The organism is Salipaludibacillus agaradhaerens (assembly GCF_002019735.1).
Lineage (GTDB): Bacteria > Bacillota > Bacilli > Bacillales > Salisediminibacteriaceae > Salipaludibacillus > Salipaludibacillus agaradhaerens.
In genome coordinates, this window is record NZ_KV917378.1 from 403700 (window position 1) to 519042 (window position 115343).

Annotated in this window: 102 protein-coding genes, 1 other RNA gene, 1 pseudogene and 1 riboswitch (2 of these 105 running past the window's edge); of the genes and pseudogenes, 75 read left to right on the forward strand and 29 right to left on the reverse strand. The window is 37.9% G+C overall.

The features are described from left to right. Both BK581_RS01950 and BK581_RS01955 read left to right on the forward strand, forming a co-directional pair. On the forward strand, positions 1-203 hold the end of the coding sequence (locus BK581_RS01950) for a YwpF-like family protein (protein ID WP_078576575.1). 322 nt of this gene lie to the left of the window's left edge; 203 of the gene's 525 nt are visible here — the last part of the coding sequence; its start codon lies off the left edge, out of view; it ends in the stop codon at positions 201-203. A gap of 39 nt (positions 204-242) precedes the next feature. After that, positions 243-1106, forward strand: a complete 864-nt coding sequence (locus BK581_RS01955) for an amidohydrolase family protein (RefSeq protein WP_078576576.1) — start codon at positions 243-245, stop codon at positions 1104-1106. 35 nt (positions 1107-1141) lie between these two features. Here the strand turns inward: BK581_RS01955 and BK581_RS01960 are convergent, their stop codons facing one another. Continuing rightward, positions 1142-1525, reverse strand: a complete 384-nt coding sequence (locus tag BK581_RS01960) for a hypothetical protein (RefSeq protein WP_078576577.1) — start codon at positions 1523-1525, stop codon at positions 1142-1144. Between the two features lie 197 nt (positions 1526-1722). Between BK581_RS01960 and BK581_RS01965 the strand changes: the two genes are divergently transcribed. Beyond that, the gene (locus tag BK581_RS01965; protein WP_078576578.1) at positions 1723-2421 is read left to right on the forward strand and encodes a peptidylprolyl isomerase; all 699 of its coding nucleotides are present in this window, start codon (positions 1723-1725) and stop codon (positions 2419-2421) included. An 83-nt stretch (positions 2422-2504) separates the two neighbouring features. On the opposite strand, the gene BK581_RS01970 is transcribed toward BK581_RS01965, so the two are convergent. Next, positions 2505-2684 carry a hypothetical protein gene (locus BK581_RS01970; protein WP_078576579.1) on the reverse strand — a complete coding sequence of 60 codons (180 nt, stop codon included), beginning with the start codon at positions 2682-2684 and terminating at the stop codon, positions 2505-2507. Between the two features lie 343 nt (positions 2685-3027). Here BK581_RS01970 and BK581_RS01975 point away from each other — a divergent pair, with 343 nt between their 5' ends. Both BK581_RS01975 and yhfH read left to right on the forward strand, forming a co-directional pair. Continuing rightward, positions 3028-3918 carry a chemotaxis protein gene (locus BK581_RS01975; protein ID WP_078576580.1) on the forward strand — a complete coding sequence of 297 codons (891 nt, stop codon included), beginning with the start codon at positions 3028-3030 and terminating at the stop codon, positions 3916-3918. Positions 3919-4225: 307 nt separating this feature from the next. Next, positions 4226-4357, forward strand: a complete 132-nt coding sequence (gene yhfH / locus BK581_RS01980; protein WP_078576581.1) for a protein YhfH — start codon at positions 4226-4228, stop codon at positions 4355-4357. 61 nt (positions 4358-4418) lie between these two features. On the opposite strand, the gene hcp is transcribed toward yhfH, so the two are convergent. Beyond that, positions 4419-5708 carry a hydroxylamine reductase gene (hcp, locus tag BK581_RS01985; RefSeq protein WP_078579821.1) on the reverse strand — a complete coding sequence of 430 codons (1290 nt, stop codon included), beginning with the start codon at positions 5706-5708 and terminating at the stop codon, positions 4419-4421. A gap of 285 nt (positions 5709-5993) precedes the next feature. Here hcp and BK581_RS01990 point away from each other — a divergent pair, with 285 nt between their 5' ends. Next, entirely contained in the window at positions 5994-6767 is a 774-nt protein-coding gene (locus tag BK581_RS01990; protein ID WP_078576582.1) for a DUF3891 family protein, read from the forward strand. Between the two features lie 84 nt (positions 6768-6851). Here the strand turns inward: BK581_RS01990 and BK581_RS01995 are convergent, their stop codons facing one another. Next, positions 6852-9146: a thiamine pyrophosphate-dependent enzyme gene (locus BK581_RS01995; protein WP_078576583.1), complete on the reverse strand. Its 2295-nt coding sequence runs from the start codon at positions 9144-9146 to the stop codon at positions 6852-6854. Beyond that, a complete protein-coding gene (locus BK581_RS02000) occupies positions 9146-10159 on the reverse strand; it encodes a 2-oxoacid:acceptor oxidoreductase family protein (RefSeq protein ID WP_078576584.1) in 1014 nt (337 codons plus the stop codon). The genes BK581_RS01995 and BK581_RS02000 overlap by 1 nt, the downstream gene beginning before the upstream one ends. 281 nt (positions 10160-10440) lie before the next feature. Here BK581_RS02000 and BK581_RS02005 point away from each other — a divergent pair, with 281 nt between their 5' ends. Next, entirely contained in the window at positions 10441-11091 is a 651-nt protein-coding gene (locus BK581_RS02005; RefSeq protein ID WP_308240398.1) for an HD domain-containing protein, read from the forward strand. A gap of 358 nt (positions 11092-11449) precedes the next feature. Further along, positions 11450-11842 carry a RidA family protein gene (locus BK581_RS02010; RefSeq protein WP_078576586.1) on the forward strand — a complete coding sequence of 131 codons (393 nt, stop codon included), beginning with the start codon at positions 11450-11452 and terminating at the stop codon, positions 11840-11842. Between the two features lie 460 nt (positions 11843-12302). Here BK581_RS02010 and BK581_RS02015 read toward each other — a convergent pair whose 3' ends face one another. After that, entirely contained in the window at positions 12303-13583 is a 1281-nt protein-coding gene (locus BK581_RS02015; RefSeq protein WP_078576587.1) for a C40 family peptidase, read from the reverse strand. Between the two features lie 218 nt (positions 13584-13801). Here BK581_RS02015 and BK581_RS02020 point away from each other — a divergent pair, with 218 nt between their 5' ends. Next, a complete protein-coding gene (locus BK581_RS02020; RefSeq protein ID WP_078576588.1) occupies positions 13802-14326 on the forward strand; it encodes a type 1 glutamine amidotransferase domain-containing protein in 525 nt (174 codons plus the stop codon). A gap of 163 nt (positions 14327-14489) precedes the next feature. Beyond that, positions 14490-15428: an alpha/beta hydrolase gene (locus BK581_RS02025; protein WP_078576589.1), complete on the forward strand. Its 939-nt coding sequence runs from the start codon at positions 14490-14492 to the stop codon at positions 15426-15428. Here BK581_RS02025 and BK581_RS02030 read toward each other — a convergent pair. After that, positions 15410-16558, reverse strand: coding sequence for an MFS transporter (locus tag BK581_RS02030; protein ID WP_078576590.1), 1149 nt, complete (start codon positions 16556-16558; stop codon positions 15410-15412). The genes BK581_RS02025 and BK581_RS02030 overlap by 19 nt on opposite strands. A gap of 284 nt (positions 16559-16842) precedes the next feature. On the opposite strand from BK581_RS02030, the gene BK581_RS02035 reads away from it, so the two are divergent. Both BK581_RS02035 and BK581_RS02040 read left to right on the forward strand, forming a co-directional pair. Then, complete coding sequence (locus BK581_RS02035; RefSeq protein ID WP_078576591.1) at positions 16843-18207, forward strand: glycosyl hydrolase family 18 protein; 1365 nt, start codon at positions 16843-16845, stop codon at positions 18205-18207. A 400-nt stretch (positions 18208-18607) separates the two neighbouring features. Then, positions 18608-19573: an alpha/beta hydrolase gene (locus BK581_RS02040; protein ID WP_078576592.1), complete on the forward strand. Its 966-nt coding sequence runs from the start codon at positions 18608-18610 to the stop codon at positions 19571-19573. Between the two features lie 214 nt (positions 19574-19787). On the opposite strand, the gene BK581_RS02045 is transcribed toward BK581_RS02040, so the two are convergent. From BK581_RS02045 to BK581_RS02060, 4 genes are read right to left on the reverse strand one after another with little or no spacing between them, the layout of a single operon-like run. After that, complete coding sequence (locus tag BK581_RS02045; protein ID WP_078576593.1) at positions 19788-20543, reverse strand: PHP-associated domain-containing protein; 756 nt, start codon at positions 20541-20543, stop codon at positions 19788-19790. Between the two features lie 16 nt (positions 20544-20559). Then, positions 20560-21378, reverse strand: coding sequence for an energy-coupling factor transporter transmembrane component T family protein (locus tag BK581_RS02050; RefSeq protein ID WP_078576594.1), 819 nt, complete (start codon positions 21376-21378; stop codon positions 20560-20562). Next, entirely contained in the window at positions 21350-23095 is a 1746-nt protein-coding gene (locus BK581_RS02055) for an ABC transporter ATP-binding protein (RefSeq protein ID WP_078576595.1), read from the reverse strand. The genes BK581_RS02050 and BK581_RS02055 overlap by 29 nt, the downstream gene beginning before the upstream one ends. Continuing rightward, positions 23085-23960 (reverse strand): cell division protein FtsQ, encoded by an 876-nt coding sequence (locus BK581_RS02060; RefSeq protein ID WP_078576596.1) that lies wholly within the window; start codon positions 23958-23960, stop codon positions 23085-23087. The genes BK581_RS02055 and BK581_RS02060 overlap by 11 nt, the downstream gene beginning before the upstream one ends. Before the next feature lie 170 nt (positions 23961-24130). On the opposite strand from BK581_RS02060, the gene BK581_RS02065 reads away from it, so the two are divergent. The 5 genes from BK581_RS02065 to BK581_RS02085 all read left to right on the forward strand — a co-directional run bounded on the left by BK581_RS02065 (position 24131) and on the right by BK581_RS02085 (position 31539). Then, positions 24131-24961: a MurR/RpiR family transcriptional regulator gene (locus tag BK581_RS02065; protein WP_078576597.1), complete on the forward strand. Its 831-nt coding sequence runs from the start codon at positions 24131-24133 to the stop codon at positions 24959-24961. Positions 24962-25148: 187 nt separating this feature from the next. Beyond that, complete coding sequence (locus BK581_RS02070; RefSeq protein ID WP_078576598.1) at positions 25149-26216, forward strand: NAD(P)H-dependent flavin oxidoreductase; 1068 nt, start codon at positions 25149-25151, stop codon at positions 26214-26216. Positions 26217-26378: 162 nt separating this feature from the next. After that, positions 26379-27845 (forward strand): protein adenylyltransferase SelO, encoded by a 1467-nt coding sequence (locus tag BK581_RS02075; RefSeq protein WP_078576599.1) that lies wholly within the window; start codon positions 26379-26381, stop codon positions 27843-27845. A gap of 112 nt (positions 27846-27957) precedes the next feature. After that, positions 27958-30234, forward strand: coding sequence for a DEAD/DEAH box helicase (locus BK581_RS02080; protein WP_078576600.1), 2277 nt, complete (start codon positions 27958-27960; stop codon positions 30232-30234). A 33-nt stretch (positions 30235-30267) separates the two neighbouring features. Further along, a complete protein-coding gene (locus BK581_RS02085; RefSeq protein ID WP_078576601.1) occupies positions 30268-31539 on the forward strand; it encodes a ribonuclease H-like domain-containing protein in 1272 nt (423 codons plus the stop codon). 521 nt (positions 31540-32060) lie between these two features. Here the strand turns inward: BK581_RS02085 and BK581_RS02090 are convergent. Then, complete coding sequence (locus tag BK581_RS02090; RefSeq protein WP_245828854.1) at positions 32061-32330, reverse strand: tyrosine-type recombinase/integrase; 270 nt, start codon at positions 32328-32330, stop codon at positions 32061-32063. 374 nt (positions 32331-32704) lie between these two features. On the opposite strand from BK581_RS02090, the gene BK581_RS02095 reads away from it, so the two are divergent. From BK581_RS02095 to BK581_RS02105, 3 genes are all read left to right on the forward strand, one after another. Continuing rightward, on the forward strand, positions 32705-33454 hold the full coding sequence (locus tag BK581_RS02095; RefSeq protein WP_078576602.1) for a helix-turn-helix domain-containing protein: 750 nt from the start codon (positions 32705-32707) through the stop codon (positions 33452-33454). Between the two features lie 452 nt (positions 33455-33906). Beyond that, positions 33907-34731 (forward strand): Hachiman antiphage defense system protein HamA, encoded by an 825-nt coding sequence (locus tag BK581_RS02100; RefSeq protein WP_078576603.1) that lies wholly within the window; start codon positions 33907-33909, stop codon positions 34729-34731. Beyond that, the gene (locus BK581_RS02105; RefSeq protein ID WP_078576604.1) at positions 34691-37144 is read left to right on the forward strand and encodes a DEAD/DEAH box helicase; all 2454 of its coding nucleotides are present in this window, start codon (positions 34691-34693) and stop codon (positions 37142-37144) included. Before BK581_RS02100 ends, BK581_RS02105 begins: the two co-directional genes overlap by 41 nt. Before the next feature lie 75 nt (positions 37145-37219). On the opposite strand, the pseudogene BK581_RS02110 reads toward BK581_RS02105, so the two are convergent. After that, positions 37220-38744, reverse strand: a pseudogene (locus tag BK581_RS02110) (transposase). A 342-nt stretch (positions 38745-39086) separates the two neighbouring features. Further along, positions 39087-39608 carry a hypothetical protein gene (locus tag BK581_RS02115; RefSeq protein WP_078576605.1) on the reverse strand — a complete coding sequence of 174 codons (522 nt, stop codon included), beginning with the start codon at positions 39606-39608 and terminating at the stop codon, positions 39087-39089. Positions 39609-39996: 388 nt separating this feature from the next. Here BK581_RS02115 and BK581_RS20500 point away from each other — a divergent pair, with 388 nt between their 5' ends. The 12 genes from BK581_RS20500 to moaA all read left to right on the forward strand — a co-directional run bounded on the left by BK581_RS20500 (position 39997) and on the right by moaA (position 50376). After that, the gene (locus BK581_RS20500; RefSeq protein WP_322788404.1) at positions 39997-40224 is read left to right on the forward strand and encodes an NUDIX hydrolase; all 228 of its coding nucleotides are present in this window, start codon (positions 39997-39999) and stop codon (positions 40222-40224) included. 1282 nt (positions 40225-41506) lie between these two features. Continuing rightward, positions 41507-42205: a family 16 glycosylhydrolase gene (locus BK581_RS02125; protein ID WP_078579822.1), complete on the forward strand. Its 699-nt coding sequence runs from the start codon at positions 41507-41509 to the stop codon at positions 42203-42205. A 1357-nt stretch (positions 42206-43562) separates the two neighbouring features. After that, the gene (locus BK581_RS02130; RefSeq protein WP_078576606.1) at positions 43563-44024 is read left to right on the forward strand and encodes a GNAT family N-acetyltransferase; all 462 of its coding nucleotides are present in this window, start codon (positions 43563-43565) and stop codon (positions 44022-44024) included. A gap of 120 nt (positions 44025-44144) precedes the next feature. Next, the gene (locus BK581_RS02135; RefSeq protein WP_078576607.1) at positions 44145-44360 is read left to right on the forward strand and encodes a YdbC family protein; all 216 of its coding nucleotides are present in this window, start codon (positions 44145-44147) and stop codon (positions 44358-44360) included. A gap of 921 nt (positions 44361-45281) precedes the next feature. After that, on the forward strand, positions 45282-45566 hold the full coding sequence (locus BK581_RS02140; RefSeq protein WP_078576608.1) for a CotD family spore coat protein: 285 nt from the start codon (positions 45282-45284) through the stop codon (positions 45564-45566). 79 nt (positions 45567-45645) lie between these two features. After that, positions 45646-46209, forward strand: a complete 564-nt coding sequence (locus BK581_RS02145; RefSeq protein ID WP_078576609.1) for an SLOG family protein — start codon at positions 45646-45648, stop codon at positions 46207-46209. A 59-nt stretch (positions 46210-46268) separates the two neighbouring features. After that, entirely contained in the window at positions 46269-46586 is a 318-nt protein-coding gene (gpsB, locus tag BK581_RS02150) for a cell division regulator GpsB (RefSeq protein WP_078579823.1), read from the forward strand. 14 nt (positions 46587-46600) lie between these two features. Further along, a complete protein-coding gene (locus tag BK581_RS02155) occupies positions 46601-47008 on the forward strand; it encodes a reverse transcriptase-like protein (protein WP_078576610.1) in 408 nt (135 codons plus the stop codon). Positions 47009-47069: 61 nt separating this feature from the next. After that, positions 47070-47459: RNase P RNA component class B (rnpB, locus tag BK581_RS02160), an RNA gene on the forward strand. A 285-nt stretch (positions 47460-47744) separates the two neighbouring features. Continuing rightward, positions 47745-48878, forward strand: a complete 1134-nt coding sequence (locus BK581_RS02165) for a THUMP domain-containing class I SAM-dependent RNA methyltransferase (protein WP_095995519.1) — start codon at positions 47745-47747, stop codon at positions 48876-48878. Between the two features lie 117 nt (positions 48879-48995). Then, complete coding sequence (locus tag BK581_RS02170; RefSeq protein WP_169837486.1) at positions 48996-49238, forward strand: DUF2564 family protein; 243 nt, start codon at positions 48996-48998, stop codon at positions 49236-49238. A 118-nt stretch (positions 49239-49356) separates the two neighbouring features. After that, complete coding sequence (gene moaA, locus BK581_RS02175) at positions 49357-50376, forward strand: GTP 3',8-cyclase MoaA (RefSeq protein ID WP_078576612.1); 1020 nt, start codon at positions 49357-49359, stop codon at positions 50374-50376. 35 nt (positions 50377-50411) lie between these two features. Here moaA and BK581_RS02180 read toward each other — a convergent pair whose 3' ends face one another. Continuing rightward, positions 50412-50714, reverse strand: a complete 303-nt coding sequence (locus BK581_RS02180; RefSeq protein ID WP_078576613.1) for an iron-sulfur cluster biosynthesis family protein — start codon at positions 50712-50714, stop codon at positions 50412-50414. 171 nt (positions 50715-50885) lie between these two features. Here BK581_RS02180 and BK581_RS02185 point away from each other — a divergent pair, with 171 nt between their 5' ends. Beyond that, complete coding sequence (locus tag BK581_RS02185) at positions 50886-52406, forward strand: carboxypeptidase M32 (RefSeq protein ID WP_078576614.1); 1521 nt, start codon at positions 50886-50888, stop codon at positions 52404-52406. A gap of 305 nt (positions 52407-52711) precedes the next feature. Here BK581_RS02185 and BK581_RS02190 read toward each other — a convergent pair whose 3' ends face one another. From BK581_RS02190 to BK581_RS02205, 4 genes are all read right to left on the reverse strand, one after another. Further along, entirely contained in the window at positions 52712-53773 is a 1062-nt protein-coding gene (locus BK581_RS02190; RefSeq protein WP_078576615.1) for a DmpA family aminopeptidase, read from the reverse strand. Between the two features lie 89 nt (positions 53774-53862). Continuing rightward, positions 53863-54909 (reverse strand): DctP family TRAP transporter solute-binding subunit, encoded by a 1047-nt coding sequence (locus tag BK581_RS02195; protein ID WP_078576616.1) that lies wholly within the window; start codon positions 54907-54909, stop codon positions 53863-53865. A 1-nt stretch (position 54910) separates the two neighbouring features. Further along, complete coding sequence (locus BK581_RS02200; protein WP_078576617.1) at positions 54911-56209, reverse strand: TRAP transporter large permease; 1299 nt, start codon at positions 56207-56209, stop codon at positions 54911-54913. Then, positions 56206-56730 (reverse strand): TRAP transporter small permease, encoded by a 525-nt coding sequence (locus tag BK581_RS02205; protein ID WP_169837488.1) that lies wholly within the window; start codon positions 56728-56730, stop codon positions 56206-56208. Before BK581_RS02205 ends, BK581_RS02200 begins: the two co-directional genes overlap by 4 nt. A 177-nt stretch (positions 56731-56907) precedes the next feature. Here BK581_RS02205 and pfkA point away from each other — a divergent pair, with 177 nt between their 5' ends. Further along, positions 56908-57867, forward strand: coding sequence for a 6-phosphofructokinase (gene pfkA / locus BK581_RS02210; protein ID WP_078576619.1), 960 nt, complete (start codon positions 56908-56910; stop codon positions 57865-57867). A 239-nt stretch (positions 57868-58106) separates the two neighbouring features. Here the strand turns inward: pfkA and BK581_RS02215 are convergent, their stop codons facing one another. Further along, a complete protein-coding gene (locus BK581_RS02215) occupies positions 58107-58802 on the reverse strand; it encodes a response regulator transcription factor (protein ID WP_078576620.1) in 696 nt (231 codons plus the stop codon). 388 nt (positions 58803-59190) lie between these two features. Between BK581_RS02215 and BK581_RS02220 the strand changes: the two genes are divergently transcribed. After that, a complete protein-coding gene (locus BK581_RS02220; RefSeq protein ID WP_078576621.1) occupies positions 59191-59694 on the forward strand; it encodes a TraR/DksA C4-type zinc finger protein in 504 nt (167 codons plus the stop codon). 105 nt (positions 59695-59799) lie between these two features. On the opposite strand, the gene BK581_RS02225 is transcribed toward BK581_RS02220, so the two are convergent. After that, positions 59800-60600, reverse strand: coding sequence for an SDR family NAD(P)-dependent oxidoreductase (locus tag BK581_RS02225; RefSeq protein WP_078576622.1), 801 nt, complete (start codon positions 60598-60600; stop codon positions 59800-59802). 157 nt (positions 60601-60757) lie between these two features. Here BK581_RS02225 and BK581_RS02230 point away from each other — a divergent pair, with 157 nt between their 5' ends. Beyond that, the gene (locus BK581_RS02230; protein ID WP_078576623.1) at positions 60758-61579 is read left to right on the forward strand and encodes an alpha/beta fold hydrolase; all 822 of its coding nucleotides are present in this window, start codon (positions 60758-60760) and stop codon (positions 61577-61579) included. 166 nt (positions 61580-61745) lie between these two features. Beyond that, entirely contained in the window at positions 61746-62891 is a 1146-nt protein-coding gene (locus tag BK581_RS02235) for a glycosyltransferase family 4 protein (RefSeq protein ID WP_078576624.1), read from the forward strand. A 295-nt stretch (positions 62892-63186) separates the two neighbouring features. Here the strand turns inward: BK581_RS02235 and pssA are convergent, their stop codons facing one another. Further along, positions 63187-63879, reverse strand: a complete 693-nt coding sequence (gene pssA, locus BK581_RS02240) for a CDP-diacylglycerol--serine O-phosphatidyltransferase (RefSeq protein ID WP_078576625.1) — start codon at positions 63877-63879, stop codon at positions 63187-63189. Positions 63880-64304: 425 nt separating this feature from the next. Here pssA and BK581_RS02245 point away from each other — a divergent pair, with 425 nt between their 5' ends. Together BK581_RS02245 and BK581_RS02250 are read left to right on the forward strand one after the other, a co-directional pair. After that, positions 64305-66116, forward strand: coding sequence for a UbiD family decarboxylase (locus tag BK581_RS02245; protein WP_078576626.1), 1812 nt, complete (start codon positions 64305-64307; stop codon positions 66114-66116). A gap of 102 nt (positions 66117-66218) precedes the next feature. Next, complete coding sequence (locus BK581_RS02250; protein WP_078576627.1) at positions 66219-67181, forward strand: ribose-phosphate diphosphokinase; 963 nt, start codon at positions 66219-66221, stop codon at positions 67179-67181. A gap of 477 nt (positions 67182-67658) precedes the next feature. Here the strand turns inward: BK581_RS02250 and BK581_RS02255 are convergent, their stop codons facing one another. Next, the gene (locus tag BK581_RS02255; RefSeq protein WP_078576628.1) at positions 67659-69029 is read right to left on the reverse strand and encodes an alanine/glycine:cation symporter family protein; all 1371 of its coding nucleotides are present in this window, start codon (positions 69027-69029) and stop codon (positions 67659-67661) included. A 654-nt stretch (positions 69030-69683) separates the two neighbouring features. Here BK581_RS02255 and BK581_RS02260 point away from each other — a divergent pair. From BK581_RS02260 to BK581_RS02405, 30 genes are all read left to right on the forward strand, one after another. Next, on the forward strand, positions 69684-70391 hold the full coding sequence (locus BK581_RS02260; protein ID WP_078576629.1) for a YveK family protein: 708 nt from the start codon (positions 69684-69686) through the stop codon (positions 70389-70391). After that, positions 70384-71094, forward strand: a complete 711-nt coding sequence (locus BK581_RS02265) for a CpsD/CapB family tyrosine-protein kinase (protein ID WP_169837490.1) — start codon at positions 70384-70386, stop codon at positions 71092-71094. Before BK581_RS02260 ends, BK581_RS02265 begins: the two co-directional genes overlap by 8 nt. 308 nt (positions 71095-71402) lie before the next feature. Next, positions 71403-73250, forward strand: a complete 1848-nt coding sequence (locus BK581_RS02270; RefSeq protein WP_078576631.1) for a polysaccharide biosynthesis protein — start codon at positions 71403-71405, stop codon at positions 73248-73250. A 107-nt stretch (positions 73251-73357) separates the two neighbouring features. Beyond that, entirely contained in the window at positions 73358-74515 is a 1158-nt protein-coding gene (locus BK581_RS02275) for a glycosyltransferase family 4 protein (RefSeq protein ID WP_078576632.1), read from the forward strand. Then, positions 74500-75648, forward strand: a complete 1149-nt coding sequence (locus BK581_RS02280) for a glycosyltransferase family 1 protein (RefSeq protein WP_078576633.1) — start codon at positions 74500-74502, stop codon at positions 75646-75648. Before BK581_RS02275 ends, BK581_RS02280 begins: the two co-directional genes overlap by 16 nt. Continuing rightward, positions 75614-76513 (forward strand): glycosyltransferase family 2 protein, encoded by a 900-nt coding sequence (locus BK581_RS02285; protein ID WP_078576634.1) that lies wholly within the window; start codon positions 75614-75616, stop codon positions 76511-76513. The genes BK581_RS02280 and BK581_RS02285 overlap by 35 nt, the downstream gene beginning before the upstream one ends. Further along, complete coding sequence (locus BK581_RS02290; RefSeq protein WP_078576635.1) at positions 76513-77604, forward strand: EpsG family protein; 1092 nt, start codon at positions 76513-76515, stop codon at positions 77602-77604. The genes BK581_RS02285 and BK581_RS02290 overlap by 1 nt, the downstream gene beginning before the upstream one ends. A gap of 12 nt (positions 77605-77616) precedes the next feature. Continuing rightward, positions 77617-78273, forward strand: a complete 657-nt coding sequence (locus BK581_RS02295) for an acetyltransferase (RefSeq protein ID WP_078576636.1) — start codon at positions 77617-77619, stop codon at positions 78271-78273. Next, positions 78254-79432 (forward strand): DegT/DnrJ/EryC1/StrS family aminotransferase, encoded by a 1179-nt coding sequence (locus BK581_RS02300; protein WP_276327413.1) that lies wholly within the window; start codon positions 78254-78256, stop codon positions 79430-79432. Before BK581_RS02295 ends, BK581_RS02300 begins: the two co-directional genes overlap by 20 nt. Before the next feature lie 25 nt (positions 79433-79457). Then, positions 79458-79808, forward strand: a complete 351-nt coding sequence (locus tag BK581_RS02305; RefSeq protein ID WP_078576637.1) for a helix-turn-helix domain-containing protein — start codon at positions 79458-79460, stop codon at positions 79806-79808. Positions 79809-79827: 19 nt separating this feature from the next. Continuing rightward, positions 79828-80985, forward strand: coding sequence for an NAD(P)-dependent oxidoreductase (locus tag BK581_RS02310; RefSeq protein WP_078576638.1), 1158 nt, complete (start codon positions 79828-79830; stop codon positions 80983-80985). Positions 80986-80997: 12 nt separating this feature from the next. Further along, a complete protein-coding gene (locus BK581_RS02315) occupies positions 80998-82092 on the forward strand; it encodes a glycosyltransferase family 1 protein (protein WP_078576639.1) in 1095 nt (364 codons plus the stop codon). Positions 82093-82115: 23 nt separating this feature from the next. Further along, positions 82116-83306, forward strand: coding sequence for a glycosyltransferase (locus BK581_RS02320; RefSeq protein ID WP_078576640.1), 1191 nt, complete (start codon positions 82116-82118; stop codon positions 83304-83306). Between the two features lie 12 nt (positions 83307-83318). Next, positions 83319-84362: a glycosyltransferase family 2 protein gene (locus tag BK581_RS02325; RefSeq protein ID WP_078576641.1), complete on the forward strand. Its 1044-nt coding sequence runs from the start codon at positions 83319-83321 to the stop codon at positions 84360-84362. Beyond that, positions 84359-85504 carry a CDP-glycerol glycerophosphotransferase family protein gene (locus tag BK581_RS02330; RefSeq protein ID WP_078576642.1) on the forward strand — a complete coding sequence of 382 codons (1146 nt, stop codon included), beginning with the start codon at positions 84359-84361 and terminating at the stop codon, positions 85502-85504. The genes BK581_RS02325 and BK581_RS02330 overlap by 4 nt, the downstream gene beginning before the upstream one ends. A gap of 15 nt (positions 85505-85519) precedes the next feature. Further along, complete coding sequence (locus tag BK581_RS02335; RefSeq protein ID WP_078576643.1) at positions 85520-85936, forward strand: adenylyltransferase/cytidyltransferase family protein; 417 nt, start codon at positions 85520-85522, stop codon at positions 85934-85936. 12 nt (positions 85937-85948) lie between these two features. Then, on the forward strand, positions 85949-86947 hold the full coding sequence (locus BK581_RS02340; RefSeq protein ID WP_078576644.1) for a glycosyltransferase family 2 protein: 999 nt from the start codon (positions 85949-85951) through the stop codon (positions 86945-86947). Between the two features lie 23 nt (positions 86948-86970). Beyond that, positions 86971-87972 carry a glycosyltransferase family 2 protein gene (locus BK581_RS02345; RefSeq protein ID WP_078576645.1) on the forward strand — a complete coding sequence of 334 codons (1002 nt, stop codon included), beginning with the start codon at positions 86971-86973 and terminating at the stop codon, positions 87970-87972. Positions 87973-87996: 24 nt separating this feature from the next. After that, positions 87997-89184: a glycosyltransferase gene (locus tag BK581_RS02350; RefSeq protein ID WP_078576646.1), complete on the forward strand. Its 1188-nt coding sequence runs from the start codon at positions 87997-87999 to the stop codon at positions 89182-89184. Between the two features lie 59 nt (positions 89185-89243). Further along, on the forward strand, positions 89244-90482 hold the full coding sequence (locus BK581_RS02355; RefSeq protein WP_078576647.1) for a glycosyltransferase: 1239 nt from the start codon (positions 89244-89246) through the stop codon (positions 90480-90482). Next, positions 90463-92241, forward strand: a complete 1779-nt coding sequence (locus tag BK581_RS02360; protein ID WP_078576648.1) for an ABC transporter ATP-binding protein — start codon at positions 90463-90465, stop codon at positions 92239-92241. Before BK581_RS02355 ends, BK581_RS02360 begins: the two co-directional genes overlap by 20 nt. 16 nt (positions 92242-92257) lie before the next feature. After that, positions 92258-93244, forward strand: coding sequence for a glycosyltransferase family 2 protein (locus BK581_RS02365; protein ID WP_078576649.1), 987 nt, complete (start codon positions 92258-92260; stop codon positions 93242-93244). Positions 93245-93274: 30 nt separating this feature from the next. Next, complete coding sequence (galE, locus tag BK581_RS02370; RefSeq protein WP_078576650.1) at positions 93275-94312, forward strand: UDP-glucose 4-epimerase GalE; 1038 nt, start codon at positions 93275-93277, stop codon at positions 94310-94312. After that, a complete protein-coding gene (gene rfbA, locus BK581_RS02375; RefSeq protein ID WP_078576651.1) occupies positions 94312-95214 on the forward strand; it encodes a glucose-1-phosphate thymidylyltransferase RfbA in 903 nt (300 codons plus the stop codon). Before galE ends, rfbA begins: the two co-directional genes overlap by 1 nt. A 320-nt stretch (positions 95215-95534) precedes the next feature. Next, positions 95535-96497, forward strand: coding sequence for a dTDP-glucose 4,6-dehydratase (rfbB, locus tag BK581_RS02380; protein ID WP_078576652.1), 963 nt, complete (start codon positions 95535-95537; stop codon positions 96495-96497). Between the two features lie 34 nt (positions 96498-96531). Next, a complete protein-coding gene (gene rfbC / locus BK581_RS02385) occupies positions 96532-97077 on the forward strand; it encodes a dTDP-4-dehydrorhamnose 3,5-epimerase (protein WP_078576653.1) in 546 nt (181 codons plus the stop codon). Between the two features lie 20 nt (positions 97078-97097). Continuing rightward, on the forward strand, positions 97098-97727 hold the full coding sequence (locus BK581_RS02390; RefSeq protein WP_078579826.1) for a sugar transferase: 630 nt from the start codon (positions 97098-97100) through the stop codon (positions 97725-97727). Then, positions 97714-98700, forward strand: coding sequence for a metallophosphoesterase (locus BK581_RS02395; protein WP_078576654.1), 987 nt, complete (start codon positions 97714-97716; stop codon positions 98698-98700). The genes BK581_RS02390 and BK581_RS02395 overlap by 14 nt, the downstream gene beginning before the upstream one ends. 123 nt (positions 98701-98823) lie before the next feature. Next, positions 98824-99906 (forward strand): AI-2E family transporter, encoded by a 1083-nt coding sequence (locus BK581_RS02400; protein WP_078576655.1) that lies wholly within the window; start codon positions 98824-98826, stop codon positions 99904-99906. Between the two features lie 1371 nt (positions 99907-101277). Then, on the forward strand, positions 101278-101589 hold the full coding sequence (locus BK581_RS02405; RefSeq protein WP_078576656.1) for a hypothetical protein: 312 nt from the start codon (positions 101278-101280) through the stop codon (positions 101587-101589). A 1085-nt stretch (positions 101590-102674) separates the two neighbouring features. On the opposite strand, the gene pflA is transcribed toward BK581_RS02405, so the two are convergent. Together pflA and pflB are read right to left on the reverse strand one after the other, a co-directional pair. Beyond that, entirely contained in the window at positions 102675-103403 is a 729-nt protein-coding gene (pflA, locus tag BK581_RS02410; RefSeq protein WP_078576657.1) for a pyruvate formate-lyase-activating protein, read from the reverse strand. Between the two features lie 124 nt (positions 103404-103527). Next, entirely contained in the window at positions 103528-105741 is a 2214-nt protein-coding gene (pflB, locus tag BK581_RS02415) for a formate C-acetyltransferase (RefSeq protein ID WP_407690342.1), read from the reverse strand. Between the two features lie 536 nt (positions 105742-106277). Here pflB and BK581_RS02420 point away from each other — a divergent pair. Continuing rightward, entirely contained in the window at positions 106278-106730 is a 453-nt protein-coding gene (locus tag BK581_RS02420) for a GNAT family N-acetyltransferase (RefSeq protein ID WP_078576659.1), read from the forward strand. A gap of 298 nt (positions 106731-107028) precedes the next feature. Here BK581_RS02420 and dapA read toward each other — a convergent pair whose 3' ends face one another. Continuing rightward, positions 107029-107916 carry a 4-hydroxy-tetrahydrodipicolinate synthase gene (dapA, locus tag BK581_RS02425; RefSeq protein ID WP_078576660.1) on the reverse strand — a complete coding sequence of 296 codons (888 nt, stop codon included), beginning with the start codon at positions 107914-107916 and terminating at the stop codon, positions 107029-107031. A 144-nt stretch (positions 107917-108060) separates the two neighbouring features. After that, positions 108061-108249: riboswitch (Lysine riboswitch) on the reverse strand. 186 nt (positions 108250-108435) lie between these two features. Between dapA and BK581_RS02430 the strand changes: the two genes are divergently transcribed. Continuing rightward, positions 108436-109050 carry a flavodoxin family protein gene (locus BK581_RS02430; protein WP_078576661.1) on the forward strand — a complete coding sequence of 205 codons (615 nt, stop codon included), beginning with the start codon at positions 108436-108438 and terminating at the stop codon, positions 109048-109050. A gap of 139 nt (positions 109051-109189) precedes the next feature. On the opposite strand, the gene BK581_RS02435 is transcribed toward BK581_RS02430, so the two are convergent. After that, positions 109190-109390, reverse strand: a complete 201-nt coding sequence (locus BK581_RS02435; protein ID WP_078576662.1) for a hypothetical protein — start codon at positions 109388-109390, stop codon at positions 109190-109192. A gap of 12 nt (positions 109391-109402) precedes the next feature. Then, on the reverse strand, positions 109403-109528 hold the full coding sequence (locus BK581_RS20405; RefSeq protein ID WP_257820934.1) for a hypothetical protein: 126 nt from the start codon (positions 109526-109528) through the stop codon (positions 109403-109405). 165 nt (positions 109529-109693) lie between these two features. On the opposite strand from BK581_RS20405, the gene BK581_RS02440 reads away from it, so the two are divergent. The 3 genes from BK581_RS02440 to BK581_RS02450 all read left to right on the forward strand — a co-directional run bounded on the left by BK581_RS02440 (position 109694) and on the right by BK581_RS02450 (position 112932). Continuing rightward, on the forward strand, positions 109694-110812 hold the full coding sequence (locus BK581_RS02440; protein ID WP_078576663.1) for an NAD(P)/FAD-dependent oxidoreductase: 1119 nt from the start codon (positions 109694-109696) through the stop codon (positions 110810-110812). A gap of 80 nt (positions 110813-110892) precedes the next feature. Further along, positions 110893-111564 carry a TVP38/TMEM64 family protein gene (locus BK581_RS02445; RefSeq protein ID WP_078576664.1) on the forward strand — a complete coding sequence of 224 codons (672 nt, stop codon included), beginning with the start codon at positions 110893-110895 and terminating at the stop codon, positions 111562-111564. Between the two features lie 30 nt (positions 111565-111594). After that, entirely contained in the window at positions 111595-112932 is a 1338-nt protein-coding gene (locus BK581_RS02450; RefSeq protein WP_078576665.1) for an FAD-dependent oxidoreductase, read from the forward strand. 426 nt (positions 112933-113358) lie between these two features. On the opposite strand, the gene BK581_RS02455 is transcribed toward BK581_RS02450, so the two are convergent. Continuing rightward, positions 113359-114459: an FUSC family protein gene (locus tag BK581_RS02455; RefSeq protein ID WP_169837492.1), complete on the reverse strand. Its 1101-nt coding sequence runs from the start codon at positions 114457-114459 to the stop codon at positions 113359-113361. Positions 114460-114618: 159 nt separating this feature from the next. Here BK581_RS02455 and addB point away from each other — a divergent pair, with 159 nt between their 5' ends. Beyond that, positions 114619-115343, forward strand: the 5' portion of a protein-coding gene (gene addB, locus BK581_RS02460; protein ID WP_078576667.1) for a helicase-exonuclease AddAB subunit AddB. Its footprint extends 2782 nt past the window's final position; only the first 725 of its 3507 coding nucleotides appear in the window; the start codon lies at positions 114619-114621; its stop codon lies beyond the right edge, outside the window.

Sequence of the window (115343 nt, forward strand, 5' to 3'; positions counted from 1 at the left end):
TCGTTAAAAAAGAAGATTTATCAGATATTCTCATTAAAAACTTAATTGAAGAAGGGTACGAAGGAGAAGCACTTTATAAAGAATACCGGCAACGAAAAAAAGAGCGAGGTCGGGCGATTCAAGGTATTTTAAGTAGTGCTTATGAAGAGGTGAAGGAAAAAGGATATTACCGAATGGGGGCAGATAATGACACGCAAGATTAGGTGTAAGACCTGAAGAAGTAAAGGAGGAGCGATGACGTATTGAAAATAATAGATGCTCACATCCATTTATCGCATATCCATTCCTTTCACCAAACGGCTAAACCGTTTTCTCACCTGACCTATTCTTTCGAAGGATTAAAAAAAGACATGAAGGACAACCATGTGGTGGCAGCGGTAGGGATGGGGCTGCGAGAATTAGAAGGGGGCGAAGGGTTTCCCGATAAAGACGTGCCCACGCCGATGGGACTTGATATGCTTCAAGGTAAGGGAAAGGTTGTTTACTGTGCGGGCATAAATCCTTACCGTCTCGGTTATAGAGAATTAGATGCATTGGAAAAAGAACTGTTAAAACCAGAAGTGACTGGTATTAAAATTTATTTAGGTTATTACCCATTTTTTGCGTACGACCGTGTTTATGAGCCTGTGTATGATTTAGCAGCTAAATATCGGTTACCTATTGTTTTTCATACAGGCGATACATATTCAGAACGGGGCATTTTAAAATACGCGCACCCGTTGACAATTGATGAAGTGGCCGTTACTCACCGGCAAGTTACATTCGTTATGGCTCACTTTGGGGACCCTTGGATGCTCGATGCGGCGGAAGTCGTCTATAAGAATACCAATGTGTTTGCTGATTTATCGGGTCTTATTGTGGGAGATAGCCGTGAAGTATCGAGAGTTGCAGGGACCCCACATTTTTTTGATCATCTAAAACACGGTTTGGCTTTTTGTGATAATTATGAAAAGCTGATGTTTGGAACAGATTGGCCTCTTGTAGAGATGGCGCCTTATATCCGTTTTATTGAATCATACATCCCTTTTTCGAAACGTGAGCATGTTTTTTATAAAACGGCTTTGCAAGTATTTCCAAAAATCAGGACCGCTCTTCTTCTGCGCTGAGATCAGTTTCGGCTGACAAGCCGGTTGGCGTCCGGTCAATGTGGCAGGCTTGTAGCGCGATCTTCGGAACCGACGGTAAATAAGCTTTCAATTTGACGACTAACTTGATTTTTTAAATGAGCGTTCAAGTATTTAGCATTTAACACGTAGCCACGGGAGTAAATTTTGTATTCTGAAAATGTCCGATCGACGTTTGTTAGATGCACTTTAAGGCCGATTTTCTTCATATCTTTTTTCGTTTTATAAAATTGTAAGCTGAGCTTATGCAGAGATAGTTCTAATAGACGAATATACGGTTCCTTTAATTTTAAAGGGGCTTGGTCGAGACGTTCTAAGTCTTTCTCTAACACTTTACGAGCCATTTCAAACAAGATGTAAGATTCTGTAAGCTGTTCTTCTGTTTCAGTAAGTTTGGACATAAAGGGCGCCTCCTTTTCAATATAAAACAAGATTAACGAACGTACGTTCTGTTTTATTTTACCCTTTTTTAAAGAATAGTCAACTGGGATAATGTGTTAAAGCGAGGGGGTTACTTAACGACATTAAGGCATGATACTTGGGGAGAATGTTATGGGAAAGGCAACAAGTTAAAATTAACGGATAGGAGTGAATGTGAATGAAACGATTAAAGAGTACAATGATAAGTTTATCAGCGAGTATTGTCATATTACTAACAGGGTGTGGCGGAAATAATGAGGAAAATACAGCTAACAATGAAACAGCTGGAGGGGATTATCCTCAGCTGAGTGAGACGGTTGCGGATAATGAGCAAGAAGCAGTTATTCACACAAATAAAGGAGAGATTTATGTAAAGCTTTTCCCTGATGCTGCCCCCCTTGCAGTAGAGAACTTCATCACGTTGAGCGAAGAAGGCTATTATGATGGTGTTATCTTTCACCGAGTTATTGAAAATTTCATGATTCAAGGTGGTGATCCAGACGGCACTGGGATGGGAGGAGAAAGTGCGTTTGGTGAAGCGTTTGAAGATGAATTTGATGAATCATTAGCTCATTTTAGAGGCGCATTATCCATGGCGAATAGTGGGCCTGATACGAATGCCAGTCAGTTTTTTATCGTACAAGCAGGACCTGATTTGTTAAGTGAAGATGATTTACAAGCAGCAGGTTTATCTGAAGAGCTAGTAGAGATCTATATGGAAAGAGGAGGCACACCTCATTTAGATAATGCTCATACTGTTTTTGGACAGGTCATTGATGGGCTAGATGTGGTGGATGACATTGCCACAGTTGAGACTGAGGCAGGAGATCGTCCTACGGAGGACGTCGTTATTGAGACAATTGAGATCATAGAATAATATAATAATCAAAAGCTGTACGGCATATGAAGCACGCCGTACAGCTTTTTTAATCATGTCTAGAAGAAAACTATATGTAACTGTTAGTCCCTAATTGTATAGTAAATCATGACAATAAGTGTCGCAAAAGCGATGATAACGAAAGGACCATCCATAAGTGAAGCGCCATCGCCACCCTCATTTCCATCAGCAAATACATACGTAGCCGATGTCAATAAAAATAATAATGTCAATACACTCATTGAGAAAAATTGCTTTATCATGTGCCAAACCCCCAATCTGACAAACGAAGTCTTACTATTATTATAGAATGATTATGAAAGGGAAGCAATTGAAATTTATCACAGATACCGTCCGTAAAACGTCCGCCTCAAAATAGGGGGGGAATTAAATCTATTTAATGCTAAAGTCCTGATTCACGGAGCTACCAATCAGTGTAAGAAGAACAAAACGTCGACTGAGTGAAGATTTGTATTATAGAACCGGGATTTTTTACTGACTTTTAGGAAAAATACAATTAATGATAGCAGAGTAAACGAGTTAATGGTATTCTTATCATAGGAAAAATGACTCATATCGGAGAGTTTTTTTAGGAGGATGAATAGAATGGTAGAAAATAAAGGAATATTGCTTGAAAGTGGGACTAATGAACTAGAAGTGATTGTATTTGAAATAGGTCAAGGGATTTTTGGCATTAATGTGATGAAAGTACGAGAAATTATTCAGCCTCTTGATGTCACTTTAATGCCTCATTCCCATCCAAATGTAGAAGGAATTATTCGGTTAAGAGAAGAAGTTATGCCAGTGATTAATTTGGCTAAAGCTCTTGGATTTCCTGAATCTGATACGCCTAGTCACGATAAATTAATTGTGACAGAGTTAAACAAAGTCAAAGTGGCGTTCCACGTTCATTCTGTCTCTCGTATTCATAGAATTTCTTGGGAACAAATTGAAAAACCAAATAAATTAAGTCAAGGATTACAGGATCTTACAATCGGTGTCATAAAAATGGATGAGAATATGATTCTGTTGCTTGATTATGAAAAAGTTGTCTATGACATTATGCCAGATTCCGCAATTTCCTTAAATAAATTAGAAGGAATTGAGGCTAAAGACCGCTCTCATAAACAGCTGCTAGTTGCGGAAGATTCACCTATTTTAAGACAACTTTTAAAGGATGTTTTGGAAGAAGCTGGTTATACTCGCTTGATTTTTACCGAAGATGGTAAGCAGGCTATGGAATATTTAGAAGGTAAAAACGGTCAAAGAATTGATTTGCTTATTACGGATATTGAAATGCCGGTCATGGATGGTCACCATTTAACAAGAAGAGTAAAAGAAAATCCGACTTTAAAAAGTTTACCAGTCATCATTTTTTCATCATTAATTACAGGTGATTTATATCATAAAGGTGAACGAGTTGGGGCAGATGTACAAATTAGTAAACCAGAAGTGGGCGAACTTGTGGAGCACCTTGACAGATTATTAGAAATTTAATAACTACGTGTCAAGTTTAAACTTCAGATAATGTGACTAATAAAGAAGCTCAGCAATTGATTGCTGGGCTTCTTTATGTATGGTTATATGTCAAATATAAATTCTTTATGCGAATAATGAATGAAAGGAAACGGTTATATCGTATCTCACGCCATTCCCATTGATTGAAGATTCGTTTTATATAGGCTCGACTAAAATAATTGTATTAATACACGTGTTGATATTGTTCTATTGTTATAGTATAATTTAAAAAACTAAAAATATAGATAATTTAGAATTTAATGATTTTAAAAAGGAGGGAACTTAGATGCTCATGTCAAGTACGGAATTTTTCAGTCATTTACCTCCGAAAGAGTGTGCTAAATGTGGTGAGGTAATGGATGAAATGCATGAATGTTATGCAAATAAATGTGTTGATTGCGAAAGTGACATTCAATAAGAGGAGAACGTGTTTTAAAACCGCTGTGAGTAAAAAGGTCACAGCGGTTTTAAGATGAGAATTAATTTTCTAACATGGCAGCTATATCATCTTCTGCTTGAGTGATCAGCTTCAATCCAAATGTTTCCACTAAATGATGGAGGACACCTTCAGAGATAAAATCAGGAGGCGTTGGCCCAATTCGAATATCTTGAATACCGAGGCTAAAGAGACCTAACAAGATGGCCACAGCTTTTTGTTCAAACCAAGAGAGCACGATACTAACGGGAAGTTCGTTCACCTCACACTCAAATGCATCAGCCAAGGCTTGAGCTATTTTTATAGTTGAGCCTGAGTTATTACATTGGCCTAAATCTATATAACGAGGAATATCTGTGCCTGGTACAGTGCCGTAGTCCACATCATTAAATCTAAACTTACCACAGGAGGTCGTTAGAATGACTGTGTTATCTGGTAATGAAGTAGCCAATTCCCGATAATAGTTTCCTTTTTTTCCAGGAGAATCACACCCAGCGATAACGAAGAATCGTTGAATTTTCCCTGCCTTAATGGCATCAATAATTTCCGGAGCCAGTCCTAAAACTGTTTCATGGTGGTAGCCCGTTACTAATGTTTCTTCAGAAGACATGTTAGCCTCTGGGAGTTCTAATGCTCGTTGTATAAGAGGACCAAAGTCGTTTGCTTCAATTTTCTGCACACCTTCAAGACCTGCTATATGGTAGGAGAAGAAGCGGTCAGCATACGATCCTTTAATTGGCATGACACAATTCGTGGTAGCAAGGATAGCACCAGGGAATTTTTCGAACAGACGGCGTTGATCAAACCATGCTTTACCTATATTTCCTTTTAAATGAGCGTATTTTTTCAAATGGGGATAGCCATGGGCTGGTAACATTTCAGAGTGGGTGTAAATATTAACACCTTTTCCTTCCGATTGTTTAAGTAATTCTTCAAGAGCAAACAAGTCGTGACCAGTCACAATAATCGCTTTACCTTCCACTTTATTTTGTGAAATAGTGACAGGGCTAGGGGTGCCGAGTCGATCGGTATGGGCTTTATCGAGTAAGTCCATGACTCTGATGGTCGCTCGGCCAACTTCCATAGCCATATCGATGTTTTCCTGCATGTTAAAATTAGCATTTGTCAGGGTAGTATATAGAGCTTGATGGGTGATGCCGTCCACTTCTTGGTCAATATAACCTAGAGAGCGAGCATGTGTTGCATAGGCTGCAACCCCTTTTAATCCTAAAATAATGGTGTCTTGGATACTGGCTAAATCAGGGTCTTTACCACATACCCCCATCACTGTACAGCCTCCCACAGGTGTTTGTTCACATTGGTTACAAAACATATCTAATTGTTGTGACTTCATCGTGATTCCTCCTTTAGTTTGAATAGGTAGATAAGTGATCTCCCTATTTCATAATTGTTCATTTCACTCTTGTCATCTCTATTCATAATGCTCTTTTGCCCTGTAGTCTTTTACTATCATAATGGCTCATTTGTACTTTCTCAGTGATGAAAATCACGATCACCATAAGATCTCTCGAATAATCTGTAAGAGGTGGGGTATGATCTGGAAAAGGTTTAAGCAACTACAAGAGGAGGTAAGAAACAAAGGAAAGGAGAGAAACGCATGATTACACGTGAGGATGGAGAGGGAGTCATTTGCATTGAACAAAATGAACATGGATTAATATCTGGCCAGCTTGTTCATCAATGGCGAGATGATTTATTTTTGCGCCCAGATTTAAAACCGAGAGTGACGTATGCCATAACACATCATGATCGCAGTTGGATTCCTCTAGATAGAAAGCTTGAATATAGTGAGGAAGAAGGAAAGGTGGCTTCTTTTATCGACTACCCGCTAAAGCGTAAATTACGTGCGTATGAACAAGGTGTTCATCAGTTTTTAAAAGAAGATGTGTATGCCGCCTACTTAATTAGCCGCCATTATGCCAGTTTTTTTGAAAACGGTGAGGAAAAAGAAGGTGTCCCCTTTATGGCGCAGGAAAAACAACGACAGAAACATTTGTTCTCTCAACTGTTATATAAAGATATTTCTCTCACAAAGGAAGAAGAAACATTTCATTTTGATTTGTTGCAACTGTGTGATAATTTATCGCTTTATTTGTGCATGAACACTTGGGGAGCTAGTAAAGAGGAAGAAATAAGCTGGTTCAAAGCAGGATTTCCTCAGAGGCTTAGTCCATTAAATGGCGAGAAATTCCAAGCGTTTTGGCAATCTGAAACGGAAGTGAGACTTACCCCGTTCCCATTTCACACGAACCGTCTTCATATTCGACTTCCATATAAAAAATTGATTAAAAAACGATTAACTAAAACGACGGTTACTGAGGAATATAAAAAAGCCCCTGTCAATTACCATCCCATTGTGATCACACCTTAAGGAGCCAGGGGGACATTTGCCCAGTTTATGATATGAAAAATACGCTCCTTCTCTAACGAGTTAAGGAGCGTCGTATATTAGGTATTAAATAAATGGGGTATCATGCTTGACTTTTAACGTTTTCCATCGACGTTCTACTTCTGTTTCAAACTCTTGTAGCATGTCTTTATTCTCTTCTTTAAGCATGTGTTTCGTTTTCCCCATATATTGAAGCCATTCGGAGAGTTCAATGCGCTTTTTCTTAGCTTCTGGGTCATAAGTGATCGTTGTTTCTCCTCTTTCCACTTCATAAAGAGGGAAAAAGCATGATTCTACTGCTGCTTTCATTATTTTTTCACCATCACGATCAGCGGATTTCCAGTTTAATGGGCATGTAATTAAAATTTTACCGTAAACCATCCCCACATTTTGGGCATACCACTGGGCTTTTGCCGCTTTTTTAATTAAATCTTGCGGATAGGCTTCTGTTCCAGTAAAAACATACGGAATATTTGTTGAAGCCATAATTTGAGCCGTATCTTTATGGTGGAACGGCTTACCCTGTTTTGCCTTTCCTACCGATGTGGTACTCGTCATGTGACCGAGTGGTGTGGAGTAAGACATTTGGGAACCGGTATTCATGTAGCCTTCGTTGTCATATTCTAAAATAATCATTTTATGGTTTCTTAAAGCCGTTCCAATAGCAGATCCCATCCCAATATCCATACCACCATCGCCAGTTATCATAACAAAGGTGAAATCTTCATCAATCTCAATTTCTCCGCGCTCCTTCATTTCAAAGAAGGCCTCTAAGGTACCTGATAGAGTCGCTGGACCATTTTGAAATAAATTGTGAAGAAATGGCTGTTTATGTGAACTGTAAGGATAAGCAGTTGTCACCACATAGCCGCAACCAGTATGGAAGAGGATGACAGCATCGCCTTCAATCCCTTTAAAGAATAACTCAAGTCCAGGGAAAATACCGCAACCTGGACAGGCCCCATGACCTGATGCAAAACGTTTCGGCTTTCCTGTAAGCTGGCGAAGAGGGGGTATTCTAACTTTTAGTTTGTTAGTTTCTGCATCCTCTGTTACATTAATTAATCCTGTTTTATACGTATCCCCAGTCATTGGTTCAATAACTTGCTCAAGTTTTTTCTCTGGAGCACCAGGTTGAATACCGTAGTAATCAAACGGTTTATCTATGATCCCTTTATTAGCTGCGTCAATGGCCATGTCGAAAAAGGCTTGCGCATCATCCGGATAAAAATCTTTACCACCTAAACCGAAGACGCGACTTAACACGAGTGTATGATTATCTGGATCTTCTTGTAGAGCCGATTTGACTTCATGGGTTAAATTAGCGCCATTTGCTCCAAATGAATCAGCTCGTTCAGCGACTAAAAGCGCTTTTACATGTTTTAATGCCACTCGAATGTCTTCAGCAGGGAAGGGACGGATAATATTGGGACTGATGACGCCTGCTCGAATCCCTTTAGCTCGTAAACGGTCTACGACATCTTTTGATGATTCAGCTGCAGAATTTAACAGAAAGAGTGCCACATCAGCATCATCCATCTTATATAAATCAAGGACATCATAGTGTCGTCCAGACAGTGCAGCGTATTCAGCAGCAACCTCTTCATAGACGTCATAAGCTTTATAAAGAGCCTCAGATTGTTGGAAATGGTTGTTCATTAAATCATCACCGTTCATGTGAGCCCCGATGGTAACCGTTTTTTCTTTATCGATACTCACAGGGAAACCTTTAGGTGGTTCACCTACAAATGCTTGTACTGTTTCACGATCTCTGAACAAGTTTACTTTTCGTTTTTGATGAGACGTATAGAAACCGTCATATGCCACAATAACTGGTAGACGAACATCTTTATGCTCAGATAATTTTAGCGCAATTAAATTCATGTCATACACAGCCTGAGGTGTACGGGCAGTTAAAATAACCCAACCAGTGTTTAAGCCGTAATATAAATCTGAGTGATCGCCGCGAATATCAAGAGGACCACTGACAGCTCTCGTGACAAGATTCATGACCATTGGGAAACGTAGCCCTGATTGGACAGGTAATTGTTCAATCATGTATAAAAAACCATTGGCACTCGTGGCATTGAAAACACGGGCACCGGTTGTTGCGGCACCAAAACAAATGCCTGCTGAACCATGCTCACCATCGGCCGCAATCAATTCAATATCGTGTAGTCCCTTTGCCTTCATCATATCTAGGTACTGAGCAACCTCAGTTGATGGGGTGATCGGAAAATAACCCATAACATGATAATTGATTTGCGCTGCAGCCATGGCAGCCATTTCGTTACCAGATTCAAACGTACTTATTTGAACTGCTTTTGATTGATCTTGAACTTTTTTTTCTGTCATTGCCATTACTTCGCACCCCCTTGAACGAGTGGGAAATTGTGACTCACTTTATTCGCTTCAGCGAATCCTTTTACTTCTTCAAAATCTGCTAATGCCTCTGTAGGACAGGCATCGACACATTTAAGACAGCCTTTACAATATTGATAATCAATGCCTTTTAGGAACATTTGTGGACGACCTCGTTTGTCCTCTCCTTGTTCCCAAACAAAGCAATAGTCGGGACAGACCGTATCACAAGCTGCACAATGGATACAGCTGTCTGCATCATATTTAGGTAAGAAACCAATTCGTGAACCACTCAAATCTTTTTGGATACTATTAGCTTGAGCAGAGATAATCCCGCCGATCTCTTGCGTTTCATAACCGAGGCGGGGCTGTATTCTCGAAAATTCTTTGCTTACTGCACCTTCTGGCACATCATACTTTTTAAATTGGACCTCATTATACCCTCTATTAAATGTTCGAATGTTAGGCTCTACGAGGTGAGGATATTTCTTCTCAAAAGTTCTTTTTATGACACTTCTCATATGTTCGGCATCCAAAAAATCTAAAATACGAAACAGAGCGCCAAGCATCGCCGTATTTACTTTCGTTTTTTCTTCATAAGCAATTTTGAGCGCATCCACAGCAGCTAGTGTGCCGTAGTCTAACTTCAAATCTTGCTTGATCGTATCAAAGTTGCTTTTAGTATTCACTAACACGACACCATCAGCATTTAATCCGCTTACAACATCAACCATCTTATAAAGCGCTTCATGAAATACCCCAATAACATGAGGCTGTTCAATAGGTGAATGGTCCCTTATATCTACCTCTGGGTCACAAAATCGAACAAAAGATTTAACGGGTGATCCTTTTTTTTCAGATCCGTATGAAGAAAAATTGGATCCATTTAAACCTAAACCGTCAACACCTGCTTCAGCAAGCATTTTTCCAGCGAGGTTGGCTCCGAGACCGCCGATAGATTCAAGACGAATTTCAAAGAATCCAAGCTCGTTCTTTTTTGGTAATACAGACATGTAGATTCCCCTTTCAAAGAAATTGACTAACTTCCTATGGTCAGTATAGAAAAGATATGTATAAAAAGATATGACATGAATCACAGTGTCACAAAATGTTAATATTTAAAAAATGCTACACTTTTTTTAATATATTAAAAAGCCTTTCTTGCTCTGTGTTTCACAAACATTTCTTATGTATAACAGATGGTTGTGTGAATTGGTACAGATTGTTACAGTATAGTTGAGCGACAATTTAATAGAAGATTGGGCATATTTATTCGTAGATTAAAAAAATGAGGGTGATAGAATTGAAGGGATTAATTCTTAATGCAGAAAATTGGGTGAAGCAGCTGTTTGGGGAGGATACGAGTGGCCATGATTTTTACCATACTGATAGGGTGAGAAAAGCGGCCAGAACAATTGCTGAAAAAGAAGGCGCTGATGCTGAGTTGTGCGAGCTAGCAGCATTGCTGCATGATGCAGGTGATGATAAATTTCATCCATCGGAAGAAGCGGGGAAGCAATTTGTGAAAAGGTGGTTACAAAAGCAGGAAGTCACAAATGAGACAATTGAAAAATTGGTTGATATCATTGAAACAGTCTCTTTTAAAGGAGGAAATAACAGACCGCCTGCTTCCCTTGAGGCAAGAGTCGTGCAAGATGCTGATCGGCTTGATGCCATAGGAGCTATTGGAATAGCACGCTGTTTCATGTTTGCGGGATATAAAGGCGAGGCCATGTACCACCCGGAGCTAAAGCCCCGAGATATCATAACAAAAGAGGCATACAGACAAGAAAGGTCGTCTGCCATTAATCATTTTTATGAAAAGTTATTAAAGCTCTCTGAGTTGATGACGACGGAAACAGGTAAACAGATGGCGCGTGAACGACACCAATTTTTAGAAACATTCCTTCACGAATTTTTCGCAGAATGGGAAGGGCAAAGATAGGAAAAAGCGAATGTAGAATAAATGTGCTTGATAATTAACGCGCTAAATCAGAATATAATCATTTAACGCTTTCCAAATAAAAAAACTAAACAAAACACTAATTTTTGACAGCGTAGACCTTGATATGATAGTGTCATTTTTATGATATTAAATGATAAAATTTTAATTATAAATGAGTTGTTACCCACGCTATAAAGGAAGGGAGTGTTTAGGCCATGAAAAAGAAAATACTTATGTTCTTACCAATGGGCTATGGATACTCCACTGCTGTTTTCTTTTAGACATTTTAAAATGGGTGAAGTCTGTCTAATTTAATAAGAAAATAAGCAGAAAAATTTATAGTAAGCGAGGTAATAGCATGCAAAAAATGATTAGAAAAAACCCTAGGATTATGCCAAAACCCGTAGGGAACTACAGTCACATCACTAGAGTGCCAAAAGGGGCGGGTTTGATTGTAACATCGGGTCAAGTTGGGACAGATATGGATGGCAATATTCCTTCAAATTTAAACGATCAAATTACAAACACTTTCGTCAACATGAAAAAGGTTCTTGAATCAGAAGGGCTGACTGAAGCGAACATTATAAAGGTTAATATATGGGCAACAGAAGAAATAGATTGGGATTATTTAGATGCTCAATGGGATGCGTTATTTGGAGCTGAATACCCATCTATGACAGTTGCATATATTTCTGCACTAGGATGGCCAGAGTTAAAAATTGAAATTGAACTATGGTGTGCTGAGGTTTAATGCGGTAAAGAGCGGGGACAAATCTGTTGAAAATGAATTGTAAAAAGGCTTCGATCATCATTTTTTGATGATCATAGCCTTTTTAAGTTGGATCTTTTATCATCTATATTCTATGAACTGCTTATGGCAGTGCCCTTTTCTAAGTTCATCTTCATGGGGGTAAACCTGTAGTAAAAGATAGAAGACGAATTTGAGAAAAATTTCGGCGAAGATCTCGTAGGGCAATTTTTTCAAGGAAGATGAGGCAGGCACCTACCAAAAATTTATTGGGATAAGTGCCTCTCTACTTTTTATTTACTAGGTTGCCCCAGCGTGTATTTGAAAACTGGCCCCAACATTGTTTAAAACATCGAACAATGGGGACAGTTCAGACTGTCTTCAAGCGTTATGTCGTTTGTTTAATTGGATCGATAGTTATTGAGATACTTCATAAAATATCTGGATGGTCCATTATTATCAGCTATTTCGTTATTCTTCTTGTCTCAAGGTAACGGGGTTGCCAGTAGGAATTTTGTAAATCAGCGATAGAAACACCACTTGAAGAGCCAGTATGAATAAATTGACCATCACCAAGATAAATGCCTGCGTGAGAAGGGCCTTTTTGATAAGTTTCAAAAAAGACAATATCACCTGGCTGCGGAGAGGAAACGGGTGTCGTCACTTCCCATATTTCTGCAACGGTTCTCGGCAAAGTAATGCCAGATTTATCGTAAACATACTGCAAAAACCCACTGCAATCGAAGCCACTAGTAGTAGTTCCTCCCCATTCATAAGGAATACCAATCAAATTTTTAGCTGTCGCAATAACATCAGTAGTTGCAGGCGCTTCTGATGATGAATGATCACTTACGGTGTTCGCTTTGTCTGATGACTTTGTTGAAGCGGTTTGTTGTTTTAACTCATCAAGGTTATCTGCCAGAAAATTTAAGACTTCCTTTCCAGCTAGTCCGTCTACAGATAGCTGATGATCTTTCTGTAGTTGTCGTACTGCTTGTTGTGTATAACTGCCATATACGCCATCAGCTTCAGCGGTGTAATAACCTGCTTTTTTTAATTGTTGTTGTAACTGTTTAACCTCATGACTCTCGTCTCCGAAAGCTAAGTAATCGGACTGTTGTTGACTTTGTGAAGAGTCATTAATATAAACAGTGGAGGTATTGTCCTCTCTAGTAGAACTTTTCATTTTGGCTGTTCGGTACACGGGAGGTAATTCAGCATCGATTAAGGATTCAGCCGTATAGTGGTCATTTTTGAAAGTAGATTTTGTTCCTACAAGATGGGTGATAGTATCGGCGCCTACTTTACCGTCGATTTTGAGCCCGTGATCTTTTTGGTAATGGCGCACTGCCTCTTCAGTTTTACTTCCAAACACACCGTCAGGTTCTGAAACATAGTAGCCGAGGTCGCCTAAATAGCTTTGGATCGTTTTCACTTTTTTTCCGCTTTCACCTTTGGTTAATAGAATGTTTGCTGGCCAGACTGATTGCATATCAGTATTCTTGACAACTGAACGTGTAGGCTCTGAATTCACAACCTTTAACTTTAATGATGTCGTTAGATTTTTCTCTAACTTTACCTCGCTTTTTGTAAAATTCAGCACTGATAAATGGTTCAGTTTGACATCCTGCAGACTCGAATTAGTAAGAGATTCTGAATCTTCGGTGGACTGAAGAAGCGTTGCAGTCGCCATTGCTGATCCTAATATAAAACGCTTCTGTTTTTTCCCCATGGTGAGCATCATTGTGAACCTCCTATTCCTATTCAACGCATACTTAGAACACTGAGACTAGTATATGAGCTTACTAGTATTCTTAGAACAAAGCATGTAAAGCAGCTTAATGGTGAAATATCTATCTGAATCTTTCAAGGACTTAAAGATTGAAATGACGATTTAAAGGGTATGTTACATAAAAAGGGTAATAAACCCCTACATAAGAGTAGATCGAGGAGGCTGACACGATGACACTTGAAGGTAAGAAAATTCTAACGGTGGTAGAAGATGAATTTGAAGATTCTGAACTGATTTACCCCCATTATCGTTTACAAGAGGAAGGAATGATCGCGCATATAGCGGGAAAAGAAGCTGGAAAAAGTTATTACGGAAAACATGGGGTTCCAGTCAAGACTGATTATAGCTTTGATCAAATAAACATTGAAGAATATGAGGCGCTCCTCGTACCAGGTGGGTGGGCTCCGGATAAACTTCGCCGTTATGATGAAGTGCTTAAGATGGTTCAATTCATGAACGATCAACAAAAAGTCATTGGTCAAATTTGCCATGCGGGATGGGTTCTTATCTCTGCAAACATTCTAGAAGGTAAAAATGTTACAAGTACACCAGGAATTAAAGACGATATGATGAATGCTGGTGCCGTATGGCATAATGAGGAAGTCATCATTGATGGCCATCTAGTATCTAGTCGTCGACCACCAGATTTACCCGCTTACGGACATGCGTTGGTAACGGCTCTGAAAAAAGACTGAAAATAACAGGAGGGGTAGCAAAATGCTATCTCTTTTTCTTTGGAAAAGAGGAGAAAGAAAATCATTGAAAAGGCGGAAATATCAGACATTTTGCTTATGTCATATTTCCAGTTAAAATAGGAATACGAACAATAGCGTATTTACATAATGGAGGAATTACACAATGGAACACTCACATACATGGATTAAAGAAATGAATAATAAAGTTTTTAATTTCAATAAGCTAAATCCACATCTCACTACGAGTTCTCTGCAACACTATTTAGCTTATTATTCTTTTGATATTACAGCGTTTACTACTTATAGATGTGGAACGGTGGAAGTGCAGGAAAAGAAAATATTTATTCAAGCATTTTTACGAGAGAACTCAAAAGGCACAATTTACTTTGTACATGGTTATTTAGACCACACAGGGGGCATGAGCAGAACAATTAATAAGCTCCTTAACGACGGCTATGACGTGATTAGCCTTGATCTTCCTGGCCATGGTTTTTCTCAAGGTGAGTCCGGCTCTATTGCTTCTTTTGACGACTACGTCGAAGCAGTAGAAAAGGGCTACTACGTGATTGAGGAGACGTTAAATAGACAAAACATCATCGGATTAGGGCATAGCACAGGTGGCGGAATTCTTTTTCATGCAGCCAGTGAGAACAAAGTAAACCTTGCGAAATTAGTGCTCGTGGCTCCTTTGTATATTCCATATGGATGGAATATGTTTAAAGGGGTCCTAAAAACAGCAGGTAAGATCATTCCAAGATCCAAAAGACGATTCAAAAAAAATTCGGAGGATTACGTCTATCGAGATTTTATCAAAAACGACCCATTACAAGTTAAATTGCTTTCTTCTTCATGGGTACTGGCTATGGAAGAGTGGCAGAAACGGATTATTAGCTGCCCGATCCTTGATATTCCTGTCTATTGTTTGCAGGGAGGGAAAGATACCACTGTTGATTGGAAGAAAAACGTCTCATTTTATGAACAAAAATGCCGTCGCATTCAAATTGCCTTGTTTCCAAATGGACGGCATCAGCTTTTAAACGAAAGTAACGTTGTCCGCGAGTTTGTTTATGAGCGCATACGGTCCTATTTAGAGGACGAGTAATGTGAAGAACGTGCGGATAATATAACTAACCCAGCAACAGAAAGCATGATAATGGCACTGACAAGAAAGGGGTGAAATGATAGCTCAGCAGCAGTTCCAGCTATAAAGGAGCCTGACACAACACCTAAAGAGAAAGCAGCATAAAAAATGCCATAAGCTTTACCTCGATCAACTTCTGAAGATACATCAGCCACAATTTTGTTCATTGATGGGAAAATAAATGCAAAACCAATCCCGTAGATAATCATGGCTAAGATAAGCATTGGAAGTGCCGTCACCATACTGAGTAATGTTAAGGCAACACTGATGAAAATAATGCCAGTTATAACTAAGGATACGGGTGTCTTTTTATCAAACAGCCGGTTAGCTGGCGTTAAAAATATGATAAGGGCTACGATACCAAAAAGACTAAGTAGCATGCCAGTAGTGGCAGTGCTTAGTCCCACGCTAGCAACTACGAGCGGTAGGGCAAATGCTAGTGTCCCATTACTCACCATCAATGCGAAAGCACTTAAGCACGCGGTAATAATGAGTGGCTCTTTTATTAAAAGGAGTATGTCTTTTCCTTGAACATGCCCACGATCCGAAGGAATGTATGATTCTTTTATATGGGTAACAATTAGGATAGATGTCAATATAAACAGTCCTGCCACGAGTAAAAAGACAGCATCTGCGGACCCTCTTGCTGCAATGGCACCACCTAGTGCTGGTCCGACAATAGCTGCGCTCCCAATACAAGCCCCTGTGTAAGCCATCGTTCGACCCCGTTCTCCAGTTCGCGTTTTATCACCAACATAGGCAAAAGCAGCGGGGATTAACGCTCCGCCAGCTAAACCGTGTAGTAATCGTACAATAAACAATTCTAAACCAGTACGCGTTAACGGATAAAAAATCAGGATGATAGCCACGAGAAGCATACCACTAAGCAATAACTTCTTCCGCCCGAAGCGGTCAATCCAGTGCCCGGCTAAAAGGTTTCCTACCATGTTGGCTAGTGAGTAAACGGCGATAATAGCTCCAGTTAGAAAATGTGATGCACCTAAATTTTGTGCATAAGGGGTGATAATAGGTAACTGAATAAATGTATCTAAAAAAGCTACGGCTATTATGAAGTATAAAATCTTTGTCATATATTGTCTCACCACTTTCTGCTCTTACTATACAATGAACATTAAAGCGCCGTAAAGTGGAAAGCCTATTTGCAAAATCACTTCAGAACAGTACCAAGATGAAAGACGTGGGAAAAGCCTGTTGCTATTTTCCTTTTATGTTGTTGGTTTTATGATGAATGGATGACGATTCTCAAATATTAGTAAACTACCCAACAACCTCTCCTAGTTTGTAAGACTTTCCCCCTATATAATTACATTACTTATAGATACACATTTTTACACATTCTAAGGGGGAAGCATCGGTGAAAAAAGGGAGAAAAATGAGGTTCGCCATTATTTTTGTCATTTTATTATTACTATTATCTAGCACGGCTACTTTTGCGGGGAATGGACATGAGAGATTTAATATGTCTTATTTGTATTTTGGAAGTCCCGACAACTATGTTCAATTAGTAGATCGAACGAATAACTCTCTTAACATGGTATCTCCTAATTATTTTGATGTTAATCAGGAGGGGAATCTTGTCTTTACGGATAAGTTTAGAGAATCTTTCGTAGCAGACATGCATAGTAGAGGAATAAAAGTCGTTCCTTTTCTAGCTAATCATTGGGACAGGACGGCTGGTGAAAATGCCTTTAAAAATCGGCATGCTCTGTCAACAGAAGTAGCTGAATATGTAGAGACATACAATTTGGATGGTATCAATGTGGATATCGAGGGTGTTGGACATGCTTATAGGGATGAGCATACAGATTTTATTAGATTACTCCGTGAGAAAATTCCTGCCCATAAGGAAGTATCAGTAGCAGTGGCTGCTAATCCTAACGGCTGGACAACTGGTTGGCATGGAAACTATGATTATACAGAGCTAGCTAAGCACGCTGACTATTTAATGATTATGGCTTACGATGAGCATTGGCAAGGTAGTACACCGGGGCCTGTTGCAAGTTATTCCTTTGTAGAACGTTCAATTCAATACGCTCTCAACCAACAAGTTCCAAAAGAAAAAGTAGTCATAGGTATCCCATTTTATGGACGTATGTGGAAAACAGACGGTGAAAGAAATGCAGATGGCTTTTTAATTAATGGTCGTGGGATCTCGCATAATCAGATCCAAACGGTTGTAAATCATTATAACGGTGAGGTTATTTTTGATGAGGCTTCACAAACGCCTAAAGCTGTGTTTACTGTGACAGATGACGATCCTATCATTTCAGCGGAAGGGGTAAGACTAACGGCTGGTGATTATGTCATCTGGTTTGATAATGAGCAATCGTTTAAAAAGAAGTTAGAATTGATAAACTTATATGATATAAAAGGGACAGGAAGCTGGGCACTGATGCGAGAAGATCCACACATGTGGGATTATTATAAAACGTATTTAAATGGTGGTACAATCGGAACGGAGCCAGAGGAAGACGTGGTGCTTGAGCCAGAGCCGATAGAAGAAGAGCCAGTAGTTGAACCAGAACCAACTCCGGAAGTCATAGAAGAGGAAGAAGAGGTTATTTCTGACTCAGGGAATAATGGTAGAGGAAATGGTAAAGGACACAACAAAAACACGACAGAAGATGTCCAACATGAAGAAGATTCAGGCGATAATCAATTAGAAGAACCGATCAAAGGGAACAACGGCAATGGAAACGGGAACGGCAGAAATAGATAAAAGATCCTAGTTGAGTAGCACATACCGTGGTGGGATGTGCTACTTATTTTTGTATAGATTAGCAGGTAAGAATAAGCAGAAGTGCTACATATGTTCAAAAAAAAACGTCATCATTAATACAGCGGTGAACTAGTTGACCAGCTGCTTATCCGGATCGTTTACTTTTCTTCTTTCTGTGATGTTTGTTTTTTACAGTGGTCTTCGTGATTGAACTTGCATGCCCTATCCTAACTGTGTGGCTTAAATTTTTGAAATTTGATCAAGATCAGTTATAATTAAAAAGGCTCTTTTAAGTATAGGAAAGTGAACGGCTCTGATGGACCTACTCTTCACCACCTTTGTGTGTTAACAACGTCTATTCAACATCTATGAAAATACATATTAATTGGAGACTTAGCTTATGAAAAAAACAATCATTGTACTAGGATCAGTGACTACCATTTTTATAGCCGCTTATGGGTTTGTAGGAAATTATTTTTACAACTTCGCATTAAATTCGGCAGATGAGAAAGAATTTATGGAAGATAATCCAAATTTAGCAGAAAGTGAAGCTGTATTAGCCTCTGTCGCATTAGAGGCAGAAGGAGAAGACGAGCAATTTAAAGCGGACTATGAGCCAGATGCTCTCACAATAACGTCTTCGGATGACAAGGCGTTAGCATTAAATGGCTATATGTATGAAAATGAGGGTGCTGGCCATAAATGGGCGATCGTTGTTCATGGCTATAATGGTGAAGCAAAAGGTATGACAAGATACATTCGTCATTTTTATAATCATGATTATCACGTGCTTGCGCCTGATCTTCGCGGTCATGGAGAAAGTGAAGGAGATTATATCGGAATGGGCTGGCATGATCGAAAAGATATTTTGCAGTGGATTGATGAGATTCTGGTAAGGGATCCGGAGGCCGAAATCGTCTTATTTGGTGTGTCGATGGGAGGCGCCACTGTCATGATGACAGCAGGAGAAGAAGATTTACCGGACAACGTGAAGGTGATCGTCGAAGATTGTGGGTATTCCTCTGTAAGCGATGTATTTACCTATCAATTAGACGACTTGTTTGGATTACCACCGTTTCCAGTATTAAATGCGGCTAATACGGTGACGAAGTTTCGTGCTGGCTATGACATATTTGAAGCCTCAGCTGTTGATCAAGTGTCTAAAAGTGAGACACCGATCCTATTTATTCACGGTGATGAGGACACCTTTGTCCCATATGAGATGGTTGATGATGTGTATGAAGCAGCTTCTGTTGATAAAGAGAAATTAATTATAGAAGGAGCGGGACACGGGGACGCTGAAAAGGTTGATCCTGTTACTTATTGGGAGACCGTCTGGGGATTTGTTGATCAATATATCGAGTAAGTTATATGCTCTTTCAGTGTGAGAGCCATAAGTCACCAGGTTTAAAAGGTGAATTAAACTGACATGGACATGATACCCCCGGTTTATTTAAAATACTGTGAATGGGTTTTATCCTACTCTTAAGGGGCAGTGAAACTCCCATTGATTGAAGCTTAGCTTTATAGTAAGGTGAGGCTTGCACTTAATGAGTGCAAGCCTCTTTCTGTATAAGCCTTTAAACACGGACACTGCTTTTAAGCATTTTTTTCATAAGAATCGCTGACTTCACCTTTGTTTTTAAGCAAGGGGAGATGTGTACCTGCTGATTAGTCGCCTTTATAGCGCTTTTTAAATCAGTCATTGTTGCGATTGGTTCAGGAAATGTGCTGTACACACTCCCATATTGTAAAAAATGATGTGTGTCACTTCCGCCGACAATCGGAAGGGAGAGTTCGTCGGCAAGGCGGGAAACATTTTGGACAAGTTGATCTTGTCCTTGTACGTATAAATCTTTTCCATTTAAATCAAACGCATCAAGCCTACTTAACAAGTCTCTGTCTAAATGGTGGAGTGGTGTACTATCTCGATAGGGGTGAGCACCAATTTTTATCATATTTAGCTCATCTGCCCAATCTAATAATTGCTTAAAAGGAACAAAATGGTCAGGCTCTGTAAACGGTTCTAGATGATGGCGCATTGCTCTAACTGATTCCCTTGCTCCTATTAACAAGATGTGGCCGGTCTCAGCAATATCCACTTCAAGACCAGGGAATATTTTCAAGCCATTCGCATTATAATGATCGGATTCATAAGGGAAATGCTTATCTAATGAGTCATAAATGTCTGAAAAACGTAACGTATTAAAGTGCTCAGTCAAAGCGATAGCATTTAAATCATTCGCAAGCGCTTCTGTCACCATCGTATTGAAGTATGTTTCGTCAAAATACGTCTTCTTAGAAAGTTTCATATGGGTATGCAAATCAATATTCATTAGGCTCATTCTCCTTTTAATAAAATGATGTGACTAAAAATGCAGCGACTATATAGCAACCTGATAAACTAAGAAAGGCTAGATCATGAAAACGAAAACGCATATGTTGCAATTTAATTTTCTTAACGTCAGGTGATGTAAGAGCACTGGAATATCCTTTTGATTCTAAGGCTTCCACTGTGGTCCTTGCTCGTTTGGCTGAACTTAAAATAAGGGGATAAAACGACAAGACAGCAATTTTTATTAAATAAACGACCATTCTCCAATAAAGTAACCCCTTTTTCTCCGGTGCTTTTCCTCGTAAACGAAAGGATAAAAAAATTTGATGAAATTCTTCAACTAAGCTCGGAAGCATGCGATACCCATAAGCGATTGAGAACGATACTTGACTAGGCACCCCAATGCTTAATAAGCCATCACTCAATTTTTCTGGATCCATTGAACTAAATACGACAATACTTGCTAATGAAATGGTAGAAAGTTTTAACGTTAAAATTAGTAAGGGGAGGATGGTGTCTAAGTTTCCGCCAAAAAACCATGAAGCGATCAGTAAATAGCCCGCTTGACTGAGTAAGCCAAGGCAGAGAATGACAATGATGAGCGGGCTCACTTTAGTCATGATCGTCATAACGACCATTAGTGAAAAGAACGCGCCTAAAATAGCAGGGTCATGAATGAACCACGGTACAAACCCGAAAAATAAATACCATATAAACAATGTACGTGGATCTAATTTTGCAATAAATGTATCACCGTTACCGTAAGCTGTGTTTAATAATTCAATTTTTACTTGTTCAACTGATAGGTTATCGAGAAGCCTTCGCGTATAGTTCACAACAGTCTACCTCCTTACGTGTTGATTTCCACCTATTCACAAAATCGTCAACTGAATAAGAAAGGGATGAACCTCCAATATCTTTGCTCAGTTCGAGTATTTGTGGCGGAATAAGCCCTGCTTTTTTTAGTAAAGGGGTATTACTAAATACGGATTCTCTTGTCCCATCATGGAGGACTTTTCCTTCATGTAAGACGATGATGCGGTTAGCCCATTCTGCTACGAGTTGCATGTCATGGGTAGCGATAATGACCGTTTCAACTTGCTCTTGTAGCTGACTCAACATATGAGTAATATCTTTCTTTGTAGCAATATCAAGGTTAGCAGTCGGCTCGTCTAACAAAATGATGTGGGGTTGCATAGCAACACCAATGGCGACAGAAGCCCGCCTTTGTTGCCCGCCGCTCAGTAATCGACCGTCTCGCTCTTGAATATCTTCAAGTCTGAACATGCGAATAATCTCATCTACGAAAGACTGATAGTTTGCTACTTTTCTCGCTTTAAGGTAAAATTCGATATCTTTTCGAATCGAATCTTCAATAAACATATCTTCTGGATTTTGATAAATGTATGTGACAATGTTAGCTAATTTTTCAGGAGAGGTAGTCTTCGTATGAAAGTCTTTTATCACCACATCGCCCTTATCAGGTTTAATGAGGCCTGTTAATAATTTTAGAAGTGATGATTTCCCTGCCCCGTTATTTCCCACTAGTGCGATTAAATCGCCCTTTTCAAAAGATAGAGAAAGGTCATGAATGACTTTGTGCTTTTTCCTTGAGACCGTTTTATATGATACATCTATTCCTGTCATCGATATAATCGATTCGCGGGTTGGAGAAAAAGAGACTTCTTTTTTAAATGTCGATTTAAAAAACATTGACTCGGACTGTTTAAAAAGTTTAATTGCTTCATCACACGTAATTGGATAGGAACTAGGAGAATCTTTCATATTAAGTTGGTAAGCAGCTTGGGTCACTTGGGGTGGAAAAATAGCATACGTCATTAATTGTTCGACTTCATTTAAAGCATGCTTCGTTTCCTTTTTCCAAACAAGTTGGCCTTCGTTCATGAGCAAAACGTGATGACAATAATCTGCAATAAATTCTGTATGGTGTTCAATGACGATAATCGTCGTGCCTCTATTTTTATTAATATCTTTTAAAATGTCATAAAAAAGGCGGGCATGAACGGGATCGAGTTGGGCAACAGGCTCGTCTACGATAAGAATGTCTGGATCTAACGAGAGTGCACCGGCGAGGGCGAGTAAATGCTTTTGCCCGCCGCTTAGTTGCCAAACAAATTCGTCTAGATTGACATTTAATTGAGCTAACTTTAGTGCCCGTGCGCCCCTTTCTCGATAATCGGCATAGCCGTAGTTTAAACAAGCAAAGCTTGCATCATCGATCACTGTCGGGCGTACAATTTGATTCTCAAAATCTTGATAAACATATCCGACATAACGGGAGAGGTCAGCCACTTTATGTTCACGCGTATCAAGCCCATTGATCATGACCTGTCCCGAAAAATCGCCTACATAATAATGTGGAATGATGCCATTTAGCAATTTGCATAAAGTGGATTTTCCACTTCCATTACCTCCTATTATGCCTACAAAATCCCCTTTTTCTAATGTAAAGGAAATGTTTGATAAAACGGGCTTTTCGCCGCCTGGATAGGTAAATGTCACATTTTCGATAGCAATATGATTATGACACATAGCGATCCTCACCGTTCTTTGCGTTTTTTTGTTTTCTCATTAGCCAGATAGTCATAACAGAGATAAGGGCGGCTACTCCAATGACGATAAAGATAAAGCGTTCCCCAAAGAGAGCGACAAAATCAATATCCCATTCCACAAGGGTGATTTCCGCTTCAGCAAGAAATTCTGCAATCATGGCCATACCTGAAAGAATAATTAATATGACGATGACCCGGGGACCAAGGACCTCTTTTAATGAATAGTTTAACGTATTATCACGAGGTTTCATGCCTAACAGCGGTTCTATTTTGCCATAGAGTCTTGGCACTAAATATAAGGTTGGGAGTAATGCGAATAAAATCCCTGAGAAGAGCACGTCATTTAAAAAAGAGAATCCTTCAATGACGACGATACTTTCAGCTAATCCTGGGACTGCTTCAAGTTCCTCTACACCGATCCACACTTTTCCAATATCCACAACAGCACTAATGAATTGATGGATGGCCACACCGCTAATAGCAGCGACACCGACTTGTAGTCGGTTTTTCGGATTTTTAACCATTGTTCCTGCAACATACATAGCAAGCGAAAAAGCAATAAACTTTTCTAATTCACCAAGTCCGCCAAATTGACCAAGCATAATTTCGCCGAAAATAACCTCGCCTAACGAAGCACCTACGGCTGCATAAAGAGGATGAAATAAAATACAAAGGGTCAGTGGAATAAAGGCAAAGTATTCTACTGAAAATTCAACTGGTCCTAAATAGACTTTCGGTAAGAGCTCCGTGATCATGTTGGACAAACCGTAAAGCGACATGGATAAAATAAAAACCATCATTTTCTGAGATTGCGTCAACGAGTAACGTTTTTTTAACTGCGTCATGTGAGTGACTGCCTCCTTTAATTGAACTCTCCTTTAGTGTAATTGGGAAATATTAATAAAGTTTTTATGTTATGTAAATATGATGTAAAAATTTCATGATTGAATTTAATGTATTAAAACATACATGTATAATGAAATTACGAATCACTTAAGGGAGTGGAGATGATACAATGCAACTATTCAATGTGAAAACAGCAAACTTGTCCCCTAATCAAATTAAAATTGCGGACTACATTAATCGCCATCTGCAAGATGTGCTCCTTTCTACAGAAAAGGAAATTGCAGAGGCTTTAAATGTGAGTACTGCATCAGTATCGCGATTTTGGAAAAGTGTGGGTTATCATAATTTAAAAGATTTTAAGCGGAAAATGAGGGAAATTGATGTGACACCAGTTGGAAACTTTGAAAAAGCAATGGAAAGATTAACCGCTCATGAATGGCAACACGATCAACTGGAACAAGGAATGGCTAATTTAAAGGAAACGATGAGACATTTATCAGCGTCTCAATTTGACTTAGCAATAGAGGCACTAGTTAAAGCGGAGACCGTCTATATTTATAGTCCAGGGCCCTCAAAAGGATTAGGGGTGTTAATGCATCATCGGCTAAAACGATTTGGCCTCAACATCGTTCATATGACAAGTAGTGGAAGTGACATTTTAGAAGACATGGTACACTTTAAACGAGGGGATTTAGTCGTCTTATTTGGATTTGTACGTATGTTAAGTGAAGCAAAAGTGATCCTTGACGACGCCAAGAAACGTGGTTATCAAACACTTCTCATTACAGATCAACTGATCTCAGAATTTACAGGGAAGGTGGATATCCAATTGTTCTCCAGTCGTGGTGAAAGAACAGATTTCCATTCGATGATAGGCCCAACCTTTTTAATCGAGAACGTGATTTTAGCCATAGGTATGAAAAAGGAAACGGAAGCACTGACCCATTTAAAATCTCTAACGCAATTAAGAAGCATGTATGCTGATGAATTACCTAGGTAGGCTTTACTCGTTATAGCAAGCTAAAAATGAAGCGAAGGAAACGAATTAACAAAGAGAAAGGAGGGCGTTTCATTAATTACTCGTTTTAAAGCTGTGAATGGTGCAACTAAGATGAGGGATTGTATAATTTTTGGTGAAGATGGCGTATGTGAGAGCACTTTAAATTTTTATTAAGAGGTGAGCTGATATGTTATCGAATGACTTGACTGCCATGTTACAAATTGACTATCCAATCATTCAAGCACCGATGGCAGGAGGAATTACAACCCCTGAACTGGTGTCGTGTGTGTCGGAACATGGGGCTTTAGGCTCTATTGGTGCGGGTTATATGACACCACAATCGTTACGTCAGCACATTAAAGACGTGCGAAAACGTACATCAAATCCTTTTAGCGTGAATGTGTTCGTTCCCAATGCATTTAATGTATCTATGGAAGAAGTGGAAGCATCGGTAAACCAATTGCGTCCCATCAGGAAAGCGTTAGGTGTTGAAGGCGGGAATCCTTCTTTACCTACACCAGCTTCAATGAAAAGAAACTTCGAGGAACAGATTAACGTTATTTTAGAAGAAAAGGTGCCAATTTGTTCCTTTACATTTGGTGTCCCGCCTAAAGAGGTAGTTGCTGAGTTAAAGAAAGAAAACGTGATATTAATGGGAACGGCCACAACTGTCAATGAAGCGATTTTATTAGAAAGCAAAGGAATGGATATGATTATTATCCAAGGTTCTGAAGCTGGCGGACATAGAGGGCATTTTTTAGCAGAACGCGACCAAAGTTTGATTGGGTTAATGTCACTCATTCCACAAGTATCTGATCATGTGACCATTCCAGTCATTGCCGCAGGTGGCATTATGGATGCTCGTGGCTTAGTTGCGGCTAGGTACTTAGGAGCTTCAGCTGTTCAAATGGGAACAGCCTTTTTAACATGTGCTGAAAGTGGCGCACATCCCACTTACAAAGAAGCCATCTTAAACGCCAATGAAGATGATATAGTTCTGACTAAAGCCTTTTCTGGAAAATGGGCGAGAGGGATAAAAAATACATTTATCGATGATATGAAAGATTATACGTCTGTGCCCCCTTTTCCCGTGCAGAACACGCTCACGTCAGCTATTCGGAAAGCATCTGCTGATCAGCATAACCCCGCATATATGTCACTATGGACAGGTCAAAATCCGAGACTTGCTACTGACCTCTCTGCCGCCACGTTCATTCAACATCTCGTTCAGGAAGTGAAAGTCATAACACGTTAAATAGCTCGTTTATTATGGGGGAATATGCTAAGACTAGTTTAAAAGCCATTTTTGAGAGGGTACAGTAATGAAAGAGGTGAATTCGTTGCAAAAATAGCAAGAACTCATATATGATCTTAGCATACGAAACCTAACTATAAGTCACAGTCAAAAGGAGATACAATGGGACAGAAAGTCGATAACACAGGATGGCAATTAGCCCATAGTTATGCGGAATTACCAACTATATTTTATAGTGACATTGCGTTATCACCAGTGTCGTCCCCTGACCTTGTCGTCTTAAATGAGTCGTTAGCAGAGGACTTAGGTCTAGATGCTAATGAATTGAGAAAGGATGAAGGGATTGCGGTGCTTGCCGGTAATCGTACGCCAGAAGGGGGAAGTCCCCTTGCACAAGCTTATGCGGGTCATCAATTTGGTCACTTTACAATGCTTGGTGATGGAAGAGCCATGCTTATTGGTGAGCAAATAACCCCCAAAGGTCATCGCGTGGATATCCAATTAAAAGGATCAGGAAGAACACCTTACTCACGAGGGGGAGACGGCCGGGCAGCACTAGGACCGATGCTAAGAGAGTATCTCATAAGTGAAGCGATGTATGCTTTAGGTGTTCCGACAAATCGCAGTTTAAGTGTGGTAAAAACAGGCGAGACCGTTATGAGGGAAACGCCATTAACTGGAGCTGTTCTCACACGTGTGGCTTCAAGTCACTTGCGAGTAGGGACTTTTGAATATGCGGCAAAGTGGGGAGACAAACAGGATCTACAAGCTCTCGCTGATTATGCTATAGCACGGCACTTTCCTCAAGGTCAAGAAACGGACCATCCTTATCATTTTTTATTGCAGCAAGTTATTGAACAGCAAGCATTGCTCGTGGCAAAGTGGCAATCTCTCGGTTTTATACATGGGGTCATGAACACGGATAATGTGACGATCAGTGGAGAAACGATCGATTATGGTCCTTGTGCCTTTATGAATACGTATGACCCTGACACGGTGTTTAGTTCGATAGATGTTCAAGGCCGATATGCGTACGGAAATCAGCCGTATATAACAGGCTGGAATTTGGCCCGTTTAGCAGAGGCATTGCTACCGTTATTAGCTGATGACGAAGACAAGGCGGTAGAAATGGCACAAGACGCTATTTCAGGATTTAGTGACAGCTATATGTCTTATTGGCTTGAAAACATGCGAGCGAAGTTAGGGTTATTTAATGAGGAAGAAGAGGATGAAGCTCTTATTAAAGATTTGCTCAGCTTAATGAAAACGTACGAAATGGATTACACGAATACATTTATTGCCTTAATATTTGGAGAATGCAGACAGTTAGCATTGCCTGATAAGCCCGATTTTAAGCATTGGTATTCACGTTGGCAGGAGCGGTTAAAAAAACAAGACGCTTCTGATGAGGAAGTGCGTGATCTGATGAAAAAATCAAATCCTGCTGTCATACCAAGAAACCATCACGTGGAAGCAGCTCTCGAAGCGGCCGAACAACAAGATTTCAGTGTGATGAATCAACTTCTAGATGTGCTACTTAAACCTTATGACCATGAACGAGATCAAGACACTTATGCGAGCCCTCCGGAGCCATCGAATACGCCGTACAGAACCTTTTGTGGTACTTAACAACCATCAATTTAATAATGAGAAACAGATGTCGGCCATGCTTTAGCGTGGCCGATTGTCATGCAAACGTATATTCGCTATAATGAGACAGAAGAGAACGGAGGGGGAAAGGATGTTTCGTAAAAAAACATTAGAAGAGCTCATGGCGGAATTAAAAAGAGACGCCAATGTGACGCATTGGCACACATTAGATGCGGAACCGGCTAAAACGTCTCCATTTCCAGCCGATATTCATCCTCATTTGAAAAAAGCATTGCAAGCCCGCTCAATTAATGCTTTGTACACACATCAAAAAAGTGCCTATGAAGCAGCAATGAAAGGTGAAAATATCGTCGCTGTGACGCCGACAGCTTCAGGGAAAACATTGTGTTATAACTTACCTGTCTTGCAACGACATATGATGAACAAAGCAAGTCGGGCACTTTATATATTTCCAACGAAAGCGTTGGCTCAAGACCAAAAAGCAGAACTGAACGAGATGATCGACGAGATGGACGTGTCAATTAATAGTTATACGTATGACGGAGACACACCAGCCAATATACGTCAAGTCGTAAGAAAAGCCGGGCACGTCGTTATTACAAATCCAGACATGCTTCATTCAGCGATTTTACCTCATCATACAAAATGGATCTCACTGTTTGAAAATTTAGACACGATCGTCATTGACGAACTTCACACGTACCGCGGCGTTTTCGGTTCTCATGTTGCCAATGTGATTCGCCGATTAAAGCGGATTTGCGCATATTATGGCAGTGATCCAACATTTATATGTACGTCTGCAACGATCGCCAATCCCACTGAGTTGGCCGCTGAATTAACAGGGGAACCAGTGCGACTCATTGACAATAATGGTGCGCCTAAGGGGAAGAAAAATTTTGTCTTTTATAACCCCCCGATCGTTCATAAGCAATTAAACATACGGCAAAACGCCACGAAAGTCGTGAATGAATTAGCTTCTAAATTTTTGAAAGAACGGATACAAACCATTGTTTTCGCGCGAAGTCGGGTACGTGTAGAGGTAATTTTAAGTCACTTACAAGAACTTGTTAAAAACGAGCTCACTAAGAAGTCAATCAGGGGGTATCGCGGGGGATACTTACCGAAACAGCGCAGGGAAATCGAACGAAGCCTGCGAAGCGGTGAAACGATTGGGGTCGTCAGTACGAATGCCCTAGAATTAGGGGTGGACATCGGTCAACTGCAAGTATGTGTCATGAACGGTTACCCAGGCTCCATTGCGTCTAGCTGGCAGCAAGCTGGCCGGGCAGGACGCAGACAAGACGAGTCCCTCGTTCTCATGGTGGCGAACTCATCACCACTTGATCAATACTTATTTCAGCATCCTGACTACTTCTTTCACGGAACACCTGAAACAGCACGAATTAATAAAGATAATCTCATTATTTTAGTCGATCACTTAAAATGTGCAGTTTATGAACTCCCTTTCAAAAAGGGTGACACGTTTGACGGTGTAGAGGTGGACGACATACTTGACTATTTAACAGAAGAACGGGTATTGCATGACGGTCATGAGTCGTGGTATTGGATGAATGACGCCTTTCCAGCTCATAATATTAGCCTTCGATCAGCTGCCCAAGAAAACGTCGTGATCATCGACCAATCTGACACGGCGCATCATCGTGTCATCGGTGAAATGGATACCTTCAGTGCCATGACCCTCCTGCACGACGAAGCGATCTACTTGCACGAAGGGACGCAATTCCAAGTGGAGTATTTGGACTGGGAAGAGAAAAAAGCGTATGTGCGTGCCGTTGATGTGGAGTACTTTACAGATGCTAATTTAGCTGTGAAATTGAAGGTTCTAGAAGTGGATCACGATCAGCCATGTGGGCGCCATCGGATACAATATGGGGATGTAATGGTCACAGCAATGGCCACTATTTTTAAAAAAATCAAGCTAGAAACCTTTGAAAACATCGGATCAGGTACCATTCATTTACCAGAACAAGAACTTCATTCAAACGGGTTAGCCCTGACATTTTCTAACGATAGCTTTAGTGAAAAACAACAAGATGATCAAACTGAACTCGTATTAATGGGAATGGCCCATGTGCTTCAACACGTTGCATGTGTCCATGTCATGTGTGATAAACATGACTTACATGCCGTACCGGAAGTGAAAGCCGTACACTCAGGACAGCCGACTGTGTTTTTATACGACCGTTACCCAGGGGGGATTGGTCTTAGTGAAAGTGTTTTTAAGCAAATGTCTGTCATATTACACGAAGCGTTAAATTTTGTTAGCGGATGTCCTTGTGAAAGTGGCTGTCCGTCTTGTGTTGGGGTAGGAAGTATAAACCCGTCAGTTTCTATAAAACGATTGGTGACCCAATTAATTGGAGAAGCAGTAGATGCCAATGGATAAAGGGAGACATTTGTTAGTGAGGTGACTGAAACGATGAGTATGAAAGCGAAATTGTTAAGAATGAAACATCATTTACAACTGCCTGAAGAAAAAGATCAGGGGGAACTAAAAGGCGGCATAGAGAACGAAGCGCCAGAACCAACTGATGACGAAACAGCGTTTAGGGCATTAGGCTTTGAGCCATTTTATTTTGAAAATGAACGAGCCTTCCGTAAGCGGGTTATCTACCCATATGAAAGCGCGCAAGATAAACAACTAGTCGAAGACATGAAACACATTCAGGCTTTTTGGCAAGACCATTTGCAAGATCACCCCCTTTCGTTTGCCGGGAAGCCGTTGGATCGACTGCTTTTTTTTGATACAGAGACGACAGGTCTTTCCACTGGTGCAGGAAATGTTATTTTTCTTATTGGCTATGCTCGCCTAATGGCTAACGGGATCGAGGTGACCCAGCATTTTTTAGAAAGTCCGGCAAGTGAAGCCGCTTTTTTATCAGGTTTTTTAGATGATTTTCATGAAGAAGACTATCTTGTCAGCTATAACGGCAAGTCATTTGACTGGCCACAAGTGAAATCTCGTCATGCATTTATTAGAAAACAGTTACCAAAACTACCTGCCTTTGGGCATATTGATCTACTTCATAGTGCCAGACGCTTATGGAAAGATGAACTCCCTTCATGCCGGCTTGCCATAGTAGAAGAGCATAAATTATCTCTAAAGCGAGAAGGAGATGTGCCAGGAAGTCTAGCACCGCTATTATACTTTGAATACTTATCTAATAAAACGCCTCACCATTTAAGCGGTATTATTGCCCACAATGATCAAGACGTTCGGTCATTAATCTCGCTTTATGCCCTGATTGTCAAAAAGATTATTTATCCATTAGAAGACTCGGCCTCTGCAAAAGAACACCTAGCCATAGGTGCTTGGTTTGAAAAGCTAAAAAAGTTTGATTGGGCAGAAAAACATTTTAAACAAGCCATTAAACGAGCACAACAACCGCTTCCAACGGTTTATTATCAGCTTGGCAGTCTTTACAAAAAAATGAAGAAACCTGACTTGGCAGTTAAATATTTAGACCAAGCCCTTATGGAAGGGACTTTTCCCCCTATCGAAACATGGATTGAACGTGCCAAACTAGCCGAACACTTTGAAAAAGACATTGAAAAAGCCTATTATTTTGCTCAACAAGGTCTTTCTACCTTAAAAAAGAGAGAGAAACTAGGGCATAAAGCCAATTTCGTCAGCTATAAAAAAGATTTAAATAACCGTATGAAGCGGCTAGAGAAAAAACGCCAGGCCTAAATTATTAAAACCGAGTGTGGCAGGCGCTTAAATCTAAAGTGACAGTGTAGTTGCTAGCAAAAAAGAGGTATAACAACTTTCGGGGAAGAGTTGGTTCTATCATGAATAACGACATTTTCGGTATAACAGGAGTGGTTTATTTTTATATGATTTACGATGATATGAGGAAATTGGATCAAATAGCTGTGAGACTATCCACATTTATATAGGCTATAAAACACAATTTTAACTATGAAGTGGTGGGAGAACTGACAAGGCGTAGACGGCTCAAAACTAGTTCCTCTGGAGTGTCGGTTCGATCCTGACCACCTACCATCTACATAATTTGCATCAATTTTAATAATTCATTATTAGCCCGTAATCCTTGATATATAAGGGTTTTCAAGCTCTTTATATTAATTAAGTTTCCTATAGAAAACGATTGATTTTGAATCGATTTTACACATTTTTCACACAAGATTTACACCACCATTTGTTCGAATATACTGACTGTTCCAAGCTCATCTTCCTCGCGTAACTCTTTAATGACGTGGGTGTATATCAATATCGCCATGACCAAGTCGTTCACTGACGTAGTGTATAGAAACTTTTTTATACAGAATTACACTTGCATGAGTGTGTCGTAAGCCATGAATGGATATTTGCGCTATATCGAAATCCTGTAATGATTTCTTTAGTAGCTTGTTTGCATTAGTATTACTTATTACTTTATATTTGGAATTAGGACTGTAGAAAACCAACTGGTGTATATTTGTCGGCGTGGTTTTAAATAGCTTTTTAAAATGCTGCATCGTTTGGAGGAATGATTTAGAATCATATATCGTTTGTTCTAGAAAACCATTGCATAAAAAGATAGCTATTTATTATAATTTCTTTGAGTGATGTAAGGTTGTGAATGTAAGGCTACTAATCAATTGATTTTATTGATCTTTCTGGTCAAATGAAAAAGGGTTTCGAGCAATGGTACTACTTATTATTAAAGTGAGTTTGTATAAATGATAATTAGAAAAAAATAAGCCTATACGAGATAAAACTTAATCGTATTGGCTTATTTATGTTTTATGAATATTTCATAAAAAGCATTTTCTACCCCCTCCAATAAAATGGAGGTACTCACAATATAAATCTCGTTTTATAATAAAAAAGAATAGAAGGGGAAGTGACTATGTTGAAATATAAGAATAATGTAAAAGAATTAATGAAAGAGAGAGAAATGTCCCTAAATCAATTAAGTGAAATATGTGAGCGCAGCATAAACACTATAAGAACAATAAAAAATAATCCTTCGAAAAACTTTAATATGGACAGTGCATTTGAGTTGTCACAAGTGTTAAACTGTAGCATTAAAGACCTCATAGAAGATGATATAGCTTTAGTTCATTTTGACAAAGTTTATGAACGACAAAAAGATGACCCTCTCTTTATAAATCAACAAATTTTCAATCCGAAAAATATGAAGTACTTAAAAGGTCTTCTTTCAGAAGTAGGAGTATCTTGTAGTATCTCACCATATAGTTATTACAAAACAGTAATGGTAAAAAACGCTCAAGAAAAAAGTCCCATCATTGTTGACTTTAATCTTCGTGTAACCCGAACAGAGTGCACCACATTACGTATTGTAGACTTCTTTGTACAAGTAAATAAGTTTTTGGTAAATGAAGTGGTGATAAAGGATGCCTTTATAAAAACGTTTGAAATTTATGCACGCAAGTTAAACATCGAAGAAATTACATTTGATATATTGGCAGATTACGAAGTGCGGAATGATAATTTGTACGATAAGGAAACAGACCTTCCCTCAGATTTCAGCTATAAATTGGGTACAGATCCGAGCTTATTTGTTCAAAATGAATTTGAATGTATTAAAAATCAATTTACATCACATCAAATAACATGGAAAAAAGTTTTGTATTAGTTAGCATTAATAACAAATATTTTATTGGGGAGGGGTTCTAGGAGTTTCTAAACATCTGCCAGGATTTACAAGGAACTAGTTTGCTGTTTGAACAAACGGGTACTTAGTACCCGCTTCTATAATCTTATGTAAGTAACGATTATTAAGAGACGTTTAAATAGATAACCCTGGTCACTTTCCCGCTTTTGGTAAAGGTGTTAAAACTGTTGGAGCACAATGGATGCAACAATTTCAGCTTTTTGAGATTTTATGACTGTAGGGACGAACAAATACAATCAACTGGGGAGTTTAAAGTAGTTGCTGCTTTAGACTTTTTAAGAAGTAGTTAGAAGAATATAATAAATACCTTAGTAAAATCCCTTCAACATATTAGGTTTAAATGGTAAAATCATACTATATATCTATCCTATTAGAAATCGTAGTAGATAGTTTAAAAGATGGTGGTGGTTAGATTGACGGAAAACCTGTTCAATAGTCAGGTAATAAAAATAAATGATAATGTCGAGTTTCATTATATAGGTATAAAAGATTTTAATAAAAAATTTATAGATTATATAAACGAAAACTTCGTTAGTATTTGTAAAGGAGAAAAAAATACGAGTTCATTAGAAATTATTAAAAAGAGGGCCTTTAAATTCTTTGAAAAAAAAGATGAAAGAACTAGAAACGGTGGAACTGCTGAATTTTTCTTGCACTTATATTTGAAATTTTTGGATTATAAACAGGAGTGTATGTTCCTAAATATGGAAGAAGCATCTATAAAAAAGGGATTCGATGGTTACTACTCTAAAGGGAATGATGAATGGATTTTGGAGAGTAAATCTGGAAATTACAGATTTGATAGTGTATCTCATCATAGTAAAATCACTGAAGCCTATAATAGTTTGAAGAAACAATTAAATGGAGAATCAGAAAATGACCCTTGGCAAAATGCATATCAACACGCAAATTCAAAGGATGTAGATACAAATAATACTATTTTAAAAATATTGCAAGAATTCTCAGATGATTTTTTTTCTGAAATTTATTATACTCCTGAGGATTTTAATATCATTCCAGCCGGAACGGTATTTTTAAATGGAGAATGGGAAGATTTTGATGTAAACGAAATCTATGAAAAGGTTGTTAGAAATATAAAAGGATTCGAATATAAAAAGTTAATTGTTATTTGCTGTACAAAAAAATCATTAGATTTATTTATGGATTTCTTAGGAGTTCCTAAAAGGGAGGGTGACTATGAACAGCAAGGAAAAAACGCAGCTAACACACATAAATAAAATTCATATGTTTAAAGAGGTTATGAAAAAATTAACATTAGGAGAAGAACTAAGTAATAAAGAAAAAACATATATACTAACAGTCGCAATTTTTTTTATAAAAAGTTTTGAATCTGACAAAAGATACACTTCTTATTTAGAATTTGCTTATTTCATAATATTAAAGTACTCTACAACTTATCATGATTATAGACCACTCTATGATTTTGCAACTAATTTCGGATTCTATCCAATTGCAAAAGATGTACAACAAAAAGAATTGATTCCTGATATGAAGTTTATAGAGGACCTAGCAGGATTAAAGCTAGAAGAATTCAATCATGAAAATTATACTGAAACACTTCAACAGAAGACAACTAGGAGAAGTTTATTGGAGAATGATAGTAGGAATATAAGTTATATTGCCCCTACATCATATGGTAAGAGCTCTTTAATAATAGAACATATACAAAACAATTTAGATAAAAACCTTAAGGTAGCAATTATTGTCCCAACCAAATCTCTCTTAGTTCAAACTTATAAATTAGTTAGAAAGGCTGATTTTAACCGTAGAATTATTATACATGATGAAATGTATCGGGATGATGAGCGTTTTATTGGAGTTTTAACTCAAGAAAGAGCATTAAGATTATTAGAGAAAAATGAAACATGGCTGGATATTCTGTATATAGATGAAGCCCATAATCTCTTTGAAAAGGATAGTAGGAGTATCCTGTTATCAAGACTTTTGAGATTTAATGCACAAAGAAATAAAAATCAAAAAGTAATCTACTTGTCTCCCTTGATAAATGAAAGTAAAAATCTCAGGCTTGACTTCCAAGATGAAATTGTAGAACAAAAAATTGAGTATAATATGAAAGAACCTGAAATATTCGAATATAGGGATAATGACCAAATATTTTTATATAATAGATTTACTAATGAATTTTATCCATATAGAGAATTACAAATTAAAGGAAATGAACCAGGATATATAACCTATATGAAGTCTGAAATTGGGAGTAAGAATTTTATTTATCATAAAGCACCGAAGAGAATAGAAGAATTCTCAAAAGAATTATTCTATAGCTTACCTGATATAGATTTAACATATGAAACTCAAAATCTAATTGAAGAGTTAGAAGAGTTAGTACATAAGGATTTTTACCTTATTGAATTACTTCAAAAAGGTATTATATACCTCCATGGAAGAATGCCGGAAATTGTTAAAGAGTATTTAGAATATCAATTTAAGAATAATACTGATCTAAAATTTGTTATTGCCAATAAAGTAATATTAGAAGGGATAAACTTACCAATTGATGCTCTATTTATAATGCATACAAATGGGTTAAGAGAAAAAGAGGTTACAAACTTAATTGGTAGGGTTAATAGATTAAATGAAATTTTTACTGTAGAGACTAATCAATTACATAGGTTACTACCCAAGATTCATTTTCTGAATAGCAAATATAATAAGAAAAATATTAGAATGGAAAACTTAATTCGGAAATTAAGAAGCAACATTTTTTCAGATGTGATTAAAAATCCCATATTAGCCGAATACGATGAGTCAAAGATCAAGGATGAAAGTGTTAAAGAAAAAGTTCGAGCAATTAAGAAAAATGAAGAGTTAGTTTTAACCAATTCATTAGATGAGTTGGAAAAATTAAAGAAAGTTTTTATAAGGTCAAGTTTAGAATCAATAATTTCCATTAAGGATGATTATCTAAAAGAAATATTGAAGAGAATAAAAGGATTAAAAGGGTCAAAAATGTGGACTGAAGCTGATATCATTGATAAGGTGTACTTTCTCTATATAAATAAATTTGAAAGAGATGATATATCGGATTATGAAGTTTACCGGTTAAAATTTGATAAGGCTCGGAATTTCTACAAGGGACATATTTACGCAAGAAAAGTAAATTCCTTAAAGGAAAATATTATTGGAACTTATAAGTATTTTAAAAGACGTATTAAAGATCAATTAACAGATTTATATATAGGTACTAGTTATGGTGAAAAAGCAATCCGTACAGATAATTATCAAGACAGTATTAAAGAGGTCTATGTTGATTTATCAACTAAAAGTGATGCTGAGTTAATTAACTTGGCAATCATTAAATTAAAAATAGAGGATGACTTTATTAGTTATAAATTAAACAGATTAATAATAGTTCTGTATGAATTAGGACTAATAACTGAGGCAGAATACAATGAGGTAGTTTACGGAACCAATGATAAGAAGAAAATAGATTTAATAAAAACAGGTCTTTCATTTAGTTTAATCACAAGACTACAAAATGATGATCAACTAAAAAATATCAGCTTAGATGAAAATAATAACTTAATTGTTAACGTCGTTTTTTTAGATTATAAAAATGGACTAAACGGATTTTACCGTTTTGAAATGGAAAAATATTTATCCTTTTAATTTTTATTAATTAAAATAATCTTAAAGTCAAATGGCAAATAAATAAAAAACGATAGACGGATCTCCTTATGATAGTTAATGTGAATAGTAAAAAAGAGGCTGGGACATAACGGTCTCTAAACAGAAAAAAACGCTTCCGATTATCAAAAATGATAGTCGGAAGCGTTTTGTATGATTATAAAACGGTTTGTGTGCTGTTCTGGCGGTATACTTCCTCAAGTTCACCGCCATAAGTGCGAACCCTATTTCATTTTGAACCTTGTATTTACCTCTCACCGATATCCGGGTGAAACGCAAATTAGCCTTCAGAAATCTGAAGACTGGCTCTACATCCACTTTACGTTTGCCGTAGATATCACCTGTTTTCGTTTCCGAAAGCACTTCTCGAATATAGGCGTTTTGGTTCTCCCATTTCTCATTATAATAGACTTTCCGATTTTTTCCCTCTTTGGCCTTTGTGCATTGTAGACGTAAGGGACACCCGCCACAATCTTCACATTCATACACTTTAAACGTGCGTTGAAACCCGGCTTTATCTTTTTTCTTGCACCAATACTGAAATGTCACGTTCTTACCGTTTGGAAAGGTAAATGTGCCGCTCTCCTGATCATATGGCAACGTAAAGAAGCCTTTTTCAATTCTGTTCAAAAAAGGGATAAAAGTCCGGGTATCAGTAGGATTTGGGAAGATGTCATAAGCGAGCGCGTACTGTCCCTCAGTCGCAATTTGCAGATTATAGCCGGCTTTCAGTTGACCATTCTTCATGTAGTCATCTTTCGTGCGCATAAACGTCGCGTCATGATCTGTCTTGGAGTAACTGTTTCGCTCTCCCAGGATTGCAAGGTCTCGCTTATACTTTTGTTTACGGGCCACAAAATCCTTGAACCTTTTACGGTACTGTTTGGGAGTTTTCCGTTCTGATCGGAGTTGTTTTCGCACCTTTGTATCTTTAGATGCTTCAATCTGATTACCATATTCTTCAATGCGTTCGTCCAGTTTCTCGACGATCTCATCCAGCTCTTCGGTAGACAGTTCATCTAAGTTATCCTGTTCAATGGCAGGCAAAATATCTTGTTCCAGGAGCTCCTTATAGAGCTGATTGGATTTCTCCACTAAACCGGCGCTGTATCTTTCAACGGATCTTTTCCAGACAAACGTAAATTTATTGGCATTGGCTTCAATCTTTGTACCATCAATAAAAATAGCGTCGTTATCAATCATTTCTTTTTGAACAAGCTGAGATCTGAATTGAACAAAACACTGGCGAAGCAAATCCACCACATCAGGATCAACTCTGAACCGATTAATGGTCCGATAACTTGGTTCATACCCTTGAGCCAGCCACATCATGCGTATACTGTCTTTTAATAAAGCTTCAATTTTTCTTCCGGAAAACACAGACTGGGTATACGCACACAAAATGATTTTCAACATCATCTTCGGATGATAAGCTGGATAGCCCGTCTTACGATAAAAACAATTAAAAGTCAGGAATAGACTCCACCAAATCATTCACTGCAAAAGCAATATCATTTTCCTGTAATTTATAGGCTAAATCTATCGGCAAAATGACTTGATTCATGTTATAATCTTTAAACATAAAGATACCTCCGATTCTGTTTGGTTGTGGTGACTTTAACTTTATCAGAAGGTATCCTTTTTGTGTACATAATTATAATTTTTATTTAAACCCGTTGATTGTCAAAAACACGAGACGCCTGCGGGAAAAGCAAGAGCTGAAGATCCATCGGGGGTGATCTTCCCCCGATTAGCTGAAGCCTTGCCCGCGGCAAGCGAGTGACAATTTGGACAAGCAACCTATATTAATCAATTTAGATATAAAAAATGGCTCTCACAAAAGTGAGGGCCATTTTTATTTACTGGGTTTTGTCCCAGCCCCTCTTCATGATTTTATTATTAGCGTGGGAATATCGGGAAGTATTTATTCTTTCATTTGTTTTAAAGCCTTATAATCTTGAACGAAAGATGAATAGGAACTTTCTTCCGAAAAAGAAAATTGGTTATTGACGATAAATTCTCCAAATGTTAAGAATCCCTCTATTATTGCTTTCGAATACTCGTCTTTAGGAATTGTATTTGAAATTTGATTGTCTTTACTTGAGGTATTATTAATACAAAATGTAAATCCTGAGTTATTAGTTAATATCTTAACTTCATATAAGGAATCTAAAATTGATATTTCATACTCTTTATTTCCTGGTGTTAATATAGGTTCAACTAATGTTTGCCATGTAAATAACAAATCTGTTGTTTCCATGTTTTCGGTTAGGATAACTTCAGAGTTGCATTCTAATCTGATTGCTCCTTCTAGATAATCGTGGTCATTTTCATCTAAGGTTTGATCCACTAAATTGGAAGATAATTGATTATCAATTGATAGAAAAGTAGTCTCGTTAGCTATCTTGATATTTGTATCCTTGATCAAAGTTTCAATCTTTAGCATATTATCACCTCATTAAACTGGATATGCTGATTTTACATACCCATCTTTCCCTATATTTACTTTATATTTTACACCATTCATGGTATTGTAAATATTAACATATTTTCCTTTTTAAGAGTATTTTCAATGGTAGTTTTATTACTGTTAATGACATTAGTAACAATGTTTTTTACTTGATTGACACTTAAACTAGGATCAAACATTGATTTCCCACTTTTCCCTGTCCAAATTGGAGGTTCAATGAATGCAATAATTGTGTGTATAATGTAGAGTACAGTCCACCGGTACCTTTACATAAAAATGCTCCTTATATCAACGGTCTTAAAATAAAGGTCTAATGTTTTTATTTATATAAAGTAAAAATAAGTAATTTATAAGGAGATTTAAAATGGATAATGAGCAGTTGAAAATTTTTGATGAGGATAGAAATGAAATAGGTGTTGCTTCTCGTGGAGAGGTTCATAAATTGGGATATTGGCATGAAACATTTCATTGCTGGTTTACCACTAATGAAGAAGGGATAGATTATATTTACTTTCAGATTCGAAGTAGTGAGAAACAGGACTATCCTAATCTTCTTGATATAACAGCTAGCTGGCCATTTATTAGCAGATGAAACAATTTGCGATGGGATTAGAGAGGTACAAGAAGAGACTGGCATAAAAGTATCTTTCGATGAACTTATTGGGTTAGGTGTTATTAAATATTGTATTGAAAGAGATTGTTTTATAGATAAAGAGTTTGCCAATGTTTTTCTTTACCAAAGTAAAAATACATTTAATGATTTCAAAGTTCAAAGAGATGAAGTTTTAGGCATTGTCAGAGCTCAATTCAAAGAATTTTTTCAGTTTTGTTTACAAGAAAAAGAAGACATTAGAATCGAAGGGTTTGAACTAAATAAGAGTGGAAGAAAGGCTCCGATTGATAAGTTAGTAAATAAGAATTATTTTGTGCCGCATGAGAATGCATTTTATGAAAAGGTAGCTAAATTGATCAGAAAAACTCTGAACCTTTAAATAATATATTATAAAAGTTTGTCTTTTTACGAGGTTATAAAAAATTATTATTTCTAGGATTTTTCCTATATCAAATACAGGAAGCTGAAATAAAGAGCCAGTCATATTAAGGCGGATAACACACAATGTACAAGGTCAATGATTTAGGATGTTGCTAATTAATATAACCGGTTTTTAAAACCCCTTCTCAAACTAGATAAAATTTTTACAGGGTTATTCATATAGTGAGCTTTATTCTACTATCTAATACTATACGTAGACCTAGCCCTGCCTCTTATTCAAGGGGCTTTTTTACATAATTAGAAAAATAGTTGAACTTATGAAATAATAGTTTATAATTATATATGAAAGCGGTTTCGTAAATGAAAATCCTGGTGACAGCTGCGAACGCTTTTAATCATCTTAGAATTACATAAACGATTTTATTGTTTACTAATGCGCCTTAGTTAGCTAGTTAGTAGACAAAATCTAGTAAGGTAGAGGAGGGGTTAGATGATAAGAAAAAGAGAATAGTTATATGCCATTAGAAAAGCGTTTAATTGTTCGATATAGAGTGTCCATAGCCATTTTTGAAATAATGAAGCTCTATTTAATATACTATGGTTTGCAGGAAAAGTTAGTCTATGACAGGGAAAAAGTGATTAAGCTTTTGATAAAGAAGACGGACACTTATCTAGAGAAGTTCTAGTAATGTAGAGGTTATTCTGCAAATGAAGGACTTATGGAAAAGTGTAGAAGTATAAAAAAGAAAGTGAAAAAAGCGATAGGCTAGCATCATGAATAATCTTAACTAATTATAGAGAAATGCTTTAGCAATACAAACTATATTTAGGAGTGATTAAAATTAACAAGACTATTAAAATCCTTATGTTGACGTTACTAATGATGTCTTTCGCGGGTGCGGCATATGCACATAATCCAGTAACAGATGAAGAAGTCTATCATTCGTTTAACAGTCATGATTGGCAAAACTGGAATATGTCTGATGGTTGGAAAAATGATGATTACTTTTTCGGGTGTCATTGGAGCCAGAACAGAGTTAACTTTTATGGTGGCCAAATGGAGTTGTCACTGCGTACAAACTATTCATATGCACCTCCTTATAACTATGAATGTGCGGAGTATACGACCAATAATTTTTATGGATATGGATTATACGAGGTATCTATGAAACCAGCAAAGGTATCAGGGGTCATTTCTTCTTTCTTCACGTATACAGGGCCTTCCTATAATGGCGCTCCTTGGGATGAGATTGACATTGAGTTTTTAGGAAACGACACGACTAAGGTTCAATTCAATTATTACACGGACGGCGTAGGAGGGAATGAAATACTTTACGACTTAGGATTCGATGCAGCAGATAGTTATAATACGTACGCGTTCGATTGGCAAGAAAATTATATTAATTGGTATGTTAATGGCCAGCTTGTTGCCACAGCAACGGAAAACATACCTAGTAATCCTAGTAAAATTATGATGAACATTTGGAATACGTATGGTATTGACGAGTGGGCAGGAAGGTATTACGGAGAGGACGCCAATGCTTCATATAATTGGGTTCGCTATACACCTAACCGTTAAGAACGACAAAACGCAATAGCTGTTGATTCTAAACATGTATGTTATTGTCGTGGCTCAAGGGAAGTTGACTCTAAAAGTGGAGTCGATCTAGTGAGAGATTAAATCAAACGTGGTATTAATGCGTATACTGTTTCAGCAACGCTTATAAAAAATTGTATGGGCTTAAGCAACAGCTTGTTCATGAAATAAACAAATTTTACTTCACGTCAGATGGCTTTAAGGAAGAACCAAAGCCCATTATATTTAAAAAGAGTGGTACTCAGCAACTTAAGCTAAGTATCACTCTTTTTTTGGATTAATAATATCCCAATTTCCGACGTTTTTGAAGCAATTAATGAAGAATTTATTACGGATGTCAATGTCTCTATCGACTCATAGGCAAACTGATCTCTGTGTCTTAATTAAGGGGCTACATAATTAGGGGAAAGTTCAACTTATGGAATAACACGAGCATTGCATGGATAATGTAATTTTCAGTCTAATAATTCTAGTTGTTTAGAGCCAAAGAAGGGAAGATATGGACGGGTTACCTTTTACTTAAAGGAACATTAAATCTAGATAACATTAGTGACAAAAAAAGTGAAATCCTAGTGGGAAAGGCTCGCCATTAATAAAAACCTCGTTTACGTCTTTTTTAAACTTTTCATCTGTAGATAAGAAGTCTTGTCAATAATCGAGTCATTAGCAAAAGGAAAATAAGCGGAATTTTTTCGGTTAAATTCATGAAAAAGCCCATTTTGGGGAATATAGGAGGAAATTTTCCGATTATACAAAGAAAAATGATCTATTTCTCAGATTTTCCGAGTTATTAGCGGAATTTCTCCGTCTATTTAAGCTAATGTCATAGGTAATTAACCATTTAAGAGAATATATTCCGTCTATTTCTTAGGTCGGGTTCTTAACCTGATCCCCAAACTATGTGAAGGAATCCTCATTGATCCCAGAGGCCGGAACTAAGGGTAGACTGGTCCAGGTCATCCCTGAACAATCGGCCTATCACTTGCTGAACTTTTTTGGTTATATGAGAAGCTGGACAAGCATGCCTTAATGGGTATTGTCGTCGCACTAGGATAATTGTAAAATAATCACCAAATTGACGTAGCCACCTTTAATTGGGGATTTATCTTTTTGGCTTTAATACTAAGAAGTTTGGCTCTGAAATTCCAAATAACATTTATGCAATACTAATGATGAAAGAATAGTTTATAATTGTCTTTAAAAGCGTTTTGTCCAGTCAGTGAAGAGGTGATAATGTTTAGACTTCAATAAGTCAATGGGCAAGTGGGTGTAGATGCAAACACATGTATCAAGTATTTATAAGTGCTAGACGCTATAATTGTGAAAGGATATTTACATAATGGACAACTTTACCCTTAAAAGAGTCAGTGAAAATGATAAAGCGCTAATTAACAACATTGCAAACATTCATGAAAATTTGCCAGCAGCGTGGATAGATAACTATCATGTTTCCAGTGAAGACATCAACAAAACAGTTGAACAGCTTTCCGCGAAACGATCAGCTAACAGCCTATTTTGTTCAATCATAGAAAAGAACAGCAACATGATGTCTTATATTTGGGCAGAAGTTAATCCTAAAGATGCCAAGCAAGTCGATATCATATCGTTATGGACAGATGAGGCACACAGAGGGCAAGGGTATGCAAAACGGTTAAAAGTTGAACTAGAACGGTGGGCGTTGAATGAAGTGAAGGCCACATCACTCCATCCGGTAGTAAGTACAAAGAACAGTCAGATGATCAAGTTGAATGAAGGCCTTGGTTATCACACACGTTACGTACGGATGTACAAAGATTTATAATAGTTATACACGGCTTCATTTTTAAATTAATCTAGATATCTATAGACTTGTACGTGAGTGGAAATTAATGAATATTAACCAAGTGATTCAGTATCAATTAATAAATTGGAGGTAAGGGCAATGGCAGATATTAAATTTGAAATTGTAAAACATATCGGTGAATTATCGGAGTCTCCGAAGGGCTGGAAGAAGGAACTCAACTTAATCAGCTGGAATAATCGTGAGCCGAAATATGACGTCCGCGAATGGTCCCCAGATCATCAAAAAATGGGGAAAGGTCTCACGTTCACAGAAGAAGAATTGAAAACGTTCCGTAGCTTATTAAATGATTTATAAAAAAGCAACAAAGTGAGTTGTGCATGTAAAACATCTCACTTTGTTGCTTTTTTTGTGACGTATTCGATGAAAATGAAATGCGTAATGAAGGTCAATCAATTTCATGAAGTTTTTCATATTTTTAATAAGGTGTAAATGACCCTTTTAATTTCTTTTTATATCGTTCGAGTTTTGTAATTTTTTTAAAAGTAATAAAAGAACAAATAGTAACAATTATAAGCATCCATTCATGTTCTTCTCCTCTATTATCGATAATGCTTTTCAAAATAATCTCTCCTTCGCCTATTATTCATCAGATCTTTTAAAGGTTGAGTGAAGACTGGGAGATCAGCGAACTCTTCGATTAAACTTGCGACCATTTAACGAGAACCAAGTTAACAGCTTCTAAAGTCTATAAGTTGAAGTATATCATTAATGGCACTGGAACGGTTTATTTAAAATAGCGATTATTTTTAAAAATAAAGTAAACTTTTTTCGGATGTTATACGTCTAAGTATACAAAAGAGTGATGATCATTTAAGCATATGGTTTACATCTTTTTTTGCCAGTTGATGAGCGTTTATTTCCTAAATGATATTTCCCGGGGAAGCGCATAATACTTGTTTTTTCGAGAGGGAGATGCACAATTATTTTCAAACTTACAGAATGAAATCTGTTGAATTTGTTAAATTATGTCGAATAGTGTAAAAGGATTGATCTTTTAAGGAATATTTCATATATTTATCATGAAGGGTTTTTTATGCTTCATGATATGGTAAAGGGAGAGAAGACAACAATGGCAAAGCTATTTCTTTGTTTATTTTTCGTCGTTATTGGCACGACTTTCGTGTTTCTTCAATAAAAATAGGTTATTACACTAGTACATGTTGAGCTCGGTGCACATAAGTTGATATTGACTCTATATATAAAGGAGGATATCACATGTTTCATCGCCCGTGTTTAAAACCACAAGTGTTAGCAACACAGTTTTGCCCACCAAAATGTAACGTGCGGAAAATCAATTGCGATTATATTGTACCAGTTGTACACCCTAGCCATACGACAAACCTAGTAAACCATCGCTATAATTTCCATCACAGCTACCCGCACACAGAATCAACGGTGAATCGTATTTTTAACCAGTCTTTTAATGTGGGACCAGGTCCTGGCGTGGCAGGAGCTCAAGCAGGCCCTTGGGGACCAGCACAACCACGTCCTTTTTGGTAAAGATCTGTGAAAAGTTGCGAATCGGCTATGATGGCTGATTCGCTTTTTCTCTAGTATGATTTCAGGAGGCATCGCATAAATGTATGATGTACTAGCCATTTCTGGTTACAGACCACATGAAATTGGTGTATTTAATGAAAAACATGACCAATTACCTTATTTGAAGAAAGCACTGACGAAAAAAATAGGTCAATTGATAGAAGAATATGACGTTAAATGGATTCTGACGAGTGGCCAATCTGGTGTTGAATTATGGTCAGCTGAATCATGTATCCACTTGAAAAAAATGTATCCCCATATTCAATTAGCTACTATCGCCCCTTTTCATAATCAGGAAGAACGTTATGCGGAGGCGACTAAAAGTCTTTATGAAACAGTGTGGAATGAAAGCGATTATTGCGATTTTATAACAAAAAGACCCTATGATAGTCCAGCGCAATTGAGATTAAAAAATCAATTTATCGTGGATAAAAGTGATGCGGCGCTCATACTGTATGATGAAGGGACTGAGGGAACGCCTAAATATTTTCAGGAAGAAGCAGTCAAAAAACAAGCCCAAACAGACTATCCTGTCTTTTACTTAACCCCGGACGATATTGAAGAAATGGTACGAGATGAGATCAATAATGAGAGCTGGAATTGACAAGAAAGCGGTATTCTGAAAGAATAAAAGATAAACGAAGTACATATGAGGTGACTACTGTGGATAAAAAACAAGTTTCCCGACTGACTAAAAATGAAATATATGAAAAAGATTTTAAAACAAGTATGCGAGGTTATAATCAAGACGAAGTGGATCAATTTCTTGACGATATAATTAAAGATTACGAGTCCTTTGAAAACCGTATCCAAACTCTTGAACAAGAAAATGAGCGATTAAAGAAAGAAACCGTGTCATTAAGCGAAAAAACGAGAACTCAAGCGCCGACTCAACCGACAACTGGGAATACTAATTACGATATTTTACGCCGCCTTTCCAACTTGGAAAAACACGTTTTTGGCAGTAAACTTTACGATTAAGAAGGTCCTCACGAGTGATTGAAGTCTACATTGATGGTGCAAGTGCAGGAGATCCAGGCTTGTCAGGAGCAGGCGTGTTTATTAAAGGGAATGGTTATTTGTTAAGGCATGCTTTTCCGTTGCCGTCTATGTCTAACCATGAAGCTGAATTTCATGCTTGTTTAAAAGGGTTAGAGGTTTGTAAAGAGCATGATTTTTCCATTATTTCAATTCGATCCGATTCAAAGGTTGTCGTTGATGCGATCGAGAAGAGATATGTGAAAAACGTCCTTTATAGAGGGCTTTTAGCAGATATTCTGAAACAAATGGAGAACGAGTTTGACTATGCTTTTATTAAGTGGATTCCGTCTAAATCGAATAAAGAAGCAGACCAATTAGCAAGACAAGGTGTTAGACAATCTTTGTCTAAAAATACCAATTGATTTTGTGATAGACATTATGATAGAATAGATCATGTTGTCTTACATGGTACAACAACCATTTGTGTCTGGGTAATCGCTGCACTGGTAACAGTGTAGAGGAAAGTCCATGCTCACACAATCTGAGAGTGATTGTAGTGTTCGTGCCTGACGAATTCATAAGTCAGGGTAGTCTGGGAATCAGGCTAACGGCAGGAGGCTTGCCTAAGTTAGTGTTTACTAATAAGGTAAGTGCACCTTGAAAGTGCCACAGTGACGTAGTCTGTCTGGAAACGGACAGAGTGGAACGCGGTAAACCCCACGAGTGAGAAACCCAAAAACATGGTAGGGGCATCTTTGCGAAGGAAATGAACGGAGCAAAGGACAGATATCGTTCTGTAGACAGATGATTACCACCTTAGTACGAGGGTGACTCCCGTTTGTAGTGCAAAGGTACAGAACATGGCTTACGAAGCACAAATGGTGTCTATTATTTAATGAACAACCTCACGTGGTGAATACACCTCGTGGGGTTTTTACGTTATCCCATTAAATGAAGCGCTGAGAGAAACGTATGCGCCCAAGGAAAAGACGTTTTTAATTCTGTGTGAGTTCCTGTATACTTAACTGGGGATTAGCAAGTACATAATAAGCTACGGAAGCTCTATTGGCTTTTAATACTGCTCATGCGTGACGTGATTTAATATGAATCCTTATTCATGCTAATAACATAAACTTTTTACAGAAAGAAGGGGTTTTTTTGACTAAAATAAAATTGATTGCTACAGCCGCCATGGGTTTAGAGGCAATTGTTGCAAAGGAAGTACGTGATTTAGGCTATGAAAATGTCACTGTTGAAAATGGTAAAGTGATATTTGAAGCAGAGCCATCTGCTATTGCTCGTACAAATTTATGGCTTAGAACTGCTGATCGCGTCAAAATATTAGTAGGTGAGTTTCGGGTAGAAAGCTTTGAAGAATTATTTGAACAGACGAAAGCTTTACCGTGGGCAGACTTTATTTCAGAAGATGCTGAATTCCCAGTGATTGGACGTTCAGTTAAGTCAAAGCTATACAGTGTGCCTGATTGCCAAGCCATTGTAAAGAAAGCGGTCGTAGAGAGCTTAAAACAAAGTCATGCAGTGACATGGTTTGAAGAAAAAGGCGCCTTACAGCGCATTGAAGTGGCCATACATAAAGATATCGCGAGTCTCACCATTGACACGAGTGGCACAGGATTACATAAAAGGGGTTATCGTTATTTACACAATGAAGCCCCTTTGAAAGAAACATTGGCAGCGGCCATGATTCAGCTCACACATTGGGAACCGAATAAGCCGTTTTATGATCCGTTTTGTGGGTCAGGAACGTTGCCTATTGAAGCAGCCATGATCGGTCAAAATATTGCACCTGGTATTAATCGTTCTTTCGCTTTTGAGGAATGGCACTGGTTTGATAAGGTGTGGTATGACAGAGCATTAGAAGAAGCGGAAGATCTAGCTAAATATGATCAACCACTTCACATTCTAGGTGGAGATATCGATCATAAAATGATTGAACTGGCAAACAATAATGCCATTGAAGCTGGCTTCCCTGATTTAATTTCCTTTAAACAGATGCAAGTGAAAGATTTTACAACGAGTGAAGAGCAAGGTGTTATAGTCGGTAACCCGCCTTATGGTGAACGTATGAATGAAAAGCGGCATGTGGAGCAATTGTATAGGGACATGGGTAATACGCTTAGACCATTATCAACTTGGTCGGTTTATATCATAACGTCACATCCCTATTTTGAGAAGCTGTACGGTGCTGAGGCTACCAAAAAGCGTAAATTGTATAACGGAAATATTAAAACGAACTATTTCCAATATTGGGGCAAGCGTTCTGCCAGATAGTCAGACAATCTGAATATGGCTTGTTAACTAGCCATGAAACACGTCTTTAGTCCCGGTATAGTTTATTTGAAACGGCCATATACTATGTATAACTGTTTCAATGAAAGGGTGAAGAACGTGACAGAAGATTACAATGAAATCGAACAGGTAGAATTAGCCATACAGGCGGCAGAAAGAATGGTAGGACAAGCAACGATGAGTATGGATGCGACTCAGCTACAAAATGCCACTCAAGCTTTAGATGAAGCTAAGCAAAAACTTGAAGAGGCAAAAATAATTAATTTGAATCATGACCATTGGGAGTATTCAAATAGTCGACTTAACCGCCTTTCCCATCAAGTTGAAAACGCAAAAGATTGAATCCTTTTAAAATACGTTATTCAGTAGTCTTATAACAAATAAAAACGAAAATAGGTCATCCCCCTTGTCTTCTCAAAAACAACCAACGTATAATGAAAGAGACGATGGGGGTGACTGAATGACTAAAGCTATAACAGATAAATTCTCACGACCTCTTAGAGACTTACGTATTTCTGTCACAGACAGATGTAATTTCCGTTGTCGCTACTGTATGCCTTCGGAAATTTTCGATAAGTATTTTAAGTTCTTGCCGAAAAATGATATTTTGACATTTGAAGAGATTACTAGACTCGCAAGCGTCTTAGCAAATAGAGGCGGCGTAAAAAAACTGCGTATTACTGGTGGGGAACCTTTAATGCGTCAAAACCTTTCAACCCTCATCAGCATGTTACATGAGATTGAAGGCATTGACGATATCGCTATGACGACGAACGGTGTTTTTTTGCCGAAATATGCTGAAGAGCTGAAACTGGCTGGTTTAAAACGGGTCACAATCAGTTTAGATTCTTTAAACGATCACACATTTATGGCCATTAACGATAGAGGAATTGGTGTTCATAAAGTGCTTGAAGGGATTGAAGCAGCTCGTCAGGCAGGGCTCGATGTGAAAATAAATATGGTGGTAAAGCGTGGCATGAATGAGGAAGATATTCTTCCAATGGCACATTTTTTTAAAGACACTTCTATTATTCTCCGCTACATTGAATATATGGATGTGGGCAATTCAAATGGGTGGACGTTAGACCATGTTATTAGTAAACAAGAGATATTTAACATGATAAACAAAGAGCTTCCTTTAGAGCCAGTGGAACCCAACTATGTTGGGGAAGTGGCTGATCGCTTTAGATTTAAAGACAATGGGCAAGAGATTGGCATTATATCATCTGTAACAGATGCTTTTTGTGCTAGTTGCTCCCGAGCCCGTTTATCCGCCGATGGTAAGCTAGTGACATGTTTATTTTCTAGTGGCGGCCATGATGTGCGAGACGTGCTACGTTCAGGTGCTACGGATGAGGAGTTAGCTGCCTTTGTTAAAGATATCTGGGAAAAGCGAGATGATCGCTACTCAGAAGAACGGTTAAAGCATACCAATAAACAGCAGCTTAAGAAAATAGAAATGTCACATATAGGCGGATGATGAATAAAACGGGAAGAGTGTAGACTTTTCCCGTTTTATTGTGGATTTATGACACTGCCTATTCGGTTATTTTCAAACGTCACTTCATTATAATCGTCATGATAATCAATGGTCATCCCATCGAAATACCACATATCATCCTGATGAATACAGAAGATAATGTCCTGTTTTTCCATACTCGTATATTCAATGTCTGGTTTGCCTTTATACAGCCCAGCAGAGAAACCGCCCGATCCAACGCCTCCAACTCGGACATAAAAGGATAATGAATCCCCTTTATTTAAATTTAATTCTTTTTTGTAAAAAGCCGCAGCTTGTTCAGTTATTGTAAATGTCATGGCATACACATCCTTTCTTGCGCTTTATACCTACTTTTATTATAACCAATCTTCTTCGTCTTTTTAAAGACATGAGCCTTCCTTATGGGGTGCATTTTTTCAATGGAAACGGTATGATAAAACGGATAGATATTACATTATTCATATTTTGCTGAAAGGGGATAAGCAAGAATGCCAACCACATTAACGTTAGAAGAAGAATTTATGAATTACGTCAAGAAGATGGGACACTACAGAGAGGCTGCTAGTCTCATCGCTTGGGACCTGAGAACTGGGGCGCCAAAAAAAGGGGTATCACAACGCTCTGAAGTTCTTGGTTCACTTTCTTCGCAATTTTTTAATATGTCAGTGTCTGAAGAGATGCAACATTTTTTAACAGAACTTCGTAAAGACGAAGAATGGGGAAGTCTTCACGAAGTAACCCAAAAGACCGTTAAAGAATGTGAAAAACAGTTAAGTAAGTTTAAAAATATTCCTCCAGAAGAGTATAAAGCGTATGTTATTTTAACGTCACAAGCTGAGTCCGCATGGGAGAAAGTTAAAAAGGATGGGGACTTTGAGGCATTTAAACCTTATTTAGAAAAAATAGTGGCTTACAACCGTAAATATACGGAGTGGAAAGGGTATGAAGGGAACAAGTACAATGCGCTGCTAGACGATTATGAACCAGGCTTAACAGTGGATATTATTGATGACGTTTTCGGTAAATTAAAATCGGCGCTCGTTCCCCTTTTAAAAGAGGTAGTGGACGCATCTAATCAACCAGAGACAGCTTTTCTCTTTAACTTTTTTCCAGAAGAAAAGCAAGCGGCGTTCAGTCGTCATATTTTAGAGAAAATGGGTTATGATTTTGATGCCGGTAGGTTAGATAAGACGGTCCACCCTTTTGCTATCGGTTTAAACCCTCATGATGTGCGCGTGACCACAAAGTATGATGAGCACGATTTCCGCACAGCTGTTTTTGGCACGATCCATGAAGGTGGTCATGCCCTTTATGAACAAAATATTGCTGAGAAATTGATTAATACACCCCTATGCACGGGTACATCGATGGGCATCCACGAATCCCAATCATTATTTTGGGAGAATTTCGTAGGCCGTCATTTTGCTTTTTGGGAACATAACTATGAAACCTTAAAAACATTTTCTGACGGTCAGTTTGATACAGTTAGTTTAGAGGACTTTTACCGGGGGATTAATGTTGCTGGTCCTTCACTCATTCGAATTGAAGCAGATGAAATGAGTTACTCATTGCATATTATCTTACGTTATGAGCTTGAGAAAGCATTAATTAATGGTGAATTAGAAGTGTCTGATCTTCCGAAAGCATGGAATAACAAAATGAAAGAGTTATTTGGCATTGAACCTGCCCATGATGGCGAGGGTGTACTACAAGATGTCCATTGGCCAGGAGGGATGTTCGGCTACTTCCCATCTTATGCCCTCGGTTATATTTATGCCGCTCAATTAAAAAACGCCATGCTAAATGATATACCTGATTTCGACAAGTTGCTTCTTAAAGGCGAGTTAACCCCTATCAAGGAGTGGTTAACTACCCATATACATCAATATGGTAAAAGTAAGGAACCGCTCGAACTTTTACATGAAGCAACGGGTGAAAAATTGAACCCTGATCATCTTATTACCTATCTACAGGAAAAGTATCGGCGTGTTTATGGTATTAAAAAATAACGAACTAATTGGCATGGAAGCTGTTAAAAGCGTTAGTTTACGTCTAAATGCGGTGTCATCATCATGTGTGATTGATTAATATGACTGTCTGCTTCCTGTTTCTTATTTCAGTCACAATTACAGAGAAAATGGTGAAGCGATACAAACATTTTTATAATGAAGAGTGTCTGTTATTGATAGAAGTATTTTAATGGTGTTAAATAGCTATAAATGAAGAAGGTGTGCGACTCTTACTATAAGGGTCGCACACGTTCATATATAGAATACGGTACACTGGGGGTATTTACATACACATATATAGCCTTTTATAACGTGATTGAATGCTTTGCCACTAAATCTCGGAGTGCTGGACGAGAGGCACCGTTTTTCCCAGTGACAGCTTCAGCTGTGATAAGGGAGTTTAGGATTGCTTCCTCGGTTGCTTCTCCAACTGCCTTAAAAGGAATGTCTAAATCTTCATCATGGAGAATGTGCATTTTTATTAAGCTGTTCTTTTTATGATGTGGAATTATAGTGGCAGTGGAGAACCCGACGACTACATCACCACTGCCGTTTGCTAAGTTAGCTCCTGTCCGAGATAAACCAGTAACACTTCGTTTGATGACTCTCTGTAGCTGTCGTTGAGAAACTGGCAGGTCGGTAGCTACAATAATGACAATAGAGCCTTTATCTTTCATCATTAAATTTTCTTCTGTTTTATGCAATAGCTCTTTTCCAAGAGGTCGGCCATTCATTGACAAGTCAGGAAGTTGTCCGAAATTTGTTAGTACTAGCACACCTAGAGAGTATGTCCCATAAGGAAGTGGCATTATGCGAGAGGCGGTGCCAATCCCACCTTTTAACGTGTAACAGACCATACCTCTACCAGCACCTACAGAACCTTCAAGAAAGTTAGAAGAAGCTGTTTGAATAGCATCTAATATATCCTGTTTTTGTACGTATTTTTGTCTAATATCGTTTAATTGCATATCATTACATTCACAAACGACCGGATTGACTGTCCCTGTTGTGTTTCCGATTTCTTGATTATGAGTTAACATATACTCTACAAGTCCGTCTGCTGCTACACCTACATTCAATGTATTAGTTAAAATAATGGGTGTCTCAATAGTGCCAAGCTCGTTAAGCTGCATTAAGCCAGTGGATTTGCCATAGCCATTTATAATATAGCTAGCGGCTTTAAATTTATCTAAAAAGATATTTCCCCCATGAGGAATAATAGCGGTAACGCCTGTTTGCATCTGATCATTGGAGAGTGTTTTGTGACCCACTTTAACCCCTTTAACATCCGTAATAGAATTGAGCGCTCCTGGTTCTAATTTCCCGATTTTAATACCATAATCTCTTAGGCGACGTTGGTTTAGCATAGTATGCTCCTTTAAGTTGACTTACCCATGATTTGTTACGTTAGTATGTGCAAAATAGCTCACCCATATTATAAAGAACGCGTTTAATGTTAATGGTCATTTTCTGCATCCGCTATTTCTTCCTGAAGTTCTTCAAGTATTTCAGCACCTGTCTCACCAACCTCTTCTTTATAAATCTCAAACACAGGTTCACTAGCTTCTCTAAAAGCTGCCCGTTCTTCATCATCAAGGGTCGCGAAAGTAATATGACTTTGAGATTTAATAGATTCTAAAGCTGTTTCGTTTCGTTCTTCTTGTATGTTAAGTGATTCTTCGGACAGTTGCGCCACTGTTTCTTCTACTGCTTTTTGAATGTCTTCTGGTAGCTCGTCATAAAAATCAGGATTTATTGCCGTTGTGGTCGCATAAATAGCGTGCCGGGAATCAATTAAATAATCTTGTACTTCAAAAAAATTCATTTCTTCAATGGCGAAAAAAGGATTTTCCTGACCGTCAATCATATTTAATTGTAAGCCACTATAAACTTCCTCATAAGCCATCGGTGTTGGACTTGCCCCGTATGCCTCGTAGGAAGCTAACAATAAAGGGGAAGGTATTGTACGTATCCGAGCACCTCGTAAATCTTCTGGTTGTGAGATATTGACGTTAGCCGTCCATTGTTGAAACCCTTGTGTCCAATAATCGAGAATTAGCATACCATGTTCATTATACACCTCTGTTAATGTGTCTAGTGCTTTACTATTGTTTAAAACATGATGATTGACCTCCATGTCATCAGAAAAAAGAAAGTGGAGGATGAATAATTGATTTTCTGGAACCATAGTCCCTGTATTCCCAGGGGAAATAATGGCCATGTCGATAGCGCCAATTTGTAATTGTTCAGCTTGCTCTGTCGCATCCCCTAATTGGCCAACTGGGTAAATCTCAACTTGTACAGTGTGATTTGTTTTGTTCTCAAGCGTTTTTTTGAAAGCTTCTACATAATCGTGTTGCACACTGTCTGTCGATTCTTCGTGGGCAAACCGAATAATATAATCTGGTCCATCTTCATCAATTTCTGTCTCGGTAAGAGCGTACTCCTTACAAGAAGTTAATAACAAAATAGTAAACAGTAATAGCAGTAGTTTGTTAACCATTTTAATCTCCTCCTGGGTTAGCTGGCATAAATTCTTGATAAATCGTGATAATATCTGGAAAAATAATAAACAAAGCAGACGCAGCTAATAAAATTAAAATATATGGCCAAGTTCCCTTAACAATTTCTGCATATGGACGGTTAAATACGGCGACTGCCGTAAATATATCGACTCCGAATGGTGGGGTAGCTGAACCGATCGCTGCTTGCAACGTAATAATGACCCCTAGCGCAATTGGATCAACTCCCGCTGTTTCAGCCACAGGGAAAAAGATAGGTGTGAGTATCAGAATTACCACGAGTGGATCTACAAACATACATCCTATGAAAAAGGCGACGGCTACGACGATGAGCACATACGTAGCAGAAGGCTCTGATCCGAAAACTGATGCAATAATTCCCGACGGCAATTTTGCATAAGAGAGGATCCATGACATGGATGTGCCTGCAGCTACAAGAATAAAAACGGCTGCAGTTACAATGGCAGATGATTCGGCTATTCTAGGAATCCCCTTTATTTTAATCGTTTTAAAAACAAACACTTCTAAAATAAATGCATATGCAACGCTGACAGCAGCAGCTTCTGTTGGGCTAAAAAATCCTGAATAGATACCACCGATAATAAGTATAGGAAAGCCAAGTGGAAGTAAAGCTTTTCGAAAAGCATATAGACGTTCTTGCCAAGTAGCTTTATGATCACTTCCGACTAGATTTTGATGTTTTGCTAATAGATAGCTATAAACGGAAAACATAAGGAAAATAATGATTCCTGGTAAAATACCTGCAATAAATAGTTCCCCGACAGACGTACCGGTTACAACTGCATACATTATCATTGCTAAACTAGGAGGAATCATGAGAGCTAAATCACTTGCATTAATAATGAGTGGAATGGCTTGTTTTTCTTTATAACCGCTTTCTAACAACTTTTTTCTCATCGGTGTGCCCACAGCAGCAACGGTAGCTTGTGTAGAACCAGAAATAGAGCCGAAAAGTGTGCATGCTGCCGCAGTTGTAATCGCATAGCCTCCTCGCAAATGACCAAGAAAGCTACCTATGAAATCCAGGAGCCGTTGTGATGTTTTTCCTGCAGACATGATATCCGCTGCAAATATAAACATAGGGACCGCTAGCAATACGAAGGAGTCAAGACCTGCATAATATTGCTGTACTAACACGACAGGGTCCACTTCTGGAAAATACACCCACATGACAACGAGGGGAGCGACAATCATTGGTACCATCATAGGGTAACCTATTAATAGAAGTCCGAATAAGATAACTAGTAATAGCCAAATCAAGATTGACCACCTTCTTTATTCATGATTTTTTCTGTTCCTTCGTGAATACTATGCTTTCTAACATTTCTAAAAAAAGTTCTAACATACTGAATACTGGTTAAAAAGAATCCGATAGGCATCACAGCCACAAGGAAATACATAGGAATTCTTAGGGCAGGTGTCACACGCTGCAGATCGGCAACGGTGAACATAAATAAAAATGATAAGTAAGTTAGATAACCCATAAGGATTGCTGTTGTGACAGTGATGACACTCATCACGATTTTCCGAGATTTATAGGGCATCCATTCTAAGAGAGCTGTCATGCTCAAATGCCTGCCATGGCGCGCTGCGTAGCTTAAACCGATGAACGTAACAATAAGTACGAAAAATTGCGCTAGCTCTTCAGCAAATGCCCAACTAGAGTTGAAAATCGTTCTGCTTAGGACATTTCCAAGCAAAATTACCGTCATCATTATAATTGAATAGCTTATAATAATTTTTTCACTTTTTGCAAAAAGATCATCTAGGCGTTGAAACATTGGTATCCTCCCTTTCTTCATTTCACACACATACCCGTTGAATATGGGATTAAACCTATGACTTAAAATCTAGGAATAAAGACTGGTAAACTTATTTTGACGTAGATTTCTGCTGTGTTTGAGTGTAGTATTTAAGTTAGATGTCAGACAACTAAATGTCAAAAGGGGAGAGGCTAAATGGATCGAATTGCAGTACTAACTAGTGGAGGAGACGCTCCAGGTATGAATGCAGCCATTAGAGCAGTCGTTAGGGCAGCAGTTGTGTTTGATATGCAGATATATGGGGTATATCGCGGATTTCATGGCCTTATTGAAGGCGATTTCATAGAAATGGATGCCTCCTCAGTAGGAGATATCATTCATAAAGGGGGAACTATTTTAAAGTCTTCCAGATCTGAAGAATTTAAGACAAAAGAAGGAAGAATGAAAGCGTTGTCTAATTTGGAGGAGAAAGGGATTGATGGTTTAGTCGTCATTGGCGGTGATGGCTCTTTTCAAGGAGCTAAAGAATTGAGTGATATGGGAATTAAAACGATAGGCCTTCCAGGAACGATTGATAATGACCTTCATTATACAGATTACACGATTGGTTTTGACACCGCTGTCAATACAGTTTTAGAAGCTGTTACAAAAATAAGAGATACGTCTACCTCGCATGAAAAAGCGACGATCATCGAGGTGATGGGTAGAAACTGCGGAGATATTGCGCTTTATGCAGGCTTAGCCGGAGGAGCAGAAAGCATCATTATCCCTGAAGATCCCATCTCAACTGATCACGTTATCACTAAATTAAAAGCAGGAAAGGCAAGAGGTAAACAGCATCAAATTATTATGCTTGCTGAAGGAGCAGGTCAAGCAGCTGATTTACAGAAAGTATTACTAGAAAAAGCTAAAATGAATGCAAGAATCACCGTGCTAGGTTTTATTCAACGTGGTGGAGACCCGACGTCTTTCGATCGTATTTTAGCAAGTAAAATGGGCATAAAAGCAGTTGAATTACTGAGGGCAGGGGAAACAAATAAAGTCGTCGGGATAAAAAATAACGCCCTTTTTCATATGGATATTAGTGAGTCGCTAACAGCATCACGCTTATTTGATCACGATATGATTAAAATGACGGAGATTTTATCTATCTAACGTCTCTAAATTAAACCTTCAAGGAATATGAAAAGCTTCCTGTAATAAGGGGTTATTTGTACGTTTTTAGAAGGCTATGGAGCTAACTATGAACTCAAACTTTGTAAAACGAACTATCCTCGAAGCAGTCATAAGTGCCAAAAATGCATTGATTATCAGACTATACTAAAAGAAGGTGTCACAATTTGACACCTTCTTTTCTTATATAAGTCGTTAATAATGCGTTATTAACGATATATTTAACGTATAGCATCAACCCAGCCAAATCGAATAGCTTTTACCGTAGCATCTGTTCGATCATTTGCCTTCATCTTTTTTAGTAATGCACTAATAATTGATGAGATGGTGGAGCGGGCAAAATGAAGTTTAGTAGCGATCTCTGAATTGCTGAGTCCATCTAGTAATAATTGAAGGACTTGGCGGTCACGCTCATTCAAAGGAATCGTGATCTTCTTCTCATTTAAAATGAATCTTTTAATAGGTGTCGTATAAGATTTTTTATTTTCAATAGCAATACTTAAATCGCGGTGCAAACTCGTTTCAAGGAATACACCATTTTTCATAATAGCGTCCATCACGTGATGGCTGTGATTTTTTAAGAAATCTAAAGATACAAGTCCGTTCAAAGGTAATGATAAATAGCTTAAAATCTCATGCTCAACCGGTGATTTCACAACAAGAACTGTCGGTGAATCAGGTGTGTTTAATTGAAGTTGTTTAAGAGACGCAAACGTTTTCTCATCATAGCCTTCAACCATTACAAAGATCCAATTTTTCTTATTATTTACAGCTAATCCTGCGACCTTATTCATATAATTTGTTTCTAACCATCCACTAATAGCATTCATAACTTGTTGTGGAAATAAATTCTTCGGGTCAGTAAACATAACATTATAATGCATCGTTTTCAGGAGCTTCTCATTTGTACTGAACATAGTTATTTTCCCCCTCTTTGATAATCAGCAGTTTTATATCAAAATCTATACACCCCATTGTTCAGTTAAGGTCATAATCAACTAACCAAGAAGTGACTTTTTAAGACCATGGTTTGTATAGTAACTTTAAAACTATGATTATAGTGTTTTTTTGAAAAATATGTTAGTAGATTAAAGCTGAAACTCCTGCGACTTAAGATCTATTATTAAGTGAATATTACTATAATTTTGTGTGAAAATCAATGGATTTTGTCGAAAAAAGTCACTATAGTGAAAAATACAACTAAATATAAGTCTTTAGTCATGGTTTCGAAGATTTTAAAAACGTGAATAGGTATGTGTAAACAGCCTGATTTTTAAGGGTTTTTATTAGTTGGAGGGATATAACATGACAGAAGAACGCTATATAAGATATGAAAAAATATTATTCGACAAAAAAAGAGAATTAGAAAAGGTCTTAGACAATGAAAAGACTGAGACGTTAGATAAAAGTGAAGAACTATCTGGAACTCCGAATCATCCAGGGGACCAAGGTACTCAAATGTATGACAAACAAATAGATGAAGGATTAACACACCATGCTTCAGAGAAAATAGATGACATTAAGAAAGCTCTTAAGGCGATAGAAGAGGGGACTTATGGACAATGTGCCGTTTGCGGTCGTGATATTCCTTATGAGCGTCTCGAAGTCATACCAGAAACTCGGTATTGTATGGATCACGCAGAGGATCAAAAAAGATCAAGGGAACGACCTGTTGAAGAAGGTGTGACCACGCCTTTATCACAAAATGCACATTCTTATAAAGAGTCGTTAAGAAAAGACACGTGGGAGGCCGTTGAGGAACAGGGTACGTCAAATACACCTTCAGACTACGATGACTCAACTTATTGATGTGAATGGGTCATTGTACAACAAAAAGTAAAAAGGAAGAGGGTGGTGCGACTAAATGTCTGCTTAGAACCACTCACTTCCTTCTACAATATAAATAATATCTATTTAACGCATGACACTCCCGCCCGAAATTTTCATTGATTCACCGACAATATTAGTGGCTGCTGGACTTAACAAAAATAAAATACTATTAGCTACTTCTTCAGGCTCTGTTATTCGCCCTGAAGGTAAAGTTTTCGTAATGAGGGAAAGTTGATCTTCATACGTACGATTCGCTTTCTTCGCTTTTTTAGCTATTATATCCTTGGCCATTTCAGTATTCACAAAGCCCGGACATACAGCATTGACTCTTATGTTATGCTCAATAGCTTCCAAAGCAAAAGAGTGCGTAAAACCAATCAATGCAAATTTAGAAGCACTATAAGCGGTATTACCGTATGTACCACGGAGACCAGAAAGTGAGCTGACGTTTACAATAGCCCCTGTTTGGTGGGGTTTCATCTGTTTGTAAACTAGCTGAGTGAGTAAAACTGTTGCAGTATAATTTAGTTCCATTATTTGACGAATGTCATTCTCCGATGTATTTTCTAATGTATCTCCACCGCTTATACCAGCGGAGTTCACTAGGCCGTGGATTACACCATGATGTTTTTCAGCTTCTTTAACGATATGCTCACGATCTTTAGGTTCTGTTATATCAGCCCGTATGACTAATACCTTTTCTTCCGGTACACCTTCATTTAAACACTTATTCTTTATAGTGGAAAGCTTATGTTCATTTCGACCAGTCATCGAGATGTTCGCGCCATATTTTGCAGCTAGAATGGCGGTTTTTTCACCGATTCCTCCTGAAGCCCCCGTTATAAGAATATGCTTATTTCGAAATAATTCTTCATTAAAAATCATCGTATTCCTCCCTTAAAGATAATGATGCCAATGGTACAGACACTATCATCTGAGCTACTAAATTTTTTCCCTAAAACGAGTAAAATAAACGCGAGTGGAAAACGAGATAAAGGGAATAATAGCGATAATAGAGCGTTAAAGGAGAGACGATGATTGAATGGAAAACACTTGGGTGAAAGAAACATGTCTTATTAATGATATGGCAATTTATTGTGAACATGCTATCAAACGAAATAAACCACCACTTTTATTACTGCATGGATTTATGTCATCCACGTATACATTTCATAAGATCTTTCCCGTGCTTCAGGAATATTTCTCAGTTGTGGCGGTGGATTTGCCAGGATTTGGCCGCAGTGAAAAATCAACCTCTTTTATTTATAGTTATCACCACTATGGCATGCTAGTCAATGATATTCTAACCTATTTTAACTTACAGAATGTGATAGTAGTGGGTCATTCAATGGGGGGACAAATTGCATTAAATCTTGCTAAGATTGTACCTTGTAATATTAATAAGCTTATCTTAATTGGGTGTTCAGGGTATTTAAAACGATCCAGAAAGCGCCTCATTTACTGTAGCTATATCCCCTTTTTTGATAAGTTAATGGCACTCTATATTAACAAACATGGTGTTGCATCAGGGTTAAAGAACGTGTTTTACGATCAGTCATTTATTACTAACAGTCATATCGAAGAATTTGGACGGCCACTTAAAGATAAAAAAATGTATAAAAGTCTCGTAAGATTGATTCGTCATCGAGAGGGTGATTTAATCGGGAGAGATTTGAATAAGATCGATCTTCCTGTGTTATTAATCTGGGGACGTGAAGATCGAGTGGTCCCCGTAAATGTTGGATATAGACTTGCAAACGATCTGCCAAACTGCGACTTAAAAGTGTATGAAAAAGCAGGGCACCTTATTACAGAAGAACGTCCCGATAAAGTATGCGAGGCTATTTTATCATACGCGATATAAGGATAATAACCCCCATTAAACGATGAAGAAGATTGTTAAGGAATTGTTAGTATCCTGTGTGATTTTAAGAAAAAAGATTTAAGTTCTCTCAATATTAGATTCACATTCATTTGCTATATTACCTGTGAGAAGTGATTTACATTCTACTGTCACGGGAGGCTGATTCATGCGAATAGCAATTTTTTCGGATACGTATGTCCCTGAAGTTAATGGTGTGGCAAGGACATTAAAAAGACTAGCGGACTATCTAACTGAAAGGGAAATAGACTATAAGCTTTTTGTTCCTGAGACACTTGAGTCTACAGCCCCTAAAACGCCAACGATCGAAAGGTTTAGAAGTATTCCGTTTATGTTATATCGCGAATGTCGCCTGGCTTTTCCAAATATCGTTCAATTAAAACAGTCAGTAGAAGCGTTTAATCCTGACATTATTCATGTAGCTACACCATTTAATCTTGGTCTTTTCGCTCATCATTTTGGTAAAAAGCATCACATTCCTATGGTAGCCTCTTATCATACACACTTTGATGATTATTTATCCTATTATCATTTAGATTTTTTAGAAAAATGGTTATGGAAATATATGAAATGGTTTCATCGACCATTTGAGAAAGTATATGTACCTTCTGAAAGTACAAAGGCAAAGTTGGCTTTCCACGATTTCCATTCCAATATAGATATTTGGGGAAGAGGAGTGGATCACGACTTTTTTACCCCGCAAAAACGTTCAACCCTCATTAAGAAAAACTACGGCATTACTGAGAAAAATATTATACTGTATGCTGGTAGAATAGCTCCCGAAAAAGACATTGAAACGGTTATTAAAACGTATTTTAATCTGCCGAAATCACTCTTTAAAAATACACATCTTATTATGGCAGGTGACGGTCCGTTATTATCAGAACTAAAAGAAAAATATTACAAAGAAATCACGTTTACTGGTTTCGCGAATAGTGATCAATTAGCAGAATTATATGCTTCGGCGGATATCTTTATGTTTCCATCAGCTACTGAGACGTTCGGTAATGTCGTTTTGGAAGCTCTCTCTTCTGGATTGCCAGTAATTGGTGCTGATAAAGGAGGGACGAAGCATTTAGTTTCTGATAGAAGAACAGGCTATTTATGTTCTCCTGGGGATGTGGCTTCCTTTACGAAAGCTTGCACTGAAATCTTAACTAATACAAACTTAAAGGCATATATGGGACGGCAAGCTCGTATACAGGCAATGGCGTATTCATGGGAAGATATATTCACAAAGCTAATGGCGAGTTATTCGATTGTAGTAGAACAAAAGAGAAAAGCAACGGCATAAATTCAAAGAGTGATGGTGAATTTGAGTAGAGGATTTAAGACATGATTAACAATCAGTGGGAAAAGTACGAAAAGTCCACAGATTGAAAAAGATGAAAAAGTGACTAGCATTTCACTGCATGTCGATGAGAGACAAAACGAGTGTGTATGATGATGAGCGTGAAGAACTGTATATACGCATATACTTGTACTTTCAATACGAACCTAATAAAAGATGCCGCTTATTTAAAAAAGCGGCATCTTTTATTACTATATGAAGATTTAAGAAGCTTATCTAACACGTCACTACTAGCTCATCATTTCGTATTGATGCGTTTTTTCTTAAGGACAAAATGGATAATCATATAAACGAAATACAATATAATAGCGAAGATAATCCAATTTGAATATTCAATCGATGCATTAAACCTTGTCACATAGAGCAAAGATATAAGAAGAAGTGTTGTAAGGATGGCATATTTTGGGATAGGGATTCCTTTGAGACTAGGAATCTTGAGCCTACTCACCATTAGGACACATAATAATGTATAAACAGCTGACAGAGCAGCGTCTGGAACCGCGAAGCTGAATAATGTTAATAATGCAATGATTCCACCTGCTGCAGTAATCGGGACCCCGGTAAAATACCTCTTAACTGAAGTCTCTTCATCGATATTAAACCGAGCTAATCGAATAGCCCCAAAGACAGGGAACATACCTGTGATTAACATACCTATCATTCCCATACTGGCAAAGGTTGTGCCAAATATGAGAATGGCAGGAGCCACCCCGAATGTAATAATATCTGCAAGAGAATCCATTTCTTTACCGAAAGCTGTTTCAGCATTCAACTTTCGTGCTAACCATCCGTCCATGCTATCCAACATCATGCCGATTAAAATAAAAATAGCGGCATTTTGGTAGTGGCCTACAAACGAAGAACTGATTGATAGAAATCCGAAGATTAAATTAGTAATCGTAATAGCATTAGGTAATTGTCTAATCAGCATTTTATCACACCTTCATCATTACCGAATTTTTTAGGTTTTTCAGTAATGGTAATTTATAAATGACTCACGATAATGATTATAGCGCTCTATGAAGCGTTAGACAATTATTTTATCATAGATAAGCGTCCGTAAACCTCCCGGCTCAAAATGAAAAAGAAGAGAGCTAATTCTATTTAGGCGGGAGATAACGGGCGCTAATCTCCTGATTGAAGGCTTATTTTATAAAAATAATGTCTAGCTTCCCTTATAAATAATCTTATTAATCCTTTTCAAAGGATAACAAGTGAGTTCACTAGCTGCAAGGCTATATAACTAATTAGTCATAAAACTTCTCTATCGGACAGAAATATGGCAAAATAGAAGAGGTATGTAGTGAAGTGAGCGTATAAATATTTATTTAGTAAGTGTGACTGGGGGACACGATAATGTATCGCCATTTAGAGGAGTGTGTAGAAGATTTAGAAAAGCATGGCCAGTTAATTCGAATAAAAGAAGAGGTGGACCCACATCTGGAAATGGCCGCATTGCATTTACATGTTTATGAAAAAGGGGGTCCTGCCCTCCTTTTTGAAAATGTGAAAGGGTCGGATTATCGTGCCGTTTCAAACCTTTTTGGGACAGTGGCGCGCAGTAAATTTATTTTTAGGAAAACGTGGGACCATGTTCAACAGGTCATGGAAATTAGAAATGACCCAATGAAGGCGTTGAAGAGCCCATTTAAAAATATGTCAACGGGATTCTCAGCTATTAAAGCCTTACCGCAAAAAAGAAAAAAGCTGCCTAGTGAATTTAAAGAAATAACGATCACTGATTTGCCATTAATTAAGCATTGGCCAGAGGATGGAGGGGCTTTTATAACGCTTCCGCAAGTATATACAGAAGATCCTGATAAACCTGGGATAATGAATTCTAATTTAGGTATGTACCGAGTTCAATTAACGGGCAATGAATATATTCCTAACGAAGAGATTGGACTTCATTATCAAATCCATCGAGGCATTGGGATTCATCAAACAAAGGCCACAGCCCGAGACGAACCGTTAAAGGTAAGTATTTTTATCGGGGGCCCGCCTGCTCATACGTTATCCGCCGTGATGCCGCTACCAGAAGGGTTAAGTGAAATGACTTTCGCTGGATTATTAGCAGGGAGGCGTTTTCAGTACAGTTACATAGATGGCTACTGTATAAGTCACGATGCTGATTTTGTTATAACAGGAGAGATCCACCCTCATGAAACGAAACCTGAAGGGCCATTCGGAGACCATCTTGGCTATTACAGCTTAATTCATGAGTTTCCTGTCATGAAAGTCCATAAAGTTTATGCTCGGCAGAATGCTATCTTTCCATTTACCGTTGTTGGGAGACCACCACAAGAGGATACATCTTTTGGAGATATTATCCATGAAATCACAGGTGAAGCTGTTAAACAGGAGATCCCTGGCGTGAAAGAAGTCCATGCAGTTGATGCGGCAGGTGTCCATCCTCTTTTGTTTGCCATTGGCAGTGAAAGGTACACCCCATTTGAAAAGGCAAAACGTCCAGCTGAATTATTGACGATTGCCAATAGAATTCTTGGAACGGGACAATTAAGTTTGGCTAAATATGTGTTTATTACGGCTGAAGATGACCAAACGTTAAGCACACACGATGAAAAAGCTTTTTTAACTTATATACTAGAACGGATTGATTTACATCGTGATCTGCACTTTCAAACAAACACGACAATTGATACGTTGGATTATTCAGGAGAAGGACTTAACAGTGGCAGTAAAGTTATCTTTGCAGCTTACGGTGATAAAAAACGCCAATTAATTGAGGAAGTCCCTGCATTTTTTAATGAGTTGTCTCTAACTAACAATCCAAAGTTAGTGATGCCTGGTGTTATCGCGTTAGAGATGAAATCTTATACTAATGGTGACCAAGCAGCTGACGAAATAGCTAAATTAGGTGATGAATTGAATGGGGAGGACAATCTTTCTGAATGCCCACTCATCATCATTTGCGATGACAGTGCTTTTTTAGCAGACACAATGAGTAACTTTTTATGGGCCACGTTTACTCGTAGCAATCCTTCGCATGATATTTACGGAGTGAACAGTTTTTATCGACATAAGCACTGGGGGTGTGATAATGTGATCATTGATGCAAGAAAAAAGCCTCATCACGCGCCAGCGCTTGAGTTGGATCCCAACGTACAGAAAAGTATGGAACGTTTTTATTCGACAATAACCTTTTAAATAAGCTAACTTGTTTATTAAAAGACAGGTGTTGTGGAATAATGTGGTTTTGTTGTGATAAAATGATAATGCGAACTATTAGATCGTGATTGGAGGGGCAGAATGAGCTCAATGAGAGATTTATCAAAAATGAAATTATTTACATTAAATTCAAATATTCCTTTAGCTGAAGAAATCGCTAATCATATCGGAGTTGAATTAGGAGATTGCTCAATCAAACGGTTCAGTGATGGAGAAGTTCAAATCAGTATAGAAGAAACGATAAGGGGCTTCGATACGTATTTAATTCAATCAACTTCTGAACCAGGAAATGAATATTTAATGGAACTGCTAATTATGATTGATGCTCTAAAACGGGCATCAGCTAAAACAATTAATGTTGTTATACCCTATTATGGTTACTCGCGACAAGATAGAAAGGCGAGAGCTCGCGAGCCTATTACAGCAAAACTAATTGCAAATTTACTAGAGGCTGCTGGTGCAACCAGAGTTTTATCTGTTGATATACATGCCTCTCAAGTCCAAGGCTTTTTTAACATCCCGGTAGATCAACTCAAGACGAAGGCTCTTCTTTCTGATTACTTTATAAATAAACAATTAGATGAAATCGTTGTAGTTGCACCTGAAAATGCAGGAACGGCACGCGCACGCGGGCTTGCTGATAGACTGAATGCCCCCATTGCTTTCCTTGATAAACAACGCAGTTCAGATCCAAATGCTGTTCAAGGTGTCCATGTTATTGGTGACATTGAGGGGAAGACTGCCATTATCATAGATGATATGATTGATACGGCACGAACGGTGACATCAGGCTCACTGGCCCTTATGAAAAATGGTGCCAAAGAGGTTTATGCTTGTTGTTCTCATGGTGTCTTATCAGAGCCTGCTGTAGAAAGAATCCGACAATCACCTTTAAAAGAAGTGATTATTACAAATTCGATTTATCAATCCGAGGGAAAGAAGGACGATAAAATTATTTCTTTATCAATTGGGCCGTTACTTGCAGAAGGCATTATGCGAGTCCATAATAATGAATCTATCAGTACCCTCTTTGATGAAGAGTAAGAGGCTACTTGAAGCCATAACAGAGTCAGTGTGTAACGAGGCGTTTGTATATGGTTATGAAGCTTTTGAAATTGATAGAATAATGTTATCGTTCTAGGTATGTAAATGTAAGGCATGAAGCCATTTTAAAATGGCTTCATGCCTTTTAATCTAATAGCCAACATGCCTACTCATCATTATTTTGCTGTTCTAAAGTGGTGGTAATTTATACTGTCGTTGTCATAAGCATTTGCTAGACGATAGAAAACGAACCTTCAATCAGGACATTAGTCCGTTAACCCCACCTAAATAGAGGTGGTTCTCCTAACTAAATGAAATCTTCTGTATATTATCCGTGTTGTAGCTTTAAAAACATCATTTTGAAATCGACTCCTTAATATCAATTAAAAAATCCAATCATCTGTATGGATGGACAGATGATTGGAAGTAGGTTAACAAGAAGGGAAACATAATGCTAGTTTTCGCCTGTAGAGACGTTTAAAGATTTGCTTGTGAACCTTTTACTTGTTGCTGTTCTTCTTGTCGCTTTTTCTTAAATTTTTTCGTTTCGTTAACCACGACACCTGAGAGTAGAAGCAATGCCACTAAGTTAGGGAAGGCCATTAATCCGTTCATCACATCTGCAAATCCCCACACAATATCCAGGGATACAACTGCACCGATAAATAATGCCAAAACAAAAACTATACGATAAGGAAGAGAGACCTTTTCTCCAAATAAATAAGTGAAGCACTTTTCCCCAAAATAAGACCAGCCAATGATGGTAGAAAAGACGAAAAAGAGTAACGCAATCGCCACGACATAACCACCGAAGCCAGGCAAGAATTGTTCAAAAGCAGCTGAAGTAAGCTGGGCAGCAGAATCATACTCGTCGGCTGCTAAATACATTTGACTCATGACAAGTGCCAGACCAGTCATCGTACAGACAATAATCGTATCAATAAATACTTGAGTCATGGATACGAGTGCTTGTCTTGCTGGAAGGTCTGTTTTAGCGGCAGCGGCAGCAATTCCTCCAGTACCTAAACCTGCTTCATTAGAGAATATGCCTCTAGCTACTCCTTGTTGGATGACCGCTCCAATTGCTCCTCCTGCAACAGCTTGACCAGTGAATGCGTCAGTAAAAATTAAGCTGAAAGCGCTAGGGACATCTGCAATATTCATGATGATAATAATAAGTCCGGCAAAAATATAAAAAATAATCATAACAGGAACAATAACACCCACAACTTTACCAATACTTTTAATCCCACCTATAATAACTAAACCGACTAGAAGTGCCAAACATGCACCAGTTAACCAGACAGGAATGTTAAAGTTTTGATAGGCTACACCGGCGGCTTCATGAGACTGTACCATATTACCGATACCGAATGCTGCTACAGCAGCAAAACCAGCAAAGATAACGGCAAGCCATTTCATCTTTAGACCTTTTTCAATGTAATACATAGGTCCACCAGACATTTCGCCATTTTTATTTTTCTGTCGATAGTGTACACCTAAGATAGCTTCACTGTATTTAGTGGCCATGCCAACAAAGGCTGTAATCCACATCCAAAATATAGCCCCTGGTCCTCCGACGGCAACAGCTGATGCCACACCTGCAATATTGCCAGTTCCGACTGTGGCTGCTAGAGCGGTCATAAGAGCTTGAAAGTGAGAAATATCCCCTTCTGCCCCATCATCTCGTTTTTTAAAGACTAACGATAAGGCATAAGGAAGCTGCTGGAAGGAGAAAAAGGTGAGACGCACTGTTAAGTACAGGCCTGTTCCTACGAGCAAAATAATAAGCGGTAAACCCCACACTAAACCACTTACGTCACTAATAATTTTTTCTACTGTTTCCACTGACACCTCTCCTTTAAAAAATGTTTTTTCCGTACGAGGAAGCTACTGTATAAATGGCAAAGAGTCTCGTGAAAATAAGGAGCATTCGTTAATACCTCGTACATTAATCTTTACTAACTATGCCTGAAAGAGAACCATAAGGTTAACTTTTCTGCTCATTTATTATGTCACAAAGCTACTGACCAAACGTTTTAGGAAAGTAACTCTGTTCTATAGAAAAGAGTATGTAATGAGCATTCAGATACTGAATATAAAGAATATTCTATCATAAAAAAATTAAAGGGCATATGTTTTTCTGAAAAAGTTATGACAGACAATTTTACAATAAATCTAATAGCGTTTAATTCTTATGACAATGTGATGAAAAGAGCGAATTTACAATTATATCGCTTATCCTACAAATGGTTTGATCTTATTCAAAACGTTAAAAGAATAATGAATGACCTATAATTTTAATGATTTAAAGTGGCAAAATGGTTCTATCTTATAAAAATAATGGATAGGACATTATACATAAAATAGAATTATCCAAACTTTTTCACATTTTCTATTGACTTGTTCGTTATTAAGAATTATCATTAGGGAAACAGGCAAGGTTTTAATGTTTTTGTTCTTAAAGAAGCACAACCACACTGAGAGAGGCAGGGGATAAGTATGTCCATTAAAACGAACGAACTGCAAATTAAGAACATTTTCATTGCTCTAAAGAGGCGAGTCTGGTTAATTGTGCTAATGACTTTGATTACAGGAGGAGCAGGCCTGTTTTACACGCTATCAAATCCTTCGGTACCGATTTATGAAGCGTCATCTTCAATAATCATATCTGAGGAACGTGCGAACATGAACACCATCAAAGTCTTTGTTAAAGAAAGAGTTGTACTTGAAGAAGTGTCGAACGAGTTAGATTTAGGAAAAACAGCTAATCAGCTTGGTCAACAAATTACAGCTCAAGATATTGAAGGCTCACAAATTGTTCAAATAAGTGTTCAAGATAGCTCTCCTGAAAATGCTGTTTCAATCGTGAACACATTAGCCTCTATTTTTCCTGATGTTGTAGAGGAAAGACTAGGATACTCAGACATTGGCGTTCTTTCAGAAGCGACTCTTGCTGAAAGTGAAACACCTATCTACACACCAGGTTACAATCTTGTCTATTTCAGTCTATTATTGGGGGCAATTATTGGCGTTGGTTTAGCGCTGCTGCTAAATGGCGTGGACAATAAGTTAAGATCAGAGAGAGAACTTGAGAGCACTACTGAACTCCCTGTCATCGGTAGCGTCTCGAAAATGTCGTATACAACTAGAAGGCAGAATACGGCAGACAGCAGTAATACAGACTTAAGAGGTGAAACGATTGTTTAGTTTAAAGAATAAAAAGCATTACTCTTTATTTTTTAACAAAACAGGTTCTGTGTTAAATGAAGAATTTCACCGAATCAAATCTAATATTGAGTTTGCTTCGTTTAAAGGGAATTACCATTCTATTGCAATTACGTCACCTCAAGAAAAAGAGGGCAAAACAACGATTATTAGTCACTTAGCGTTAACGTTAGCTCAAGAGGGTAAAAAAGTATTGTTAATAGATGCAAATTTTGCAAAACCTGAAATTAGTAAACAGTTTGACATTCCTTTAGAAGTAGGGCTGAGTAATGTTCTTATTGGACAAAAAAAGCTGAGAGATGTCATTAATGTGAGCGAATACAAAGGGCTGGATGTACTTGCGGCCGGCCCTTTGTCGAAGCAGTTAGTTGAATTGGTGCAATCAGCAGACATGGATCATGTTTTAAATGAAGCTAAAAAGAAATATGACTACATTTTAGTAGACACTCAAGCCGTTTTAATAAGTCAAGTAGCTCGAGTTATTACTAATAAATGTGATGCTACGGTTCTTGTTACAAGAAAAAGTAAAACAGATGTCTCGCTTATTAATGAAGCTAAAAAGTTATTAGAAAGTTATAATGTCAATCTTATTGGTCTTATATTTAATGATAAGAATTATTCATTATTAAATTTATTTAAGAGTCAAAAAAGCTATTCGTTGGCAAATTTATTTAGACGAAGCTAATTTTTTTACCCTTGTTGTTCGTTATTAAGAATACAGGAAATATCTCTCTTCCTTTATCAACAGAGGTACTCGGCCATGCTGTGGGTTTCATTATAATAAACCTTAGACGTATATCGTCACTGGTATGGAGTGAGGATGGGTTAGATGCCCATTAAGATGCAAAAAGAAGGCGTTTCTGCGTCTTCTTTTTGTTTATTTAAATAAATCATACATATTAGCAATCATTTTTTCTTTAAATGATGATACACGCTAAATCATTTTAAAAGACAACAAATGTGCTTTATTGAGAACTGAGAGGGGGATCATTAATGAGTATTCACAAAAGAACAAGCTTGTTTATTGCACTGGATACATTATTTATTCTTATAGCATTCTTTTCAAGTTTCATCATTATTAATGAGCCACAAATTTATTTCAATGTTAATTTTTGGCTATCGTGTACGATAATCCTCTTAAGTTATCATATGTTTTCATTTTTATACAAAATGAACAAAAAAGCATGGGAATATGCAAGTGTTGGTGAACTTAAAGTGATTTTAAAAACACTTACTTTTTCTATCGTGTTTAATGCCTTTATACAATTACTTATTTTTGATCACATACAATATAGAATTTTATTTATCACATGGCTATTGATGGTCGTATTAATTGGTGGTGCAAGATTTTGGTGGCGTATGAGGAACCAAGATCACAAACGTATAGATCTTACTAAAAAACGAACATTGATTGTGGGCGCTGGATCAGCAGGTACGATGGTTGCTCGGCAGCTTTTACAAAATCAAAGTGCTGATTTACGCCCGGTAGCGTTTATTGATGATGATGCCAACAAACAAAAACTTGACATTTATGCATTACCTGTAGCAGGTTCAACGGCAGATATACCTAAGGTCGTAGAAAATATGAAAATAGAAAATATCATCATTGCTATTCCGTCACTTAAACGTCATAAGCTCCAGCAGATTTACCAATTGTGCTCAACGGTAAAAGTCAAAACGCAAATTCTACCAATGATTGAAGATTTAGTTACTGGGAAAGTATCCGTTAAGCAATTCAAAAATGTTTCAGTTGAGGACTTGTTAGGACGAGAAACAGTTGAATTAGATAACGAGTTAATCGGGGATACCATCACAGGTAAAAACGTTCTTGTGACAGGGGCAGGTGGTTCAATTGGTTCAGAATTATGCCGACAAATTATTAATCATGCTCCAAAAAAATTAGTTTTACTAGGTCATGGGGAAAACAGTATTTATAATATCGAAATGGAATTGAAAGAAATAATGAGTCACTCCATGACAGAGATTGTCACAGAGATTGCAGATATACAAGATGAAAAGAAGCTATTAACTGTATTTGATAACCATGCGCCAGAAGTGGTTTATCATGCTGCAGCACATAAACACGTGCCTTTAATGGAACGAAATCCGGAAGAAGCGATAAAAAACAATACGATTGGATCATTGAATGTTGCAACTGCTGCCCATAACGCTAGGGTTAAAACATTCGTCATGGTTTCAACAGATAAAGCGGTCAATCCAACAAGTGTGATGGGTGCTTCGAAACGTTTAGCTGAAATGGTTATTCATGATTTAAACCAAAAAAGTAAGACTATCTTTACCGTTGTACGCTTCGGTAACGTATTGGGAAGTAACGGGAGTGTTATTCCACTATTTAAAAAGCAGATTGAAAAGGGCGGCCCAGTAACAGTTACACACCCTGATATGGTTCGTTATTTTATGACGATACCAGAAGCATCAAGGTTAGTTATTCAAGCTAGTTGTCTTGCTCAAGGTGGAGAAACATTTGTCTTGGATATGGGCGAGCCCGTTAAAATAGTTGATTTAGCCAAAAATTTGATCTCTTTAAGTGGCCACAGTGAAGAAGAAATAGGCATTGAATTTACAGGTATTAGACCAGGTGAAAAATTATATGAAGAGCTATTGAATAAAGATGAAATTCATGATGAGCAAATCTTCCCGAAAATTTACCTTGGAAAATGTGCTGTCACAAATATTCATAAGGTTGAAAAATTATTATCTAGTTACGCTTTTATGGATAAAAAAGCATTGAGGGCCAAAGTACTTGAATTAACAAATGGACCAAAACATGTAGCTGAGCCGGTTTCTTCGCATGAAGAATTACACCTGTCAGCTAAATAGCATGCCATTTAAAGGAGCAATGATCTGTTAGTATTCAAAATGGCTTTACTCCTAGCTGCTCATAGATATTAATAACGGTGTAATGACATCATAGAAGGAGGCTCCTTATGCAGTCTAACAAAATATTATTATGCGCCACAGTAGACTATCATTTTAAGGCATTTCACCTTCCTTTTATGAAATGGCTTAAGGAACAAGGCTGGGAAGTTCATGTAGCAGCAGCGGGACAGCAGACGTTAGCATATGCTGACAAAAAGTTTGATATTCCGATTCAACGATCACCTTTTAAAAAAGAAAACCTGCAAGCCTATAAACAACTGAAGCATATCATTCGTAAGGAACAGTATTCAATTATTCACAGTCATACGCCAATGGGTGGTGTCATAGCAAGACTTGCTGGAAGATGGGCCAGAGTGAATCTCAACACAAAAGTGATCTACACGGCTCATGGCTTTCATTTTTGTAAAGGAGCACCTGTGAAAAATTGGTTACTCTACTATCCGATAGAGAGAGTCCTAAGCTTTTTTACGGATACGTTAATTACGATTAACAATGAAGATTATAAAAGAGCTTCAACTCATCGTTTTTCTTCCAAAGAGATAGCGCATGTTCATGGTGTTGGTGTTGACACTCATATCTTTAAACCTGTTGGAGAACGCGTGAAAAAAAAGAAAAAAGTACAATTAGGTTTTGATGAAAATGACTTTTTACTTGTTTATGCTGCGGAGTTCAATCGGAATAAAAATCAGCAGCTACTGATTCGAATGATGGCTAGCTTGTCTAGCTGTGCTCCAAAAGTGAAACTATTACTTGCTGGACCTGGCGATATGACGCCTTGCGAAGAGTTAGCCACTCGTTTAGGTGTTCAGCATCATATCTCATTTATGGGATTAAGAGATGATATTAAAGAAATCATTCCTGCTTGTGATATGGCCGTAGGGTCAAGTTTACGAGAAGGTCTGCCAGTTAACATTATGGAAGCAATGGCGTGTGGTCTGCCAGTCATCGCCACTAAAAATCGTGGCCATTCTGAACTTATAACATCTGGTGAAAATGGATGGATTTTAAAAGAACCTGTGCCAGAGCTTTTCGCCGAAAAGGTAATACTCTTAACTAAAAATGAAGAGATGCGTCAACGGTTAGGTAAAGCGGGCAGAGATATTATTCTATCCACCTACAGTTTAAACATCGTGTTAGAGGAGTTAACACATATTTATAAGAAATATATGGACGAAGAGGGTGTCAGTGAATGGGCAGTCCAGTAAGAATTTTGCATGCAGTCGTGAATATGAATCGAGGCGGTGCTGAAACATTGATTATGAATTTATATCGGCACCTTGATCGCTCAGCGGTACAATTTGATTTTCTCACGTCTTATGAAGGGGAATTTGATGCGGAAATCGCCAGCTTAGGTGGACGGGTGCACCGCTTGCCAGCATTAAAAGAAGTAGGCCATTTTCACTACTTAAAAGCTGTGAATGATTTCTTTAAGACAAATAAACAGTACTCTGTTGTCCATGCGCATATGGATAAAATGAGTGGGCATATTTTGTCTACTGCTAAACGACACGGTGTACCTATAAGAATTGCTCATAGTCATAGCACTTCAAGTGAAGGCCATTTAGCTATTCGTTCTTATAAGTGGTATACAGGTCAGAAGATTAATAAAGCGGCAACAGATCGATTGGCATGCTCACAATCAGCTGGTAGCTGGCTATTTGGGCGTTCAGTCAACTTTAAAAAAATTAATAATAGTATCGATAGTGAAAGCTTTGAGTACTGTCATGAAAAAAGAATGAATGCTAGAAAAGAATTCGGTCTGTCAGAAGAGCATTTTGTTCTTGGACATGTAGGGCGTTTTAGTCAGCCGAAGAACCATACTTTCTTAATTCATATGTTCTTAAAAGTGGTTACTCACATCCCAAATGCACGCTTGCTTCTTGTTGGTGAAGGGCCTCTAAAAGAACATATAATGTCTCTTGTAGAACGCTTGAAACTAGAAGAACATATCGCCTTTTTAGGAAAAAGATCCGACATTCCTGAAGTGTTAACAGGGTGTGATGCCTTCGTCTTCCCATCATTATATGAAGGTTTACCTGTTTCTTTAGTTGAAGCACAAGCGTCAGGGCTCCCTTGTCTCGTTTCAGATCACGTCACACATGAAATTGATATAGGGGCTGGCTTAATTCAATTTTTAACTTTAAGGGAGAGTGAGCAATGGGTAAAATCCCTTATAGCGTTGGAAAGGAATCGTCCTAAACGCCAATCTCAGCATGAGCGTGTTGTTGAGAAAGGCTTTAACATTTTAGAGACGGCAACTGCTTTACAATCTTTCTATCTTAAGCGGTTGAAGGAGGTAAGCCATGATAAAACTGACGGTCTTCACGCCAACATATAATCGCGGATACTGCCTTCATCAATGCTATGAAAGTTTAAAAAGGCAGACAAATAAACATTTTATATGGTTAATTATTGATGATGGCTCAACTGATAACACAGAGACACTTGTTAAACAGTGGATAGATGAACAAGAACTTAACATTAACTATGTTAAACAAGCGAATCAAGGGATGCATGGTGCTCACAATACGGCTTATGAGACAATTGATACGGAGTTAAATGTTTGTCTTGACTCAGATGATTTGTTTCATGAAGAGGCTGTGGACAGGATTTTGTCATTTTGGAAAGCTTATGGCTCAAATAAGGTTAGTGGTTTTGTGGCTTTAAACGCTAATGAAGAAGGGGACATCCTCGGCAGTGAACTGCCGAAAGGAATCACGTCATCAACATTGTTCGATCTTTATTATAAGCATGGTATAACAGGTGACAAAAAGTTGATTTACCGTACTGAAGTGGCTAAAAACTTCCCGTATCCACTTTTTGAAGGGGAAAAATACGTTGGACTTGCTTATAAATACTACAAACTGGATGAACAGTATCCGTTATTATTAATGAATCAAGTTGTTTGTCTAGTGGAATATAGGTCTGACGGTTCTACTATGAACATGCTGCGACAATATAAAACGAACCCGAAAGGTTTTGCTTTTTATAGACATCAGCTCATGACACTATCATTAGCTAATACGACATTTAAATTTCGTCAAGCTATTCACTACGTATCAAGCTCATTATTGAGTAAAAATAAAGCGTTTTTTAAAGAAAGTCCAGCTCCTTGGCTAACTGTTGCGGCTCTGCCATTTGGGGTATGTTTGTATGTATATATAAATTTAAAATTTTTAAAAGAATTGAAAGGATCTCATTAATGGGAATACTATGGTTAAATCTAGCAGCGGTTTTTGGATTATCACTTTCTGCAAGGTATTTCGCAAAACCAATTCCAGATTTTGAACAAAGATCTGGAAGAGTTCCGGTCCAACCGAATATTGTGTTGGCTTTTCTAGCATTAGCTTGTCTTGTAACGGTCTCAGGACTTAGAAGTAATATTGGCGATACGTATTTTTACCGCCATGCTTTTGAGACGAATGAATTTACATGGGAAATTGTTAAGGAAGGTAAGGATCAAGGGTTTGGTGTCTTGCAGATGCTCTTAAAAAACGTCACTGATGACGGCCAAGTTTTGATCTTTATTATGTCTTTCTTCACATTAACGTTAATCGTTGGTGTGTTATATAAATACTCACGGGTATTTGAATTAAGTTTATATGTGTTTATAGCATCTGGTATGTTTCTAGTATCAATGAACGGCATGAGGCAATATCTGGCCGCAGCCATTATATTTGCAGGTACAAAGTTCCTTCTTGAAGGGAACTTTTTTAAATATGCTGCTTTAGTTTTGTTAGCTTCTACGTTCCATCAAAGCGCCCTTATTTTATTACCGGTATATTTTGTTGTAAGAAGAGAAGCATGGTCTTGGAGTTCTCTCGCTTTTATTTTCGTAGGTACAGCTGCGGCCTTCGGCTATGAGTATTTCTCAGAAATGTTTTTCTCTGCTATCTCAGATACACAATATGGTGGGTATTCAGAGTTTCAGGAGGGAGGGGCAAACATTGTTAGGGTAGCAGTAGCAGCGTCACCTCTTATACTTGCTTATTTTGGACGAGCTCGCCTTCGAGAACTCTTTCCAAAAAGTGATTATCTCGTTAACTTATCGTTATTGTGCACAGTATTCATGCTAATTTCTACACAAAACTGGATTTTTGCCCGTTTTGCTATTTATTTTGAGTTGTTTAACTTAATTTTACTTTCTTGGGTCGTTAAAGTATTCAGTGAAAAAGATCAAACATTTATTTACTATATCATCGTTGTGTTATATCTTGCTTATTTCGTTTATGAGTATATTATTACGTTAAATATCGATTATAGAAGTCAGTACATTCCTTTATTCCAGGACTGAGGAGTTGAGAGCATGAATCTGATCATTGTGGGATACGGCGGTCATAGTAAAGTACTAACTGACATTGCCCAGCGGAGTAAAAACGTGCGAGTGATCGGCTATTTAGATGATAAATTTGATGGAATGACGATAGATAACGGTGTTTTTTACGCGCCGTTATCTTTTTCTATTCCTTTGCATCTGAAATTTAAAGACGTGAAATGGCTAATTGGAGTTGGCGACAATATTATTCGTAAAAAAATAGTCAAACAGCTGAAACTACCGAGAGAGGCCTATATCACACTTGTGCATCCAACTGCAGAGGTTAGTCCACACGCAACAGTTGGTCCAGGTACGGTCGTCATGCCTCACGCCGTTATCAATGCAGATTCTACAGTGGGGGCCCATGTCATCGTTAACAGCGGGGCCATTATTGAGCATGACAATATTATTAATGACTATGTCCACTTGTCCCCACATGCTACGTTAACAGGCAATGTAGAAGTGAAGGAAGGCGCACATTTAGGAGCAAACGCCACGGTTATACCTGGGAAAACAGTAGGTGAATGGTCGGTCATTGGTGCGGGCTCCACTGTCATTCATTCCATGCCATCATTTATAACAGCAGCTGGCGTTCCAGCCACAGTAAAAGCGAAAGCAGGTGAGAAAATTGTTAAATACAACGTCTAAGAAAATTTATTTATCTCCACCTGATCTTACAGGACAAGAAAAAGTGATGGTGAATGAAGCTTTTGATACGAATTGGGTCGCACCTGTGGGGCCACATATTACAGCATTTGAGCAAGAGGTAGCTGATTATATAGATGTAAAAGGGGCGGTAGCATTAAGCTCTGGTACAGCAGCGATTCATTTAGCGCTATTACTGCTTAATGTTGGTCGAGGAGATCGTGTTTTTTGTTCTACTTTCACATTTGTAGCAAGTGCGAATCCTATTATGTATCAAGGTGCTGAGCCAGTATTTATTGATTCAGAACCGGAGTCTTGGAATATGTCTCCTCAAGCACTAGAGCGCGCTTTAAAGGAAGCAGCAGCTGAAAATCAATTACCTAAAGCAGTGATTGTTGTCCATTTATACGGGCAAGTAGCAAAGATGCAGGAAATTTTACGCATATGTAAGCTGTATGATGTGCCGGTGGTGGAAGATGCAGCAGAATCTCTTGGTGCTACATACTTCGGTATTCATTCTGGAAGTATGGGGGACTTTGGGATTTTTTCTTTTAATGGTAATAAAATTATTACCACCTCTGGAGGTGGGATGCTCGTATCTAACTCAGAGAAATTGTTAGAAAGAGCCCGTTTCTTAGCCACTCAAGCTAAAGATCCAGCGCTTCATTATCAACACAGTGTCATGGGATTTAATTACCGAATGAGTAATATATCAGCTGGCATAGGGCGTGCTCAACTGAAGTCTTTAAATGGCAAAGTAGATGCTAGACGTTCTGTTTACAAAAATTATGTCGATGATCTCACATCAATTAAAGGTGTCAGTTTTATGCCTGAATATCATGGTTCTTTTTCAAGTAGGTGGTTAACGGTGATGCTACTTGATCAGACGAAGTTGGATGTCACTTCTGAACAGCTCGTAACGTATTTAAATGACCAAATGATTGAGGCGAGAGTCGTCTGGAAGCCTCTTCATCTTCAACCGTTGTTTAAAGGGACCACTTATTACCCACATGACAACGATAATCATGTAGCAGAAAATTTATTTGGAAATGGTGTTTGTCTCCCGTCTGGATCGAACTTATCTCCCGAAGACCAACAGCGTGTGATTAAATGCATAAAAGAGTGTATAACGCATTCAATTGGTCGGGAGGCGATGATATAAAATTTGATAAAACGAGGTTGAGAAAATGATTGGACATAACATTATTGCTCTGCGAAAGCGAAAAGGAATTACGTTAACAGAATTAGCTGAACGTGCTAACATTTCTAAATCTAATCTAAGTAACATTGAAAGAAATATTAATCAGAACCCGTCTATCAAAGTTTTAGAGAAATTAGCTTCGGTATTAGGTGAAGATTTAATGACACTCCTTGGCATTGAAGCGGATCAAGACACGGATCACGTACCCGAAGAAGATTGGGTCGAATTTGTTATGCGCATTAAAAAGCAAGGTGTGACAAAAGAACAATTAGAGGAATATAACAAGGTAATTGAATTTATTGAATGGCAGACGAAGCATTCCAAATCTGCTCAGTAAATTTTAATAGGAGGAAACAATGACTGATTCAGTAAAAATTGGCGTGTCTGGAACGGGATTTATAGCGAAGGGACTCATATCGTTATTAGCCTCTACTGATGATATGAAAGTAGTTAGTATTTTAACACGTCGTCCCATTGAGACTGTTGAAGGTATTCAAGGGCGGCAAGCTTTAACGAATGATATAGATACGTTCTTAAAAAACGTAGACTTAATTGTAGAATGCAGTGGCGATGTGATTCATGGTTCTGAGGTCATTGACCAGGCCTTTAAGATGAATTTACCTGTCGTCACGATGAACTCAGAGTTACAAGTGACAACAGGATCTTATTTTGCTAAACGGGGATTTATTACGGAAGCTGAAGGCGATCAACCAGGTTGTTTAGCAGCTCTGCATGAAAATGCGCTCTCAATGGGTTTTAAGCCGCTAGTTTACGGAAATATTAAAGGCTTTATGAATTTAAACCCAAGTCTTGAAGATATGACATATTGGTCTAAGGCAAAGGGAATTAGCTTGCCAATGGTCACATCATTTACTGATGGAACTAAAGTGCAAATTGAACAAGCTTTAGTGGCAAATGGCTTGCATGCAGGCATTTTAGCTGATGGCCTGACAGGAGAGACGGTAGAAAATATAGAGATAGGCGGGCAATCGCTCGCTGAAAAAACAGAACATAACGGGAAACCAATTAGCGATTTTGTTGTATGTAGACAAGGGCCACCAGGGGTTTTCATTACAGCTCGACACGATGGTAATCAAAAAGAAGCATTATCTTACTTAAAGTTAGGTGAAGGTCCTTATTATACGCTGTCAACTTCTTTTCATTTATGTCATCTAGAAATCATTAAAACGATTAGACGTGTTGTGGACGGTAAAGGCATTCTATTAAACAATACAGCTCATCCAAGTGTAAGTGTGAAAGCTGTCGCTAAACGAGATTTGACTGCTGGAGAAACGATTTCGCAAGGTATTGGAAGTTTTGTTGTTAGAGGAGAAGCTTGTAGCATAGAAGACAACCCTGATCACTTACCGATCGGTTTGCTTTCTCAAGCGGTTATTGAAAAACCAGTCAAAGCTGGCGAGACACTTACTTTTTCAAATGTTTCTATTCCAGGGAGTTTTGCATTAAATGCTTGGAATGACATCATAAAGGACACGCGTCCGGTGTTTTCTTAAACGGGGGTTAATGTGAAGAAGAAAATTTTGCATGTTACCGGTCAAATGAATCGAGCAGGTACAGAAACGATGTTAATGAACCTTTACCGGCAAGTTCATCACGAGATGCAGTTCGATTTTATCTCTTATAGCCAGGACGATGGTCATTACGATGAAGAGATTCGTCATTTAGGTGGAAACGTCATTAAATTAACACGTCCTTCCTCTATTTCTGAGCTTTCTAAGGCGATTAAAAAACATGGGCCATATGCTGCTGTGCATGCTCACACGTTGTTCCACTGCGGGATTGTGAATACAGCAGCCGCATTAGCACGTGTGCCAGTAAGAGTCGCTCATGCCCATACAACAGAGGAGGCATGTCACTCTTTTAAAAAGTGGCTTTATATGAAATCAATGAAACGGTTAATTAAGTTGTTTTCAACTGATTTCTACGCGTGCAGTGAGCGTGCAGCTACTTTTTTATTTGGAGAAAAAACGATCAAACAAAAAAATTACACGTATTTTCCTAATGTCATTCCCTATCACCATTTCTTGCAACATGATAAAAATGACATAGCGGTTTTTAAGGAAAAGTGGGGAATCAAATCTGATGTCGTCATAGGTCATGTTGGACGCTTTATAGAAGCGAAAAACCATCATTTTTTGTTAACACTTTTAGCTGCTATTAAACGTAAAGGCCATTCAGTCAGCTTATTACTCATTGGTGAAGGTCATTTAAAGGAAGACATTGAAAGACAAGCTAAAAATATGGGAATTCAAGATGACGTTATCTTTACTGGGCTCCTTAAAGACATAAGAGCACCCTTGTATACAATGGATTGTTTCGTTTTTCCATCTCGTTTCGAAGGGTTAGGACTCGTATTATTAGAAGCGCAAGCGACAGGATTGCCATGTGTCACCTCAGATGCGATTCAGCCAGAAGCAGATATTAAACTCGGTTTGGTAGAGCGTCTTTCATTAACAGATTCTATTGATACATGGGTGGCGCGCATTCTTGAAGCAAGTACTCATAGAGAGACAGAAGCCACTACCATTAAAACCGCTTTTGAAGCAGCAGGCTATAACTATGAGAATGCCTATACCAAACTTCAAAACACTTACAGATAATGGACAGTGGGAGGGGGATTCAATTGAAAAAAATATTGCTCGCCTCCTTTGATATGGAAGTAGGCGGTGTGGAAAGAAGTTTAATTCATTTATTAAATCATTTTAACTTAGAGGATGGCGCATTAGAGGTTTTTCTGTACCGCCATGCAGGTGATTTCTTGGAGATGCTACCTGATCATATTGCATTACTACCAGAAGTTAAAGAATATACGAGTTTTAGAAAATCAATTAAAACAGTTATGCAAGAAAAGCAATTCATGTTAGCCATTTCAAGATTAAAAGCGAAAATAGTGGCAGAAATTATTGGCAAAAAAAATCATTACTCTGAGCCTGGATATGTTCAAATGCAACGGATGTGGCAATATGCACTTAACCATTTGCCATCAGTGGAAAAGACTTACGATGTGGCGATTAGTTATCTTTGGCCGCACTACTTTGTAGCAGAGAAAGTGACGGCTAAGAAAAAGATTGCGTGGATTCATACGGACTTTTCTACGGTCGAAACAGACGAAGTAGCTGACGAAACTATGTGGAATAAGTTCGATCATATTATGGCGGTGTCTGAAGCTTGTAAAGAGGCCTTTTTAACAAAATACCCTCGTTTAGCTCAGAAAGTCATGGTTTTGGAAAACTTGCAATCTCCAACATTCATAAGACAACAGGCACTGATGGAAGAGCCCGAGCTTATGATGGCAGATCAACGTTTTAAACTAGTGACTGTCGCCCGTCTTTCTCATGCTAAAGGTATTGATATGGCGGTTGATGCCTTGGCACAGCTAAAAGATAAAGGTCATACAGATATCGTTTGGTATATTGTCGGATACGGAGGAGACGAAAGCATGTTGCGAGATAAAATATCACAACATGATTTACACGAACACGTCATACTGTTAGGCAAAAAAACAAACCCTTATCCGTATATGCAGGCGGCGGATGTGTATGTTCAACCTTCGCGTTATGAAGGTAAAGCTGTCACTGTTGTTGAAGCGCAAATATTAGGAAAGCCTGTTCTGATTACGGCATATCCAACATCGGCGAGCCAAGTATCACACGGTAAAGATGGGTGGATTTGTGAACTGTCAGCTGAAGGTATTGCTGAGGGCATTCTTACGTTAAAAGCCGATTCGATATTAAGGGAAGCTTTATCAGCAGCTTGTTTACAATCAGATTATTCAAACGTACAGGAATTAGAAAAACTTTATAAGGTTTTATGAGGGGGAGAGCACGTGCAACCTTTAGTGAGTATCATCGTTCCCGTCTACAAAGTAGAAAGTTACCTTAATCAATGCTTAGATAGTCTATTAAATCAAACCTACTCTAATCTAGAAATCATCGTCGTTAATGATGGTTCTCCTGATAAAAGTGCTGAAATCGCGGAATCATATGCTCAAATAGATTCACGGGTTCATGTGTATCATAAAGAAAACGGTGGTTTGTCCGATGCACGAAATTTTGGTCTACCCCATATATCTGGAGACTTTACCATGTTTGTGGATAGCGATGATTGGGTGAGTACTCAGTTAGTTGAAACGTTAGTCACCCTCTTAATAGAGAACGAGGCAGAAGCAGCACAAGCTGCTTTTTATTATGCTTACGACGAGCAATTACTGTACGATAACCGTTACTACAATCAATCGTCTGAAACGATTGCTTTATCAAATACTGAATTAATGGAAGCACTCGTAAAAAATGATATCGTCAAAAACTTTGCTTGGGGAAAGTTATACAAAACCGAACTTGTTAAAAAGACGCCTTTCGTAAAAGGTGTGTTATTTGAAGATGTGTACTGGGCACATCATGTTATGAGTCAGGTAACGAACTATGCCATATGTCATGAACCACTCTATTATTATCGACAGCGTGCCGATAGCATCGTTAAAAATTATTCTATAAGAAACCTTGATATCATTGAAGGCCTGAAACAGCGAAACATGTTCATTAAAGAAAATTATCCTTCACTATTAAACGAATCAAACAAATTATTATTGAAAACCGAACTTCAACATTATCGGATCTTATTTTCGTTAAACTCTGATCCTGTTCATAAACGAGAGAAAGATAAAATTAAGCAGCACATTTTAGAGAATCGCTCATTATTCAAAGCATCTACAGAAGATGATAAGCAGTTAGCAAGAGATTTGCACCTATTTATCATTCATCCATTATTATATATCGGGAATCTCGGAGTAAAAAAACTGCTTAGGCCATTTACTAAACCGGTGAATAAGCCGCTGCAATCTATCAGTTTGCAAGGGAGTCAAAAAGAATGAAAGAGTTAATAAAAAGAACCATCTTGCATTTTCTAATGACGTTCTTTTCGGTTTTTAAAGTAAAAAAGTCCAAGCTATTATTTATGAGTTATTACGGTGGGCAGTACAGTTGCAATCCGAAATATATAACAGAGTATTTACTGAAGCATGATCTCCATAAAAAATTTGAGATTGTATGGGTATTGAATAAGCCGGAGCAAGATCGAAATAAGCCATTTTTTCGAACGGCAAAAGCCATGTCACTGCGCTATTTTTATCATTTGGCCACGGCACAAGTGGTCATAACGAACCATCGTCTTCCAAACCATTTTAAAAAGAAAGACGACCAGTACTATATCCAAACATGGCACAGTTCATTACGTTTAAAGCAAATTGAAAAAGATGCTGGCAAAGCATTACCTGATAATTATATTGAGCTTGCTAAACATGATTCTCATATGTGTAATTTATTGCTATCAGGATGTGCAAAGAGCACTGAAATTTTTAAACGGAGTTTTTGGTATGAGGGTGAAATTCTTGAGTCAGGAACGCCGAGAAACGACATTCTCGTATCACCACAGTTAGATTTAGTTAACCGGGTGAAATTAAAGTTAAATCTCTCGCCAGAAAAAAAGGTGGTTTTATTTGCCCCGACCTTTCGTAATAAGCAAAAGACAACACCGTTAGAGTTTGATGTAGACCGAATACTTACTACATTAAAGCAAGCATTTGGTGGTGAGTGGGTGTTATTAGTAAAACTTCATCCGCACTTAACTGAGATGTATCGTCATACTGACTTCTCAAAAAATGTTAGAAACGTAACAGCTTATGAAGATACACAAGAACTACTTGCTTGTGCGGATATTTTAATAACAGATTATTCTTCGTTAATGTTTGACTTTGCCATTACAGAGCGCCCGTGTTTTTTATACACACCAGATATCGAGCAATACACAGCAAGTGAGAGAAAGCTCTACTTCCAATTAAGTGATTTACCGTTTCCATCAGCCGTTAACGAGGAAGCACTATTAGTGCAATTTGATCGCTTTAATAAACAAGACTACTTAGAAAAACTAGCAACATTCTTGCTTGCTACCGGAAGTTTTGAAGAAGGAAAAGCATCAGAGAAAGTCGTTGAACGCATACATCAGATTTGTAGCTAAAGGAGGCAGATTAATTTGAAACCATTAACAATAGGTTATACTACTGGCGTCTTTGATTTGTTCCACATCGGTCATTTAAATATTTTAAAACGTGCCAAAGAACATTGTGATTATTTGATTGTAGGTGTGAGCACTGACGAACTCGTTCAATCATACAAGAATAAGACACCTGTTATCCCTTTTCATGAACGAATAGCGATTGTCGACGCGATTCAATATGTTGATAAAGTCATAGCCCAAGAGCATCGAGATAAATATAAAACATGGGAAGAACTCCAATATGACATTATGTTCGTAGGAGATGACTGGAAAGGCACGCCATTGTTCGATGACCTTGAAGCAAAATTTCAAACGGTTGGGGTTAATATTATGTATTTTCCTTATACTGGTGGCGTTTCTTCTACCCTTGTAAAAGAAAAGCTGCTGACATAAGGAAGTGACCATATGATGAATGAAAAGTGTGTTGATATTTCAGTTATTGTCCCGGTTTTTAACGTAGCTGATTTTGTCTTACCTTGTTTAAACAGTATTAAAGATCAAACCTTCAAAAATATTGAAGTCCTTATTATCAATGACGGATCTAGCGACGGAAGTGATGAGTTATGTGAAGAATTTGCTAGGACAGATGATCGTTTCAAGGTTATTCATCAACGAAATGGTGGGTTATCTGCAGCGAGAAATACTGGGATCCAGCATGCTTCAGGCTTATACTTAGCGTTTATAGACGGTGATGATAAAATTGATCCGCTCATGTTAGAAACGTTATTCCAATTATGTGAGTCTTCAAAAAGTGAGATAGCCGTATGTGGAATGGGGAAAGAAATAGACGGTAGACCAGTGTTTAAACAGCCAGAAACGCATTCAATTAAACACTTTAATACGACAGAGGCTATGAGAGAACTTTTCAAAGGTGAGCTTTATCGCTTTGCTGCATGTAATAAGCTGTATAAAAAAGAACTCTTCTCCACTGTGACCTTTCCGACTGGTAGAATTCATGAAGATCTCCAAACGACGTATAAAGTGATCGGCCAAGCAAAACGTCTTACCTTTACAGACTATATTGGCTATATTTATGTGCAACGGAGTGACAGCATTCTTAATAAAGCTTATCATGAAGACCGGTTGGATTCATTCAGAGGATGGGATGACATTATCTTTTATATGAATGAAAAATTCCCTGAGCTGAAAGACAGCTACCTCTCGTGTTATGCCTATTGGACGGCTGATCATATCTTTTATATATTGAATCAAGTATCTAACCGTACTACGAAACGGCGTTATCTACGGGCCATACAAACTCACTTGAAAAAACACTATAGACAGGTTATGAATGTGGAAAGTCTATCAATTAAGTACAAATGTTTATTAACAATGTTGCGGTTTAATATCGCGTTAGTGAATATGAATTACCAAGTAAAAAAGGCGCTGCGGAAAGCGTCTTAATTTGTTAAGAAAGATGGTGCAGAATGATACCAAAAATAAGTATTATTGTGGCCGTATATAATTTATCAGACTATTTGCCAACATGTATAGATTCTATCTTAAATCAATCGTTTAAAGAGTTTGAGCTTCTGTTAATCGATGACGGATCAACAGACGACTCAATCGAAATATGTAAAAAATATGAGCAAGTTGATAACAGAGTGCGCCTCATTCAAAAAGCAAATGGTGGTATTGCCTCTGTGAGAAATTGTGGGATAAGAGAAGCCAAAGGCAAGTATATTGGCTTTGTAGATGGGGATGATTTTATCCATCGTGATATGTATCATTCATTACTAAAAGTGATAGAAGCAACCTCATCAGATATAGCGGTGTGCGATTTTGCAGAAGTTTACCCTGATGATCCTGTTCCTCAGCTAAATGATTCAGGTTCCATTGCCAATACGGTTGTTTATTCCAGTATGCAAGCTTTAAAGCAACTTTATACGAAGGATGCCTTGACATTTATCTATCCATGGAACAAATTATACCGCAAATCATTATTCACTGAACTAAAATATGTTGAAGGCAAAAATTATGACGATGAGTTTATTGCCCATAAATTATTATATCGTTGTAAAACGATAGCCTATGTTAATAAAGTGGGCTACTATTATTTACAGCGTCAAGGCAGTTGGGTAAGGTCACCGTTTACAGTGAAAAAATTCGATAGAGTTTATGCCTTAAATGATAGAAGGGTTTTCTTTAAGGAAAAACAACTAAAAGACCTTCATGCATTGTCCGTTCATCAATTTATGGAAGTCTTCTTATGGTATTATCATCATGCAACAGACACTTTGACAGATATTGACGACGAATTAGCAACGTTAAAAGCAAGTTTTAACGATGCTTTTTTTGATTTGTTGCGACATAAAAATATACGGTTAAAGCAAAAAATAATGCTCATTATTTTTCGTTTTAATCCACGTCGGTTTCAGAAGTTAAAAGCTAAGAAAGAAGCGCAAGCTAGTAAATCCGCATCACTGTAATTCGCGAAGGGAGGGCACCAGAACATGAAAAAAAAGCTGCTATTTGTCATAGATTCACTTGATTGTGCAGGGGCAGAAAAAAGTCTTGTCACACTTCTCGGTTTGTTAGATTATTCGAAATATGATGTGGACTTAGTTCTTTTTGCCCATGGAAAAACGTTACAATCGCTTGTACCAGATGAGGTGACGATAATTGAACCGTTCCCATATACAATTTTTACAACACAGCCATTAGCTCATTCATTAAAAACAGTGTGGCGGCAACCTCACTTTTTATGGTCTAGACTCTCGTATTCATTGAAATTACGTAGCGGAGAGCATGATAATATTAAGAAAGCAAGACTCTATTGGGAAAGTGCCTCACGAGCGATTAAAGAACTTCCTAACACGTATGATACAGCAATTGCTTATGCACAAGGCGTTCCGACATTTTTTGTCTCTGATAAAGTGAAAGCAAGACAAAAATACGCTTGGGTTAATGTCAGTTATCGACTCACTGGAAAAGAAAAGACTTTTCAAAGAAAGCATTATGACCAATTTAACAAAATTGTGGCGGTGTCAGCTATGACAAAGGATATTTTTCTTGAGAATTATCCAGACATTTGCGAGAAAATGACGGTGATTCACGACATTAATAATCCAGAGATGATTTCTCAAATGGCCGAATTAGACGGAGGCTATAGTGATGAATTTACTGGCTTGCGTTTATTAACGATCGGAAGACTTGCTAGACAAAAAGGGTACGATATGGCGTTAGAGGCTTGTAAGAAACTAAAAGAGAACGGTATTCATTTTAAATGGTATGTGTTAGGTAAAGGCCCTTTACAAGAAGAAATTGAAGCGGCAATAAAAGAATACAAACTAGAGGAGCATTTTATACTCCTCGGTGTAAAAGCGAACCCATATCCGTACATTAAACAAGCTGACCTGTACGTTCAAACGTCACGTTTTGAAGGGTTTGGCATCGCCTTAGCCGAGGCACGTATGCTCAATACGCCAGTTGTCACCACACGGTTTGATGCTGTATTTACACAGATGGTTGATGGCAAGAATGGCTTAGTTGTGGATATGGATAGTGATGCTATATTTAAGGGCATTATGACACTTATTCAAGACGAACAATTAACGGAAGCGATTAAAGAGTACCAAAGTCAAGAAAAAAAAGGAAATATAGAAGAGATCGAAAAAGTATACGCCCTTATTCATGCCTAGTTTTATCATGTCACCTTAGTAACTAAATTTATGTTTTTAATGAAAGTGAGCGTCTGATAATGAAGAAGAAAATACTTTTTATGCTCATTAATATGAACATAGGAGGGACAGAGAAGTCATTGCTAAACCTTTTAGAAGTACTTCCGCGAAAGGACTTTGAGATAACCGTTCTTCTTTTAGAAGAAAAGGGAGGCTTCATTGATGATTTACCGAACGATATTAATAAAATTATACTAGAAGGGTTTGAAGATATAAAACCAATTATAAATCAGTCACCTAAAGAAAGACTTCTTTTTCTCTTAAAGGAAAAAGCGTATTTCAAAGCATTTTCATTTATTTTCAGACACTTATATGTTAAATTATCAGGCAATAAAAATGTATTTTTTAATGCCTTGTTGAAAAATCAACGAGAAGACCCAACTTACTATGATTATGCCGTCGCATATGCGGGCCCAATGGAACTTATTTCTTATTATATTGCTCATAAAGTGAAGGCAGCTCATAAACTACAATGGATTCATTTTGATGTTGAGAAAATAGGGTTTGACACACGATTTGCTGGAGAGCTCTATCAACATTATTCGAAGCTATGTATTGTATCAGAGGAAGCAAAAGCAAAATTAAGTGACAAATTGCCTCAATTACAAGAGCGAATGACTGTCCAACGAAATGTTATTTCGAAAAAAACGTTGCATCGATTAGCCGCAAATGGTGAGACAATGCTAGAAAGTGAAAGTGGTGTGACAACGATCGTGACTGTCGGCAGACTCATGACTGAAAAAGGGCAAGACTTAGCAGTAAAAGCGATGAAGACATTAAAGGAAGATGGATTTGAAATTAAATGGTATTGCTTAGGGGACGGCAATTGGCGCCCTCCTCTGGAAAAGTTAATAGCTGACTATGGATTAGAAAAAGAGTTTATATTACTTGGCAATATTAAAAACCCTTTCCCGTTTATTAAACGAGCAGACATCTATGTCCAGCCTTCCAGACATGAAGGATATTGCATGACACTTGCTGAGGCGAGATATTTAGAACGCCCCATTGTTACGACAGATTTTACCGGAGCCAGAGAACAAATCATAGACGGAAAAACAGGCCTTATTGTTCCTGTAGATCATAAAGCACTTTACAAAGGAATTAAGCGATTGATCGTTGATCCTCAATTACGAGATGCTTTCGTTCTAAATCTAAAAAAGGAACAACCTGACCATTCACAAGTGGATGGTTTATTTTATTCTAAGAAAAGCCGCATTGGCCCCGAAGGAGAGGATTTAGTTGAAGCAGACGCTCTCTAAAATGCTTGAATTATTTAATCAGCGAGAAAAAAAGAAATTAGTCATCCTATTAGTCATGATGATTGTAGCAGCTATTTTTGAAACGCTTGGTGTGGGATTGATACTGCCCTTTGTCACGATGGTAACAGATCCGTCTATCATTCACGAGCAGCCGATATTAAAAGGTATCTATGATTTTCTTGGCTTCCAATCTACATCGACCTTTATTGTTTTTTCTGTCGGTTTTTTATTAGTCGTTTTTGTATTAAAAAATATTTATTTGCTCGCATTTTTTTATGTGCAATATCGCATTATATTAAACCAGCAAGTCAAGCTGTCTACACGGTTATTAAAGGAATACTTAACGAAACCGTATACGTTTCATCTTCAGAGAAATTCAGCTGATTTGTTAAGGAACGTTAATGATGAAGTGCCGAAACTTTTTCAAGGGATGATTTTGTCAGGTTTTCAACTACTCACTGAAGTTTTAGTGATCATATGTATTCTAGCTTTATTACTCATTACAGCACCACTAGCAACCCTTACTGCGGCTGCATTGCTCGGAACGAGTATCGTCATTTTCTTTAGGCTTTTCCGGAAGAAAATTAATCATCTCGGAAAAGAACAGCAAGTAGTCGGTGGGAAGATGATTAAATGGGTCAATCAAAGTTTAGGTGCAAGTAAAGACGTGAAAGTATCAGGGAAAGAGTCCTTTTTTATAAATGCTTATCGCACCCAAAGTCAAATTAGAGCGAATAATGGACGATTTATGAAGATGCTTGACCAAGCACCAAGGCTTTTCATTGAAACGATCCTCGTCTCTACAGTACTGGTGACGATGCTTATCATCATTTATCAAGGAGCAGATACAGGAGAGCTCATTACGACGATGGCATTATTCGCCATGGCAGCCTTTCGATTAATGCCATCGATTAGCCGGGTGATTGCTATGGTGACACAAATAAAATATAGTCAGCCGGCACTCAATGTGGTGTATGAAGATATTTTTGAAAATCGTGACGCCACACTTGACGATACAGAAGCTGAAATGAAGAGAGACAATCGCATTAATAGCGGACGACACTTTAAAGAGGAAATTGTGTTAAATAAAGTCTCTTATCGTTATCCTGATCAAGAGAAAGATGCTGTTAAAGATGTGTCACTGCAAATCCCGATCGGATCATCCGTTGCCTTTATCGGTGAATCTGGAGCAGGCAAAACGTCAATTGTAGATGTTATTTTAGGATTACTACCACCAACTAAAGGTGAAATCCTTGTGGATGGGAAAAGTATTATCGACCAACGGCGTATTTGGCAACAAAAAATTGGGTATATCCCTCAATTTATCTTTTTGTCAGATGACTCCATATTAGGGAATGTGGCTTTCGGAATTGATCCCGAAGAAGTGGATGAAGAAGCCGCATGGCGTGCACTTGAGCAAGCACAACTTAAAGAGTTTATTCAAACATTACCAGAATCGATTCACACACAAATTGGTGAGCAAGGTGTCAGACTTTCTGGCGGTCAGCGTCAAAGAATCGGGATTGCGAGAGCTCTTTATCATAACCCTGAAATATTATTTATGGATGAAGCCACTTCTGCACTTGATAATGAAACAGAAAAAGAAATTATGAAAGCAATTGATGGATTAAAAGGGGAGAAAACCTTGATTATTATCGCTCATCGTCTTACAACGATTGAAAATTGTGATACTGTATTTAAAATGAATCACGGGCGATTAATCTCTATAGATAATAAAACCTCTAAATCCATCATGTAAGCTACGGAGGTCCATTATGCCAAAAATTAGTCTATCAGTTGCCGTTTACAACTTAGAAGATTATTTACCGAAATGTATTGAGTCTATTTTAAACCAGACGTTTGGAGATTTTGAATTACTATTAATTAATGATGGTTCAACAGATGGATCTGGAAAAATTTGTGACCAATATGCTGCAAAAGATAAGCGGGTGAAAGTGATTCATCAGCAAAATGTCGGTCTATCCCAAGTGCGCAACGTAGCACTTGAACATTCAACCGGTGATTACATTGGTTTTGTTGATGGGGATGATTGGATAGCCCCGACAATGCTTGAAACATTGTATACGCTTTGTCATGAACATGACGCCCCGATTAGCATGTGTCCTTATTTATCAGTGGATGAACAAGGTCAACCGTTAAATCAACCGCCTGATAGTAAGCGAATAGAAATGATGTCCAATAAAGACGCGTTAAAGCGAACGTATGAAAACAAGTTGACGGGGTACGTTCTATGGAACAAATTATTTAAACGATCATTATTTGAAGGTGTGAATTTTCCAGCAAAACGGGATTTCCAAGATGCTTCGGTTCTTTATCAATTACTTCATAAAGCAAAGAAAGTAATCTACATTGAGAACCCTCTCTATTTTTATTTAATTAGAGCGTCTGGGATCACGAAAAGTCAGCTCGCTTCGTTTTCGATGAAACGACTAGATGTGGTACCTAACTACAATGAGACGTATGCTTTTATGAAGGTTCACCATCCAGAACTATGCGATATGATCACCGCAAATTTTTTCACATCATTGAGAACGATGCTTGTTGATATTATGAAAGAAAATAAAGTAAAAGAGCATCGAGAGGCCATTTCGCATATCTGTCAAAACATATCAGCTATTAAAAAGCGATTATCTCGTAATACGTATGTTGATAAAAAGCATATTCGCATTGCAAAACTATTATCAAGATTCCCGCGTTTGGGAATCTTTTTATATTCTTTTAAATTAAAACTTCGTTCCTAATAACAAAAAGGGCTTTCTGAGGAGGATATTATGAAAATTCTAGTCACAGGTGGAGCTGGTTATATTGGTAGCCATACGTGTGTCGAGCTGATTTCTGCGGGTCATGACGTTGTCGTAATGGACAACTTGTCAAACAGTCATATAGAAGTATTCAATCGAATGAAAAACATTACAGGGCATGATATCCCATTTTATGAGGCAGATTTGCTCGATAAAGATACTTTGACTAACGTCTTTGAAAACGAGTCAGTTGATGCGGTCATCCACTTTGCGGGATTAAAGGCGGTTGGCGAGTCTGTTGAAAAGCCATTTATGTATTACAACACTAATTTAATTAGCACACTTAATTTAGTAGATTGCATGAAACGCTTTAACGTGACAAATCTCGTCTTCAGTTCTTCTGCAACAGTATATGGTTTTCAAGAAACGATGCCACTTTCAGAAGATTTTCCATTAAGTGCTACAAACCCTTATGGAAGAACAAAGCTCATGATAGAAGAAATGCTAGAGGATATAGCTGCTGCTGATGCATCATTAAGTATTTCATTATTAAGATACTTTAATCCGATCGGTGCGCATGAATCGGGAATGATTGGTGAAGATCCAAACGGGATTCCAAATAATCTAGTGCCATACATTACACAAGTCGCCAGTGGAAGACTTAAGCAATTACATGTATTTGGGGCAGATTATCCAACCGATGATGGAACCGGAGTACGCGATTACATTCACGTATGCGACTTAGCTGACGGTCATGTAAAAGCGTTAGAATGGAATGCGTTAAATACAGGCATTGAAGCATTTAATTTAGGAACCGGAAGAGGGACCAGTGTATTAGAAATGGTTGAGGCGTTTAAAGAAGTTACTATGCTGGATATCCCGTGCCATATTCAAGAGCGCCGTGCAGGCGATGTAGCTGTAAGTTATGCAGATCCGTCTAAGGCAAATCGCCTCCTAAACTGGACTGCTAAACGAGATGTAATGACAATGTGCCAAGACAGCTGGCGCTGGCAAAAGAACAATCCTCAAGGGTATAAAACTGGTAAAATAACGGAGGGGGCCTACTAATGAAAGGTATTATTTTAGCAGGCGGTAAAGGCACACGCTTATATCCTTTAACAAAATCCATTTCTAAACAATTATTACCGATCTATGATAAGCCAATGATTTATTACCCTCTTTCAGTTTTAATGCTTGCAGGTATAAAGGATATTTTAATCATCTCGACTGCTGAAGATACGCCGAGATTTCAGCAATTATTAGGTGATGGGCATGACCTAGGTATTTCATTATCTTATGAAATTCAATCAGAGCCAAGAGGGTTAGCGGATGCTTTTTTAATTGGCGAATCTTTTATAGGAAACGATGATGTGGCTCTTATTCTTGGTGATAATATTTTTTATGGTCACGAATTCACAAGTCAACTAGAGCGCGTCCGGCAAAACTTAGATGGCGCCACCGTGTTTGGTTATAATGTCAATGACCCCTCACGCTTTGGTGTAGTTGAATTTGACGAACATGGTCGTGTATTGTCAGTCGAAGAAAAACCTGAGAATCCTAAATCAAACTATGCCATTACCGGACTATACTTTTTCGATAATAACGTCGTGAAGTTTGCTAAGAATGTCATGCCTTCTGACCGAGGAGAAATTGAAATAACAGATGTCCTAGCGCAATACCTTGTGAGAAATAAACTGAATGTAGAGCTAATGGGACGAGGATTTGCGTGGCTCGATACTGGGACACATGAATCATTATTAGAAGCCTCTCAATTTATCGAAATTATTGAAAAGCGTCAAAGTTTGAAAGTGGCGTGTTTAGAAGAAATTGCCTATATAAAAGGGTATATTTCCCGAGAAGATCTACTAGAGCTTGCCAAACCGTTAATGAAAACGGAATATGGCACATATTTATGCAAAATTGCCGATTTAGACATGCAGTGGGAAACACAACGTTTAACCGCTCTTTAATTTATCACGAGATAAGCTTCCGTAAAGATTCCTGCTTTAAATAGAGAGGAGAGCTAACGGCCGCTAATCTCCTGATTGACTCAACTACCAATCAGTGGGAGAAGAACGAAAACACTCCCACTGATTGAAGGTTCGTTTTATCACAGATAAGCGTCCGTAAAACTCTCGGCTCAAAATAGCGAGGAGAAATAACGCTATTTTGGCGGGAGCTAACGGCCGCTAATGTCCTGATTAACTCAACTACCAATCAGTGGGAGAAGAATGAAAACACTCCCACTGATTGAAGGTTCGTTTTATATGATTATTAGGAGGAAGAATATATGAATCTATTAGTAACTGGTGGTGCAGGTTTTATTGGCAGTCACTTTATTAAACATATCATTAACACGCACCCAACCTATCAAGTGATTAATTTTGATGCTTTAACATACGCTGGAAATTTAGATAACGTAGCAGAAGTAAGTCATTTATCTCGTTACCATTTCGTTAAAGGCGATATTGCAGATCGTGGAGCAGTATTGGCTGTGATGAATGAATATGATATTGATGCGGTCATTAATTTTGCTGCAGAGACTCATGTTGATAAAAGTATCGAAGGACCGGACGTATTTGTTAGAACAAATGTGCTTGGGACACAAACGCTCCTTCATGCTGCGCTTGAAAATAATATAAAAAGATTCATCCAAATATCAACAGATGAAGTTTATGGGAGTTTAGGTGCTGAAGGTTATTTTACTGAAAAAACACCTCTTGCACCAAATAGTCCTTACTCAGCAAGTAAAGCATCTGCTGACTTAATTGTCCGATCGTATTTTGAAACATTTAACATGAACGTTAATATTACGCGTTGCTCAAATAATTACGGGCCAAATCAAAACTCAGAAAAGTTAATCCCCCTTATGATATCAAAAGCGATAGCAGGGGAAAAACTACCTGTTTATGGATCTGGTCTTAATGTGCGTGATTGGCTGCACGTAAAAGATCATTGCCAGGCTATAGATGACGTTCTTCATAAAGGAAAGCCAGGGGAAATCTATAATATTGGTGGCGATAATGAGTGGACGAATATTGATATAGTTAGAAAAATATTAAACGAACTAAAGGCCTCAGAGGAATTAATTACGTTTGTAACTGACAGAAAAGGGCATGACCATCGGTACGCTATTGATCCAGCGAAGATTACTGCTGAATTAGGTTGGAAACCTCAATATGAGTTTTCTGAAGGTTTAATTGAGACGATCAACTGGTATAAATCCCGTCTTGTCTTAGAGTCAGCAGAATAAGTTAACATCAGATAGACATGAGGAGATGAATAAATTGAAAACGATCGATACGCTTTTTAGTGAAGTGAAAGTTGTTATTCCTACTATCTTTGAAGATGGTCGTGGATTCTTTTCAGAGGTATATAACGAACAAACATTTAAAGAAGCCGGTATTGAATTAAATGTCATCCAAGATAATCAGTCATTATCACGGAAGAAAGGTACTTTACGTGGCTTACACTATCAACTACATCCTAAAGCACAAGGTAAGTTAGTTCGTGTTGTGAGAGGCAGTATTTTTGATGTTGCTGTGGATATTCGCCGATCATCTCCTACATTTGGCAAGTGGTTTGGTGTCGAATTATCTGCACAAAATAAAAAACAATTATTAGTTCCAGCTGGTTTTGCCCATGGATTTTGTACGTTAGAGGAGAACACAGAGGTCATTTACAAAGTGGATGCTCCCTATGCTCCTGAGCTTGAAGGGGGCATCATTTGGAATGATAAAGAGCTAGCGATTGACTGGCCTGTGGACACCCCTACTTTATCTGAAAAAGACGAGCAATTACCTACATTAGCAAATGCCAAATTATTCGATTAAAGGAAGGGGAGTAGGCGATGTTGAAACGACTTTTTGATTTGATCACGTCTCTTGTGCTCATCATTCTATTCCTTCCTATTATGATTATCACAGCGATCCTTATTAAATTAACGATTGGTTCACCTGTTCTTTTTCATCAAGTAAGGCCAGGGCTTCATGAAAAGCCATTCACGCTCATAAAATTTAGAACGATGTCGAACGCAAAAGGTAAAGATGGTCAGCTTTTGGAGGATCATGAACGTTTAACTGGATTTGGTAAGTTTGTAAGATCAGTTAGTCTTGATGAACTCCCTCAGCTTTTTAACGTGCTGAAAGGAGAATTAAGCCTAGTTGGCCCAAGGCCACTTCTTATGGACTATTTACCACTTTATAATAATGAACAAAAGAGAAGACACCATGTTAAGCCTGGGATAACTGGATGGGCACAAGTGAATGGAAGGAATGCTATAAGTTGGGAAGAAACTTTCCAACTTGACCTTTATTACGTGGATAATTACAGTTTTAAACTTGACATAAAAATATTATGGTTAACTGTAGTGAAAGTGTTCAAACGAGAAGGGGTTGCAGAAGAGGGACATGTGACAAAATCAGCATTTACAGGTAATAGTCAATGTGACTCATCTCGGAGTGTTGAACATGACACTTTTTAAAAAATGGATTATGACCTTCATTGTCGTTATGAGTGTGACGGTTGGATATATATACTGGGAAAATTCACGTGTGGTTTTAACTGAAGAAACAATCTTTATTGAAGAGCTTCCAGAAGAGTTTGAAGGATTTAAAATATTGCAAATCACCGATTTACATGGCAAAACGTTCGGCTCCGAGCAGCGTAGGCTCGTGGATGCCATTAACGATGTGTCGTATGATGCTATCGTGTTTACGGGGGATATGCTGAAAGACGACACGAGCACTGACTACGCACCAACATACCAGTTACTAGAGGGGCTCTCTAATCTTGATAATGCTTTATTCGTGACTGGAAATACTGATCCTCATCATTTTGAACCTGTTTCTAAAAGAACAGTGAAAAAAGATGACTTTATAGAAGGTATGATTGAAAGAGGCGTAAAGCCACTTGATTCCATCTACACCATTTCTCGTGGCGAATCTAAACTGTTTTTTACAGAATTTGAAATATCTTTGCTAGATCCAGAGGAAGAATTGAATCACTTAAAGGCAGGGACAGGAGCTAATCAGCAGGATGACATGCTTGATAGAGACTATTTAACTGAATTATTTCACGATATGACTGAGTTAGATAACATGAGTGATGACGATGTTCTGATTTCACTCTATCATTACCCCCTCGTTGATCAACGGATCGATTATTATCAACAAGACCCTTCAGTGAACTTGAGGGATTATGATCTTCATATTGCTGGTCACTACCATGGTGGACAAATTCGTTTGCCATTCATAGGCGCTCTTATCGTGCCAGAAGCTTATTATGATAACTATGGATTATTTCCTCCACAAGATAGAGTTATGGGATTGTGGGAGTATGACGGTATCCAGCAATATGTGAGCACTGGTTTAGGTGCTAGTGATCCGATTAAATTTTTAGGCTTTCGGTTTTTAAATCCTCCTGAAATTAATTTACTAACACTTTCTAAAAAATAGTTTACTAACTTATTTAGTTAGGCAGTAGGTTTAAATAATTTTAAAAAAGGGGACAGTAACAAGAGTTTGTCTCGCATGACTACCTAACTAGAGATTATACTGTTGTCGGAGGATTAACTAATCATGCCTAAATCAAAGTGGTTCCTTTTTCTTTATAGCATTGTTCTTATATTAATTACTATTAACTTAGCAAAAGAAGTCCCATTCGTGTTTTATCCAATAGCAGTCGCATTCAGTTCACTTGCCCCTATATTATTAGTCGGCGGCGTTTTATATTATATCTTGCGTCCCATCGTAAAACTGATAGGCAAGTTCATGCCACATACTTTAGCTATCGTATCGATGTTTCTTTTATTTGCTGGTGTAGCGACTGGACTTATTACCGTTGTAGGGCCTATATTTGTCTCTCAAATCAATAATTTAGTTAACAGTATACCGGGCTTCATCAATGAGATTGAAACGTGGATCGATAATTTGATGGAAACGGAGTGGGTTACGCGAATACAAAATGAAGAGACTTTTCAAAACTTCGATCCTTCTATGATCACTGATAATGTGTCTAGTGTTCTTACAAATATGGGTGGAAATATCATTAGCTTTTTAGGCATGGTGTTCAATGTCATTATGCTTATTGTCGTTCTTCCTTTCGTGCTATTCTTCTTGTTGAAAGATGGTAGTAAGCTACCCGACAGTCTTCTAAGATTTGTACCGGAAGATCAATCGGAAGAAGGGCAGAAAATCTTAAGCGATATGGATGACACACTTAGTGCTTACATACAGGGTCAAGCGATTGTCAGCGTTTGTGTTGGTATACTCTCATTAATTGCCTATTTGATTATCGGCGTAGATTATGCATTAATACTTGCGTTAATAGCGATGCTCACCAATTTAATTCCGTTTATTGGACCGTTTATTGGTACGATACCAGCCGTCTTCGTCGCTCTTTTCAACGATCCGATTTCAGCTGTTTGGGTCGTGTTGGCAATTATCATTATCCAACAAATTGAAAGTAATCTCATCTCACCGAATGTCATGGGACAAAAGTTAAAGGTGCACCCACTTACGATTATTCTTTTATTAATATTAGCCGGCAACTTGGCCGGGGTTGTAGGGCTTATTTTAGCCATTCCGTTTTACGCTGTAACTAAAACAGTGGTTCAAAACGTTTATCGCTTACTTAAACTTCGTTACCCAAATTTAAACTAGGGTATCAGGTGTAAACACTTTCAGAAAGACATAATTAATCGCCTCACCTTTGTCGTGCACGCCACGATAAAGGTGAGGCGATTTTTTGGGTTCTAAAATAGTGACGTTTTAAAAAGGGGACGGTATCTTAAAGTCGAGATACTCTAAGGCAGCCGCATATAACTTAGCCTGTTTCAAATTCAATTGGAGCCCCAGATAAATTTTATGGAAGTATAGAATACAGAGTTCATGATGTTGATAAAATCTCTATTCCGAATTGGAAGCCTACAATTGATGATTATCCTTATACAGGAAGAGGTTTTACAGGCAGTACTGATATAATATTACCAGAATACTATCAGGAAGTAAGAAAATTTACAAATGGAGATAAACTTAACATTCTAGGTAGGAAAAATGGATATATATTCCACTAGTTTATCTAGGATAAGAAGCTTGGATGGCTTGAATTAAAGTGAGGTGGAATAAATGGTAACTAAATTTGGTCTATATAAGAATAAAATTTTCATGCTCGATATAAATAACAATAAAATAGAATTAACCAGTAATAATATGGTGAATAAAAATATTGGATTTCAAGAATATGTTGATGTGCTTGTAAATAGTCATAGTGATATTCTAATAAAAATATAGATGAAGAAGAATTAGAATTTGCATATGAATTAAATTATGAAGTTGTATACAATAATATTTTATTCGAACCATGGGCAATAGGTCGCTTTTGCGTAGAACAGGATAGGATATCATTATATACCAATGATCCAGAGCAAGCAGAAAATTATGGGTTTACTAAGGAAGCAAAATTCGTGTACAAGAAAGAAGTAAATTTAGATGAAATAGAAGCTTTAATTGAAATAAAAGTTCCTATTTTAAAATTTAGTTATATGAAAGAAGAGAGAACAAAAATAACCCAAAAATCAATGAGAAGCTATCTTCTGAACACTTTTAATCTATAACTCTTAAAGAGCTGCTTGGGAAGCTTTTAGATGAGGTGAAGCAATTTATATTAAAATAACGCGAGATGTTAAAGAGAACGGTGGACTAATTAAGCCATCGTTTCTTTAGTTCCTCTCTGTTTGCTAGTAAAACTGCCATGATTCACAAGAACGACAAGTTTCGTAACAAAAGAGATTTATACTACAAAAAGGGAGTAGAGATAGTACCGTAATTTGATGATGTTGGAGGCGGTAAAGGAGAAGGCTCCTGAATGAACGTAATATAGACTGTTAATAGAGGTAATTTAGCACTTTCACCAGATTGGAACAGAATGACAGGTATTAAAAAATGGCAAGTTAAATCAGACACAATTATAATTAAAGGAAAAGCTGGCTCGCAGTTTCAAATGGGTAATCAATATTTTGGAGGAGTAGAATAATGGTAGATAACGAACCTAGCCTACTTAATAATACCTTAAACTTTATTAAAGAAGCAGAAAAAGTGAAAATAAAGTTAGAATATGAAATTAAAGATCACAAATTAGGACAAGGTAAAGATGGGACAATAAGTCAACTTGAAAATTTATATAAAGATATAGAACTAATGATTGAATCTAAAAATCATCTCCCATCATATCCAAGGGTTATTACCGACACTTGGGATCTTAATAGCAAACTTGGAATGCAATTAATAGATTTATATGAGTTATATAAGAAGCTAGGAAAAATAACTTCGAATGCAACTTATTAAGAGATAACTAGGTGCTTAGATGTAAGAGTATCAAGTTCAACCAATGATTTTTAAATGCATATTATCTATCATAGGGAACAAGCCAGAACTTCAATATTAAACAGAACGTTTGGTCTAAAGATAGCAATAAATTGAATTACTTTATATAGCTATCTATATAGCACTTGATTGCCTTTTAGGCAACAGGTGTTTTTTGTATTAGTAAGAATTAAACTTTGGACAACATTAAACAGTGTATTAATGAAATTGATAGCTTTTGAAGGTAGTACCCTCAAGGAGAATCGTTTTAATTATGAGCGTGTAAAAAGTGACTGAAACGTAAGACGGCGACTCCCGGAGGATTAAGCGCAGTCTGAAGATCCACTTTTGCGAGGGTTAACCGAGCAAAAGTTAGCTGAAGACAAGCCCTCGGGAAAGCGTCCGTCTATAGTGAAGATCACGGTCATGATTCGAATGTTGATATCTTATTTTGAATGAAGACATTCATTCAATAAGTAGTAAATGGATACGGAAGAAAACCATTAAAATAAGTTGGCGTCAGGTCGACATCAAGATACCAAGAGCTCGTGACGGTTCTTTTAGTCCTTAACTAATCCCAAAATGAAAAAAAGATGTTTCTGTAAACGCTAGAATGAAGTTGACAGTTTTTGCTCAATAAGAATTTACACTTTTGCTCAATCAACCTACTACTTTAGTATAATAGATAGTGATGTGAGTAGAACAGGATGAACACTGGATAAAGCAGGAGACCTGGCGAAGCGTGTTGATCAGGTTGAAGACGTTGGTAAGGGCGCGGGTGTTGTTGCATATGTTCAATCATATACATGTATCATGGAAGAGCATCATATTCGGTCTAATAAGATAATGCACACAAACAATGCAATAGAAAGCATTCATTCTAGTTTTAGAGAAGCAGCAATCAAAAAGGAGCATTCCCAAACGAGAATGCTCTGTTAATATGACCAACGGTTTCTCTAAGTCGAGCTAAAAGATAGGGTGTTAAAGTACTTTAAGTAAATAGGGATTACATACTTTATTGGCATCTTATTTTGATTTATGCAGTTTCTTCAGGTATATTAAATGTTTTAATGTAGCTGAAGAATTCGTTTAGCTTCAGCTGTTTTAGCATCATCAGGTGGTTCTACACCTTCTAAAGGATAGGATAGACCTAATTCCTTCCACTTATAAACCCCCATTTTATGGTAAGGTAATACCTCCACTTTTTTAACATTTTCCAGTGTATTAATAAATGATGAGAGCTGTTTTAAGTCTTCCGTATCATCGGAAATACCAGGGACTAGGACATGTCTGATCCAAACTGGCACGTTTTTATTAGACAGCATTTTTGCAAATTCAAGTATATGTTTATTCGTCATACCCGTTAAATGTTTGTGTTTTTTATCATCAATGTGTTTTAAATCTAATAAAACTAAATCTGTATATTGTAACAGTTCGTCTAGCTTGTCTTGAAATGCTTGATGGGAAGAAAAACATCCACCGGAGCTATCTATTGTTGTATGGATACCATTCTCTTTTAACTGTTTAAATAATTCAATTAAAAAATCGATCTGTAAAAGTGGTTCACCACCACTTACTGTCACACCTCCGTTAGAATGTTTCATATATGGCCAGTATTTTTTAATATCAGTGACCAATGAAGAGACAGATCGTATTTCTCCACCATCACGATCCCATGAATCAGGGTTGTGACAATATTGGCATCGGAGCAAACAACCTTGTGTAAAAATCACGTAGCGGATCCCCGGTCCGTCTACCATACCAGATGTTTCAATTGAATGTATTCTACCATTCATAAAATGACCCCCTTAGTCGAAGACTCGGCTTATCGCCAAGTCTTTCTGGCGATCGATGAGTTTCTATCGATGCATTCTTAATTAAAAAAGGAGCATCAGGCATCGAAGCTGATGCTCCTCGTCATTACATTGATTCGTGGAAAGTTCGGTTTATAACATCGATTTGTTGTTCACGAGTTAATTTAATGAAGTTTACAGCATAACCAGACACACGAATCGTTAACTGTGGGTATTCTTCCGGATGCTCCATAGCATCAAGTAATGTGGAGCGGTCAAATACATTAATATTTAAATGGTGACCTTCTTTCTCAGAATAGCCGTCAAGGATGGAAGCCAGATTTGCTTTTTGATCATCCTCTTCTCGACCTAACGCTTTTGGTACTATAGAGAATGTGTTAGAAATACCATCTAAAGAATTAGCATAAGGCATTTTAGCAACAGAGTTTAAGGATGCTAAAGCACCTTTTTTATCCCGGCCGTGAAGTGGGTTAGCACCTGGAGCGAATGGTTCACCGTCTTTACGACCATCAGGTGTATTACCGGTTTTCTTACCATAAACAACGTTAGATGTAATTGTTAAGATTGACATCGTTGTTTCAGATTGGCGGTAAGTGTCATGCTTTTTAAGCATATCAGAAAATTTAACGACAAGTTCTTTCGCAATATCATCTACAAGATCATCGTCGTTACCATATTGAGGATAGTCGCCTTCAATTTCATAATCAACTGCAAGACCATCTTCATCTCGAATCACTTTAACTTTTGAATGCTTAATTGCACTTAGAGAGTCAGCAGCAACTGAGAGACCAGCAATACCTGTCGCCATTGTTCTGCGGATATCACGATCATGTAACGCCATTTCTATACGCTCGTAGCTATATTTGTCATGCATATAATGAATAACGTTGAGTGTATTAATATATAAACCGGCCAACCATTCAAGAACCACATCGAAGTTTTTCTTAACTTCTTCATAATCAAGGTATTCTGATGTAATCGGTTCAATACCATGGGCTACTTTTACTTTCGCTTTTTCATCAACACCGCCGTTAATGGCATATAATAATCCTTTTGCTAGGTTAGCGCGGGCGCCGAAAAATTGCATTTGCTTACCGATTTCCATAGCGGATACACAACATGCGATCCCATAGTCGTCACCGTATTCTGGACGCATAATTTCGTCATTTTCGTATTGAATGGAGCTAGTGTCAATGGACATTTTTGCACAATAATGCTTGAATGCTTCTGGTAGGGCAGGAGACCAAAGGACGGTTAAGTTAGGCTCTGGTGCAGGTCCTAAATTTTTCAACGTATGAAGAAATCTATATGAGCTTTTCGTTACGAGTGGGCGACCGTCTTTTCCAATTCCAGCGATTGATTCAGTCACCCATGTAGGGTCACCACTGAATAGCTCATTATATTCAGGTGTTCTTGCAAATTTTACGAGACGTAATTTCATAACAAAGTGGTCCACAAGCTCTTGTGCCGCTTGCTCTGTTAAAACACCTGTTTCAAGATCACGTTCAATATAAATGTCAAGGAAGGTTGAGACACGCCCAAGACTCATAGCAGCACCATTTTGTTCTTTAATAGCTGCTAAGTAACCGAGATAGAGCCATTGGAAAGCTTCTGTAGCGTTTGTTGCTGGTTTAGAAATGTCAAATCCATAAATGGTACCCAGCTCTTTTAATTCGTTTAAAGCTCTCATTTGCTCTGCGAGTTCCTCGCGTAAACGAATAACGTCTTCAGACATATTAGTTGGAAGATCTGCAACTTCTTCTTTTTTAGCTTCAATAAGACGATCTACACCATATAGTGCTACTCGTCGGTAATCACCGATAATACGACCACGGCCGTAAGCATCAGGTAAACCTGTGATGATCCCAACTTTTCTAGCTAACATCATTTCCGGTGTATAGGCATCGAAAACACCTTGGTTATGTGTTTTACGGTAGTCAGTGAAAATTTTCTCAACTTCTTCATCTAATTCATAGCCGTAAGATTGAAGAGCGGCTTTAGCCATTCTTATACCACCATAAGGCTGCATAGAACGTTTAAAAGGGACATCTGTTTGTACCCCAACAACTTTCTCTTTATCTTTGTTTAAATAACCAGCTTTGTGAGATGTGATCGTGGACACGATAGACGTATCTAAGTCATAAACGCCGCCACGCTCCCGTTCTTCAGCTGTTAAAGCCATAATTTGTTTCCATAACTCGTCAGTAGCCTCTGTTGCACCCTCTAAAAAGCTTTCATCCCCCTCATAAAGTGTGTAGTTTTTCTGAATGAAATCTCGTACATTAATGTCATTTTCCCAACTGCCACCATTGAAAGCCATCCAAGCAGATTCGTTTAATTTTTCAAGTGTTTTTCCCATGATTAACGCCTCCATCTTTCATAATATCGTAAACAAAGGGTCGCTTAACTTTAGAATGATAATATTGTGAATGGATTCACATATAACTTCTATCTTAAGTATAAATTTAAAATCATTCGTGAACAAGGGGGAAATGTGACACTTTTTTGACTATATAACAGAGGTGAAATTTAACTATAACAGATTCGTAAATAGATAATTGTTATATAAATACTCTATTAAAATATAAGGTGATGACACTATGTTAAGCGATTCCAGCAATATAACAGAATGAAGTACATACTGTTATAGCGGGGGGATGAAGCAGAAAAAAATGGCATTACAAAATATGTTTTTACTGTATGATAAAACGAACCTTCAATCAGTGGGAGTTTCCGTTCTTCTCCCACTGATAAGGAACACAAACTAACGTCTTCGCGTCCTGCGAAAATGCTTATCTGTGATAAAATAGTGTTAAATTATTTCTAAATCATAAATGTAATAAGGAGACCATAAACATGTTCAAAAAATGTCTCAAATATGATCAGTCTCTTTTAACTCTTCTAATGCAGGCAGATCCAAGTGAAGCGAACGTTAAAAAGCATTTTGAAGACGGTGAATGCTACTGTATGATGCAACAGCATACAATGGTGGGTGCTTACATATTTGTCGAGCGAGATAGCGCGACGGCTGAAATAGTATGCATTGCTGTTTCAGAAGAATGGCAGGGGAGAGGGATTGGAAAACAACTCATTGCCCATGCTGTTGAGTTAACGACACAACGGGGTTATAAAGGGTTAGAAGTTGGTACGGGCAATTCGAGTATCGATCAACTGGCTTTTTATCAAAAATGTGGCTTTCGTATAACGGGTGTGGAAACAAACTTTTTCCTTGACCATTATGCGGAACCTATTTATGAAAATGGCATCCAATGTATGGATATGGTCAGACTATCTAAAGCATTAGTTTAGCATAGTTTATAATGGACCACTCCTTGTGACAAGTCTATTACATTAACTATACATTTGCTACTGACTGATAGAGTATTTAAGTGAGAAGTTCGTTTATAGAAAAAGATATTGATGAGTAGTCGGTAAAACAATTTTCTCGCCCGTGGAAGGAATATTAGGTGTAGTGCTATCAAACCATTAGGACGTTCTAACACTCATATTATAGAACCCCCATGTTCAAAAAGGTCCTTTTTGAACATGGGGGTTAATATTTATCACAGATAACCGTCCGTAAACGCCCACTGATTGAAGTTTCGTTTTATACGGCTGAAGAAAATATTTTATGCTGAATGGTTTTATAGACGAGTTGTGATTCGTCAGGTGTCAGTGGAACCATTGGTAAGCGAACTGACCCCACTTTTACGCCGCTCATTTCTAGTGCTGCTTTAACCGGTGCCGGACTTGGCGCAGAGAACATGACATTCATAATAGGCACCAATTCACGGTGTAGAGTTTGAGCATATATCGTGTCGCCATTTTCATAAGCAGTTATCATCGCTTTCATTTCATTACCAACAATATGAGAAGCGACTGAAATGACCCCATTACCACCGATAGCCATCACAGGTAGTGTTAAGCTGTCATCTCCACTGTATAATGAGAAGCTTTCTGGCGTTTTGGCGATAATCTCTGTCATGGCATCTAGGTTGCCACTTGCTTCTTTAATTGAGACGATATTTGAGATATCTGACAAACGTATGACAGTTTCAGGAAGCAAGTTTACAACGCTACGACCAGGAACATTGTAGAGCATAACGGGTAGTGCAGTAGATTCTGCAATCGCTTTGAAATGTAGGTACATACCTTCTTGATTTGGTTTATTGTAATACGGAGTAGCAAGCATGACACCATCGACTCCGGCTTCTTCTGCTAATTTGGTTAGCTCTATAGCGGCTCGCGTGCTGTTAGTTCCTGTACCTGCTATGACAGTCGCCTTACCAGAGACTGTTTCTACTGCAAACTTATATAGCTCTGCTTTTTCACGGATGGACAACGTCGGAGATTCGCCAGTCGTACCAGCTATGACAATACCATCAGAGCCGTTTGAGAGTAGGTGATTAATCAAGTCTTTTGTTGCTTGATAGTCAATGTTTCCTTCATGATCAAAAGGGGTTACCATTGCAGTTAAAATGTGTCCGAAATTCATGTACAACACCTCTATTCAAAAGTTTGTCCCCATAATGGGTGACACCAAGTTCCTGAATAGAGCTAAATCGCATGATGAACCGTATGACATACAAAAAGCACCAACGAGGGTCTCGTTGCTGCGTGGATAGATAACGGTCATCCAGCGTGAGATAGCCCTCCATATAGTTTGTGGTAAAACTATACGACAGTTCTGCATTTATTCAATAACAGACCCAACAACACTCGGTATGAGACGAATGCTGCTTCGGCAAGCTTCCCTTTCCACGACTTTCTTAAGAGCTCATCCTCTTCCAGCCATCTACTGATGAACGCTTGCACCTCTAAACTCACTTCAAAAAATTGAAGTAAATATGAACTTTGACTCAACTGTATCAGAAACTCTATCATTTTTCAATAAAATATGGGTGTTGATTATCGAAAATAACATTAATGTGACTATAGTATGAGTAAAAACGAGATGTTTAACTGACACACCAAGGGGAATGTCACAATTATAATAAGATTTGGAGGGGTTTTGATGACGATAAAAGCATTGTATTTTAATACTTCATTGAAAACAGGTGATGAAACGTCTAATACAAGTGGCTTAATTCAAGAATCGAGACAAATTTTGGAAGATGAAGGTGTGACAACAGAAGAGATACGTATTGCTGACTTTCATCTTCCTTTTGGGATGGAACCGGATATGGGTGCCGATGATGAATGGCCGAAGCTCTTTAATAAGTTAAAAGAAGCCGACATAGTTATAATTGGCACCCCGGTGTGGCAAGGAGAATTAAGCAGTATATGTAAACTTATACTGGAAAAATTAGATGCCTCTAGCGACGAGACAAATGATTATGGGCAGCCTATTTATTATAATAAAGTCGGAGGAGCTATTGTGACGGGGAATGAAGATGGCGGTAAACAGGCTGCTAAAACGATTATTTTTGTTTTACAGCATTTAGGTTTTACTATTCCTCCTAATGGGGAAGCATATTGGGTCGGAGAAGCAGGGCCAGGGCCTTCCTATTTGGAAGCGGGACAGGAAAGTGATTTTACGAAAGAAAATGTCTCAGTCATGAGTCATAACCTCGCTCATCTTGCTAAAATGTTTAAGGCAACTCCGATTCCCACAAAAGGAAATACTTAATCCCTCATCATCCATTGCAAAAGGGCGTGCCAAATAATTATTTGGACGCCCTCTCTGTATTTTGACGGTTTTATGGGCAAAATGGTTCTTTGGTAGTTACCATTCAGTAAAAATTTACTCAGAGTAACAGCAGTTCCTATTACTTATTCGTACCATCATCCTGCCTGTTTGTTTGAGGAGGAGATTCTTTACCTAACTCACGTGCTTCTTCAATTATGCCTGAATTTTCTTTATTATTTACAGTCCCTCCCCCTAGTCCTTCATTGATCATGCGATCCACATCTAAAAAATAACGATCTCTGTCTTTATAAGGAGCCATTTCTTTTTCTTGTTTATCCATCAGTCATATCTCCTAACGTGATCGGTGTTTATCATTCTCTTGAATTTTTGAGATAGTTGTTCTGTCACTTCCATCAGAAGGTTGTACAGCATCTTTTCCTTTTTGAGTATTACGTTTAGAACGTGATTTCTTACTCATGTATGTCGCCTCTTTTCTGTGTATTTATCATTAGTGTTCACGAATTATCGGACTATTATGAAATGGATTTTTACATCCGAGAGCTGTTTTTACACAAAGATTGAGTGACGGTAGAATGTTAGGTAAAATACGGACTAAGACAAAAAGATAGAAAAGGTGTTAAAGATGAAAACATACATTGTAGTAGGTGGAGGCATTCTAGGGGCCTCAACAGCCTATCATTTAGCTAAAGATGGCTATGATGTTACTTTAGTTGATCGAGAAGATAAAGGACAAGCCACTTACGCTGGAGCAGGGATTATCTGTCCTTGGCTGTCGCAGCGACGAAATCAAGTTTGGTATAGGCTAGTGAAAGCTGGCGCGAATTATTATCCGACTTTAATTAACGCGTTAAAAAATTTAGGGGAAATAAACACTGGCTACAAACAAATTGGTGCCATGGCGCTCCATCATGATGAGAAAAAATTAAATGACATTGAAAAAAGGGCTTATAAACGACGGGAAAACGCACCAGAGATTGGAGAAATTACACGTTTTTCTCACTCCGAAGCAAAACAAATGTTTCCTCCTCTTGTGGATGGTTATGGTGCTGTTCATGTAAGCGGCGGAGCTCGTGTTGACGGAAAGGATTTGCGCGATGCCTTATTACGAGCAGCTAAAAAACAAGGGGCAAATATCATTCATGGTGATGCCAAATTGATGACAAATCGAACTAACGTAACAGGGGTAAAAGTAGATGGAAATGAGTTGTTAGCTTCAAAAGTGGTTCTTGCGGCCGGTGCGTGGACAGACGAACTTTTACACCCTCTCGGTAAAACATTATTAGTTAAACCGCAGAAAGGTCAAATTCTTCACCTAGAATTACCGCAAACAAATAATGATAACTGGCCGGTCATTATTCCGCCGGGCGACTATTATATGGTCAGCTTTGGGAATGGTCGTCTTGTAACTGGAGCGACTCGGGAAGATAATTCAGGATTCGATTATCGTGTGACAGCCGGAGGTATTTATGACGTATTAAGTGAAACGTTTCAGGTGGCGCCAGGTCTTAAAGAGAGCCGAGTAGTGGAAACGAGGGTTGGTTTTAGACCATTTACCCCAGGATCATTACCGGTGATCGGTAAGGTGCCTGATATAGAAGGGGTTGTTATGGCGACTGGATTAGGGGCAACGGGGTTAACAGCAGGACCATTTTTAGGTTCTCTTCTCGCTAAATTAGCCGTTGGTGAAAAAAGTGATTTTCCAATTGAAGATTACAACTGTGAAGTAGCTTTTCAATCGTAATTAGCTTATTTAAAGGTTCATCTCTCATTAAAACGGTTATAGTATGATAGCGATCATTTTCAAAAAGGAGCACCACAGACATGCCAACAAAACTTTTGTTAAAAATTGTGGCCGTTCTAACTCTTATCGGCCTTTTAATTTATTTTAATTATACACACTTGAAATTACACCCAGATCAAATTCAAAGAACAATGTTATCGTTTGGTATTTGGGCTCCTATCATGTTCATTGTCATTTTTAGTTTACGACCATTTGTGTTATTTCCTTCTTCAGTTTTAGCTATAGCAGGCGGTTTATCGTTCGGACCGTTCCTTGGTCCATTAGTTACTTATGTCGGTTCACTTTCGGGGGCAATTGTCTCGTTTCTAGTTGTCAGAAAACTTGGTGGACGCTTAAATCAGAAAGAGTGGCAGGGGAGAGGGAAATCCTTACAAAAAAATATTGAATCAAATGGCTTTTATTACGTCATGGCTTTGAGAATTATTCCTGTCATCAATTTTGACTTTGTTAGCTATTTATCAGCTTTGTCTCGTATCTCTTTTTATAAATATGTAGGGGCTACAATGTTAGGGATTATTCCAGGAACATTAGCATTCAACCTTTTAGGTGCTTCTTTCGTGGATTTAAGTCTTCATATGATTTTACTGACTACGTTTATGTTTATCGTAGCATTAGCGGTCCCTGTTATTATACGGAAAGTAATGAAGAAGAAAAATATTGACATTGACTTGTTACCAGATGAGCATTTATAATCATTTGTTTTAACGTTGGGCGGTGATCATATGACAGATTTTGATGTTGTCATTATTGGCGGGGGTGTTGGTGGACTAACACTTGCTTTGAAGCTTGCTCAAGCTAATATTCATGTCCTTGTTATTGAAAAAGCTAATCAGCCAGGGAAAATATACAAAGGCGAGTTGCTGCAGCCTAAATCACTTGAAAATTTTTCTGAAATGGGTGTAGTAGAAGATATTGTGGCAAATAGCTGGCCTCTTGCGACAATCCATACGTACGAGATGAAAGAAAGAAAAGACGGCTCACTCAGGACCGAACTTTATATTCCATTACACTACCACAGACTATACAGTTCATTTCCTTCAGCACGGATGATACCTCATGAAAAGCTTAAAGAGCTTTTGCTGTCTAAGGCTAAAACATATCACTCATTTACTTATTGGAACCCGGCAAGATTTCAAGATTTTTCAAAGGTAAATGAGGAAAACAATGAATTTAATGAAGCAACCATCTACTATAAGAGTGGCTATAGACGTATCACGTCATCCTTTTTTGTTGGCGCTGAAGGTAGGGTGTCCCTCATGCGTAAAGCGATGAAGGAGCATGGGGTGACGACCCATTATAATCACCAATTTCTAACGGTGACTTTCCCGAGACCTGAGGTATTTAAAGAAGCACGCATGTATGCGACACACCGAGAATTTATCGGATTATTTCCGTTGCCAGACAATAAAGTTCGAAGTGTCATGCTTATTAAACCTGGAGACTATAAACGCATGAAAGATGAAGGTCTTCACACGTTTTACGAGCCATTTGAACGTTTTGTACCAGAATTAACAGGGTATCTGGAAAGTATAACAAGTTGGAAGGATATTCAATTAATGATACCAATTCGTCACAAGACGCAGCAATATGTGAAAGGTAACGCGGCAATTATTGGGGATGCTGCTCACACTGTACACCCAATGGCTGGAGAAGGCATGAATATGGCGATACAGGATGGGGCGATATTAGGAGAACTACTGACATGGATGTATAAAGAAAGGACCAGGCAGCCACAGTACTTAAAGTTATATGAAAAAGTACGTAAAAAAAGAGCTGATAGAATGTCCCATTTAAGCCATTTGTCTGCCATGGCATATACGTGTCCTGCACGGTGGTACCAGCAAGGACGGATGTTTGCACTAAAGCGCCTTGAACGTCATCCTGTTTTACATGACAAACATATGCTTAATATTTCCGGGATCGGCTGGTGGCCATACAATGGCTTAGATATCCTTCGTTTTTTTGGACTAGCTAAAGCTTATTCATTAAAACGGTTGAAAAAGAAACAGCGGGAAAACATTTATTCATCCCATGACGATTATCCGTGGAAAGCTAAATAGGACAAGTCGTCTTTATTTTTCAATAAGGAGGGAGACCCTATGTTGCGACGACTATCAATTCCTAAGGTGTTACTTCTTGCTAAAGGAATGACGACCCTTTATAAATGGTATAAGCGGCGGAAATAAACAGACTTTAAAATGAATAAAAATAGGCTCATCATTAAAACTCTGATCTTTCGCATAAAAGCGTATGCGGTATCAGAGTTTTTATTTTTACTTGTTGCCATGAGAGCGAATATGCGACCTCCATATGAACAGGACATATGTCGACGGTTATCTAGTATCTAACAGTAAAGGTATAATTTTATGAAGAAGACATTTTCCTATAAGACAACGTATAATTGTTTAAAGAGTTTACCACAGATAACTGTCCTTAAAGCTCCGGGCTGGTAGCGTCCTGATAGAAGGGGCGTTTTATAATAGAGGTTACGAGCTAGTGATTAATGCCCCTTTATTACCCCCGTTTGAATGATCACTAGACAAGTGATAATATAAATCTTCCAAGACGTCATGAATGGATAACAACTCATAAAAAATAATAATTTTTTCACTCAATTGATGATGGTCCCCTTCAGTAATGGTTGTTGGTTTTGTATGAATAAATTCATATTTTAAATGATTGTTGAGCTCATCGATTGTCTCAAAAAAAGAAGGGATAATTGGTTTACCAATATGAGTCATGAGATAATGGAATTCTTTTTGCGACCGTTTAAGTAACGTTTGCTCATAATAAGTTAAAGTCGATGACACACTCGGAGATAAATAATGTAAATTACCTAAATGAAGTAAGATTCGCTGTAAATAGTCAGTTGTTCGCCTCTCTTTAATAAACGTGCGAAACTTTTTCATTTTAAATCGGTGAAAACGAAGTTCTTTCCTTTGAAATGCGAGTAATTGCTCTGTTTTTTCAAGATGACGCTTAAGTAATGTGTATGAGGAATGATCGAAATGTCTCATTCCTGTTTGATTGCGAGATGTTGCAGTATCTAATAAACGACTTAATAAACGGTTAATTTCTGCCACATGAAGGTGATTGCGCTTTTTAATTGTGTCTAAATAATTTGCAGGTAAAATTAATAAATTGACAGACGTAGACACGATTAAACCGATAGAGGTGGTTCCAAGTCTTGAAAAGAAAGAATAGATTAAATGATCATGGAGATCTGGAATCATAGCGACTGCTGTTAGAGTAGCTACGAGAGTCCCTGCTCGAAGTTTAAATTTTTCACACAAAAAAATAGTCAATATCGCAGCTAACGTATAAGAAGTAGCTGATTGCCCGAAGAAATAGACAGAAATGGCAGCTAATGCAGCACCAATTGCGGAAGCTGGAAATCTTTCCATTCCTTTTCTGATGGAATCTTGTGTAGAAGGTTCAATTGTAACGATGGCAGTAATGACCGCGAATATGGCTGGAAGATCTAATAATAAACAAATAAATGATGTGACAAACACAGCGATGGCTGTTTTAATTAAACGACTACCAGGCTTTTTAATAAATTTAGTATAATGTTTAAGAGGTAACATGCTGATCTCACTCCAAAAGGTTAAACTCATTAAATTTTAATGACACTATTTATCCTAGCATAAATTAACAGTACATTTCTTTCTTTGTTTCCTTAAAATTTTTGATATAATAGTACGAACGTATGATTGTATAAGTGATGACGAAAACGAGGTGGTTATATGCCTATTCATTTCTATTTAGGTCGCTCTGGAACAGGTAAAACGACAAAGATACAACAACAAATTTTGACTTCATCTACGAGTGATCCTAAGGGAGCACCGATTATTTATTTAGTGCCAGAACAAATGACATTTCAAGCTGAAAAAAATCTTGTGTCATCTTCAGGAGTTGGCATGATTAGAACGCAAGTGTTGAGCTTTTCTCGACTGGCGCTAAGAGTATTGCAAGAAGTAGGTGGCGCTGCCAAAATTCATATGGATAAAATCGGTGTTCATATGTTAATACGAAAAATTGTTGAGCAACATAAGACCGAGTTTCGTCTATTTCAAAAGGCGACAACTAATCAAGGTTTTATAGACAAAATGGAGCAAATGCTGATTGAATTGAAACGTTACGAAATTGATGGATCAAAGTTGAATGAACAATTACAGCTATGGCGTGAATCTGAGCCTTCATCATCACTTGAACGGTCACTTTATGATAAATTATACGACATTCAACTCGTGTTAGATAAAGTAGAAAAAGAGCTTTCCTCAACATATTTAACTGCCGAAGATTATTTACACATCTTAGCTGAACAAATTCCGCAATCTCGTCAACTAGAAAAGGCAACCATTTATATTGATGGCTTTCATAGTTTTACCCCGATTGAATTGGCGGTTGTAAAGGGGCTTGTGAGTCACTGTCGTGATATACATATCGCCTTGACTCTTGATAAACCTGT

Coding starts and splice junctions, on each gene's coding strand:
- BK581_RS02125 (WP_078579822.1), top strand. CDS start 41,507: ATGATGTCTTTCGCGGGTGCGGCATATGCACATAATCCAGTAACAGAT.
- BK581_RS02040 (WP_078576592.1), top strand. CDS start 18,608: ATGAAAAAAACAATCATTGTACTAGGATCAGTGACTACCATTTTTATA.
- BK581_RS02085 (WP_078576601.1), top strand. CDS start 30,268: ATGAGTATGAAAGCGAAATTGTTAAGAATGAAACATCATTTACAACTG.
- rfbA (WP_078576651.1), top strand. CDS start 94,312: ATGAAAGGTATTATTTTAGCAGGCGGTAAAGGCACACGCTTATATCCT.
- BK581_RS02135 (WP_078576607.1), top strand. CDS start 44,145: ATGGCAGATATTAAATTTGAAATTGTAAAACATATCGGTGAATTATCG.
- BK581_RS02195 (WP_078576616.1), bottom strand. CDS start 54,909: ATGGTTAACAAACTACTGCTATTACTGTTTACTATTTTGTTATTAACT.
- pssA (WP_078576625.1), bottom strand. CDS start 63,879: ATGCTGATTAGACAATTACCTAATGCTATTACGATTACTAATTTAATC.
- BK581_RS02140 (WP_078576608.1), top strand. CDS start 45,282: ATGTTTCATCGCCCGTGTTTAAAACCACAAGTGTTAGCAACACAGTTT.
- BK581_RS02245 (WP_078576626.1), top strand. CDS start 64,305: ATGTATCGCCATTTAGAGGAGTGTGTAGAAGATTTAGAAAAGCATGGC.
- BK581_RS02130 (WP_078576606.1), top strand. CDS start 43,563: ATGGACAACTTTACCCTTAAAAGAGTCAGTGAAAATGATAAAGCGCTA.
- BK581_RS02280 (WP_078576633.1), top strand. CDS start 74,500: ATGGGCAGTCCAGTAAGAATTTTGCATGCAGTCGTGAATATGAATCGA.
- BK581_RS02045 (WP_078576593.1), bottom strand. CDS start 20,543: ATGAATATTGATTTGCATACCCATATGAAACTTTCTAAGAAGACGTAT.
- BK581_RS02180 (WP_078576613.1), bottom strand. CDS start 50,714: ATGACATTTACAATAACTGAACAAGCTGCGGCTTTTTACAAAAAAGAA.
- BK581_RS02010 (WP_078576586.1), top strand. CDS start 11,450: ATGCAAAAAATGATTAGAAAAAACCCTAGGATTATGCCAAAACCCGTA.
- BK581_RS02310 (WP_078576638.1), top strand. CDS start 79,828: ATGACTGATTCAGTAAAAATTGGCGTGTCTGGAACGGGATTTATAGCG.
- BK581_RS02215 (WP_078576620.1), bottom strand. CDS start 58,802: ATGTTCAGTACAAATGAGAAGCTCCTGAAAACGATGCATTATAATGTT.
- rfbB (WP_078576652.1), top strand. CDS start 95,535: ATGAATCTATTAGTAACTGGTGGTGCAGGTTTTATTGGCAGTCACTTT.
- BK581_RS02365 (WP_078576649.1), top strand. CDS start 92,258: ATGCCAAAAATTAGTCTATCAGTTGCCGTTTACAACTTAGAAGATTAT.
- BK581_RS02285 (WP_078576634.1), top strand. CDS start 75,614: ATGATAAAACTGACGGTCTTCACGCCAACATATAATCGCGGATACTGC.
- BK581_RS20500 (WP_322788404.1), top strand. CDS start 39,997: ATGGATAATGAGCAGTTGAAAATTTTTGATGAGGATAGAAATGAAATA.
- BK581_RS02270 (WP_078576631.1), top strand. CDS start 71,403: ATGAGTATTCACAAAAGAACAAGCTTGTTTATTGCACTGGATACATTA.
- BK581_RS02225 (WP_078576622.1), bottom strand. CDS start 60,600: ATGATTTTTAATGAAGAATTATTTCGAAATAAGCATATTCTTATAACG.
- BK581_RS02435 (WP_078576662.1), bottom strand. CDS start 109,390: ATGGATAAACAAGAAAAAGAAATGGCTCCTTATAAAGACAGAGATCGT.
- BK581_RS01970 (WP_078576579.1), bottom strand. CDS start 2,684: ATGATAAAGCAATTTTTCTCAATGAGTGTATTGACATTATTATTTTTA.
- BK581_RS01995 (WP_078576583.1), bottom strand. CDS start 9,146: ATGGCAATGACAGAAAAAAAAGTTCAAGATCAATCAAAAGCAGTTCAA.
- BK581_RS01960 (WP_078576577.1), bottom strand. CDS start 1,525: ATGTCCAAACTTACTGAAACAGAAGAACAGCTTACAGAATCTTACATC.
- pflA (WP_078576657.1), bottom strand. CDS start 103,403: ATGAATGGTAGAATACATTCAATTGAAACATCTGGTATGGTAGACGGA.
- BK581_RS02115 (WP_078576605.1), bottom strand. CDS start 39,608: ATGCTAAAGATTGAAACTTTGATCAAGGATACAAATATCAAGATAGCT.
- BK581_RS02445 (WP_078576664.1), top strand. CDS start 110,893: ATGCCAACAAAACTTTTGTTAAAAATTGTGGCCGTTCTAACTCTTATC.
- BK581_RS02235 (WP_078576624.1), top strand. CDS start 61,746: ATGCGAATAGCAATTTTTTCGGATACGTATGTCCCTGAAGTTAATGGT.
- BK581_RS02025 (WP_078576589.1), top strand. CDS start 14,490: ATGGAACACTCACATACATGGATTAAAGAAATGAATAATAAAGTTTTT.
- BK581_RS02015 (WP_078576587.1), bottom strand. CDS start 13,583: ATGATGCTCACCATGGGGAAAAAACAGAAGCGTTTTATATTAGGATCA.
- BK581_RS02095 (WP_078576602.1), top strand. CDS start 32,705: ATGTTGAAATATAAGAATAATGTAAAAGAATTAATGAAAGAGAGAGAA.
- BK581_RS02080 (WP_078576600.1), top strand. CDS start 27,958: ATGTTTCGTAAAAAAACATTAGAAGAGCTCATGGCGGAATTAAAAAGA.
- BK581_RS02145 (WP_078576609.1), top strand. CDS start 45,646: ATGTATGATGTACTAGCCATTTCTGGTTACAGACCACATGAAATTGGT.
- BK581_RS02295 (WP_078576636.1), top strand. CDS start 77,617: ATGAATCTGATCATTGTGGGATACGGCGGTCATAGTAAAGTACTAACT.
- BK581_RS02450 (WP_078576665.1), top strand. CDS start 111,595: ATGACAGATTTTGATGTTGTCATTATTGGCGGGGGTGTTGGTGGACTA.
- BK581_RS02065 (WP_078576597.1), top strand. CDS start 24,131: ATGCAACTATTCAATGTGAAAACAGCAAACTTGTCCCCTAATCAAATT.
- BK581_RS02090 (WP_245828854.1), bottom strand. CDS start 32,330: ATGCAGCATTTTAAAAAGCTATTTAAAACCACGCCGACAAATATACAC.
- BK581_RS02355 (WP_078576647.1), top strand. CDS start 89,244: ATGAAGAAGAAAATACTTTTTATGCTCATTAATATGAACATAGGAGGG.
- BK581_RS02070 (WP_078576598.1), top strand. CDS start 25,149: ATGTTATCGAATGACTTGACTGCCATGTTACAAATTGACTATCCAATC.
- BK581_RS02305 (WP_078576637.1), top strand. CDS start 79,458: ATGATTGGACATAACATTATTGCTCTGCGAAAGCGAAAAGGAATTACG.
- BK581_RS02190 (WP_078576615.1), bottom strand. CDS start 53,773: ATGCTAAACCAACGTCGCCTAAGAGATTATGGTATTAAAATCGGGAAA.
- BK581_RS01990 (WP_078576582.1), top strand. CDS start 5,994: ATGATTACACGTGAGGATGGAGAGGGAGTCATTTGCATTGAACAAAAT.
- BK581_RS02250 (WP_078576627.1), top strand. CDS start 66,219: ATGAGCTCAATGAGAGATTTATCAAAAATGAAATTATTTACATTAAAT.
- BK581_RS02400 (WP_078576655.1), top strand. CDS start 98,824: ATGCCTAAATCAAAGTGGTTCCTTTTTCTTTATAGCATTGTTCTTATA.
- galE (WP_078576650.1), top strand. CDS start 93,275: ATGAAAATTCTAGTCACAGGTGGAGCTGGTTATATTGGTAGCCATACG.
- BK581_RS02455 (WP_169837492.1), bottom strand. CDS start 114,459: ATGTTACCTCTTAAACATTATACTAAATTTATTAAAAAGCCTGGTAGT.
- BK581_RS02220 (WP_078576621.1), top strand. CDS start 59,191: ATGACAGAAGAACGCTATATAAGATATGAAAAAATATTATTCGACAAA.
- BK581_RS02000 (WP_078576584.1), bottom strand. CDS start 10,159: ATGTCTGTATTACCAAAAAAGAACGAGCTTGGATTCTTTGAAATTCGT.
- BK581_RS02020 (WP_078576588.1), top strand. CDS start 13,802: ATGACACTTGAAGGTAAGAAAATTCTAACGGTGGTAGAAGATGAATTT.
- yhfH (WP_078576581.1), top strand. CDS start 4,226: ATGCTCATGTCAAGTACGGAATTTTTCAGTCATTTACCTCCGAAAGAG.
- BK581_RS01965 (WP_078576578.1), top strand. CDS start 1,723: ATGAAACGATTAAAGAGTACAATGATAAGTTTATCAGCGAGTATTGTC.
- BK581_RS02350 (WP_078576646.1), top strand. CDS start 87,997: ATGAAAAAAAAGCTGCTATTTGTCATAGATTCACTTGATTGTGCAGGG.
- BK581_RS02330 (WP_078576642.1), top strand. CDS start 84,359: ATGAAAGAGTTAATAAAAAGAACCATCTTGCATTTTCTAATGACGTTC.
- pfkA (WP_078576619.1), top strand. CDS start 56,908: ATGGATCGAATTGCAGTACTAACTAGTGGAGGAGACGCTCCAGGTATG.
- BK581_RS02395 (WP_078576654.1), top strand. CDS start 97,714: ATGACACTTTTTAAAAAATGGATTATGACCTTCATTGTCGTTATGAGT.
- BK581_RS02275 (WP_078576632.1), top strand. CDS start 73,358: ATGCAGTCTAACAAAATATTATTATGCGCCACAGTAGACTATCATTTT.
- BK581_RS02440 (WP_078576663.1), top strand. CDS start 109,694: ATGAAAACATACATTGTAGTAGGTGGAGGCATTCTAGGGGCCTCAACA.
- BK581_RS02075 (WP_078576599.1), top strand. CDS start 26,379: ATGGGACAGAAAGTCGATAACACAGGATGGCAATTAGCCCATAGTTAT.
- BK581_RS02030 (WP_078576590.1), bottom strand. CDS start 16,558: ATGACAAAGATTTTATACTTCATAATAGCCGTAGCTTTTTTAGATACA.
- pflB (WP_407690342.1), bottom strand. CDS start 105,741: ATGGCTTTCAATGGTGGCAGTTGGGAAAATGACATTAATGTACGAGAT.
- dapA (WP_078576660.1), bottom strand. CDS start 107,916: ATGAATTTCGGACACATTTTAACTGCAATGGTAACCCCTTTTGATCAT.
- hcp (WP_078579821.1), bottom strand. CDS start 5,708: ATGTTTTGTAACCAATGTGAACAAACACCTGTGGGAGGCTGTACAGTG.
- BK581_RS02055 (WP_078576595.1), bottom strand. CDS start 23,095: ATGTGTCATAATCATATTGCTATCGAAAATGTGACATTTACCTATCCA.
- BK581_RS02205 (WP_169837488.1), bottom strand. CDS start 56,730: ATGTTTCAACGCCTAGATGATCTTTTTGCAAAAAGTGAAAAAATTATT.
- BK581_RS02345 (WP_078576645.1), top strand. CDS start 86,971: ATGATACCAAAAATAAGTATTATTGTGGCCGTATATAATTTATCAGAC.
- BK581_RS02185 (WP_078576614.1), top strand. CDS start 50,886: ATGCCAACCACATTAACGTTAGAAGAAGAATTTATGAATTACGTCAAG.
- BK581_RS02060 (WP_078576596.1), bottom strand. CDS start 23,960: ATGACGCAGTTAAAAAAACGTTACTCGTTGACGCAATCTCAGAAAATG.
- BK581_RS02430 (WP_078576661.1), top strand. CDS start 108,436: ATGACGATAAAAGCATTGTATTTTAATACTTCATTGAAAACAGGTGAT.
- BK581_RS01975 (WP_078576580.1), top strand. CDS start 3,028: ATGGTAGAAAATAAAGGAATATTGCTTGAAAGTGGGACTAATGAACTA.
- BK581_RS02260 (WP_078576629.1), top strand. CDS start 69,684: ATGTCCATTAAAACGAACGAACTGCAAATTAAGAACATTTTCATTGCT.
- BK581_RS02405 (WP_078576656.1), top strand. CDS start 101,278: ATGGTAGATAACGAACCTAGCCTACTTAATAATACCTTAAACTTTATT.
- moaA (WP_078576612.1), top strand. CDS start 49,357: ATGACTAAAGCTATAACAGATAAATTCTCACGACCTCTTAGAGACTTA.
- BK581_RS02290 (WP_078576635.1), top strand. CDS start 76,513: ATGGGAATACTATGGTTAAATCTAGCAGCGGTTTTTGGATTATCACTT.
- BK581_RS02230 (WP_078576623.1), top strand. CDS start 60,758: ATGGAAAACACTTGGGTGAAAGAAACATGTCTTATTAATGATATGGCA.
- BK581_RS02420 (WP_078576659.1), top strand. CDS start 106,278: ATGTTCAAAAAATGTCTCAAATATGATCAGTCTCTTTTAACTCTTCTA.
- BK581_RS02105 (WP_078576604.1), top strand. CDS start 34,691: ATGAACAGCAAGGAAAAAACGCAGCTAACACACATAAATAAAATTCAT.
- BK581_RS02340 (WP_078576644.1), top strand. CDS start 85,949: ATGATGAATGAAAAGTGTGTTGATATTTCAGTTATTGTCCCGGTTTTT.
- BK581_RS20405 (WP_257820934.1), bottom strand. CDS start 109,528: ATGAGTAAGAAATCACGTTCTAAACGTAATACTCAAAAAGGAAAAGAT.